Origin of the sequence: Dyella sp., assembly GCF_035685885.1 — a bacterium.
Taxonomy (GTDB): Bacteria; Pseudomonadota; Gammaproteobacteria; order Xanthomonadales; family Rhodanobacteraceae; genus Dyella.
This window is the reverse complement of record NZ_DASRZX010000161.1, coordinates 1-95,160: the sequence shown is the minus strand read 5'-3', so window position 1 is coordinate 95,160 and position 95,160 is coordinate 1. Positions and strand designations below refer to the sequence as shown.

Annotated in this window: 90 protein-coding genes and 1 tRNA gene; 45 read left to right on the top strand and 46 right to left on the bottom strand. The window is 65.4% G+C overall.

The features are described from left to right. Positions 1-77: 77 nt before the first annotated feature. The 8 genes from flgH to VFG49_RS18535 all read right to left on the bottom strand — a co-directional run bounded on the left by flgH (position 78) and on the right by VFG49_RS18535 (position 6,770). Positions 78-761, bottom strand: a complete 684-nt coding sequence (flgH, locus tag VFG49_RS18570; protein WP_324863355.1) for a flagellar basal body L-ring protein FlgH — start codon at positions 759-761, stop codon at positions 78-80. 8 nt (positions 762-769) lie between these two features. Further along, positions 770-1,555, bottom strand: a complete 786-nt coding sequence (gene flgG / locus VFG49_RS18565; RefSeq protein WP_324863353.1) for a flagellar basal-body rod protein FlgG — start codon at positions 1,553-1,555, stop codon at positions 770-772. Positions 1,556-1,579: 24 nt separating this feature from the next. Continuing rightward, entirely contained in the window at positions 1,580-2,320 is a 741-nt protein-coding gene (gene flgF / locus VFG49_RS18560; protein WP_324863351.1) for a flagellar basal-body rod protein FlgF, read from the bottom strand. Positions 2,321-2,333: 13 nt separating this feature from the next. After that, a complete protein-coding gene (flgE, locus tag VFG49_RS18555; protein WP_324863349.1) occupies positions 2,334-3,551 on the bottom strand; it encodes a flagellar hook protein FlgE in 1,218 nt (405 codons plus the stop codon). 34 nt (positions 3,552-3,585) lie between these two features. Beyond that, a complete protein-coding gene (locus VFG49_RS18550; protein WP_324863347.1) occupies positions 3,586-4,260 on the bottom strand; it encodes a flagellar hook assembly protein FlgD in 675 nt (224 codons plus the stop codon). 17 nt (positions 4,261-4,277) lie between these two features. Beyond that, a complete protein-coding gene (gene flgC, locus VFG49_RS18545) occupies positions 4,278-4,706 on the bottom strand; it encodes a flagellar basal body rod protein FlgC (RefSeq protein WP_324863345.1) in 429 nt (142 codons plus the stop codon). Further along, positions 4,706-5,104, bottom strand: a complete 399-nt coding sequence (gene flgB, locus VFG49_RS18540) for a flagellar basal body rod protein FlgB (protein ID WP_324863343.1) — start codon at positions 5,102-5,104, stop codon at positions 4,706-4,708. The genes flgC and flgB overlap by 1 nt, the downstream gene beginning before the upstream one ends. A 733-nt stretch (positions 5,105-5,837) precedes the next feature. Next, entirely contained in the window at positions 5,838-6,770 is a 933-nt protein-coding gene (locus VFG49_RS18535) for a chemotaxis protein (protein ID WP_324863341.1), read from the bottom strand. 172 nt (positions 6,771-6,942) lie between these two features. Between VFG49_RS18535 and VFG49_RS18530 the strand changes: the two genes are divergently transcribed. The 5 genes from VFG49_RS18530 to VFG49_RS18510 all read left to right on the top strand — a co-directional run bounded on the left by VFG49_RS18530 (position 6,943) and on the right by VFG49_RS18510 (position 11,109). Further along, the gene (locus VFG49_RS18530; protein ID WP_324863339.1) at positions 6,943-8,250 is read left to right on the top strand and encodes a methyl-accepting chemotaxis protein; all 1,308 of its coding nucleotides are present in this window, start codon (positions 6,943-6,945) and stop codon (positions 8,248-8,250) included. Between the two features lie 8 nt (positions 8,251-8,258). Continuing rightward, the gene (gene flgA / locus VFG49_RS18525; RefSeq protein ID WP_324863337.1) at positions 8,259-8,936 is read left to right on the top strand and encodes a flagellar basal body P-ring formation chaperone FlgA; all 678 of its coding nucleotides are present in this window, start codon (positions 8,259-8,261) and stop codon (positions 8,934-8,936) included. A 70-nt stretch (positions 8,937-9,006) separates the two neighbouring features. Further along, on the top strand, positions 9,007-9,318 hold the full coding sequence (gene flgM, locus VFG49_RS18520; RefSeq protein WP_324863335.1) for a flagellar biosynthesis anti-sigma factor FlgM: 312 nt from the start codon (positions 9,007-9,009) through the stop codon (positions 9,316-9,318). Next, entirely contained in the window at positions 9,315-9,761 is a 447-nt protein-coding gene (locus tag VFG49_RS18515) for a flagellar protein FlgN (RefSeq protein ID WP_324863333.1), read from the top strand. Before flgM ends, VFG49_RS18515 begins: the two co-directional genes overlap by 4 nt. Before the next feature lie 91 nt (positions 9,762-9,852). Continuing rightward, positions 9,853-11,109 (top strand): EAL and HDOD domain-containing protein, encoded by a 1,257-nt coding sequence (locus VFG49_RS18510; RefSeq protein WP_324863332.1) that lies wholly within the window; start codon positions 9,853-9,855, stop codon positions 11,107-11,109. A gap of 441 nt (positions 11,110-11,550) precedes the next feature. Here the strand turns inward: VFG49_RS18510 and VFG49_RS18505 are convergent, their stop codons facing one another. The 7 genes from VFG49_RS18505 to rsmD form a co-directional block, all read right to left on the bottom strand. Next, on the bottom strand, positions 11,551-12,564 hold the full coding sequence (locus tag VFG49_RS18505; RefSeq protein ID WP_324863330.1) for a TMEM43 family protein: 1,014 nt from the start codon (positions 12,562-12,564) through the stop codon (positions 11,551-11,553). A gap of 32 nt (positions 12,565-12,596) precedes the next feature. Continuing rightward, positions 12,597-13,442, bottom strand: a complete 846-nt coding sequence (locus VFG49_RS18500; RefSeq protein ID WP_324863327.1) for an MBL fold metallo-hydrolase — start codon at positions 13,440-13,442, stop codon at positions 12,597-12,599. 2 nt (positions 13,443-13,444) lie between these two features. After that, on the bottom strand, positions 13,445-15,172 hold the full coding sequence (gene ggt, locus VFG49_RS18495) for a gamma-glutamyltransferase (protein WP_324863325.1): 1,728 nt from the start codon (positions 15,170-15,172) through the stop codon (positions 13,445-13,447). Beyond that, a complete protein-coding gene (locus VFG49_RS18490) occupies positions 15,169-15,426 on the bottom strand; it encodes a YfhL family 4Fe-4S dicluster ferredoxin (RefSeq protein ID WP_324863323.1) in 258 nt (85 codons plus the stop codon). The genes ggt and VFG49_RS18490 overlap by 4 nt, the downstream gene beginning before the upstream one ends. Before the next feature lie 209 nt (positions 15,427-15,635). After that, positions 15,636-16,127 carry a hypothetical protein gene (locus VFG49_RS18485; RefSeq protein WP_324863321.1) on the bottom strand — a complete coding sequence of 164 codons (492 nt, stop codon included), beginning with the start codon at positions 16,125-16,127 and terminating at the stop codon, positions 15,636-15,638. A gap of 358 nt (positions 16,128-16,485) precedes the next feature. Beyond that, a complete protein-coding gene (coaD, locus tag VFG49_RS18480; protein ID WP_324863319.1) occupies positions 16,486-16,989 on the bottom strand; it encodes a pantetheine-phosphate adenylyltransferase in 504 nt (167 codons plus the stop codon). A 92-nt stretch (positions 16,990-17,081) separates the two neighbouring features. Then, entirely contained in the window at positions 17,082-17,657 is a 576-nt protein-coding gene (gene rsmD, locus VFG49_RS18475; RefSeq protein ID WP_324863317.1) for a 16S rRNA (guanine(966)-N(2))-methyltransferase RsmD, read from the bottom strand. 65 nt (positions 17,658-17,722) lie between these two features. Here rsmD and ftsY point away from each other — a divergent pair, with 65 nt between their 5' ends. The 6 genes from ftsY to VFG49_RS18445 all read left to right on the top strand — a co-directional run bounded on the left by ftsY (position 17,723) and on the right by VFG49_RS18445 (position 22,859). Then, positions 17,723-18,871, top strand: coding sequence for a signal recognition particle-docking protein FtsY (ftsY, locus tag VFG49_RS18470; protein WP_324863315.1), 1,149 nt, complete (start codon positions 17,723-17,725; stop codon positions 18,869-18,871). 12 nt (positions 18,872-18,883) lie between these two features. Then, a complete protein-coding gene (locus tag VFG49_RS18465) occupies positions 18,884-19,984 on the top strand; it encodes an AsmA family protein (protein WP_324863313.1) in 1,101 nt (366 codons plus the stop codon). Then, complete coding sequence (gene mutY, locus VFG49_RS18460) at positions 19,981-21,012, top strand: A/G-specific adenine glycosylase (protein ID WP_324863311.1); 1,032 nt, start codon at positions 19,981-19,983, stop codon at positions 21,010-21,012. The genes VFG49_RS18465 and mutY overlap by 4 nt, the downstream gene beginning before the upstream one ends. Positions 21,013-21,035: 23 nt before the next feature. Beyond that, positions 21,036-21,314, top strand: a complete 279-nt coding sequence (locus tag VFG49_RS18455) for an oxidative damage protection protein (protein ID WP_324863309.1) — start codon at positions 21,036-21,038, stop codon at positions 21,312-21,314. Positions 21,315-21,380: 66 nt separating this feature from the next. Next, positions 21,381-21,456: transfer RNA gene (locus VFG49_RS18450), tRNA-Phe, on the top strand. A 404-nt stretch (positions 21,457-21,860) separates the two neighbouring features. Further along, complete coding sequence (locus VFG49_RS18445; RefSeq protein WP_324863307.1) at positions 21,861-22,859, top strand: acyltransferase; 999 nt, start codon at positions 21,861-21,863, stop codon at positions 22,857-22,859. 42 nt (positions 22,860-22,901) lie between these two features. Here VFG49_RS18445 and VFG49_RS18440 read toward each other — a convergent pair whose 3' ends face one another. The 3 genes from VFG49_RS18440 to VFG49_RS18430 form a co-directional block, all read right to left on the bottom strand. Then, on the bottom strand, positions 22,902-23,360 hold the full coding sequence (locus VFG49_RS18440) for a host attachment protein (protein ID WP_324863304.1): 459 nt from the start codon (positions 23,358-23,360) through the stop codon (positions 22,902-22,904). 181 nt (positions 23,361-23,541) lie between these two features. Continuing rightward, positions 23,542-24,210, bottom strand: coding sequence for a DUF1045 domain-containing protein (locus VFG49_RS18435; RefSeq protein WP_324863302.1), 669 nt, complete (start codon positions 24,208-24,210; stop codon positions 23,542-23,544). Positions 24,211-24,642: 432 nt separating this feature from the next. After that, positions 24,643-25,101: a phasin family protein gene (locus VFG49_RS18430; RefSeq protein ID WP_324863300.1), complete on the bottom strand. Its 459-nt coding sequence runs from the start codon at positions 25,099-25,101 to the stop codon at positions 24,643-24,645. A 323-nt stretch (positions 25,102-25,424) separates the two neighbouring features. On the opposite strand from VFG49_RS18430, the gene VFG49_RS18425 reads away from it, so the two are divergent. Beyond that, a complete protein-coding gene (locus tag VFG49_RS18425) occupies positions 25,425-25,850 on the top strand; it encodes a PepSY domain-containing protein (RefSeq protein ID WP_324863298.1) in 426 nt (141 codons plus the stop codon). A 142-nt stretch (positions 25,851-25,992) separates the two neighbouring features. On the opposite strand, the gene VFG49_RS18420 is transcribed toward VFG49_RS18425, so the two are convergent. Further along, on the bottom strand, positions 25,993-26,391 hold the full coding sequence (locus VFG49_RS18420) for an HU family DNA-binding protein (RefSeq protein WP_324863296.1): 399 nt from the start codon (positions 26,389-26,391) through the stop codon (positions 25,993-25,995). A 291-nt stretch (positions 26,392-26,682) separates the two neighbouring features. Between VFG49_RS18420 and VFG49_RS18415 the strand changes: the two genes are divergently transcribed. Beyond that, the gene (locus VFG49_RS18415; protein ID WP_324863294.1) at positions 26,683-28,335 is read left to right on the top strand and encodes a M28 family metallopeptidase; all 1,653 of its coding nucleotides are present in this window, start codon (positions 26,683-26,685) and stop codon (positions 28,333-28,335) included. Positions 28,336-28,563: 228 nt separating this feature from the next. Beyond that, on the top strand, positions 28,564-28,821 hold the full coding sequence (locus VFG49_RS18410) for a hypothetical protein (RefSeq protein ID WP_324863292.1): 258 nt from the start codon (positions 28,564-28,566) through the stop codon (positions 28,819-28,821). A gap of 47 nt (positions 28,822-28,868) precedes the next feature. Here the strand turns inward: VFG49_RS18410 and recQ are convergent, their stop codons facing one another. Both recQ and VFG49_RS18400 read right to left on the bottom strand, forming a co-directional pair. After that, a complete protein-coding gene (gene recQ / locus VFG49_RS18405) occupies positions 28,869-30,683 on the bottom strand; it encodes a DNA helicase RecQ (RefSeq protein ID WP_324863290.1) in 1,815 nt (604 codons plus the stop codon). Positions 30,684-30,823: 140 nt separating this feature from the next. Continuing rightward, complete coding sequence (locus VFG49_RS18400; RefSeq protein ID WP_324863359.1) at positions 30,824-31,162, bottom strand: MGMT family protein; 339 nt, start codon at positions 31,160-31,162, stop codon at positions 30,824-30,826. Between the two features lie 88 nt (positions 31,163-31,250). Here VFG49_RS18400 and VFG49_RS18395 point away from each other — a divergent pair, with 88 nt between their 5' ends. Beyond that, positions 31,251-31,655, top strand: a complete 405-nt coding sequence (locus VFG49_RS18395; protein WP_324863288.1) for a hypothetical protein — start codon at positions 31,251-31,253, stop codon at positions 31,653-31,655. A 123-nt stretch (positions 31,656-31,778) separates the two neighbouring features. Here VFG49_RS18395 and VFG49_RS18390 read toward each other — a convergent pair whose 3' ends face one another. Both VFG49_RS18390 and VFG49_RS18385 read right to left on the bottom strand, forming a co-directional pair. Beyond that, a complete protein-coding gene (locus VFG49_RS18390) occupies positions 31,779-32,900 on the bottom strand; it encodes an inorganic phosphate transporter (RefSeq protein ID WP_324863286.1) in 1,122 nt (373 codons plus the stop codon). Positions 32,901-32,979: 79 nt separating this feature from the next. After that, on the bottom strand, positions 32,980-33,609 hold the full coding sequence (locus VFG49_RS18385) for a pit accessory protein (protein WP_324863283.1): 630 nt from the start codon (positions 33,607-33,609) through the stop codon (positions 32,980-32,982). Positions 33,610-33,773: 164 nt separating this feature from the next. On the opposite strand from VFG49_RS18385, the gene VFG49_RS18380 reads away from it, so the two are divergent. Continuing rightward, complete coding sequence (locus VFG49_RS18380) at positions 33,774-35,096, top strand: hemolysin family protein (protein ID WP_324863281.1); 1,323 nt, start codon at positions 33,774-33,776, stop codon at positions 35,094-35,096. Positions 35,097-35,165: 69 nt separating this feature from the next. Here the strand turns inward: VFG49_RS18380 and VFG49_RS18375 are convergent, their stop codons facing one another. Next, on the bottom strand, positions 35,166-35,936 hold the full coding sequence (locus VFG49_RS18375; RefSeq protein WP_324863279.1) for an RNA methyltransferase: 771 nt from the start codon (positions 35,934-35,936) through the stop codon (positions 35,166-35,168). Positions 35,937-36,080: 144 nt separating this feature from the next. On the opposite strand from VFG49_RS18375, the gene VFG49_RS18370 reads away from it, so the two are divergent. Next, positions 36,081-36,884: an inositol monophosphatase family protein gene (locus VFG49_RS18370; RefSeq protein ID WP_324863277.1), complete on the top strand. Its 804-nt coding sequence runs from the start codon at positions 36,081-36,083 to the stop codon at positions 36,882-36,884. Between the two features lie 159 nt (positions 36,885-37,043). On the opposite strand, the gene hda is transcribed toward VFG49_RS18370, so the two are convergent. The 3 genes from hda to VFG49_RS18355 form a co-directional block, all read right to left on the bottom strand. Then, positions 37,044-37,748 (bottom strand): DnaA regulatory inactivator Hda, encoded by a 705-nt coding sequence (gene hda / locus VFG49_RS18365; protein ID WP_324863275.1) that lies wholly within the window; start codon positions 37,746-37,748, stop codon positions 37,044-37,046. Further along, entirely contained in the window at positions 37,745-38,926 is a 1,182-nt protein-coding gene (locus VFG49_RS18360) for an AI-2E family transporter (RefSeq protein WP_324863272.1), read from the bottom strand. Before VFG49_RS18360 ends, hda begins: the two co-directional genes overlap by 4 nt. Positions 38,927-39,016: 90 nt before the next feature. After that, a complete protein-coding gene (locus VFG49_RS18355; RefSeq protein WP_324863270.1) occupies positions 39,017-39,997 on the bottom strand; it encodes a DUF2066 domain-containing protein in 981 nt (326 codons plus the stop codon). A gap of 161 nt (positions 39,998-40,158) precedes the next feature. On the opposite strand from VFG49_RS18355, the gene purM reads away from it, so the two are divergent. From purM to VFG49_RS18340, 3 genes are read left to right on the top strand one after another with little or no spacing between them, the layout of a single operon-like run. Then, positions 40,159-41,229, top strand: coding sequence for a phosphoribosylformylglycinamidine cyclo-ligase (gene purM / locus VFG49_RS18350; RefSeq protein ID WP_324863268.1), 1,071 nt, complete (start codon positions 40,159-40,161; stop codon positions 41,227-41,229). A 6-nt stretch (positions 41,230-41,235) separates the two neighbouring features. Next, positions 41,236-41,898 (top strand): phosphoribosylglycinamide formyltransferase, encoded by a 663-nt coding sequence (gene purN / locus VFG49_RS18345; protein ID WP_324863266.1) that lies wholly within the window; start codon positions 41,236-41,238, stop codon positions 41,896-41,898. Between the two features lie 55 nt (positions 41,899-41,953). Beyond that, positions 41,954-42,670 carry a DUF3108 domain-containing protein gene (locus tag VFG49_RS18340; protein WP_324863265.1) on the top strand — a complete coding sequence of 239 codons (717 nt, stop codon included), beginning with the start codon at positions 41,954-41,956 and terminating at the stop codon, positions 42,668-42,670. Positions 42,671-42,835: 165 nt separating this feature from the next. On the opposite strand, the gene murA is transcribed toward VFG49_RS18340, so the two are convergent. After that, the gene (murA, locus tag VFG49_RS18335) at positions 42,836-44,095 is read right to left on the bottom strand and encodes a UDP-N-acetylglucosamine 1-carboxyvinyltransferase (protein WP_324863263.1); all 1,260 of its coding nucleotides are present in this window, start codon (positions 44,093-44,095) and stop codon (positions 42,836-42,838) included. Between the two features lie 45 nt (positions 44,096-44,140). After that, complete coding sequence (locus tag VFG49_RS18330; RefSeq protein ID WP_324863261.1) at positions 44,141-44,380, bottom strand: BolA family protein; 240 nt, start codon at positions 44,378-44,380, stop codon at positions 44,141-44,143. 253 nt (positions 44,381-44,633) lie between these two features. Between VFG49_RS18330 and VFG49_RS18325 the strand changes: the two genes are divergently transcribed. The 12 genes from VFG49_RS18325 to ptsP all read left to right on the top strand — a co-directional run bounded on the left by VFG49_RS18325 (position 44,634) and on the right by ptsP (position 54,889). Next, entirely contained in the window at positions 44,634-45,644 is a 1,011-nt protein-coding gene (locus VFG49_RS18325) for a KpsF/GutQ family sugar-phosphate isomerase (RefSeq protein WP_324863258.1), read from the top strand. 78 nt (positions 45,645-45,722) lie between these two features. Then, the gene (locus VFG49_RS18320) at positions 45,723-46,262 is read left to right on the top strand and encodes an HAD-IIIA family hydrolase (RefSeq protein WP_324863256.1); all 540 of its coding nucleotides are present in this window, start codon (positions 45,723-45,725) and stop codon (positions 46,260-46,262) included. Then, a complete protein-coding gene (gene lptC, locus VFG49_RS18315; protein ID WP_324863254.1) occupies positions 46,259-46,864 on the top strand; it encodes an LPS export ABC transporter periplasmic protein LptC in 606 nt (201 codons plus the stop codon). Before VFG49_RS18320 ends, lptC begins: the two co-directional genes overlap by 4 nt. After that, positions 46,818-47,399, top strand: coding sequence for a lipopolysaccharide transport periplasmic protein LptA (gene lptA, locus VFG49_RS18310; protein WP_324863252.1), 582 nt, complete (start codon positions 46,818-46,820; stop codon positions 47,397-47,399). The genes lptC and lptA overlap by 47 nt, the downstream gene beginning before the upstream one ends. A gap of 3 nt (positions 47,400-47,402) precedes the next feature. After that, complete coding sequence (lptB, locus tag VFG49_RS18305) at positions 47,403-48,122, top strand: LPS export ABC transporter ATP-binding protein (protein ID WP_324863250.1); 720 nt, start codon at positions 47,403-47,405, stop codon at positions 48,120-48,122. Positions 48,123-48,247: 125 nt separating this feature from the next. Next, positions 48,248-49,723: an RNA polymerase factor sigma-54 gene (locus tag VFG49_RS18300; protein ID WP_324863246.1), complete on the top strand. Its 1,476-nt coding sequence runs from the start codon at positions 48,248-48,250 to the stop codon at positions 49,721-49,723. Between the two features lie 282 nt (positions 49,724-50,005). Beyond that, positions 50,006-50,329, top strand: a complete 324-nt coding sequence (hpf, locus tag VFG49_RS18295; protein ID WP_324863244.1) for a ribosome hibernation-promoting factor, HPF/YfiA family — start codon at positions 50,006-50,008, stop codon at positions 50,327-50,329. A gap of 107 nt (positions 50,330-50,436) precedes the next feature. After that, complete coding sequence (hprK, locus tag VFG49_RS18290) at positions 50,437-51,423, top strand: HPr(Ser) kinase/phosphatase (RefSeq protein WP_324863242.1); 987 nt, start codon at positions 50,437-50,439, stop codon at positions 51,421-51,423. Positions 51,424-51,426: 3 nt separating this feature from the next. After that, positions 51,427-52,317, top strand: coding sequence for an RNase adapter RapZ (gene rapZ / locus VFG49_RS18285; protein ID WP_324863241.1), 891 nt, complete (start codon positions 51,427-51,429; stop codon positions 52,315-52,317). A gap of 34 nt (positions 52,318-52,351) precedes the next feature. Beyond that, positions 52,352-52,744 (top strand): PTS fructose IIA subunit family protein, encoded by a 393-nt coding sequence (locus VFG49_RS18280; protein ID WP_324863239.1) that lies wholly within the window; start codon positions 52,352-52,354, stop codon positions 52,742-52,744. Then, positions 52,737-53,006 carry an HPr family phosphocarrier protein gene (locus tag VFG49_RS18275; protein WP_324863237.1) on the top strand — a complete coding sequence of 90 codons (270 nt, stop codon included), beginning with the start codon at positions 52,737-52,739 and terminating at the stop codon, positions 53,004-53,006. The genes VFG49_RS18280 and VFG49_RS18275 overlap by 8 nt, the downstream gene beginning before the upstream one ends. 152 nt (positions 53,007-53,158) lie before the next feature. Further along, positions 53,159-54,889 (top strand): phosphoenolpyruvate--protein phosphotransferase, encoded by a 1,731-nt coding sequence (ptsP, locus tag VFG49_RS18270; protein ID WP_324863235.1) that lies wholly within the window; start codon positions 53,159-53,161, stop codon positions 54,887-54,889. Positions 54,890-55,132: 243 nt separating this feature from the next. On the opposite strand, the gene VFG49_RS18265 is transcribed toward ptsP, so the two are convergent. Then, entirely contained in the window at positions 55,133-56,011 is an 879-nt protein-coding gene (locus VFG49_RS18265) for a LysR family transcriptional regulator (protein ID WP_324863233.1), read from the bottom strand. Positions 56,012-56,097: 86 nt separating this feature from the next. On the opposite strand from VFG49_RS18265, the gene VFG49_RS18260 reads away from it, so the two are divergent. Beyond that, a complete protein-coding gene (locus VFG49_RS18260) occupies positions 56,098-57,123 on the top strand; it encodes a YeiH family protein (protein ID WP_324863231.1) in 1,026 nt (341 codons plus the stop codon). A gap of 53 nt (positions 57,124-57,176) precedes the next feature. After that, the gene (locus VFG49_RS18255) at positions 57,177-57,686 is read left to right on the top strand and encodes a hypothetical protein (RefSeq protein WP_324863229.1); all 510 of its coding nucleotides are present in this window, start codon (positions 57,177-57,179) and stop codon (positions 57,684-57,686) included. On the opposite strand, the gene VFG49_RS18250 is transcribed toward VFG49_RS18255, so the two are convergent. Continuing rightward, the gene (locus VFG49_RS18250) at positions 57,667-58,065 is read right to left on the bottom strand and encodes a DUF302 domain-containing protein (RefSeq protein WP_324863227.1); all 399 of its coding nucleotides are present in this window, start codon (positions 58,063-58,065) and stop codon (positions 57,667-57,669) included. The two genes, VFG49_RS18255 and VFG49_RS18250, sit on opposite strands and share 20 nt — an antisense overlap. A 109-nt stretch (positions 58,066-58,174) precedes the next feature. After that, on the bottom strand, positions 58,175-58,921 hold the full coding sequence (locus VFG49_RS18245; protein WP_324863225.1) for a glucose 1-dehydrogenase: 747 nt from the start codon (positions 58,919-58,921) through the stop codon (positions 58,175-58,177). A 113-nt stretch (positions 58,922-59,034) separates the two neighbouring features. Between VFG49_RS18245 and VFG49_RS18240 the strand changes: the two genes are divergently transcribed. After that, entirely contained in the window at positions 59,035-59,412 is a 378-nt protein-coding gene (locus VFG49_RS18240; protein WP_324863223.1) for a helix-turn-helix domain-containing protein, read from the top strand. A 15-nt stretch (positions 59,413-59,427) separates the two neighbouring features. Here VFG49_RS18240 and VFG49_RS18235 read toward each other — a convergent pair whose 3' ends face one another. The 4 genes from VFG49_RS18235 to tsaB form a co-directional block, all read right to left on the bottom strand. Then, the gene (locus VFG49_RS18235; RefSeq protein WP_324863221.1) at positions 59,428-61,653 is read right to left on the bottom strand and encodes a xanthine dehydrogenase family protein molybdopterin-binding subunit; all 2,226 of its coding nucleotides are present in this window, start codon (positions 61,651-61,653) and stop codon (positions 59,428-59,430) included. 15 nt (positions 61,654-61,668) lie between these two features. Further along, positions 61,669-62,667 (bottom strand): xanthine dehydrogenase family protein subunit M, encoded by a 999-nt coding sequence (locus tag VFG49_RS18230; RefSeq protein ID WP_324863219.1) that lies wholly within the window; start codon positions 62,665-62,667, stop codon positions 61,669-61,671. Further along, complete coding sequence (locus tag VFG49_RS18225) at positions 62,667-63,227, bottom strand: (2Fe-2S)-binding protein (RefSeq protein WP_324863357.1); 561 nt, start codon at positions 63,225-63,227, stop codon at positions 62,667-62,669. Before VFG49_RS18225 ends, VFG49_RS18230 begins: the two co-directional genes overlap by 1 nt. Positions 63,228-63,467: 240 nt before the next feature. Beyond that, the gene (gene tsaB / locus VFG49_RS18220) at positions 63,468-64,157 is read right to left on the bottom strand and encodes a tRNA (adenosine(37)-N6)-threonylcarbamoyltransferase complex dimerization subunit type 1 TsaB (RefSeq protein ID WP_324863217.1); all 690 of its coding nucleotides are present in this window, start codon (positions 64,155-64,157) and stop codon (positions 63,468-63,470) included. A 201-nt stretch (positions 64,158-64,358) separates the two neighbouring features. Here tsaB and VFG49_RS18215 point away from each other — a divergent pair, with 201 nt between their 5' ends. Together VFG49_RS18215 and VFG49_RS18210 are read left to right on the top strand one after the other, a co-directional pair. Next, entirely contained in the window at positions 64,359-64,730 is a 372-nt protein-coding gene (locus tag VFG49_RS18215; RefSeq protein ID WP_324863215.1) for a nuclear transport factor 2 family protein, read from the top strand. A gap of 56 nt (positions 64,731-64,786) precedes the next feature. Beyond that, positions 64,787-65,596 (top strand): helix-turn-helix transcriptional regulator, encoded by an 810-nt coding sequence (locus VFG49_RS18210; protein WP_324863213.1) that lies wholly within the window; start codon positions 64,787-64,789, stop codon positions 65,594-65,596. Here VFG49_RS18210 and VFG49_RS18205 read toward each other — a convergent pair. Together VFG49_RS18205 and VFG49_RS18200 are read right to left on the bottom strand one after the other, a co-directional pair. After that, entirely contained in the window at positions 65,593-65,967 is a 375-nt protein-coding gene (locus tag VFG49_RS18205) for a VOC family protein (protein WP_324863211.1), read from the bottom strand. The two genes, VFG49_RS18210 and VFG49_RS18205, sit on opposite strands and share 4 nt — an antisense overlap. Before the next feature lie 81 nt (positions 65,968-66,048). Next, on the bottom strand, positions 66,049-67,980 hold the full coding sequence (locus VFG49_RS18200) for an ATP-dependent DNA helicase (RefSeq protein ID WP_324863208.1): 1,932 nt from the start codon (positions 67,978-67,980) through the stop codon (positions 66,049-66,051). A 74-nt stretch (positions 67,981-68,054) separates the two neighbouring features. On the opposite strand from VFG49_RS18200, the gene VFG49_RS18195 reads away from it, so the two are divergent. Continuing rightward, on the top strand, positions 68,055-68,432 hold the full coding sequence (locus VFG49_RS18195; protein ID WP_324863206.1) for a VOC family protein: 378 nt from the start codon (positions 68,055-68,057) through the stop codon (positions 68,430-68,432). 337 nt (positions 68,433-68,769) lie between these two features. Here the strand turns inward: VFG49_RS18195 and VFG49_RS18190 are convergent, their stop codons facing one another. From VFG49_RS18190 to VFG49_RS18170, 5 genes are all read right to left on the bottom strand, one after another. Continuing rightward, complete coding sequence (locus tag VFG49_RS18190) at positions 68,770-69,303, bottom strand: tetratricopeptide repeat protein (protein ID WP_414649182.1); 534 nt, start codon at positions 69,301-69,303, stop codon at positions 68,770-68,772. Positions 69,304-69,305: 2 nt separating this feature from the next. Beyond that, positions 69,306-71,633 (bottom strand): penicillin-binding protein 1B, encoded by a 2,328-nt coding sequence (gene mrcB / locus VFG49_RS18185; RefSeq protein WP_324863202.1) that lies wholly within the window; start codon positions 71,631-71,633, stop codon positions 69,306-69,308. A 291-nt stretch (positions 71,634-71,924) separates the two neighbouring features. Beyond that, positions 71,925-72,755 carry an SDR family oxidoreductase gene (locus VFG49_RS18180; RefSeq protein WP_324863200.1) on the bottom strand — a complete coding sequence of 277 codons (831 nt, stop codon included), beginning with the start codon at positions 72,753-72,755 and terminating at the stop codon, positions 71,925-71,927. Between the two features lie 9 nt (positions 72,756-72,764). Continuing rightward, the gene (locus VFG49_RS18175; protein WP_324863198.1) at positions 72,765-74,474 is read right to left on the bottom strand and encodes a hypothetical protein; all 1,710 of its coding nucleotides are present in this window, start codon (positions 74,472-74,474) and stop codon (positions 72,765-72,767) included. A 76-nt stretch (positions 74,475-74,550) separates the two neighbouring features. Next, positions 74,551-76,683, bottom strand: a complete 2,133-nt coding sequence (locus tag VFG49_RS18170; protein ID WP_324863196.1) for a bifunctional (p)ppGpp synthetase/guanosine-3',5'-bis(diphosphate) 3'-pyrophosphohydrolase — start codon at positions 76,681-76,683, stop codon at positions 74,551-74,553. Positions 76,684-76,791: 108 nt separating this feature from the next. On the opposite strand from VFG49_RS18170, the gene VFG49_RS18165 reads away from it, so the two are divergent. After that, positions 76,792-77,268: a hypothetical protein gene (locus VFG49_RS18165; protein ID WP_324863194.1), complete on the top strand. Its 477-nt coding sequence runs from the start codon at positions 76,792-76,794 to the stop codon at positions 77,266-77,268. A 19-nt stretch (positions 77,269-77,287) separates the two neighbouring features. Here VFG49_RS18165 and hrpA read toward each other — a convergent pair whose 3' ends face one another. Next, entirely contained in the window at positions 77,288-81,412 is a 4,125-nt protein-coding gene (hrpA, locus tag VFG49_RS18160) for an ATP-dependent RNA helicase HrpA (protein ID WP_324863192.1), read from the bottom strand. A 118-nt stretch (positions 81,413-81,530) separates the two neighbouring features. Here hrpA and VFG49_RS18155 point away from each other — a divergent pair, with 118 nt between their 5' ends. After that, complete coding sequence (locus VFG49_RS18155) at positions 81,531-81,998, top strand: Dps family protein (RefSeq protein WP_324863190.1); 468 nt, start codon at positions 81,531-81,533, stop codon at positions 81,996-81,998. 198 nt (positions 81,999-82,196) lie between these two features. On the opposite strand, the gene VFG49_RS18150 is transcribed toward VFG49_RS18155, so the two are convergent. Next, the gene (locus VFG49_RS18150) at positions 82,197-83,249 is read right to left on the bottom strand and encodes a class I SAM-dependent methyltransferase (protein WP_324863187.1); all 1,053 of its coding nucleotides are present in this window, start codon (positions 83,247-83,249) and stop codon (positions 82,197-82,199) included. Between the two features lie 206 nt (positions 83,250-83,455). Between VFG49_RS18150 and VFG49_RS18145 the strand changes: the two genes are divergently transcribed. The 5 genes from VFG49_RS18145 to VFG49_RS18125 all read left to right on the top strand — a co-directional run bounded on the left by VFG49_RS18145 (position 83,456) and on the right by VFG49_RS18125 (position 94,705). Then, complete coding sequence (locus tag VFG49_RS18145; protein WP_324863185.1) at positions 83,456-84,040, top strand: LuxR C-terminal-related transcriptional regulator; 585 nt, start codon at positions 83,456-83,458, stop codon at positions 84,038-84,040. Between the two features lie 128 nt (positions 84,041-84,168). After that, positions 84,169-86,766, top strand: coding sequence for a glycosyltransferase (locus tag VFG49_RS18140; RefSeq protein ID WP_324863183.1), 2,598 nt, complete (start codon positions 84,169-84,171; stop codon positions 86,764-86,766). 112 nt (positions 86,767-86,878) lie between these two features. Further along, positions 86,879-88,639, top strand: a complete 1,761-nt coding sequence (locus VFG49_RS18135) for an autotransporter assembly complex family protein (protein ID WP_324863181.1) — start codon at positions 86,879-86,881, stop codon at positions 88,637-88,639. 11 nt (positions 88,640-88,650) lie between these two features. Next, on the top strand, positions 88,651-92,442 hold the full coding sequence (locus VFG49_RS18130) for a translocation/assembly module TamB domain-containing protein (protein WP_324863179.1): 3,792 nt from the start codon (positions 88,651-88,653) through the stop codon (positions 92,440-92,442). A 184-nt stretch (positions 92,443-92,626) separates the two neighbouring features. Next, positions 92,627-94,705 carry a M13 family metallopeptidase gene (locus tag VFG49_RS18125; protein ID WP_324863177.1) on the top strand — a complete coding sequence of 693 codons (2,079 nt, stop codon included), beginning with the start codon at positions 92,627-92,629 and terminating at the stop codon, positions 94,703-94,705. Positions 94,706-94,851: 146 nt separating this feature from the next. On the opposite strand, the gene VFG49_RS18120 is transcribed toward VFG49_RS18125, so the two are convergent. Next, positions 94,852-95,160: DUF6632 domain-containing protein (locus VFG49_RS18120; RefSeq protein WP_324863175.1), on the bottom strand; the 309-nt coding region annotated here is incomplete at its 5' end.

Here is a 95,160-nt window from a genome sequence, read left to right as displayed (position 1 = left end):
TCCCCCTGCATGCAGGGGGAGGTTGGGAGGGGGTAGCCCCACGCCGCCGCATGACACCATTGCAATGCGCCCGTCCATCAGTACGGCATCCACTTGGAATTGAAGAAGCGCGACAGCCAGCCCTGCGTGTTGGCGTCGGCCAGCGAACCCTTGCCCGTGTAGCCGATCTGCGCATCGGCCACGCGCGTGGACGGCACGGTGTTGTCCTGCAGGATGTCCTGCGGACGCACGATGCCGGAGATGCGGATCAGCTCCTGGCCCTGGTTGATGGTCAGCATCTTTTCGCCACGCACCAGCAGGTTGCCGTTGGACAGACGCTGCGCCACCGTGACCGTGATCGACCCAGTGAGCTGGTTGCTCTGGCTGCTGTTGCCGGTGCCATCGAAGCTGCGGTCGCCGGCGGTGGAAATGTCCGCCGAATTGCCGCCCACCTTCAGCGCATGGCCGAGGATGGTGGGCGTGGTGATGTTGGTGTTGTCCTTCTTGCTGGTGCTGGTCGTGGCCTTCTTCGACGCCTGCGTGCTTTCCACCAGCGAGACGGTGAGGATGTCGCCCACGCGGTGCGCGCGCGCATCGTTGAACAGCTCCATGCCCTGCTCGGCGTGATAGATCGCCCCATCGGTGGACGGCGGCGCGCTCTGTTCCACCGGCATGGTGGCGGCCCACTGGTGGTCGTCGCGCGGCGCCTGCACCACGCAGCCCGCCAGCAGCGCAGGAACCAGCGCAACGAAAAGAAGAAACAGGGAACGGAAGGACGACATGGCAGTACTCACATCTTGTCGGTCAGGTCTTGCAGCATCTGGTCGGTGCTGCTGATGGCCTTGGAATTCATTTCGTAGGTGCGCTGCGTTTCGATCATGTTGACCATCTCGGCCACCACGTTGACGTTGGACGATTCCAGCGAACCTTGCAGCAGCGAACCCATGCCATTGAGCGCCGGCTGGCCGGTCTGCGGCGCACCGCTGGCGGCGGTCTCGACGTAAAGGTTCTGTCCGGTCGGCTGCAGGCCGGCGGGATTGATGAAGTCGGCGAGCTGCAGCGTGCCCAGCGTCTGCGGCGTGGCGGAGGCGGTCGTCGTCGCCGACACCGTGCCATCCGTGCCGATGGTGAGCGACTGCACGTTGGAGGGCACGGTGATGGCCGGTTCCAGCGGATAGCCGTCGGCCGTCACCAGCTGGCCATTGGCATCGGTATGCAGCGAGCCGTCACGCGTATAGGCCACGCTGCCGTCGGGCATGCTCACCTGCAGGAATCCGCGGCCCTGGATCGCCACGTCCATCGAGTTGCCGGTCTGCGTCGTGCTGCCTTCGGTGAACAGCTTCTCGTTGCCCACCACGCGCACGCCGGTGCCCAGCATCAGGCCCGACGGCGACAGTGTCTGCTCGGTGGTCTGGCCGCCCGGCTGGCCCTTGTTCTGGTACATCAGATCCTGGAACGCCGCGCGCGAACTCTTGAACGCGGTGGTATTGGCGTTGGCCAGGTTGTTGGAAATGACGTCCATGCGCGTCTGCTGCGCATCCAGGCCCGTCTTGGCAATCCACAAGGAAGAGAACATCGGTTACTCCCGTAAGGCCGCGGCTCAGTTGGCCTGCAGCAGCTTGTTGGCGGAATCGGCGTTGTCCTCGGAGGCCTTGATGGACTTCACCTGCATGTCGTACTGGCGCGAGAGCGCGATCATCTTCACCAGCTCGGCAGACGGATTGACGTTGCTGCCTTCGAGCACGCCCGAGGCCACCGTCACCGTCTCGTCAGCGTCTGCAGTGCCACCGCCTGCCATGTGCATCAGGCCGTCGCCGCCCTGCGCCAGCTGCGCCGCGTCGGGATTGACCAGCTTGATGCGATCGAGCGTGGTGACCGAGTTAGGGCCCTGCCCCAGCGGCACCGACGAAATGGTGCCGTCGCTGCCGATGCTTACTTCCGCGGCGGGCGGAATGGTGATGGGACCGGAACTGCCCATTACCGGATTGCCGCGTGAATCGACCAGCCCGCCATCGGCGGTGAGCTGCAGATCGCCCGCCCGCGTATACGCTTCCGAACCGTCCGGCGCCTGCACCGCGATCCAGCCCGCACCGCGCACGGCGACATCGAGCGAACGCCCGGTGTTGATCTGCGAACCCTGCGCCGTGTTCTGGCCGATGCCCTGGGCCACCGCGTTGATGCGCGACGGCGAGCCATCGCCCAGCACCGGCACGCTGTGGAATGCGGTGAGCTCGCTCTTGAAGCCGACCGTGGAAGCGTTGGCCAGGTTGTGGCTCACCGCTTCCTGCGAACGCATGATCTGCGTGGCGCCGGTCATCGAGACATAGAGGGAACGGTCCATCGTCGGAACCTACTTAGCGCGACACGGCGTTGAACAGCGTGGACGCCAGCGTGTTGTCGGTGGACAGCACCTGTGCGTTGGCCTGGTAGTTGCGCTGCGCCTGGATCATATCCACCAGCTGCGCCGTGGTGTCGGCGGTGTTGGAGCTTTCCAGCGAGCCGGACTTGATGTTGCCGAACTCGCCCGAGCTTGCCGTGCCCATCACTGCCGGACCCGAATCGGTGCTCGCCGCCCAGGTGGTGTTGCCCAGCTGGCGCAGGCCCTGCACGTTGGCGAAGTTGGCAATCGCCACCTGGCCGATCTGCGTGCTTTGGTTGTTGGAGTAATTGGCGGTGATCACGCCCTTGTCGTCGATGTCGATGCCCGACAACGTGCCCGCCTCGAAACCATCCTGCAGCACGCTGCCGGCCGCGTAGTCGGTGCCGTACTGCGTGAGGTTGGCCACGTTGAGCGACAGCGTCAGCGGCGCGGAACCATTGCCCAGCGCCACGGGGTTGAATGCCAACTTGCCGTTGGTGGGCGCGGTGAGCTTGCCGGTGCTGTCGAACGTCATCCCCTGCGTGCCGGCGCTTTGGCCGTCCACATACAGGTTGGCGTCCCAGGTATTGGTGCCGGTCTTGACGTAGTAGACGGTGGCCTGGTGCGAGCCGCCCTGCGAGTCGTACACCGTCACCGGCGCCGCGCTGTTGTACGTCGTGGAATCGGTGGTGCTGAACGCATTGGCCGGCACCGTGGCGCTGGCCGGCAGGTTCGAGGCCAGCGTGATGGTCGAGGTGGCCGTGGCGCTGCTCTGCGCAGTCATCCAGTTGAAGTCGGCCAGCGTGCTCATGTCAAAGCCACCGGCGCCGTTGGGCGGGTAGATCTGCAGGCGTGCGCCATCGGGCGTGGTGACGTAGCCATTGGAATTCTTCTCGAAATCGCCGGCGCGGGTGTACTGCACACCGTTACCGTTGTTGATCGCGAAAAAGCCATTGCCGTTGATGGCCATGTCCAGGCTGTTGCCCGTGGTCTGCAGGTCGCCCTGATTGAACTGCTGGGCTACCTTCTCGAGCATCACGCCACTGCCCACGGCGGTGGAATTGAGGTTGAGCCCCGTCACCGCGAAGATGTCGGCAAACTCCGCGCGCGAACCCTTGAAGCCCGTGGTGTTGGCGTTGGCGATGTTGTTGGCGATGACGTTGAGATCGGACTGGGCCGCGTTGATGCCGCTGAGCGCTGTATTCAGTGCCATGTTCGGTTCCTCGTGATGAAACGCTTGAGAGCGTTTAGAGAATCTGTGCCACCTGGCTGAGCGAAACGCCGCCCACGCCCGATACCTGCAGGTAAGTGCCCAATGAACTGCCGCCGTAGCCCACGCCGGTGACCGTGCCGGCCACATAGGTGTCGAGCGAGCTGGTGCCTGCCGTGGCCTTGAGCGTGTAGCTGCCGTCGGCCACGGTGTTGCCGCTGTCGTCCTTGCCATCCCAGGTGAACTGCGAAAGGCCCGCGTTCTGCGCGCCCAGCGGCAGCGTGCGTACCACGTTGCCGCTGCCGTCCAACACCTGCACGGTGACGTTGCTTGCGGCAGTGACGTTCACCGCGCCCTTCATGCTGTCGGAGCCGTCGAAGGTCATCGTGGTGGAAGGCACCATCACCTGGCGGTTCACCAGGTTCGACGAGCTCAGCACCTGCGAGGTCTGCAGCGCCGAGGTGATGTTGCTGCTCAGCGTCTGCAGGTCGGTATCGAGCTGCTGCGTCGACGACAGCTGGCTGAACTGCGCCATCTGCGAGACAAACTGCGAGTTGTCCACCGGATTGGTGGGATCCTGCGCCTGCAGCTGGGCCGTCATCAGCTTGAGGAAGTCAGCCTGCGTCATGGTGTTGGACAGCGCCGAACTGACGTTCGACGTGCTGCTCGAACTCGTACCGGTCGTGCTGCTGTTGCTGGGAATGGTGGACACGTAGGTTTCCTCCCGGCTTACTTGCCGAGGTCGAGGGTCTTGAGCATCAGTTGCTTGGTGGTGTTCATCGCCTCGACGTTGTTCTGGTACGAGCGCGACGCGGAAATCATGTTGACCAGCTCGTCGATGGGGTTGACGTTGCTGCCGTAGACATAGCCATCGCCATCAGCCATGGGATTGCCCGGCTCGTAGCGCGCCTGCACGTCGGCCTGGCTCTCGGTAACGCCCTTCACCTGCACACCCACGGCGCTGTCGCCATCGGCATTGCCCGTGCCGCCCATCGCGCGCTGCACGGCCGCGAACAGCGGCTCTTTCGCGCGATACGCGCCTTCGGGCGTGCTCGACACGCTGTCGGCATTGGCGAGGTTGCTGGCCACGGTGTTGAGGCGCAGCGACTGCGCCGCCATGCCGGAGCCCGCTACATCGAAAATCTTGAACATCGACATCACTGGCCTCCGGTGATGGCGGTACGCAGCATGTGGATCTGCGCGGTGATGAAGGAGAGGCTGGCCTGGTAGTGCACGCCGTTGGCGGCAAAGCTGGCCTGCTCGGCCTGCGCATCGACAGTGTTGCCGTCCATGCTCGGTTGACTGGGCACGCGATAGGCGAGCTGTTGCGTCCCCTGCGCCTGCGGATTGATCTGGCCGGCCTGGGTGATCGTCAGCGGCAGGCTATCGCTTTGACCGCTGGCGCTGGCCAGGGCTTTCTTGAAATCAACGTCGCGCGCGAGATAACCCGGCGTATCCGCATTCGCCAGATTGCTGGCCAGCACTTCGCTGCGACGCTGCCAGAGGTCGAGCGCCTGCGTGTGCAAACCAAACAGATTGTCGTTGATCGAACTCATCGCTCACTCCCGCGACGGTGGCCGCGGAAGGGTTTGAGCAAGTTGCGTGCCACACGGGAATAAGGCTTGGGAAGCCGCGCCGTTGCTTGGCTTTCGGGGTTTTGACAGGGAGGAGGCAGGGGCACTGACGGAAATCCGACACGGGTGGCAACGGCTTCCCGTCGCGCCGCCCCTCTCTTGTCGACTCCTCATTCTTTCTGCAGGAGCGCACCCTGTGCGCGAACGCCTTTCGCGTCAGTCTTCATGATCGTCATCCCTGCGAACGCAGAGATCCAGTGACTTTGCCCTCGGTCTTTGATTCGGCGCTACCGCCAGCGTGCCGCCTACGCAGCGGGCGTTTCGACGTCCTGCCGGACGCCGAGTCACTTTTCTTTTGCTGCTCCAAAAGAAAAGTAACCCAAAGAAAATGAGCTGAAGAGCTGGCAGCACTGCGATGGATACAAGCCTGTCGACTGAAGCATCGACCTTACGTGGTTTTACTACCTCAAACGGCGCCGCTATCCCGCAACGCGTCGTGGTACTGAGGACTTAAAGCGAAGCGTGGCCTTGCTCCCTCTCCCCTTGGGAGAGGGTCGGGGCATTGCCACCTTTACGGTGGTGAGGGTACGGGGCTTGCGTGGCGTCAAAAGAAAGCTTTTCACCGCGCCACCAACCGCACCGCCGCCCCGCAGGTTTTTCGCGCACAGGGTGCGCTCCTACAGGGTTGCCGCGGCCTCGCCGCAACGCCATCCCCTCAAAACTTCTCAAATTGCTCCGGCATCAGATCGAGCACCGTCTGCGCCAGCAAGTCCGGCTGGAACTTCGCTACAAAACGATCCGCGTTCACCTCGCGCACCATGGCCTCGTTGAAGATGCCGCTGATCGAACTGTGCAGCACCACCTTCAGCTTGCGCAGCTCAGGCGTGTCCCGGATGGCCCGGGTCAAGGCGTAGCCGTCCATGCGCGGCATCTCGATGTCGGACACCACCAGGGTGATGCCCTCGCCTTCCGGCGCTTCGGCGAGTTCTTCCAGGCGCTTGAGGGCCTCGCGGCCGTCTTGCGCCACCACGCATTCCACATCCATCTGGCGGAACAGGTTCACCAGCTGGTTGCGCGCCACCAGCGAGTCGTCCACCACCATCACGCGGCGCGGCTGCAGGTCGTGCACCCGCGCCATGCGCTGCATGGGGGCGGAGAGTTCCGCCTGGGTGGTGTTGAGGCTGGCCAGCACCTGCTCCACGTCGACCACTGCCACCAGCGCGCCATCCACGCGCGTCACCGCATTGACGCGCGTGCCGAAGCCCAGCGCCGGCGCGGGTGTTTCCAGGTTGTCGCCGTCGCACTGCACGAGGCGTTGTGGTTCGGCCACCAGGAAGCCCTGCATGGAGCGGCTGAACTCCGTCACCATCATGTGTGCCGAGGGCTCGTCGCGCAGCGAGGGATAGCCCAGGGCCACTGCCAGGTCGATCACGGGGATGGTCATGCCGCGGTAGTTGCAGCTGCCGGCAATCAGGTGGTGCGCACCGGGCATGCGCTCCAGCGCCGGTCGGCGCATCACCTCGCGCACCTTGAATACGTTGATGCCGAACAACTGCTCGTCGCCCATCCGGAACAACAGCATGGCCACCCGGTTGTGTCCGGCCAGCCGGGTCTGCTGCTCCACCTTGTCCATCCACGCGACGCTCATGCGCTTTCCTCACTACCGGGCGGCACGGGCCGCGGGTTCTGCTCTCCCGCGTATCGGCACCGTGGGCACTTGCTTGAGGGTGGATGCGCTGCATGGCACGTCGCTTGCTTCTCAAGTTCCAACGTCTCCCGCCGATGCCGGAGCGAGACCTTCAGTAAGGAAAGATCCACCCATGAGTCTGATCTGGAGCCAGCACCTTGCCGAGCTTGCGCGCGCTGCCGCGGCAGGTGACCAGGCGCGCGTGCTGCAGCTGTCCGCCCGTTACCCGCGCGCCGCGCAGGCCTTGGCGCCGCTGCTGGCGGCGCTGACCGCCTCGCGCCCGCCGGCAGCCGTGGCGCTGCAGACGCTGGAACAACAAGGCCTGGTGCTGAGCGCCGCGCAGCAGCTGTCGCGCGAACAGGGCGCGATGCACCAGTCCGCGCAGGAAAGCCGTGACGACGTCGGTCGCTTGACGGACGGCAGCGCCGGAATCTCGACATCCCTGCAGCAGGTCGGCACCGGCCTGGCTCGCGCCCGTCAGACCGGCGAGGCCAGCGAGCGCAGCGTGAGCGAGCTGGATGGCCAGCTGCGCTTGTTGCGCACCGCGCTTTCCGCCATGAACCGCAACCAGAGCAAGCTGGCCGAGCAGGTTGCGCAGATCCGCAAGCTCACTGGCGTGGTGCAGGAGATCGCCCACCAGACCAACCTCGTGGCGCTCAACGCCGCCATCGAAGCCGCGCGCGCCGGTGAAGCCGGCCGCGGTTTCGCGGTGGTGGCCGACGAAGTGAAGCAGCTGGCCGAGAAGACCAGCCAGGCCACCGGCGAGATCGAGCAGGTCACCGGCTCCATCGGCGACTTCTCCTTGCAACTCGATGGCGACGTGCAGCAGGGCCTGCAGCGCCTGGAGCGCGCGCAGGCCAACGTGACGCAGACCGAAAGCTCGCTGCAGGACAACGGCGAAGCGCTCCGCCAGGTCGGCGAACGCGTCGCCACCATGCACAAGAACCAGGACGCCCAGCACGCCCGCGCCGTTGCCGCACAGGCCGCGCTCGGCGCCTGGCACCGGCGCGCCGGCGAGGCGAACCGGCAGTCCGAAGCGCTCAGCCGTGCAGCCTTGCTGGCGCACCGCCTCGCGCTGGACTGGCTGGAAACCGAAAGCGGCACCGATCCGGCCAGCCTCAGCCTCACCGTGCGCGAAGCCGCGCAGGGCCTGCGCCAGGCCATGGAATTGGCGCTGCAGGAACCGGCCGCGCTCGATCGTCGCTGGTTCGACACACAATCGCTCAATCGTACCGTTCAGCGTCTCACCGCCGGTCGTGCCGACAACCCGGCCGCGGGCGCGCTGATCGCCGCCGGTGCCCGCCTGCGCGAACACGGCAACACCTTCGCCACATTGCTGTGCGACGGCCACCTGGACCAGGCCAGCCAACTGGTGAGCCAGCTGGAAAGCGAGCGCGAAGCCTTGCTGGCCCAACTCAACGTGCTGCTGGCCGACCTATGACCTGTCGCGTGCTGGCCGTCCTGCTGCTTGGCTCCCTCGCGCTACCCGCCTTCGCCGGCGAACCGGCGCAGGCGGCACGTGCTGCGGCCGAGCAATGGCTGCGTGACCAGTACGCCACGCCGGGCAGCCGGGTGGTGGCCCAGGCCGGTGCGCTCGATTCGCGCCTGCAGCTGGCAGCGTGCCCGGTGCCGCTCAGCGCCGGGCTGCAGGATGGCTCTCGCCTGATGCCCCGCATGAACGTCACCGTGCGCTGCCCCGCCGCCGATGGCTGGACGCTGCGCGTGCCAGTGCAGCTGCAGGTCTATCGCCAGGTGCTGGTGATCGGCCGCCCGCTGCAGCGCGGCGACGGCGTGCGCGCCGACGACGTGCGCAGCGAGGAACGCGACATCACGCGACTGGGCTACGGCTACGTCAGCGACCTGGCGGAGGTGGAAGGGCGCACGCTCTCCCGCGCCATGGTCGCCGGCAGCGTGCTTACCCCCAACGCCCTGGGCGGACGTACGGCCGTGAAGGCTGGCGACCAGGTGCAGCTGGTCTCGCGGCTGGACGGCATCGAGGTGCGCGCCAATGGCGTGGCCCTGGGGAACGGGGACAGCGGTTCGCGCCTGCGGGTACGCAATGGCAGTTCCGGCAAGGTGGTGGACGCCATGGTCACCGCCCCTGGCGAAGTGCTCGCGGTCCCCTAGCCATGCCCTAAAGTTTGGCGCCGCCCGGCCGATCCTGAAGACAACAGGGCCAAAACCAGAGAACGGACCCATGAACACCACCATCTCCAATAAGGGCTTGCCCATGCTTCCCCAGCCGCCCAGCGGCCAGGGCAGCGCGACGCAGAACGCCTCCGGCACGACCGGCAGCGAAGTGGCCAGCACGAGCGGCACGGACGATCGCGTCCAGCTGACCGACTCGGCCCGCGCCCTGCAGGAAGCCGCCCGCACGGACAGCGGCGCCACCGTCGACACCAAGAAAGTCGAACAGGTGCGCCAGGCGCTGGCCAACGGCACCTACAAGATCGACCCGAGCCGCATTGCCGACCGCATGCTGGCCGTGGAAAACAAGCTCAAGCCATGAACCCTGCCCTGCAAGCCGAACTGGACCATGCCCTGACGGCCGCGGTCGAGGAGATGCGGCTGGCAGTGGGGCAGCTGGCGGACTCGCTCCACGAAGAGCGCACCGCCCTCGAATCGGCCGACGTCGATGCGCTCAACCGCGCGGGCGCGGCCAAGCACTCGCTCATGCTCAAGCTGGAGCAGCTCGACGGCGAACGCCTGCAGCTGAGCCAGGGCGCTGCCGAAGCCAGCCGCGAACTGGCGCCCGTGTGGCAACAGATCCTGCAATCGCTGCGTGCCTGCCAGCAGCTCAACCAGCGCAACGGACAGCTTGTTGGCGTCCGGCTGCAGCAGGTGCGCAAGGCACTGGCGGTGCTGACGGGCAATGAAACGGAAGCAAGCGTGTACGGCCGCGCAGGCGAACTGCGCACGAGCCTGCGCTCGCAACCACTGGCCGAGGCCTGAGAACCATGGCGCGCATCATCCCCCTTGTGATGTGCATCCATTCGCCGGCGGTATGCGCCGACCCCAACCACAGCCACTCCGTCGACCCATCATGAGCGAAGCCGCAGCCATCTCCTCCGCCCAAGAAGGGGCCGTCGCCAGCGAACAGCCGCTGCCCGTCATCCGCCTGCCGATGCTGGACACCAAGCGCGAGCTGTTCGCCTACGAAGTGGTGTTCCAGAACGAAGCCGAGGACGAGGCCGCGCTGATGCGCCGAGCGCTCGCCACCATCACGGACGGCGCACTCGCCCGCCTCGTGCGTGGCAATCGCAGCTTCCTGCGGCTCACGCGCGAATTGCTGATGGACGAAACCGACGTGCTGCAACACCAGCCGCGCTTCGGCGTGATGCTGACCTGCGATGCGGCTACCGATGCGGCGCTGCTGGATCGCCTTGCACGCATGGCGCAGCGTGGCTGTCCGCTGATGCTGGACGCGGGCGATGCCCCGCTGGAATACAACGTCTCGGTCGAACCGTTGCTCAAGATCGTGCAGTACGTGCGGCTGGACGCCAGCAAGCTTGATCCGTCCACGTTGCGCACGCGCAGCGAATACCTGCATGCACGCGGCATCCATGTCATCGCCGGCCACGTCGACGACCATGACACCTACCACCGCTGCGAGAAGCTGCCGGTACAGGCCATCCAGGGCCGGTTCCTGCTCAAGCCCGAGCCCGTCGAAGTACCCGTGCTCACCGCCAACCGCCTCAGCCTGCTGCGCCTGATGAAGGCACTGGAAGAAGGCAACCCCGGCCCGGTCGAGATCGGCCAGATCGTGCGAGACGACGCCATCCTCAGCTACAAGCTGCTGGGCTGCGTGAACTCCGCCTACTTCGCCCTGCCGCGCCAGCTCAAGTCCGTGCAGCAGGCGGCGATCTTCTTCGGCGCCACGCGCCTGCGCAACTGGATCTACACCATGGCGCTCAGCGGCGTCGGCGATCGCCCGCCGGAACTGCTGCGCGCCGCGCTGATCCGCGCCCACATGTGCGAAAAGCTCGCCCAGCACATGGCGCCCGAACAGCGCGAAATGGCCTTCACCGCCGGCCTGTTCTCGCTGCTGGACACGCTGATGGAAGCCCCCATGGACTTCGTGCTGTGGCACCTGCCCCTGGCCCGCGAAATCAGCAGCGCATTGCTGGAAAACAAAGGCCCCTTCGCGCCGCTGCTCGAACAGATCCGCGCCTGGGAAGCCGGTGATCTGCGCGGCGGCGAGACGCAACCGCAGGTCATCCGCCGCATGGCCGCCATCTACCTCGAAGCCACGCAGTGGGCGGATCACGTCTACGCATTTGCGGACCAGCGGCCGAATTGATGGGGCGTGTCCTGCGAAAAGCGGGGCGCGCAAGAGGTAATCGCGAAATTGGCGCTATCCACCGTGAAGGCATTGCCTCAGCCCTCTCCCGCTGGCGTAGAGGAAGTTATGCGCATTGCGGTGTCACGCAAGCCCCGCACCTCTCCACCATTGCCGGCAGGACGTCGAAACGCCCGCTGCGTCCCACAGGGACTTCCTTCGGTCGTAAGCGGCACGCTGGCGATAGCGCCACACCAAGAAGCGAAAGGCAAAGTCGCCGGATGACTCGCAAAGCACCCCGCAGGAATGACGATCAGAGGGACCGAGGCGAAAGGCGATCGCGCACTGGGTGCGCTCCTACATAAAAACGCACGTTGGGGACAGAGGCGAAAAGCTGTCGCGCACAGGGTGCGCTCCCACAGAAAGACGACGAGTGGTGATCACACGCCACCAAAATCCCCCTTACTCCGCCGTCGCCCTAATCCTCCAAACGGCCAGCCCCAACCCCACCAACGCCACCCCAAACCACTCGGCGCCCGCCGTCATATCGGTGCCCAGCCACATCACGCACGCGAGTGCGCCCACCAGCAGCGTACTCGCACCCACCGCCAGCAATACGTCGTGATGCGTACGCGGTCGCTCCGGCAACAACAGCAACGCACCGAGCACGCCCAATAACAGGGCGGCGATGCGCCGTGGCCACACGAACGACGGCGACTCCGGCACGTCAGGCACCACGTCCACCAGCGCGCGGTCGCCCACTTGCACGTCGTAACCCTTGCCATCCGCCGCGCTCGCAGCCGGCACGAGCTGATCGCCATCCACCTGGGCGAATACGGTGACCTGCTGCGGCGGCACGGTTTCCCAGCTCACGCGCAGATCGCCCAGGCGGGGCTGCTCGGGCTTTGCGCTGGTCGTCAGGTAGCGGTCGTACAGCGAAAAACTGGCGGCAAGGTTGCTCGGCAGCGATTTCATGTCAGGCGTCAGCGCATCGCTGCCTGGCAGCGCGTGCAGCAGCACCGGCGAAAGCGAATAGCCGCCCAGCCTTACCTGCCCCGCATCGAACTGCTTGCCCTGCACCAGGAACCGTTCCGGATTGGCATGGCCTGCCGGATGCGCGAATCGGCTGGAATCGACCGGGCGATCTACCCAGTCAAGCTCATAGTGGATGTCACCGGCGACGCGCACTTCGCGCCATTGGAACATCTCCACGTGGCGGATCAGCACCGGCACCTGCGCGCGCTGGCCGAATTCAGGATCGTAGGGCGCTTCCACCACCTTGACGGGACCGGCCACGCGCACGAGATAACCGTGCCCGACCTGCGTGTCGCCGGTAGCCCCTACGTCGATGATCTGGCCACCGTGTCGGTCCGAAGCATGGCGATGGTCAAGCAGCCCCTGCTCGGTCATCGCCGCCAGCCCGGCACCGCCCAGCAGCAACAGCGCGCCCAGCACGCGTCGCGTCCATTGCCGCATATCGGCTTCTCTCCCTTGTCCCCTGGCCATCGCTATGCGCCCCGCAGTTCGCGAACCTCGTCAGCCGTGCCGTAACGCCCCTTGTCGTCCCGCACCACGCGTGCCGCTGCGCAATCGTGGTCATGCGTGAAGAACAATCGCACGCCACGGGCCAGCTTGTCCTCCAGGAACGCGCGCTTCTCCTCGATCAGCTTTTCCGGATAGCGGTCATAGCCCATGGTAATGGGCAGGTGCACCCAGAAACGCCCCGGAATGAGGTCGGCGCAGAACACCACGCCTCCCACCTCGGCCAGCATCAGTCCGGGCGTATGGCCGTCCGAAAAGCTGAAGCGCACCGACGTACCCAGCGTCTTCGAAAATTCACCCTCGACCAGCTCCAGCCGCCTGCTTTCTTCCAGCAGCGGCTGCAGTTCCGGCACGAACGAGGCGCGGTCGCGCGGATGCGGATTCAGTGCGCGGCGCCAGTGCTCGGCGCCGACGAGATAAGTGGCGCGCGGAAACAGCAGTCGCGGCGGCTGCCCTTCCTGCCACTGCGCCAGCAAGCCGCCTGCATGATCGAAGTGCAGGTGCGAAAGCACCACGACATCGATGTCCTCATGCGTGAGGCCCAACTGCTCCAGCGAATCGAGCAGCACATGTCGATCTTCCACCACACCGTAGCGCTCGCGCAGCGCGGGCTCGAAAAACGCGCCGATGCCCGTCTCGAACAGCACGTTGCGGCCGTCCAGATCCTTCACCAGCAGGCACCGGCACGACAGCGGAATGCGATTTTCTGCATCCGGCGCGATCCAGCGCGACCACAGCGCCCTGGGCGCATTGCCAAACATCGCGCCGCCATCGAGCTGCTGCGAGTTGCCGGTAAGCGACCACAGTTCCATGGTTACTGCACCTTGCCCAAGCCCGATTCGCGACGCGGATCGCTTGCGGCATCAAGCTTGTTGTTCTTGAGATCCCAGGTCACCACGTTCATGAAGCCCCACGAGCTGCGCTCTTTCAGCGTGTGGCCCATGCGGGTGAGTCCTTCGGACGTGGCCGCGTCGAACGCGCCTGACTCCACGTCGACGCGATCGGGCATGTACTGATGGTGGAAACGCTTTTGCCCGGCGACGCCCAACGCATCCTTGCCATCGATGAAGGCGAGGATGCCTTCCAGCACCTGCGTGATGATGGTGGAACCGCCCGGTGAACCGATCACGCCGACGCGATCGGCACCGAACACGATACTCGGCGTCATCGACGACAGCATGCGCTTGCCGGGCGCCGGCGCATTCGCCGCGCTGCCAAGCAAGCCGTAGACGTTGGGCTTGTTCGGCACCAGCGCGAAGTCGTCCATCTCGTCGTTGAGCAGCACGCCGGTGCCGGCCGCCACGAAGGTCGAGCCCATCGTGTAATTCACCGTCTGGGTGATGGAGGCGATGTTGCCGTCCTTGTCGATGATCGAGAAATGCGTGGTGTGCATGCCCGGATCGGTGCCGGCACTCGCGGGCAGCATCGAGGAGGGCGTGGCCTTGTCCATCAGGATGGTCTGGCGCAGGCCCGCGGCGTAGTACGGCGACAGCAGCATGTCCATCGGTACCTTCACGAAATCCGGATCGCCGAGGTAGTCGTTGTGATCGCGGAACGCGCGACGCATCGCCTCGATGACAAGATGCGTGCGATGCACTTCATCGAGCCTGGTGAGGTCATAGCCGGAGAGGATGTTGAGGATTTCCGCCACCGCCACGCCGCCGGACGACACGGGCGGCGCCGTCACCACGCGATAGCCGCGGTAGTTCACGGTGATCGGCTCGCGCTCCTTCACTCGGTAGCTTTCCAGGTCCTTCGCGGTCCAGTTGCCGCCCGCGGCGTGCACCGCGTCGACCAGCTTCTTGCCGACTTCGCCACGATAGAAACCATCGAAGCCATGCTCGCCCAGCAGCTCCAGCGTGCGTGCCTGGTCCGGATCGCGCCACACCTCGCCCGCCACCGGCGGCTTGCCGTTCGGCAGGTACTTGGCTGCAGAGGCTGGCCAGCGGCGGATGTCCTCGGCGCGCTCGCCAATGGCGTTGACCAGGCGGCCGTCCGGCTTGAAGCCGTCACGCGCGATGCGCACGGCCGGCGCCAGCGATTCCTTCAACGGCAACTTGCCGTAGTGCGCGGCCAGCCACGCCAGACCCGCGGCCTCACCAGGAATGCCCGCGGAAAGCGGTCCGTTTAACGCGGTATCGCGGTTGGGCGAACCGTCCTTGTTGAGATAATCCTTCGGATTCACTGCCGCCGGCGCGGTTTCGCGCGCGTCGATGAACACCTCGCGGCCATCGGAAGCGCGATGCAGCACCGCCAGGAAACCGCCGCCAATACCCGAGCTTTCCGGCTCGACCACGGAAAGCGTCGCGGCCACGGCGATAGCCGCGTCAAACGCATTGCCGCCCTTGGCGAGCACTTCGTGTCCCGCTTCGGTGGCGTGGAAATTGGCGCTGGCGATACCGGCACGGCCGGGGCGCTGCGTGATGACCTGCGCAGTGGGCGTAGCAGGAGAGGAGCTCGGGCGGCTATCGGCGGCGTATGCAGCACTGGTGGTAAGCAGCGCGCCCAGCAGCGCTACGCGCCAGTTCAAGGGAAACGTCATGCGTTGTCCTTTGCCATGAGATGGTGATATTTCAGCTCAAGCTGATCGTGCGTCTCGGTATGCCCGGGGTCGATGATGATGCACTCGACCGGACACACTTCCACGCACTGAGGCTGGTCGTAGTGTCCGATGCACTCGGTGCACAACGACGGATCGATCACGTAGTACTCCTCGCCCAGCGAGATAGCCTTATTGGGGCAGACCGGTTCGCAGACGTCGCAATTGACGCAGGTATCGAGGATTTTCAGGGACATTTGTCGAGTTTACATGCTGGGGATGGCCCGTGTGCCGCAAGACCATCTGTAGGAGCGCACCCAGTGCGCGACCGCGGACTCGCGTTCTCACCACGATGCAGGTTTTTCGCGCACTGGGTGCGCTCCTACTCGGGATCTCGGGACAGTCCAAAAAGAAGGCCCGCGGCACGGATGCCGCGGGCCTTCCAGTTCGCTCCGGAAACCGGAACTTACATGTTCACGTAGCGGATCGTGGCGCCGGTCGGCTGCAGCGCCGTGGTCACCTTGTCCTTGTCGCTGGCATCGCCGATCACCAGCACGATCACGTCCTTGAAGGAACCGGGCTTGGCGTCCTTGAACGCGTCAGTCACGAACTCGGCGGTCTTGGCCGAATCCGGGCCGGCAAACACCAGCATGTTGCCCGGCAGCACGCCGCGGGCCACGGTGTCCGTCACCTGGTCCAGCTGGCGCTGGCGCACCTGGTTGGCGTCATCGCTGTCGCCGGCCGGCACCAGATACGGGAACGGACGGTCCGCCGTCATGCCCTGCATGTTCTTCTGGACGATCTGGCCCAGGTAGGCGTTCCACGCCTTGCTGTCGTTCGGATCGGTCGGCTTGGAAACGGCCGCGACCTGTTCGGTCGGCTGCTGGGCATCTTCCTGCTGGCTGCAGGCAGTGACGCCGGTAAGCGCGAGGGCGGCGAGGAGAGCGTACTTGTACATGGTGGTCACCTTGGATGGTGGAATTCTTGGAATGACGAATCCATTGGATGACGGGACCATCCGGCCGTCATGCGACGGAGCCGGTAACCGGGAGCCCGGGCGGGCCAATGCCCCCTCTCGTTCCCCTGGTCCGCGGCGACGACTGTCCTGTCCGCAGGATGCCCGCGAGGATACACGACCAAAGCGCCCGCCGACACCGCGGGACGTGCTGCGGTGCGGTGTTCCACCCGTCTCGCCGAGCCCTGTAGGAGCGCACCCAGTGCGCGAAAAGCCTATCCGTCAGGGGGACGTCGCGGAGCGGCAACGTCGGGACTGCGGTCGCGCACAGGGTGCGCTCCCACAGCTGCCGCGTTGCCTCTCAGCGCCAGCGCTGACGCATCGCCTGCTGCACGGCAGGATGCACGAAGCCGGAGATATCGCCGCCCAGACGGCCAATCTCGCGCACCAGCGTGGAGGAGATGAAGCTGTACTGTTCGGACGGCGTGAGGAACAGCGTCTCGGCCTGGGGAATCAGGTGGCGATTCATGCTGGCCAGCTGGAATTCGTACTCAAAGTCGGAAACGGCCCGCAACCCGCGGATGATCACGCGTGCGCCCACCTCTTCGACGAAATGCGCCAGCAGCCCGTCGAAACCACGCACCTCGACGTTTTTCAGATCGGCCAGGGCAAGGCGCGCCAGCGCAATGCGTTCGTTGAGGCTGAAACCTGTCCCGTTGCCCTTGTTGGGGCTCTCGGCCACGGCGACGATGATGCGCTCAAACAGCGGCGCGGCGCGCGCTACAAGGTCCGAGTGTCCATTGGTGATGGGGTCGAACGTGCCCGGATAGACGGCGAGGCGGTTGTTGACCGGAGGCTTGTTCACATGGGGACACCGGGAGGCAGGGGCGGCTAGCTTAGGCTCGTTCGCGCCCACCGCCTAGCCCGAGCGGGCGCCTCCCGATCCATACGCAACCGTCAGGAAACCGCGGCCATCCGCCGGTAAAGCGCATAGCGGACGTCACCAGCCACGCCCTCCCGATGAAGCGCCCAACCCTCGGGCAATCGGAACGCGCCCTGCCGCGGTGACTCCACGTAGATCCATGCGCTTGGCTCGAGCCAGCCACCGCTTTCAAGGCGCTGGGCCAGCGACGTCCACAAATCCAGCGCAAACGGCGGATCAAGGAAGACCAGTCCATACGGCCGGGAAGCGCCTTGCAGGTAGGCCAATGCGTCGGCCGATGTCACCTGCCCGCCCTGCGCTTTCAGGCGCGCAAGGTTGTCCCGCAACGCCTGCGCCGCCCGCGCGTCGCGCTCCACGAACTGCACGGCGCCAGCGCCGCGCGACAGCGCCTCGATGCCCAGCGCGCCGGTTCCCGCGCAAAGATCCAGCGCCCGGACGCCCGAGATGACCGGTGCCAGCCAGTTGAACAGCGTCTCGCGCACCCTTTCCGCGGTCGGCCTGAGTCCCGGCAAATCAGGTACATCGAGGCGGGAATTGCGCAACTGGCCACCGATGATGCGGATCCGTCCGGAGGCCTTCATCGAAGCCATGGCTCAGCGGTGGGTACAGGTGGGGGTGGTAGCATGCCGTCCATTGTCTTTGAATCCCCGCCGCAATGCTCAAGTTCTGGAAGAAGAAATCCGCCGAAACGCCACCGGGCCAGCCTGCCGCGCCGGCAACCGACGAGGCGCCGACGACGGATTTCAACCACGATACCGATGCCGCCTCGCTGGACCATGCGTCGCCCGCGCTGGACGAAGCACTGGCCGAAACGCCGCCCCCCGCGGACACGCCTGCGGAGGATGAAACCTTCGAACGCGCCACCATCGCCGAAGCCGCCACGCCGGCCAAGCGCAGCTGGCGCGAACGTCTTTCCGGCAGCGGTTTTGCGCGCAGCCTCACTTCGCTGTTCGTCCGTCATCCCAAGCTCGACGACGACCTGCTGGACGAACTGGAAACCGCACTGATCACCGCGGATGTCGGCGTCGAAGCGAGCACCGCGCTGGTCGAGGAACTGCGCACGCGCATGCACAAGCGCGAATTCGCCGACGCTTCGGCGCTGCTCGCCGCACTGCGCCAGTTGCTGGTGGCACTGCTCAAGCCCGTGGAACGACCACTGGATGTAGCCAGCCCCAAACCGTTCGTGGTACTGACCGTTGGCATCAACGGCGTGGGCAAGACCACCACCATCGGCAAACTTGCTCGTCGCTATCGTGACGAAGGCAAGCAGGTGCTGCTCGCCGCGGGCGATACCTTCCGCGCAGCCGCCGTCGAACAGCTCAAGACCTGGGGCGCACGCAACAACGTGCCGGTGATCTCGCAGGGCCAGGACGCCGATGCCGCCAGCGTGATCTTCGATGCGCTGCAGGCCGCGCGCTCGCGCAACGCCGATGTACTCATTGCCGATACGGCGGGACGCCTGCATACGCAGGGCGGCCTGATGGACGAACTGGGCAAGATCGCCCGCGTGCTGAAGAAGATCGACGCCGACGCGCCGCACGAAGTGCTGATGGTGATCGACGGCACCACGGGCCAGAACGCGGTGAGCCAGGTGCGCCAGTTCCGCCAGATCGTGGGCGTGACCGGCCTGGTCGTCACCAAGCTCGACGGTACGGCCAAGGGCGGCGTGGTGTTTGCGCTGGCCCGCGAGTTCGGCCTGCCGATTCGCTACGTGGGCCTGGGCGAAACCGCCACCGATCTGCGCGTGTTCGATGCAGAGGCCTATGTAGACGGCCTGCTTCCCGCTGCACTGGGCCAGGGCTGAGGAGCCCTGACGGTGCCGCGCTGGCTCCGACTGATCTTGTTGATTGCCAGCAGCGCCACCTTGGCGCTGGTCGCCCTGGCACTCATCGCCGTCCACCTGTTGCTGCAGCCCGAACGCATCACCGCCGTACTGCAATCGCAGGCGCGCGATGCCGGGCTGGAACTCAACCTGGCCAGTCCCGCCACGCCCGCCCTGTTCCCTCGCCCGGCCCTGGAACTGGAAGGCATCACGCTCAGTGCGCAGGGTGCCAACATGCCAATCCTGCTGGCCGCACGGGGCACGCTGGCGTTGCCGTGGCGCACGCTGTTTCGCGGTGAAACGGTCATCTCGCAGATGGAGATCGATTCGCCGCGCGTCGATCTCGACGCATTGCAGTCGTGGCTCTCCGGGCTGCCATCCAGTCCCTCGTCCGTGCCCGACGCCATCCCCAGCATCGATGCCGGCGTGCACATCACCCGCGGCAGCCTGGTCCGCGGCAACCAGATGTTGCTTGGCGACGTGGAACTGGATGCAGGGCGCCTGGCCGCCCATCACCCGTTCCTGCTCACCATCAGCGCCAAGGACGCCACCGGCACGCCCACGCAGCTGCGACTGTCGCTGACACTCAGTATCCAGAACCATGCGCTGCAACTGGACACCATAGGGCTGAGGCTTGCCCACAGCACCACGCTCACGCTGCAGCTCGCAGGGCACGCCAAATGGCGTGGTGCCGCCGATGCGTCCGCGCATCTCGACGGCAAGCTCGACCATGCCGACACCGGCGAATACGCCACCTCGCTCGACCTGTTGCCCGCGAACGAAAGCAATCCGCTCATGCTCGCGCTGAAGCTGGACGGCCCTGACAACCATGCCGACCTTCGTTTGCCGCCACTCGCGCTCGCCCAATGGTGGTCGCAACTCGATCACGACGAGGGCCCGCGCCTGGCCGTTCCGCCGGGCAGCGGACACGCCGAAATAGCCAGGATCGAAATGGGCGGGATCAGCGTCGAAGGCCTCACCATCCAGACCGGCGACGACGTGCCCGCCGCTGCCGCCAGCGCTCCATCTCCGGCGACGACGCGTCCGCCGAAGCAGCCGGCAACGAAAGCGCCAGCCAAGACCAAATCGCCATGAATCCCTTTGCTTCCGCCCTGCTGGCCTGGTTCGACGACCACGGCCGCAAGGACCTGCCATGGCAACATCCGCGCGACGCGTATCGCGTATGGCTGTCCGAAGTAATGCTTCAGCAGACGCAGGTGGTCACGGTGATTCCGTACTTCCAGCGCTTCGTTGCGGCGCTTCCCACGCTGCGCGATCTTGCCGCCGCCGACGAGGACACCGTGCTCGCGCTGTGGTCCGGCCTGGGTTACTACCGTCGCGCACGATTCCTGCAGCGCGCCGCGCAGATCTGCGTGGAACAACACAAGGGGGAACTGCCGCGCGATTTCGATGCGCTCGCCGCCCTGCCGGGCATCGGGCGCTCCACCGCGGGCGCTATCCTCGCGCAGGCGCACGGACTGCGCTTTCCCATTCTCGACGGCAACGTCAAGCGCGTGCTCACACGCCATCTAGGCATCCACGGCCACCCCAGCCAGAGCAGCGTGGAAAAAGTGCTGTGGCAGCACGCCGACGCGCTGACGCCAGGCGAACGCGTTGCCGATTACACGCAAGCGATCATGGATCTGGGCGCCACGCTATGCGCACGCACGCGCCCCCAATGCGATGCCTGCCCGCTGTCCAGCGACTGCGTGGCGAAGCGCGACGATCTCACCGCGCAACTGCCAAGCCGGAAACCCGTCAAGAACATACCCACGCGCGACACGGTGATGCTGATTCTTCGCGACGAACGCGGTCGCGTGCTGCTAGAGCGTCGCGGCCCGCAGGGCGTGTGGTCGGGCCTGTGGAGCCTGCCCGAAGCAAGCGACCACGACGGCGCCTGGCGTGCGGCCCAATCGTTGGCACGCATCGAGGATGCGCAGGCGCTACCCTCCTTCGTGCACGTGTTCAGCCATTACCGATTGCAGGTCGAACCGCTGCTGTTTGACGAGGCGACAGCACACCCCCGCATCGCGGATAATCCTTCACTGCGCTGGGTCAGCGTCGACGAGCGCGCCAACCTCGGCCTGCCCGCCCCGGTCCGCAGCCTGCTGCAGAACCTTTGAACCCCAAGCATGAGTCGCACCCCATGAGTCGTACCGTTCACTGCGCCAAGCTCGGCCGCGATGGCGAAGGCCTGGATTTCGCCCCTTGGCCCGGCCTGCTGGGACAACGCATCTACGCCGAAATCTCTAAGGAAGCCTGGCAGCAGTGGCTCGCCCACCAGACCATGCTGCTCAACGAATACCGACTCAACCCGCTCGACCCCAAATCGCGCCAGTTCCTCACCGCCGAAATGGAGAAATTCCTGTTCGGCGGCGGCGCCGAAACGCCGCAAGGCTATGTGGCGCCCGGCACGGAGTCTTGACGAGGCGCCCCGCTTCCGATTTAATGCACGGCTCCACGCAGCATCTTCGATGCGCGCAGACATTCTGGCCGGGTAGCTCAGTTGGTAGAGCAGGGGATTGAAAATCCCCGTGTCGGCGGTTCGATTCCGTCCCCGGCCACCATTGATTTGAAAGGGCTTGCAGCGATGCAGGCCCTTTTGCTTTTGGTTGCCCAGCATTTTCCAGATTGCATGCGGTAAACAACGCCCTCTCCTTCGCCGCCTTACCCTTCAACCTCTCGGTCCGGTGATAGACACCGGCGCGGTCATTGAGGATCTCTTGAAGAAGCGGGATTTGGCCGGCTTGCGATTCGATCGAGCCTCAGTGTTTCCGGACTTCGGTGCCAAAGTGCAGCAGACGTGGTGGGGGTTGAACGCGTCGGACAAGGGCGCTTGGGCGGCAGTGGCGCTTCTGAAAGGCCGCGTCACCCCTCGGAACGTGATGCCGTCATAGGACGACAATGCCAGGGCCGCGAGACCCACATTTCCCCGCAGTACACTGATTGTTGGAACTGACCAAGGCCCGATATGGGATTTTTCAGACTGCTGCTCGCGCTGATGGTGCTGCTCTACCACTCCGGGGTGCAGCCCGGCGGTTACATAATGGGCGTGTTCGCCGTCGTGTCGTTCTTTTTGATGAGCGGTTACGTGACTACCGCCCTCATCGAAAAGTACTACCGAACACCACGCTCCATCGGGGCGTTTCTGCTGGATCGCAGTCTTCGCATCTTCCCCCAGTTCCTCTTCTATCTGACTGCAGCAACATTGTTGTTGACCATCGGAGGGGCCGTTGACCCGAACATCAACGGCATCACGCTGCGGGGCATCTCGCTGAACTATCTGATGCTTCCGCTTGGATACTACATGTACCTACCCATGCCTCTGATGCTCCCGCCAGCATGGTCACTGGGTTTGGAAGCGTCCTTTTATCTGGTATTCCATCCCCTGGTCACGAGATCGCTGGCGACCTGGGCATCCGTGGTGTCGTTCTGCATCTTGTCTCTGGCGATGCTTGGCTACCTGGACGCGGATATCTACGGATACCGACTGCTGCTTGGAACGTTCGTCATCTTCGACTGCGGCCGGCATATCTTTCATCGTCGCAGGAAAACAGTCATTGGCCTTTGGATAGCGCTGGCCATTCTCTTTGTGGCCGTCCTACTGAAAAGCGGTTACACCGTGTCTCCTAACGTCGAGATACTGGCAGGCGCACTTGTCGGCCTTCCATGCGTGTGGCGTCTGTCGCACACCCCATACCGGCCGATAGACGAATTCCTTGGCAATCTGAGTTACGGCGTCTATCTCAACCACTACTGTCTCATGCTGCTCGCACGTGCCCTGCACTGGGACTTCCATAACTGGCCAGCGCGACTGGCGCTGGTAGCGGTGTCACTTACACTTTCGTGGGCGTCCTATCGCTGCATCGAACTTCCCGTACTCAAGCTGAGACATCGGAAGCGTCAAGCCAAAATGAAGCTTGATGTTGGCGTTGCGAACTCGAGTCGAGGAGTATTCGGTGCGCAATGAAGAAGCAAGAACGTGGGAGTGCACGGATGCGACTTGAACCATTCACGACCCCACCGCCGAATACAACTTCTCCGGCAAGTACCCACGGATCTCTCCCGCGCTACGCTGCACCAGGTTCTTGTCCACTTCCAGCGTGATCCGCTCGCGTGTCGGCACGTCGAGGCGATCGCGTAGTGCGCCCAGAAACGCGGGCGCGGCGATCAACACCAAGGCGTCGAACTTTCGGTCGCAACGCGCCTTGTGCAGGAAACGGCTCAATTGGACGGCGAAGTTGGTTGCCTCCTGCTCGGTCGCGGCGGTGTCGGGATCTTCCGCGTGTCGACCGGCTCCGTGGCTGTCGAAGGATCGACCGGGGCGATCCGATACCAGATCGTGTTCCTGGAGACGGCCTTCGGGATGGATGAAGGCATCCAGTTCTTCGAGTGGGCCCGTCGGCTGGCTGGCCTTGAACAGACGCGCTGCGGCGCGATTGGCGACGATGATCCAAACGGTCTTTTTCATCACGCGCTCCCAGGAAGCGATCACCAGGAATGCCGTGCAGCGCCATCTAGGGCCTTTTAAGGCAGGTGCACTGCGCGCGATGCGGAGGTTCCGCGCGTGGCCGTCAAGCCGGCGTGAGCAGCCATAAGAGTGGCATGCACTCGGTGCCGGGGAGATGGAAACCCTCAGTCGCGCTGGAGCGTCACGCCGCGGATGCCTTGCGCAATGGGATGCGCTCCAACACTCCGAACGGGGCGCCTGCGGCGTTCTCGACGCAAATTGCGAGTGAATCGATGCGTGCGATGGGTAACGCTGCGGCGCGCAGTGCAAGCCAGCGCTGCAGGGCGTGCTCTTCCTCGACGGTGGCGGGCGCGGACAGGGTCATGTGGAAGCGATAACGTTCAAACACGTAGGGATATCCGTAACGCTGAAGGTAATGGGTTTCGATGGCGTCCAACCCGCGCATGCGGCGTTGGAACTCCGGCTCGACGAGGGGCGCGCGCAGGGTTTCCACGGCCTCCGTGCAGGCGGCCGCCAGTGCATTCACCGCGGCGCAGTCGCTGACGGGGCGCAATGCCAGAAAGCCGCCCAGACGGCTGAGTCGAAGCGGGATGCTGCACGGTGAAAAGGCATGCGCGACCGTGCTGATGCTGCTGCGCAGATCGGCATAGTCCACGTCGGGCGAAAGCGTGAACGGTGGGCGTAATGTGGCGTGCCATCCATAGCGGCGCACGTCGCCCAAAAGCTCGTTCCAGCGCGCCAGGGGAACGCCCGGGATACCGTTGGGTGCGGCCTCGCCGCCGAGCCAGTCCCGGCCCAGCGCGCCAAGGGCACTCGCAGGCGCCGGAGAGAAGTAAATCGCATAGCGCATCAATCACCCGGTATATCAGACCGCACTACCCCTCGATGCCGCCAACCATGGCGATGATGGTCGCAAGCGGACCTTCCCATTCCGAAATATCCCCTTCCCCGACCAGCGACCGTTGGAGACACGGTCACCGTCTGCCCCATCGCAGGCCCACTAGCGAACCAGATTCTTGTGACAGTACGGGGAATCCCCTGCCGAAAGCCCCTGCGCGTGCGTGGCAAGCGCCATCTGCCCTCCCCCGCATCATCTGCTGCGACCAGTTCCCGTCATTGACTTCGCGCTGGCGCGGCCGCGAAGTCAGTTCAACATGGGTGGCGCGCCTATAACGGGATGCAGTGTGCAGAACGGGGGCACCCACGCCCCTGCCTCTGTTGAAGCGCCGACCGCGACACGGAACGCAAGCGTCCGGGGCTCGGAAGCCTGGAGAACAAACGACTATTTGTTGCGCGCGAGTCCCGCACCATCCGCCCAGGGCCACAGCGTCCCCCACTGGGCCATCGTGTCCTTCCACTGCGTGGTGGCCGCCGTGGCGTCGCCGACGTTCCCCAGTGCCTTGGCCGTGTCCTTCTGCCAGGTCTGGATCGCCTCCTGCAGGCCTTGGGCAAAATGCATCTGCACGTTGGCGGCAATCTGGTTGGTCACCGTGGCGTCGCCCATCCGATGCTGCAACTGGCGCCAGAACGTATCGGCAGGAATGGCGGCAAGGCCCGCCCAATCCTGCGCCTTGAGCAACTGCTCCACCTTCGCCTGCGAATCGGCAATGCCATCATCGACGGCGCGCGTGGACAGCTCCAGCCACTTCTTCCAGTTCTCCATGACGAGCTTGTTGATGCGCAACTGCAGTTCCGTATTGGCCTTGTAGAGGGCCAGCGGCAGATCGCCCGGATTGCTCATGGTGTATACCTCTGAGGTTTGGTTGCTTCGCCATCGACCTTGGCCTGCATCGGCTTGTAGTCGTCATGGAATTCAAGCGCGCGCACGTTACCGGACCGGGAAATGCCCGCGTCAGCCAGAGCATGGACTGCCAAGGCTCAACAAAATGTGTGGTCTTTGGATATCCGCACGGTGGCAGCGTGCCGCTTGTCGTGAGCGTCACGTCGCGCACGTGTCGTTGCAGCATTCATGCAAGGGCTATTCAGCTCGTGGACCGCGTGCGTTCACCGGGTGATGTTTTACGCGGAACAAGACTCGGGTTCCCCCGACAAAGAGGCACATCCATGAAGAAGAAACTCACTTCATTGGCCATTGCACTGACCCTGGGAGTCTGCACCTCGGCCATGGCGCAGCAGGCGCTGACCGAACACCAGGTGCAGTCGTCACTGGAGCAGCAGGGCTACACCAAGGTGCATGACCTCAATTTCCGCGATGGCGTGTGGACTGCCAAGGCGCGCAGTGCGGACGGGCAGAAGGTTTCCATGAGGATCGATCCGCGCACCGGCCAGGCATTTCCGAACGAGAAGGTTTCGCGGCTGAGCGAACGCGACGTGCGTGCAGCGCTTTCCACCGAGGGTTACACGCACGTGCACGACGTGGATTTCAGCGATGGCCTGTGGACGGCCAAGGCCGATAACCAGGCTGGCGCTAGCGTGCGCTTGCAGATGGATCCCGATACGGGCCGGGTGATCGGGAGCGATCGGCACTGAAACACGTGCGGATGATGCTACTGCCCGGATGATTCCGGCCTTGCGCCGGATGCCGTCACGATGACGGGCGGGCCTGTCCATGAAACTGTCGGGTGCGGCGCGAACGCCGCACCCGACATGCGAAGCAGCCGAACGGCAACCCTTAGGCTGCAGCGTCCTTGAGCTTCTTGAGCGCGCGGACCTTCAGCTTCACCGAGGCCGGCTTGGCAGCGAACCACTGCTCTTCCTTGGTGAAGGGATTGATACCCTTGCGCTTGGGCTTGGCCGCCACGTTGACGGCGGTGATCTTCAGCAGGCCCGGCAGCGTGAAGTGGCCAGCGCCCTTCTTGTGCACCGAGGCGGTCACTGCGCCTTCGAGCGAAGCGAGCACGGCACGCACGTCCTTGGCAGCCACACCGCTGGCTTCAACGATGTGGGCGACGAGGCCCGACTTGCTCAGTGCTTCCTTGATCGGCTTGTGAACGACTGCCTTGGCGGCTGCCTTCGGAGCTGCCTTCGGAGCGGCCTTCTTCTTTGCTGCGGCTTTCTGCGCCTTCGCCATACATTTCCCCGTGGTCATCAAGATGATGGTGTTTGAATGCCTCTCGGCATGCGAAATGTATGGCATGGCAGGGCGCTCCGCCAAGCTGCAGGACGGAAAAAATACGGTTTTTTTGCCGCTTTGGCCTGACAGGGGTGAAGAAAGTCACTATCGAACCCCTCCGAGAGCGGTTTTTCAGGCCTTTTTTGCATTGCCGCGATCTGTCCAAGGCAGACCGACAGCCAAGGCTATGGACCCGTGGCGCCAGCGCTATCTACTATCGAGGCCCGTTTTCCCCGCCAGGTGCTGCCCATGAAACGATTGGCCTTATCCCTGCTTGCCCTGTCCGTGTCGTCGGCGCTGTTCGCCGCGTCCACGCCAACCATCGAACCGCAACGCCTGTCCGACGACGTCAAGACGCTTTCGTCCGACGCCTTCGAAGGCCGTGGCCCGGCCACTGCCGGCGAGAAGAAAACCATCGATTTCGTGGTTGCGCAGTTCAAAGCCGCCGGTGTGCAGCCCGGCGGCGACCTCAAGAACGGCAAGCGCGAATGGACCCAGGCAGTGCCGTTGCTGCAGTCGGATATCGCAGGTACGCCGTCGCTTTCCTTCACCGTCAACGGCAAGACCGAAGGCCTTACCCAGGGCAAGGAAATCGCCGTGCGTGCCGCGCTGGACGGCTCCAAGGCGGTATCGCTGAAAAACGCCCCGCTGGTGTTCGTCGGCTACGGCGTCAAGGCGCCGGAGCGCAACTGGGACGACTTCAAGGGCGTGGACCTGAAGGGCAAGATCGCCGTGGTGCTGATCAATGACCCGGACTTTGAAACCGGCGTGGGCGACTTCGGCGGCAAGGCCATGACCTATTACGGCCGCTGGACCTACAAGTACGAAGAGGCCGCCCGCCAGGGCGCCGCCGGCATGCTCATCGTCCACGAAACCGCGCCTGCCTCGTACGGCTGGGCCACGGTGGCCAACTCCAACACCAACACCCAGTTCGACGTGGTACGCGACCATCCTGCCGGCGTGCACACTCCGGTGGAAGCCTGGATCCAGCGCGACGTTGCCGTTGACCTGTTCAAGGCCGCCGGCCTCGATTTCGAGGCTCTGAAGAAGCAGGCGCAGACACGCGACTTCAAGCCGGTGGAACTGAAGGGCGAGGGTTTCTCGGCCAACTACAAGATCAACGCCAAGGTCATCACCTCGTACAACATCGTCGGCCGCATCGAGGGTACCAAGCGGCCGGACGAGACGGTTATCTACAGCGCGCACTGGGATCACCTGGGCGTGGGCGCGCCCGATGCCAAGGGCGACAAGATCTACAACGGCGCCGTGGACAATGCCACCGGCACCGCCGCGCTTATCGAGCTGGCACGCGCCTTTGCCAGCCAGCCCAAGCCCGAGCGTTCGATCGTGTTCCTCAATGTCACCGCCGAGGAAAAGGGCCTGCTCGGTTCGGAGTACTACGCCTCCAAGCCGCTCTACCCGCTCGGCACCACGGTGGCCGACATCAACATGGATGCGCTCGATCCGCACGGTCCCGCTCGCAACTTCACCATCTCCGGCAGCGCCAAGCTGGACCTGCTGGATGAATTGACCGCCACCGCGAAGAAGTGGGACATGACGTATTCGGCCGATCCGAAGCCGGAGGCTGGCCACTTCTTCCGCTCCGATCACTTCCCGTTCGCCAAGCGCGGCGTGCCGGCCATTTCGTTCGGTTCGGGCAATGACTGGGTCGATGGCGGCCTGGCTGCCGGCAAGGCGGCAGAAGATGAGTACGTGGCCAAGCACTACCACCAGCCGTCCGACGAATGGCAGGCAGATTGGAAGTTCACCGGCATGGCGCGCGACCTGCAGGTGCTCTACACGCTGGGCAGTGATCTGGCCAACTCCGGCACCTGGCCCAACTGGGGCAAGGATTCGGAATTCCGCGCCGCACGCGACGCCACGGCCGCGCAGCGCAAGTAACCTACGCGCCTCGCACCATCATGAACGGCCCGCAGCGATGCGGGCCTTTTTTTGTGTCGTGAACCGGGATTTCACCCGGCGCTGATCCCTATGACGGCGAAATACGCCCGCAGCATCGCCGTCATATCCATGCCGACCAGGCGCCACGCAATCGTCGTCTTGGGATAACCGGAAAGTCATTGGCGGAAGTCAGGCTATGCGCATCCCCTGAAAATCTCTCCCGATACCATGCTGGCCCAATACGTTTATCCCTCGAAACTCGGACTGTTCCGCATCATCCGTCACGGACGCCAATGGCGCGCCTTGCGGGATGGACAGGAAATCGGCCGCCATGCCACCCCGGACGCCGCGCTCATCGCAGCGCGCATCACCTGCCCGCAAGCCAGGCTGCCCGGCGAACTGGACCAATGGCGCTTCGTGCCCGAACTCGCGCTCGCTCATTCGCGTGTTTCCGCCGAGGGCACGCGCTGGCAATTGGCGGGCTGAACGCGTCGTTTCTTCCTCTTCGTCGGAAAGAGGGAACGAAGCGCGCATCACTCCTGCGCGTTGATCACCGCGAGAAAATCACGGCCGTAGCGCTTGAGCTTCGCTTCGCCCACGCCGCTGATGGAAGCCATTTCCGCCTCGTTGGCCGGCAGCGCGCGCAACATGGCGAGCAAGGTGGCGTCATGGAAGATCACATACGGTGGCACGCCGTGCTGGCGGGCCAGTTGGGTGCGCAGCTTGCGCAATTCGTCCCATAGCGGTTGTTCGAAAGCCTCCACGCCCAGGCTGCCGCCGGTGACCAGCTGGCTGTCACGCCGCTTGCGCGCCGCGCGCGCGGGACGTGCATCCTCGCGCAACTGCACGGCGCGGTTACCCACCAGCACGTCGCGACTGGCCTTGGACAGCCGGAAGGTGCCAAATCCCTCGGCATCTGCTTCAAGCAGCCCCATCGCCAGCAGTTGCCGGAATACCGAGCGCCACTGCTTTTCGTCCATGTCGGCGCCGATGCCGAAGGTGGAAAGGCGGTCGTGTCCCAACTCGCTCATGCGGCTGCTGTCCTCACCGCGCAGGATGCTGATCACGTGACCTGAGCCGAAACGCTGCCCGCTGCGATAGACGGCCGACAGCGCCTTTTGCGCGGGCACGGTGGCATCCCAGGTCTTGGGCGGCTCGATGCAGTTGTCACAGCGTCCGCAGGATCCTTCAAACACTTCGCCGAACGCCGCCAACAACAATTGCCGGCGGCACTGCGTGGCCTCCGCATAGGCAAGCAACGACTCCAGCTTCTGCCGCTCGACGCGCTTGCGCTCATCGGCCGATTCGGACTGCGCGATCATCTGGCTCATGGTCACCACGTCCGACAGGCCGTAAATCATCCAGGCATCGGCCGGCAGGCCATCACGACCGGCGCGGCCGGTCTCCTGGTAATAGCCTTCCATGCTGCGCGGAAGATCCAGGTGTGCGACGAAGCGTACGTCGGGCTTGTCGATGCCCATGCCGAACGCCACCGTGGCCACCATCACCAGGCCATCCTCGCGCAGGAACCGACGCTGGTTGGCATTGCGCGTGGCCGCATCCAGCCCCGCGTGATAAGGCAGTGCCTCGATGCCGGCCTCGGAGAGCCATGCCGCCGTTTCGTCCACCTTGCGGCGGCTGAGCGCGTACACGATGCCGGTGTCGCCGCGACGACCACCCAGAAAATCCATGAGCTGGCGCCGCACGTTATGGCGAAGGCCCACCTGGTAGCGGATGTTCGGCCGGTCGAAGCTGGAGACGAACTGTCGGGCGTGCAGCAGCGACAGCCGCTCGACGATTTCATCGCGCGTGCGCTGGTCAGCGGTGGCCGTGAGGGCGATGCGCGGCACTTGCGCAAAGCGCTGGTGAAGCACCGCCAGCTCACGATATTCGGGGCGGAAATCATGCCCCCACTGGGAAACGCAATGCGCCTCGTCGATGGCGAACAGCGCGACCTCGGTGCGTTCGAGCAGGCTGAGGAAGCGCGGCGTCAACAGTCGCTCCGGCGCGACATAGAGCAGATTGAGTTCACCTGCGAGCAACCGCCGCTCCACCTCACGCTGGTCTTCCGCACTGAGGCTGGAATTGAGATACGCGGCCGCCACGCCCGCTTCGCGCAGGGCGTCCACCTGATCCTGCATCAGCGCGATCAGCGGCGATACGACGATGCCGGTGCCCTGCCGCACGAGAGCAGGCACCTGGTAGCACAACGATTTGCCGCCGCCCGTGGGCATCAGCACCAACGCGTCGCCACCTTCGATCAGGTGCTCGACGATCGCCTGCTGGGGACCGCGAAACTGGGTGTAACCGAAAACGCTGTGGAGAATGTCGAGGGGGGAATGGGGCATCGGGAAATGCTAGCAAATAGCCGTCGCGCGCTGAGCCGCGGATACCGCCCCGCCGCCATGTAGGAGCGCATCCGGTGCGCGATCGGCCTGCAGGAAAGTCCATTCGCGCACCGGGTGCGCTCCTGCACCAGAGGGAAGGCTCAGCCCGGCATGCCCCACAGCGCGCGGTCCAGGTTCGCATCCAGCCCGAAGCTGGCGAGCGTGACGCGGCCATTGCGTACTTCCACGCCCTCGGCCTTCAGCCGCTTGCTCTGCTCGCGAAAGCTGCGGCTGCCCGCGGGGAAGGCGATCTGCCCGCTGGAACGCAGCACGCGATGCCAGGGCAGCTCCATCCCGTCCGGCACCTCGCCCAGCGCCCTGCCGACCAGCCGCGCTCGCCCCGGCAGCCCCGCCCGCGCCGCGATGGCGCCGTAGCTGGCCACGCGCCCGCGCGGTATGGCCGCGACGGCCGCCCAGATGCGCGCGTAAGCGTCGTCGATGGCGCGGTCCATGATCTTCAACAGGCCCTATACACAAGGTCGTGGCACAGTACCGGGGCTCTTACCGCCTGCCAAGGAGACCGCACCCATGCGTCATTTCGAAGCCGTGCGTTCCCATATCGGCAGCCTGCACGAGCTGCGCCATAACGACCCCTACCTGATCAGCTTCGATCTCACCCTGCCGCACGATCGCCACCAGGGCATCTATCTCGCGGAACTGGAAGACGAAGCCGGCCGCCGCTACCTGCGCATCTCGACCCCGGTAGGGCCGCTGGCGGGCGCCGACCCGCGGCGTTGCCTGCGCTTCAACTGGGAGCAGCGCAAGGGTTTCCTGGCCGTGGCGGACCTCGATGGCTCGCCTTTCCTGCACCTGTGCGAAAACCGCCCCTATGAGCTGCTCGATGCCGCCGAGCTCAAACGGCTGATCGAGGAACTGGGCGAGCTCGGCGACCAACTGGAGAAGATCGTCGCCGCAGGTGGCGACGATCTGTGATCTCCTTGGCTTTGGTGGGAGCGCACCCTGTGCGCGACAAGCCAACGAAGCGGTAACGCGAAACTCATCGACTGAAACAACATTCAGCCATGCAGTCGCGCACAGGGTGCGCTCCCACAAGCGTCAGAGCAACTCAGCCAGCCGCACGAACCCGTATGCCAGCAGCGCAGTGACCGGCAGCGTGAGGATCCACGCCCACACCATGCGCTCCACCACCGACCAGCGGATGGCGTTCCAGCGCTTGGCCGCGCCCACGCCCATGATCGAGGCGGACACGTTGTGCGTGGTGGACACCGGAATGCCGAACGCCGACGCGGTGAGGATCACCGCCGCTGAACTGCCTTCGGCCGCAAAACCGTTGATGGGATGCAGCTTCACCATCTTGTGGCCCAGCGTCTTGATGATGCGCCAGCCACCGCCTGCGGTACCCGCGGCCATGGTCAGGGCGCAAACCACCGCCACCCATGACGGGACGTCGAAACCACCGGCCGTCGAACCCTGGATACGCAGGAAGCCCAGCCACGCAGGCAAACCCTCGAACTGACCCGCCGCGGTGGCACCGGCAAGCGCCAGCGCGATGATGCCCATGCTCTTCTGCGCGTCGTTCATGCCGTGGGCCAGGCCCATGGCGCTGGCCGAGACGATCTGCGCCTTGCCGAAGAAGCTGTTGACGAACGGCGTGCGGCCGAACCGCCGCAGGAAACCGGTACGGCCGGAAAACCAGCTCAACAGCGCATACAGGCTGCCCATCAACAGGAAACCGATGATGAAGCCCATCAGTGGCGATATCACCATCGGCAGGATCACCTTGGGCACCACGCCGCTGCCCTGCCACCAGTGCGCGGCACCCTGCCACCAGATCACCGAGGCGAAATTGTTGCCGGAAGCGGCGATGGCCGCGCCGACCAGGGCACCCACCAGCGCATGACTGGAACTGGACGGCAGGCCCAGCCACCAGGTGAGGAGATTCCACACCGTTGCCGCCAGCAACGCGCAGATCAGCAACTGCGGCCCCGCCGCAATCACATGGGTATCGATCAGGCCTGCGGCGATGGTCTTGGCCACCGCGGTGCCCCACAGGGCGCCGATCAAGTTGGTGACCGCCGCCATCAGCACGGCCTGGCCCGGCGTCAGCACCTTGGTCGCCACCACGGTGGCGATGGAGTTGGCGGTGTCGTGGAAGCCGTTGATGTAGGTGAAGGCCAGTGCGATGAACACGACGGCCAGCGCAAGTCCGATGCTCATGCGTGAGCCCCACGCACAACGCCCATGGCCCGGAATGACACCGGGCAGCGCAAATGGAAGGAGATCATCGGGCTGTGCCTCAGGAGTTCTTCAGCACGATCGAATAGACGGTGTTGCCGACATCGCGACACTTGTCGATGGCCTTTTCGAGCAACTCGAACAAGTCCTTCGCCAGCATGGCGCGCATCGCGTCGTTGCCTTCCACATAGAGCGTGCGATACGGCGAGAGCAGCATGCGATCGCCTTCCGATTCCAGCGTCTGCAAGCGATCCTGCAGCTTCTTCACCGGGTCGATGCGCAGGCCGCGGCGCAGCTCGCCGATCATCTCCGATACCACCGTGGCGGCGCGCTCCAGCACCAGTGCGCGCGCAGCGAAATCCACGTCGCTCATGCGGTCGGCCACGATCTCGTAGCGCTCGGCGAACTTCTCGACGGTCTTGGGAATCTTGTAGAGGGCCGAATTGAGCGCCTCGATGTCCTCGCGGTCGAGCGCGGTGACGAAGGTGTTCACCAGCTCTTCGCTGATCTGCCCGGCCAGGGCCTTTTCCCGTGCACGAGCAGCGGCGAAGGCAGCCATCACGGGAGCGTGGTCCTTGCGCGTCACAAGTTCGTGCAGGGCCTTGGCGCTCTCGCGCGCCGCTTCGGCGCTTTGCTCGAGCAGACCGTAGAACTTGTCGCCTTTGCCGAAAATCGTCTGCAATGAAAACATGCGGTTATTGCCTGGGGTACGGGGGCTGAAATGACGACTATGTTACAGGACGCCCCCGCCGCGCCGCATCACGGCTGCCCGGGCCCGATTGTCACCGCCACCGAGCCCCAAGGCCTTACACTCCGTCTCATGTCTCCACGCGACCCCTCCCGCGAACGCCGGCCATGCTGACCGAAATCGCGATCGTCATCGTCCTTTCGCTGTTCAACGGCTTCTTCGCCCTCTCCGAGATGGCGCTGGTGGCCTCGCGCAAGACGCGCCTCAAGCAGATGTCCCGCACCAGCCGGCGGGCCCGCATGGCGCTGCGCAACGCCGAAGCGCCCGAGCGCTTTCTCTCCACCGTGCAGGTGGGCATGACCCTGGTGATCCTGATCACGGGCGCGCTGGCAGGCGATGCGTTGGGCGACCACATCGCCGAGGCCATCCATGGCGGCCGCGCCGCGTGGCTGGAACCTTATGCCCGGGTGGTCGGGCTGGTGCTTGGCTTCGTGCTGATCTCCTTCATCCAGATCGTGATTGGCGAACTGGTGCCCAAGCGGCTGGCCCTGTCGGCCCCGGAGCGCATCTCCGGTTATGTCTCCATGCCGATGATGTTCCTGTCGCGCATCACCGCGCCCTTCGTGTGGCTGCTGAACTTCTGCAGCGGGTTGCTGCTGCGCCTGATGAACATCCGTGGCCCCCGCAGCGACGTCGCCACGGAAGAAGAGCTTCGCCTGCTGGTGGCAGAGAGCGCAGAACACGGCGTGCTCGACCGCGATGAACACAACATGGTCAATCGCGTGCTGCGGCTCGGCGATCGCACCGTCGACAGCGTGATGACGCCGCGCACGCGCATCGTCTGGCTGGACCAAGCCGCCAGCTACGAGGAAAACGCCGCGATCCTGCGGGACACGCCTTATTCCCGCTATCCGGTCTATCGCGGCGACCAGAGCGACATCGCCGGCGTGGTCGAGGTCAAGCGCCTGCTCCGCGGCTACGAACTGGGCAAGCCCGACCTCTTCGGCCAACTGGTTAAACCGCTGTTCGTACCCGCAACTGCACGCGCCCTCGACCTGCTGGAAGAATTCCGCGACGCGGAGACCCAGTTGGCGCTGGTCGTGGATGAATACGGCGACATCGAGGGCTTGGTCACGCTCAACGATCTGCTGGCCGCCATCGTGGGCGCCACCCAGCTGGGCGCCAGCGGTTCGGAGGAACGCCCGCTGATCACGCAGCGCGAGGACGGCAGCTGGCTGATCGACGGCTCGCTGTCCACCGACGACCTGCGCGAACTGCTGCAGGTGGATGCGCTGCCGGGCGAGCAGGAGCACGAGTACCGCACGGCCGCCGGCATGGTGATGGCGGCGCTTGGCCACATCCCTCAAACCGGCGAAGTGTTCGAATGGCAAGGCTTCAAGGTGGAAGTCGTGGACCTCGACGGCGCCCGCATCGACAAGCTGCTGGTCACGCGCAAGCCGCAGATCGATGTCGAGGAAGACGGGTTCTAAGCCGTTGAAGTGAGAGAAGAGTCGGGGCGCGCAAGCGCTTGCTCTCTCTCACTTCTCACTCCTCTTGACTCACTTCTCGCTCTTCAGCCTGTCATTCGCAATCTGCGCCATGCGCTGCGCATCAGCGAAGATGCCATGCATCACGCGCAGCTCGCGCTCGTCGGGCTGGGCGCGCTGGAACAGCTTGCGCAGGCGCAACATGATCGTGGTCGGCGCACGGCCCTTGTGGAAGTCGATGTCGTCCAGCATCTGCGACAAGTGCTCGAAGAAGCGCTCCATCTGCGCCGCATCGGCCGGGGGCTCGGCATCCGCGCGCACCGGTGCGGCCACCTCGCCTAGCGAGGCCACCCGTAGCTCATAGGCCATCACCTGTACGGCCTGAGAGAGGTTCAGCGAACTGAAATCGTCCACGCTGGGGATGCGCACCATTGCGTGGCAACGCGCCAATTCCTCGTTCTCCAGGCCGGTACGTTCGTTGCCGAACACCAGCGCCACCTGTTCGCCGCGGGCGGCGGCGGCCAAGGCGCGGGCTGCGGCCTCGCGCGGAGTGATCTCCTCCAGATCCACGCCACGACGGCGAGCGGACAGGCCCAGCGCCAGGCTGGTACCGGCCAATGCGTCCACCAGACCCTGGCTGACCACGGCCTGTTCCAGCACGTCGTCGGCGCCGGCGGCCAGGGCCGAGGCCTCATGGTCCGGGAAACGGTGCGGGGCGACCAGCGCCATACGGTCGAAACCCATGGTGCGTATGGCGCGCGCAGCGCTGCCGATATTGCCCGGATGCGAGGTGCGCACCAGCACGTAACGGATGCGGGAGGCGAGGTCGGAGGGGGTGGTCATGGCCGGGGATGGCTCGAACAAAGGGTCGCAAAGCTTGGAAATTGTGGAGCTTCCTGTCAAACCGTTCATCCTGGGAGCCTGAACCGGGACGCCTCCTCTGCTAGACTCCGCGGCCGAAACCCCGTTCTTTTGAAAGCCGAAGCCATGCCAAGACCCGCCGTCAACGTCGCGGTGCGCGCCGCGCGCTCCGCAGGAAACATCATCCTGCGTTACATGAACCGCATCGACGGACTCAATGTCGTCGAGAAGCAACGCATGGACTTCGCCTCGGAAGTCGACCGCCTGGCCGAAGCCGAGATCGTCAAGGAGCTCAAGCGCGCCTACCCCACGCATGCCTTCCTCGCCGAGGAAAGCGGCGCCACGGGCAAGGGCCCGCTGGTCTGGGTGATCGACCCGCTCGACGGCACCCACAACTATCTGCGCGGCATTCCCCACTTCAGCGTGTCCATCGCCTTGCTCGACAAGGGCGAGCCGGTGTACGCCGTGGTGTTCGATCCGCTGCGCGACGAGCTGTTCACCGCCAGCAAGGGCGATGGCGCCTACCTCAACGACCGCCGCATCCGTGTCGGCAAGCGTGAGAACCTGGGCGGCGCGATGCTCGCCACCGGCTTCCCGTACCGCCAGCGTTCGCACCTGGACGCCCAGCTGGACATGACCCGCGCCATGCTCGGCCAGGCCGAGGACATCCGCCGCTCGGGCTCCGCCGCGCTGGATCTGGCCTACACCGCCGCCGGCCGCTACGACGGCTACTTCGAGATCGGCCTCAAGCCCTGGGACATGGCCGCCGGCGTGCTGCTGGTGCGCGAGGCGGGTGGCCGCTACTGCGACTTCGCCGGTCGTGACGGCATCCCCGAGAGCGGCAATATCGTCGCCGGCAACCTCAATGTGGTGCAGGCGATGGTCGATGCCATCGGCGCAAACGCCACGCCCCGGCTGCTGATGGCCTGACGGATACGAAAAAGGCGCCGCAAGGCGCCTTTTTCTTGGCTCGTGCCAGCTCTCTGCAGGAGCGCACTCAGTGCGCGAAAAGCCTATCCCCCAAGGGGACGTCGCAAAGCGGCGATGCTGTGATCGCGCACTGGGTGCGCTCCTACAGGAGAGGCGGGGTCAGGCGCCCTGCTCGCCCTCGCGCAACAACCCACGCAAAAACGGCACCGTGATCTTCCGACGTGCCGCCAGCGACGCCTGGTCGAGACGGTCGAGCAGATCCAGCAAGGCGCCCAGGTCGCGCGCGTAGCGATTGAACAGCCAGTCGAGCACGGTGTCGTCCAGCTCGATGCCGCGCGAGGCCGCCTGCTGGCGCAGCACGGTGCGGCGCTCCGCGTCTTCCAGCGGCTTGAGCAAGGCCTGCTGGCAGGCGCCCAGGCGCGAGCGGAGGTCTGGCAGGCCCAGTCCAAGCTGGGACGGCAGCGCCTCGGCGGCAAACAGCAAGGTCGCGCCTTCTGCCTTCGCCTGGTTATAGACGTCGAACAGCGCGTGCTCGGCTTCGCGATCGCCTGCAATGGCGCCAAGGTCATCCAGCGCGAGGAACTCGCTGCCAGCCACGCCGCGGATGGCTGAAGCGCGATCGCGCAGGCTGGCCAGCGGCAGATATTGCACCGTGCGCCCGCCCTGGATGGCCGCCTGGCAAGCCGCCATCAGCAGATGGCTCTTGCCACTACCCACAGGGCCCGCCAGATAAAGCCAGGCGGCTCCGGCCATCTGGGCCAATTGCTCCACGGCAGCAAGCGTCGCGGCGTTGGCGCCGGGGTGGAAATGTTCGAAACGCTGGCGGCGGGGCCAGCGCAGGGCGAGCGGCAACTGCGGGATCATGCGGAGGGTGTTGCGTCCTTCTGGTCGTCGGGGCGGCTGACGATCGTGCTCGTTTCCACCTCGCCGTCGTCCGTGTCGACCGTGACGTCCACTTCGGCAAGCACGGGATCTCCCCGGCCCTCTTCCGTGTACAGGTCGCTCTGGCGATAGCGCTCGCTAAGATAACGCAACAGCACCAGGATCACCGACGCGGCGGGCAAGGCCAGCAGGATGCCCAGGAAGCCGAACAGGTAACCGCCGGCCAGCACCGCGAAAATTACCGCCACCGGGTGCAGGCCGATCTTCTCGCCGACCAGCCGCGGCACCAGCACGTAGCCTTCCAGCAGCTGGCCAACGGTGAAGATGCCCACCACGATCAGCACATGGGCCCAGTCGCCGTACTGCACCAGCGCGGCAATGAGGGCCGAGCCAAAGCCGACGATGAAACCCAGGTACGGCACGAAGCTCAGCAAGCCAGCCACCATGCCGATCAGCGGACCCACCGACAATCCCATGAGAGTCAGTGCGACGCCGTAGAACAGGCCTAGCGCCAGCATCACGGCCAGCTGGCCGCGCACAAACGCGCCGAGCACGCTGTCCGCCTCGCGCGCCAGGTGGGCGATGGTCGGCTCGATCGAGCGGGGCAGCATGCGGTCGACCCAAGCAACCAGTCGGTCCCAGTCGCGCAGCAGGTAGAAGGCGACCACCGGAATCAGCACAAGGTTGGTCAGCCATGCGATGACGCCCAGGCTGGAACGGGAAATCTTGCCGAGCACCGTCGAGGCGGCATCGCCAATCGAACCCAGGTGCTCCTTGACCTGCGCACCCAGGCGGTCGCTGTCGAACGCATTCGGGTCCAGGTGCAGCTTGGCCTGTATCCAGGGCAACGCCACGCTGCGCCCCCAGTCCACGTAATGGGGCATGTTCTGCACGAGGTTGTCGATCTGGCGCGAAATCAGTGGGATCAACAGCAGCAGCGCACCGACCGCCAGCAACAGCAGCACGATGAAGACGATGCTCACCGCGAGCGTGCGCCCCATTCCCAAGCGCTGCAGGCGGTCGGCCAGCGGGTCGCCCAGATAGGCGAGCATCGCTGCGAATGCAAACGGCATCAGCACCGGCGCCAACAACCAGAACAGATAGAGGATGACGGCGGTGATCGCCAGCATCTGCCAGCGGCGGGACGTGTCATGAGTCATCGACATGGCTCATTGGGCGGGTGGGCCAGTGTGGCCCATGGACTGCTGCATCGCCAGCGCGATGCCCGTGAAGAAACGGCGAGTGCGCGATCAGTGGACCCAGCGCAGGCTGGCGTCCGCGTCGCTGTGCGCGTCGCCACGCAACAGTCGTCCGCCGGCCGCGAGATTGGCCGCCAGCACGTCCATCGGCAGGCTGACCTTCACCGCGAACAACATGCCGTCGCCCTGCGCGCTCAGCGTCGTGACCTGACGCACCGATGGATCGGCGCGCAGCGTGGCGAGCAGGTTGGCGTAATCGGACGCCGAGTTGATCTGAGATACCCACAGCTTGCCATCGACGGTGGCCGAGCCGATCACGTTCATCTGCTTGCCCAGGCGATCGGCCAGGCCGTTGCCCGCATCCGTGAGCAGCGCGGACGCATTGGCGCCATCGTTGTTCCAGCGCTGCTGCGGCCCCCCCGAAACCAGTACCCAGTCGGCGCTGGTGCCGTGCAGCTGGCCCAGCAGGATCAGGCCTGTCTTGTACTGGCGCGCCAGGGTCGCCACCTGGTCGGGTTCGGCGCTGGTCAGGTTCGGCGTATCGCCGGTCTTGGCCGGATCAGCCAGCACGGTGCTGTATCCCCGCGCCGCCACCGCCTGGGTAAGTGCCGTCAGCGCCTCGCGGGTCAGCACGCTGCCGTCCTCGTCGCGTACCACCAGCAGCACGGGTGGGCGCGGGCCGGCGCTCGCCACGCCCAACTGGGCGACGGTGCGCTGCACGGCCGCCTCGTCGAAGGTCACCTGCAGGCTCATGCCCGTGGCGGCACGCTGGTATTGGTACTGCTTGACGATGCCGCTGGCGCCCTTCAGCGCATCGGGGTAACCGGGCTTGCTGCTGAGGTCCTGTCCGCCGGAAGTGCGCGCCAGCACCTGCGCCAGCGCATCGCCAAAGGCATTGGTGCGCGCCGCATCGCTGGTGTCGGCCACCGACACCACCACCGTATAGGGCGACACCTGGCCTTGGGCGTGCACGGACAACAGCGGGGCGAAACCCAGCATCAGACAGACGAGCAGCAGGCGGGACAGGCGCATGGGGAAGCGGCATCCGGTGGGAAACATCGGGAGTCTGCCCAATCCGGCCCGCAGCGTCCATCGAAGCGGTCGCGCTTCCTGCAGCAGCCTGTGCCCGGTGCTCAGGCAGGTTGACGCCTTGGCTGCTACAATTTGACGTTTCTCCACGCCGGGTTAACCCCATGTCCGACGCCCTCACCTACCGCGCCGCTGGCGTCGACATCGACGCGGGCAATGCCGTGGTCGAACGCATCAAGCCACTGGTCAAGCGCACCTCACGTCCTGAAGTCATGGGCGGCCTGGGCGGCTTCGGCGGGCTGTTCGACCTGTCCGGCAAGTACAAGGAACCGGTACTGGTGTCGGGCACCGACGGCGTCGGCACCAAGCTCAAGCTGGCCCAGCAGCTGGGTCGCCACGACACCATCGGCATCGACCTGGTCGGCATGTGCGTCAACGACGTGCTGGTGCAGGGCGCCGAGCCGCTGTTCTTCCTCGACTACTTCGCCACCGGCAAGCTGGACGTGGACACCACCGTGGCCGTGGTCGGCGGCATCGCCAAGGGCTGCGAGCTGGCCGGTTGCGCGCTGATCGGCGGCGAGACGGCCGAAATGCCCGACATGTACCCGCCGGGTGAATACGATCTGGGCGGCTTCACCGTCGGCGCGGTGGAAAAGTCGCAGCTGCTCAGCGGCGACGCCATCGTGGCGGGCGACGTGATCCTGGGCGTGGCCTCCTCCGGCCCGCACTCCAATGGCTACTCGCTGATCCGCAAGATCCTCGAGCGCGCCGGCAACCCGCTGGACCTTGACCTTGGCGGCGTGACGCTGGCCGACGCGCTGATGGCGCCGACCACCATCTACGTGAAGCCGATGCTCGAGTTACTTCGCGCGAATCCATCGCAAAGCCCCGCCCATCCATGTGCGGACTCCTCAATGCCGGTGCACGGCATGGCCCACATCACCGGTGGCGGCCTGAAGGAAAACATCATCCGCGTGGTGCCCGACGCACTCGGCATCCAGCTGGACGCTGCCGCCATCGTGCTGCCGCCGGTATTCGAGTGGCTGATGCGCGAAGGCAACGTGGCGCGCGAGGAAATGTGGCGCACGTTCAACTGTGGCGTCGGCTTCACCGTGATCCTGCCGCGTGACGCCGTCAGCGCCGCCTCGACCCTGCTGGCCAAGCATGGCCTGGCCAGCTCGGTGATCGGCGAGATCGTGCCGGCCCAGGGCGACGAGCGCGTCCACATCGGCTGAACCACCATGTCGCGTCTTCGCGTCGCCGTGCTCGCCTCCGGGCGCGGCAGCAATCTGCAAGCCCTGATCGCCGCGCGTGACGCGGGCGAACTGCCGATCGACCTCGTGCTGGTGGGCAGCGACAAGGCCAAGGCCGGCGCACTGCAGCTGGCTGGCGACGCAGGCATTCCCACCTTCGTGCTCGATCCCAAGGCCTTCGCCAGCCGCCGCGACTTCGACGTCGAGCTGTTCCGACGCCTCGATGAAAGCGGCGCAGACGTGCTGGTGCTGGCCGGCTTCATGCGCATCCTCGATGGCGAAGTGCTGAAGCCGTGGGTAGGCCGGATGATCAACATCCATCCGTCGCTGCTTCCGAAATACCGTGGCCTGCACACGCACCGGCGCGCGCTGGAAGCCGGAGATGCCGAGCATGGCGCCAGCGTGCATTACGTCACTGCCGAACTGGATGGCGGACCGGTCATCGCGCAAGCCCTGATCGGCATCCGGCCGGGCGACGATGAATTGCAGCTGGCCCAGCGCCTGCTGACGTTCGAACACCAGCTGTTGCCCGCCGTGCTCCGGCTCATCGCCGAGAGTCGTTTGTCACTGCTGCCTCCCGACGTGGTGGTGCTCGATGGCAATCCACGAAACGGTCCACTGCAACTGCGCAACGGCCATCTGGTTGACTGAGCTCGCCACCGGGCCTCTACGACACGTTCAGGATCGGCACGTAGACTTCAGGTCCATGACCCAGTCCAACACACTCCGCACGTTCGTCGCCGGCCTGGTGCTGGCGTTCTCCGCCTCCGCCGCGTTCGCCGCAAACACACCGGCGCCGTTCACGGCAACCTACCAGGTGTCCCAGGGTGGCCAGCCGATCGGCCAGGCCGTGGTTACGCTGCGCTCGGCAAGCGACGGCCAGTGGGAATACAGCAACCAGACCAAGGGCACCTCCGGCCTTGCAGCAGCGCTCGGCGCCAACTCCAACGAAACGACGCGCTTCCGCTGGAACAACAACACGCCAGAGACGGTGAGCTATGACTACCGCATGGATGCCGCGATCAAGAGCAAGCAGCGCCATACCGAGGTGAACTGGACCACCAACCAGGTCACCGTGGACGAAGGCAAGGGCCCGATGAACTACGCCAGCGTTCCCGGCCTGGTGGACCGCAACACCGCGCCCTACGCCATCGGCCTGGCGCTGCGCGCGGGCAAGCAGAGCGTTGCGTTGCCGGTCGCGGTGAAACGCAACGTGGAGACGCAGACGTTCAAGGTAGCCGGCAAGGATGCGGTGAAGGTGCCCGCAGGCAGCTTCCAGGCCGATCGTGTGGAGCGCAGCGACGACAACAAGGCGTTCAGCGCGTGGTACGCGCCGCAGAAGTATCCGGTGCCCGTGAAGCTGGCGCAGAGCGACGGCGGCAATCTAACGTTGGAATTGGTGAGCTACAAGAACGGCAACTGAGGCTGACAGTTCGACCTCTGCGGGAGCGCACCCAGTGCGCGACCGCAGCGCGTGATCGTTACCGCTTTGTAGGCTTGTCGCGCACTGGCTGCGCTCCTACAAATGACTCTCGCAAAGAAAAAAGGCCGCTTACGCGGCCTTTTTTATGCAATCCGATCGCCACTTTCAAGACGGCAAACGACGGATCTTCGCGCCCAGCACGCCCAGCTTTTCCTCGATGTTCTCGTAACCGCGATCGATGTGGTACACGCGATCGACGGTGGTGTCGCCCTCGGCGACCAGGCCAGCCAGCACGAGGCACGCCGAAGCACGCAGGTCGGTGGCCATGATCGGTGCGCCGCTCATCTTCTCCACACCCTTGATGATCGCGGTGTTGCCTTCCAGGCGGATGTCGGCACCCAGGCGCTGCAGTTCCAGCGCGTGCATGAAGCGGTTCTCGAACACCGTCTCGGTGATCACGCCCACGCCTTCGGCCACGCAGTTGAGCGCGGTGAACTGCGCCTGCATGTCGGTGGGAAACGCCGGGTATGGCGCGGTGGTGATGTTCACCGCTTTCGGGCGACGACCGCGCATGTCCAGCTCGATCCAGTCGGGGCCCGTGGAGATGTGCGCACCGGCGTCTTCCAGCTTGGCCAGCACGGCATCCAGCGTGTCGGCGCGCGCGTTGCGGGCGCGCACCTTGCCGCCGGTCATCGCCGCACCGACCAGGAAGGTGCCGGTCTCGATGCGGTCAGGCAGCACTTCGTATTCGGCGCCATGCAGGCGCTCGACGCCATGGATGGTGAGCGTGGATGTGCCGGCGCCTTCGATTTGCGCGCCCATGGCGATCAGGCAATGCGCCAGGTCGACCACTTCCGGCTCCTGCGCCGCGTTCTCGATGATCGTGGTGCCCTGTGCCAGAGCGGCGGCCATCATGATGTTCTCGGTGCCGGTGACGGTGACCATGTCCATCGAGATGCGTGCGCCCTTCAGGCGCTTGGCCTTGGCCTTGATGTAGCCGTTTTCCACGACCACGTCGGCACCCAGCGCCTGCAGGCCGCGGATGTGCTGGTCGACCGGACGCGAGCCGATGGCGCAGCCGCCCGGCAGCGACACTTCCGCCTCGCCAAAACGCGCCACCAGCGGGCCCAGCACCAGGATCGACGCGCGCATGGTGCGCACGAGGTCGTAGGGGGCGAAGTACTTGTCGGTCGAGCGCGGGTCGATGTGCATCTTCATGCGGTCGTCCAGCACCAGCTGCGTGCCCATCTGGCCGAGCAGCTCGATGAAGGTGGTGACGTCGTGCAGATGCGGCACGTTGCTGATCGCCACCGGCTCGTCGGCCAGCAGGCAGGAAGCGAGAATCGGCAGCACGGCGTTCTTGGCGCCGGAAATGCCTACCTCGCCATGAAGCGGCTCGCCGCCGCTGATCAGGATCTTGGCCATCGTAGTCCTTGCGAATGTAGTGCTCGGGAGTCGCAGCGCTGCCGATTACCGGCGCGCCGCGGCCTCCTGCGGGGTAAGGGTTTTCAGGGCCAGCGCATGGATCGCGCCGCCCATGAGATCGCCCAGCGTGGCGTAAACCAGCCGGTGGCGTGCCAGCGGAAGCTTGCCGGCGAACTGTTCGGCCACCACTTCAGCCTCGAAATGCACGCCGTCGTCGCCGTTCACGGCGACCTGCGCACCCGGCAGGCCTTGTTCGATCATTGCCTGGATGGTGGCAGCGTCCATGGGTTTTCCACTTGCAGGGTTGGGGTCAGCGCCGGGACTGGAGGCGATCCAGGCCCATTGGCACCGACTATGACGTTAAAATGCAAATATGCCATGTTAATGGAAAACGTCTGTCGCAGAAACGACACGTGCTGACGGCGCCCTTCCCACCCAGGCCTGCGTCACCACTCAACCCCATGACTCAACGGAACATTCATCCTGACTTACCCGTTCAGGGTGATGACTAAATTCCGGCACCAGCCTTCGAGGACGCATGAACGCCCACGCCGCCACCACCAGTCCGCACGCGATCAACGCCGACGCCATCGTGCGCAGCGCGCGAACCGTGATCGCCACCGAGGCGGCCGCCATCCGTGCGCTGGAGCCCCGCGTCGGCGCGGAATTCGTGGAAGCCTGCCGGCTGATCATGGGCTGCGCCGGACGCGTGGTCGTCACCGGCATGGGCAAATCCGGCCACGTGGGCCGCAAGATCGCGGCGACACTGGCCTCTACCGGCACGCCGGCCTTCTTCGTCCATCCCGGTGAGGCGAGCCACGGCGACCTGGGCATGATCCTGCCGCAGGACGTGGTGCTGGCACTGTCCAATTCCGGCGAAACGGACGAAGTGCTCTTCATCCTCCCGGTGATCAAGCGCCAGGGCATTCCGCTGATCGCGATCACCGGCAACGCGAATTCATCCCTGGCCGACCAGGCCGACGTGCATCTGGATGCCAGCATCGCGGCCGAGGCCTGCCCGCTGGGACTGGCGCCCACCGCCAGCACCACCGCGGCGCTGGTCATGGGTGATGCACTGGCCATTGCGCTACTGGAGGCCCGCGGCTTCACCTCCGAAGATTTCGCCCGCTCGCATCCGGCTGGCAGCCTGGGGCGCCGCCTGTTGCTGCACATCAGCGACATCATGCATACCGGCGAAGGCATCCCGGCCGTATCGCCGAATGCCACGCTGACGCAGGCGCTGATGGAGATGACCCACAAGCATCTGGGCATGACCGCCGTGATCGACGGCAACCGTCGCCTGCTTGGCGTGTTCACCGACGGTGACCTTCGCCGCGCCCTGGATGACGACGGCGTCGACCTGCGCGGCGCGACCGTGGCCGAGTTGATGACACGCGGTCCCAAGACGATCACGGCCGACAAGCTCGCCATCGAAGCCGCCCAGCTGATGGAAAAGCACCAGATCCATGCGCTGCTGGTGGTCAATGACGATCAGCAGGTGGTTGGCGCCCTGAACATTCACGATCTGCTCCGCGCGCGCGTGGTCTGATCGAAAGCCCTCCGTGCACCGTGTCGCCCCTGCGGCGTTTGACGGTAACGCCTTCCCGCCCCCTTGCCGACCGTGCCCATGTATCTGGCTGACATTTCCGCAGACGTACTCGCCCGTGCCGCCAAAATCCGCCTCGCTGTATTCGACGTGGACGGCACATTGACCGACGGCCGCCTGTGGTACGGCGAGGACGGCCACGAGACCAAGGTCTTCCACGTGCACGACGGGCTGGGGCTCAAGCGCCTGATGGCCAACGGCGTGCAGGTGGCGATCATCTCCGCGCGCATCAGCCACCCGGTGGCCCTGCGTGCGGAGGAACTGGACATCGCCCACGTGTACCAGGGCCAGGGCGACAAGCGCGCCTGTCTGGACCAGCTCCTCGAGGCGCTGGCGCTGTCTCCGGAAGAAGTGGCCTTCGTCGGCGACGATCTGCCCGACCTGCCGCCCATGCGCATCGTCGGTCTGGCCGTGGCCGTGGCCAACGCCCACCCGTGGGTAGCTGAGCAGGCGCACTGGCAGACCACGCATGGCGGCGGCCTGGGTGCGGCACGCGAGGTGGCCGATGTGATCCTGCACGCGCAGGGCAAGTCCGATGCGGAGCGGGGGCGCTGGCAGTGAACCTGCGTACCTACGTGCGCGACCGCGGTGTGCTGGTCGCGATCATCCTTATCGCCGCTGCCACGGGCGCGGCCCAAGGGCTGTATTGGTGGCTGGCACCGGCACCGAAGGTGAGCGACTTCGTGGGTCCGCCGCGTTCGGGCTACACGCTCACCAACTTCCGGCTGTGGTCGTACGGCGTGGACGGCCTGCCCAGCTTCAACATGGTCGCCCCGCACCTGGAACGCCGCGAGAACGACGAGTCGCTGTACATCAACACGCCCAAGTTCGAGCTGCCCTCCAACCAGGACAACGTGCCGCCCTGGCTGGGCGAGTCCCTGTATGCGTGGGTGGACAAGAGCGGCACCCTGCTCAAGCTGCAGGGGCCGGTGTATATGCACCGGCTCGCCTTCCCGGACAATCCTGCCGCCGAAATCCATACTTCCGACGTCACCGCGTGGCCCAAGGAAAACCGCATGGAGACGGCCACCGCGGCGCACATGGTGCAGGGCGACAGTACAATGAGCGGGGTTGGCATGCGTGCCAACCTCAACACCAATCACATGGAGCTGCTCGATGAAAGCCACGGCTCGTTCCCGCCGCGCAAAAAGAAGTCGTCCTGAGCTTTCCCTCGGGCTGCTCTGCCTTGGCGTTCTCTTCCTGCAACCGGCATTCGCCAAGCAGGACGACCGCAACCAGCCGATGAACTTCCAGGCGAAGTCCACCGACGCGTACAACGCGCCGAACACCGTCAGCACGCTGACGGGCAACGTGATCCTTACCCAGGGCACGCTCAAGGTGACGGGCAGCGTGGCCAAGGTGCACCTCGACGCCGACACGCAGATCGCGCGCGTCGTCGTCACCGGCAGCCCGGCGCACATCCAGCAGTTGGACGACAACAACAACCTGATGCAGGGCGACGCGGCCACGCTCGACTACGACAACATCAATGGCATCGCCGTGCTGATCGGCAATGCGTCGGTGACGCAGCAGGGTCGCGGTGAGTTCCACGGCGACAAGCTCACCTACAACACCAATACCAGCCTGATCACCGGTGAATCCGGTGGCGAAGGCGTGGTGCATGGCATGTTCCTGCCCAAGGTCAAGCCCGCTACGCCGACACCGCCGCAGGCGCCGAAACCGGCCGAGGGCCACTAATCGATGCTTTCCGCCGAAGGTCTGCAGAAGAGTTTCAAATCGCGCCAGGTCGTGCGTGACTTCGCTTTCTCCATCCGCGAGGGCGAGGTGGTCGGCTTGCTTGGCCCCAATGGCGCGGGCAAGACCACCTGCTTCTACATGGTGGTGGGACTGATCGAGGCCGATGCCGGCACCATCAAGCTGGACAAGCAGGACATTACCGGCCTGCCCATGCATCAGCGCGCCAAACTCGGCATTGGCTATCTGCCGCAGGAAGCTTCGGTGTTCCGTCGCCTGAGCGTGGCCGACAACATCATGGCCGTGCTCGAGCTGCGCGAGGGCTGGGACGAAAAGCGCCGAGCCAATGAGCTGGAGAGCCTGCTGGACGAGCTGAAGATCTCGCACATCGCGGGCCAGAAAGGCATCAGCCTTTCCGGCGGCGAGCGCCGTCGCGTGGAGATTGCCCGTGCCCTGGCTGCGCACCCGCGCTACATGCTGCTGGACGAACCGTTCGCTGGCGTGGACCCCATTTCAGTGGGCGAAATCCAGCGCATCGTGCGCCACCTCAAGGAGCGCGGCATCGGCGTGCTCATCACCGACCACAACGTGCGAGAGACGCTGGGCATCTGCGATCGCGCCTACATCCTCAACGACGGCGAAGTGCTTTCGCGCGGCACGCCGGCCCATATCCTTGCCGACGAGAAGGTCCGGGAAGTGTACCTGGGTCGCGAATTCCGCCTCTGATCCTCGTGCTGTAACACTCGGGCTACACCGCTAAACCGGAGGTAGTACGCGATTCGGCCTTTGACCTATGGCCGACATGGAGGGCACGCGTTAGGATGACTTTGAGTTCATCCTGACCGCCTGGCATGAAACCCGGACTGCAGTTTCGCCTCAATCAGCAGCTTACGCTCACGCCGCAACTGCAGCAGGCCATCCGCCTCCTGCAGCTGTCGCAGTTGGAGCTAGAGGCCGAGCTGCGCCAGATCGCGGAAAGCAATCCGCTGCTGGAGTTCTCCGAGGACAACCCGGAGGAAGCCGAGGGCGAGGAAGAGCGCAGCATCGTCGAGTTGCCTGCGAGCACGCCAAGCTCGAGCAGCAACGACATGGGCGACGATACGGACGCGACCGAATGGACGGCCGACGACGGCGGCGCACCCGAAGATCCGATCGACTTTTCCGGCGTCAGCGGCTCTTCACGCACGGGCGCCAATGGTGCCAACGGCGACGAAGAGGGATTCGAGCCACAAAGCGCCGCGCCGGAAACGCTGCAGGAGCACCTGCTCTGGCAGCTCAACCTCACCCACATGAGCGCGCGCGACCACACCATCGCCGAAGTGCTCATCGACTCCCTGAATCCGGACGGCTATCTCACCGAGAGCATGGAATCGTTGATCGCCGCGCTTCCGCCGGACGTCAAGGCCAGCGCCGCCGAGATGGAACATGTGCGCCGCCTGTTGCAGCGTTTCGATCCGACAGGCGTGGCCAGCCTGGACCTGCGTGACTGCCTGCGCGTGCAACTGGAACAGTTCGGCGCCGCCACGCCGCAGCGCGAACTCGCCCTGCGCATCGTGGACAGCGAGCTGGAACTGCTCGCGCGCAACGACATCGCGCGCCTCGCGCGCAAGTTGCGAGCGAGTGAGGACGACGCCGCTGCCGCTGCCGTGCTGATACGCAGCCTCGATCCACGCCCCGGCGCGGCGCTCGATGTCACGCCCGTGGAATACGTGGCACCGGATGTCTACGCGCGCAAGGACAGCGGGCGCTGGCGCGTCAGCCTCAACCCGGACTGCCAGCCGCGCCTGGGACTGAACCAGCACTATTGCGGACTGATCGCACAGGCACGCGGCACCGACGCCAGCTGGATGCGCGGCCAGTTGCAGGAAGCGCGCTGGCTCATCAAGAGCCTGGAATCGCGCGCGGAGACGCTGCTCAAGGTGGCCGAGGCCATCGTGCGACGACAGAGTGCCTTCCTCGACTACGGCCCCGAAGCGATGCATCCGTTGGTGCTGCGCGAAGTGGCCGAGGAGGTGGGCATGCATGAATCGACCATTTCCCGCGTGACCACGCGCAAGTACATCCACACGCCGCGCGGGACCTTCGAGCTCAAGCATTTCTTCTCCAGCGGCGTGTCCACCGAAGACGGCGGCAGCGCATCGGCCACCGCCATCCAGGCCATGCTGCGCAAGCTCGTCGATGCCGAAGACCCGCGCAAGCCGCTCTCCGACCAGGCGATTGCGGAGGAACTGCACCGCAAGGGCATCCAGGTAGCCCGACGCACCGTGGCCAAGTATCGCGAGGCCATGCGCATCCCCAGCTCCAGCGAGCGTCAGCGCGCTGGCTGAACATGTCTTCCTGCGCTGTGGCAAAGCGTCCCGGGGAACTTGGCGGCGAAAAAGTCGTCCTCATAATCAATGGCAAGGCTCCGAAGAGCACGTTCCGAGGCGTGAAGGGATTCCTAACGCGAGCCCCACGACAAAGGCGCATAGTGACTATCCCGATTTGGTGAGGAGGCCGGAACGTTCCATCGGAAACCAACCGTTTTCAAAGGTGTGTCGGTAGCGACACGAAACGACCGACGCATCGTTCCCTGCCGCATCAGCGGCATGTACCAGAGGAGGCGCAACATGCAAGTTCAGCTCAGCGGCCAGCAGATTGAAGTCACCCCGGCCCTTCGGGATCACGTAAACAGTCGGCTCGACCGCCTCACCCGCCTCGACGAACGCAGTCTCAGTCTCAGCATCGTGCTTTCAGTGAACAAGTTGCAGCAGCGCGCCGAAGGCACGCTTACCGTGACCGGTTCGTCCCTGCACGCCGAAGCCACTGAGAACGACATGTACGTCTCCATCGACGTCCTGTTCGACAAGCTGGTGACCCAGTTGCGCAAGCATCGCGAGAAGATCTGCGACAAGCACCAGCGCGCCTCGCGCGAAGAGCGCCTCTACGGCTGACGCTGTCCCGGCCCGCCCGCCCCGGGCGGGCCTTTCCCCTCCCGCATACCGCTTCCAAGGCGCCCGCCGGTGCGAACTGGCACAATGTCCGTGTAGCCGCCGGGGCCATGTGGCCTTTCCATCCGCGGCGCAAAGGACCTGGCTTGGACCGGCTGACTGCCCGACAAATCTACGATGGTGTTCACGAGCGCATGGCGTTGCGCTGGGTCTCGGGCATGCGCGGCGAGTCGCGCGCACTGGAACAGGCCGCCACGACCACCCGTCGCCCGTCGTTGATCGGCTATCTCAACGTCATCTATCCCAACAAGATCCAGATCATCGGTACCGAGGAGCTCAACTACCTCGACGGGCTGGATTCGCGCCAGCGCTGGGAGGCGATCAACAAGATCGCGGCGTACCAGCCGGTGGCGATCATCGTGACCAAGGACCAGGCCATTCCCACCGACCTGCGGGAAGTGGCCGAGGAAACCAACACGCCGCTATGGATCAGCTCCAAGCGGGGACACGAGTTGCTGACCTGGATGCAGTACTACCTGGCGCGCGTGCTGGCGCCCAAGGTGACGCTGCATGGCGTGTTCCTGGAAGTGTTTTCGATCGGCGTGCTGATTACCGGCGAATCGGGCTCGGGCAAGAGCGAGTTGGCGCTGGAACTGATCAGCCGCGGCCATCGCCTGGTCGCCGACGACGCCACCGAGTTCACCCTGATCGCACCTGATGTGATCGACGGCACGTGTCCCGAGCTGTTGCAGGATTTGTTGGAAGTGCGGGGCCTGGGCGTGCTGAACGTGCGCGAGATGTTCGGCCACACGGCCGTCAAGCCGTCCAAATACCTGCGCCTGGTAGTGCACCTCAAGCCACTGCGCGAAGGCGAGGATACCGATGGTCTCACCCGCCTCACCGGCGACGTCGGACGTCGCGAGATCTTCGAGGTGCCGGTGCCGATGATCACCATTCCCGTCGCGCCAGGCCGCAACCTCGCCGTGCTGGTGGAGGCTGCCGTGCGCAATCATGTGCTCAAGAGCAAGGGCATCGATCCGGCCCAGACTTTCATCGACCGCCAGGCGCACCAGATGCGCCGGCTGCCTCCGTGGTGAACCATGAGCGATAAACCTCTCCCTGCTTCACCTGGCGCCACGCACCTGATCGTGCTCACGGGCATGTCTGGCGGCGGCAAGACCGTCGCGCTGCGCGCGCTGGAGGATCTCGAGTTCTACTGCGTGGACAACCTGCCCACGGCCCTGCTGCCGCAGCTGGTGGCTGCCGTGCGCAAGGACGCGGGCGAAAAGCGCCGGCATGTGGCGGTGGGCGTTGACGTGCGCAATCCCGTCGAAGACCTGCAGCGCATGCCGGCCATGCTGTCGGAGCTGGCCTCCGCTGGCGTGCATGCGCATCTGATCTTCCTCGACAGCCGCGACGATGTGCTGATCAAGCGCTACTCCGAAACGCGCCGCCGCCATCCGCTGTCGCGGCGAGGCGTGTCGCTGGCCGACGCGATCGCCGAGGAGCGTCGCCTGCTGCGTCCGCTTTCCGCGATTGCCGACAAGGTGATCGATTCAAGCGAGCTCAACGTGCATCAACTGCGCCGCCTGATCGCCACCGGCTACGCGGATGCCACTGAAGGCCTGACCCTGATGTTCCAGTCGTTTGCGTTCCGCCGCGGCCTGCCGCTGGACGCTGACTTCGTGTTTGACGCGCGCTGCCTGCCCAACCCGCACTGGGACCCGACGCTGCGTCCGCTGTCCGGCAAGGATGCGGCCGTGCGCGAATACCTCGATGCGCAGCCACTGGTGAACGAGTACCTGGGCGATACCATGCGCTGGCTGGACACCTGGCTGCCGCGTTTCGAAGTGGACGATCGCAGTTACGTCACCATCTCCATTGGCTGCACGGGCGGACGACACCGCTCGGTGTATCTGGTGGAGAAGCTGGCTTCCCATTACCGCGCGCTGCGCAACGGCGTGCTTACCTTCCACCGGGAACTCGAGTGATCGCCATGCTGCCCATCCACAGTGGCACGCCGTCATGAGCGTCGGAATCTTGCTGATGACGCACGAAGCGGTCGGTCAGGCGCTGATTTCGGCGGCCCATCACGTGCTGCCCAAGCTGCCTTTGCAGGTGGATGCCGTGGAGGTGCCGCCGCAGGCCGATCCCGACGTCATGCGCACGCTGACGGCCAGGCACGCACGTGAACTCGACCAGGGCGACGGCGTGCTGGTGCTGGCCGACCTGTATGGCGCAACGCCCTGCAACATCGGCCTGTCGCTGGGTGCACTGGGCGTGCGGCTGCGCTGCGTATCGGGACTCAACCTGCCGATGCTGTTGCGCGTTCTCAATTACGCAGAAAAACCGCTGGATGAGCTAGCGGAAATAGCGGCCAGTGGCGGCCGCGGGGGAATCTTCATCGATCATGCTTGAACAAGAGATAGTTGTTTCGAACAAACTGGGCCTGCACGCCCGCGCTTCCGCCAAGCTGGTGCAGCTGGTGCAGGGTTTCAAGTCGACGGTATGGCTGGTGAGCAAGGGGCGCGAGGTGAATGCGCAAAGCATCATGGGCGTCATGATGCTGGCGGCAGGCATCGGAACTCCGCTGACCGTACGCGCCGATGGCCCCGACGAAGCGTCGGCCATCAGCGCCGTCGTCGACCTTTTCAATCGCAAGTTCGACGAAGGAACCTGAGTGACAGGCAAGATCGCCCGAACGTTGCAACCTGAGGCCGCATTCACGGCCCGGTTTGGTGCGTCGTGCGATCTTCTCCGGACGGGATTCGCGTTGGCGGGATGCCGGCGCCAACCATGGCCGCACGGGCCATTTCGCCACGGAGGGTATGCATGAGGCAGATCTTGTCAGGCACGACGGCGGCAAAGGGCATGGCCCTGGGCCGCGCGCGCCTGGTGCAACCCAGCCGCTACCTGGTCGATACCCGTCCGCTCAACGAAGACGAAATCGATGTCGAACTGGCCAAGCTGCACCGCGCGCTGGAGACGGCCCGGCAGGAACTGCGCGAGCTGCGCGGGAAACTGCACGGCGCATTGGCGCGCGAGGTCAATGAATTCATCGACGCGCACAGCCTGCTGCTGGACGATCCGGAGCTGCTGCGCGGCCTGGACGACCTGGTGCGCATCGGCCACTACCGTCCCGGCGCGGCACTGAAGAAGCAGCGCGACCGCCTCGCTGCCGTGTTCGAGGCCATGGACGACCCGTACCTGCGTTCGCGCAAGGAAGACGTCGACCAGGTCATCAATCGCGTCATCTCTGCCCTGCAACGCCAGACCAGTCGCGAGGAACGCAAGCTTGCCGCGCGCGTCGGCGAGATCCTGATCGCCGACACCATCGCGCCGGCGGACATGGCGCACCTCGCTGGCGCAGGCCTGCTTGGCGTGGTGGCCAGCTCGGGCAGTGCGTATTCGCACAGCGCCATCCTGGCTCGCAGCCTCGACCTGCCGATGCTGGTGGGCGTGCGCGATGCCCTGTCCACCATCCACGACGACGACCTCATCCTGCTCGATGCTGAGCGCGGCGAGGCCGTGGTGCATCCCACCGCACAGGATCTTGCGCGTTATCGCTCATGGCAGCGCGAAGCCGCGCAGGAAGGCCGTCGCCTGGCGACGCTGGCCAATGCCCCGACGCGCACGCGCGACGGTATCGACATCAAGCTGTTCGCCAATGCGGAAATGCCCGCCGACATCGCCATGGCCCGCTCGCGCGGCGCCGATGGCGTGGGCCTTTATCGCACCGAATTCCTGTTCCTTCGCCAGAAGGGCCTGCCCACCGAGGACGAGCAGTTCAACGCCTATCGCGACCTCGTACTGGGCATGGGCGGCCTGCCCGTCACCATCCGCACGCTGGATCTGGGCGCCGACAAGGCCGATGCCGCGGGCCTGGTGCTGCGCGGCGAAGACAACCCGGCGCTGGGCGTGCGCGGCGTGCGTCTGTCGCTGCGCTATCCGGCGGTATTCTCCACGCAGATCCGCGCCATCCTGCGGGCCGCCTGCTATGGGCCGGTGCGCGTGCTGGTACCGATGGTGACGCAGCCGGATGAACTCATCGCGGTGCGCACGCTGTTCAAGCTCGCGCGGCAGGAGCTGAAACGCGAGAACATCGACCTGCCGGAAAAGCTGCAGCTCGGCGCAATGGTCGAAGTGCCTGCCGCTGCCATCAACGTGCGCGCGCTGCTGGAACATGCGGATTTCCTTGCCATCGGCACCAACGACCTGGCCCAGTACGTGCTCGCCGCCGATCGTGGCAACGACGCGCTGGACAACATCTACAACCCGCTGCAACCGGCGCTGCTGCGGCTGCTGTCCTATGTGATCGCCGAAGGACGGCGGGCGAAAAAGCCCGTAAGCCTTTGCGGCGAGATCGGTGGCGACACCAACTTCACTTCGTTGCTGCTGGCATTGGGGCTGTGCGAATTCAGCATGCATCCCAGCCAGCTTCTGCACGTGCGCGACCGCCTCGCGGCGCTGGACCATGCCACGTTGCGCGCCCACGCACCGCGCATCCTGCGCGCACGCACGCATGAGGAAGCTGAAGCGTTGCTGGCTTCGATCACGGGTTAGACGTTTTTTTGAACGGACGTTGCGCGCGATTGCAGTGTTGCGCGAGAGGTTGTCGCGCACAGGGTGCGCTCCCACAACGGCGCGGCGACAACCGTTGAATGCCGATCGACTATCCCTGCAGGAGCGCACCCAGAGCGCGATGGCCGTGTCGCGCAAGAGTGCGTCGCGCCGAACCGAAGAGGCGCGCATCGCGCACTGGGTGCGCTCCTACAAGGAGACGGCACGCATCGGCTTAAAGAGCGGTCAACTCGCGCTGGCGAGGAAGGCTTCGATCAATGCGCCGCGATAGCGCTGGCGATGAAGCAGCAGCGACAACTTTCGCTGCAGGTCGAGGAACGGCGTGCGCAACACCTTCAGCCGCCCCGCTGCTACGGCATCGATCACCGCCACTTCGGGAACGCAGGCGATGCCCAGCCCGGCGATGATGGCCTGCTTGATCGCTTCGGCCTGGTCCAGCTCCAGCACCGTTTCGCCGGGCGGCAGGCTTGCCAGGGCACGTTCGCTGAGGCTGCGCGTGGCCGAGCCTGGCTCTCGCAAGACCCAGCGCGCACCGGCAAAGTCCGCCGGCTGCAATCGCCGTTTGCGGGCGAGCGGGTGATCCGGCGAGGCGCAGACCACCAGCGCGTCGTCGCGCCATGGCCGCACTTCCAGCGATGGATGCGCCACCGGCCCCTCGACGCAGCCCAGTTCCAGTTCGTGATCGAGCATGGCGGCCACGATCTCCGACGTATTGGAGACACGCAGACGCACGGAGACATGCGGATGCTCGCGCACGAAATCGCCGAGCAACTCGCCGACGCGGTAGTTGCCTACGGTATTGCTCGCGCCGACGCGCAGTTCGCCACCGAGTGCATGCGCCTGGCCCTCGCCCACACGGCCAAATTCCGCATAGCGCTCCAACAGCTCCTGCGCCAGCGGCAACAGTTCGCGGCCTCGGGTGTTGAGCCGCAGGCGTCCCCGCTCACGGGCGAACACCGGAGCATCGAGCTGACGTTCCATTTCGGCCAGCGCCATGCTTGCGGCCGGCTGGGTGAGGTGCAGCGCTTCGGCGGCGGAACGCACGCTGCCAAGGCGGGCAATCTGCACGAACACCTCGAGCTGGCGGGGGCTGATGTTGATCATCAAGTGATCTTATAGCACGCATCAATAATTCAAAGTTTTCTTGATGGAAGGCCAGGAGGACAATGCGGCCATTGCTGGAGATCCTCATGAACGCCGCCACCGTCGCCACCCAGGCATCCCCCACCCTTTCGCAGCGGGCCCCCGGCCTGCTGCTGGCGGTTGTCGTGGCCCTGGTCGCGCTGGGGTTGGGCAAGTGGCTGCCGTTGATCGGCGGTCCGGTGTTCGGCATCGTGCTGGGCATCGTGGTGCGCAATGCGTTTTCACCCAGCGGCACCTTCACGCCAGGCATCCAGTTCGCGGGCAAGCAGGTGCTGCAGTGGTCGATCATTGCGCTGGGTTTTGGCCTCAGCCTCGACCAGGTGGCGAAGACGGGACTGGAATCGTTGTCCGTAACGCTGGTGACGATCACGGTGGCCTTCCTCGCCGCATGGCTGCTTGGCCGTGCGCTGGGCGTGCACGACAAGCTGAAGATTCTGATTGGCGTGGGCACGGCCATCTGCGGCGGATCGGCCATCGCCGCGGTCACGCCCATCATCAAGCCGGACGAGCACGACACCGCTTTCGCCATTTCGACCATCTTCCTGTTCAACCTGGTCGCCGTGCTGCTGTTCCCTCTGCTGGGGCATGTATTGCATCTGTCGGACCTGGGCTTTGGGCTGTGGGCCGGCACGGCGATCAATGACACTTCGTCGGTGGTGGCCGCGGGCTACAGCTTCAGCAAGCAGGCAGGCGACTACGCCACCATCGTGAAGCTGACCCGCGCCACGCTGATCATTCCCATCTGCCTCGCGCTTGCCCTGGTCACCGCGTGGAAGCAGAAGAAGCAAGGCGCCGCGGATTTCAGTCTGAGCCGCATCTTCCCTTGGTTCATCCTGTGGTTCCTGGTGGCATCTGCGGCTCGCACCGTGGGCCTGGTGCCGGTGGCCATCCAGCCCGCGCTGCACATGGCGGCGGAATTCCTGATCATCGTGGCGCTCACCGCCATCGGCCTTTCGGCGAACCTGCGCAAGATGGCCTCGACCGGTGCGCGACCCATCCTGCTCGGTTTGGGCGTATGGGCGGCCGTATCGACCAGCAGTTTGCTGGTGCAGCTCGTGATCGGGCAGCTCTGAGACTCCCGCGACCACGCTCCGTGACCGTGAAAGCATGATGCAAAACCTTGCACTTGAGCCTGTTCATCGCGACGGCTAAGGTCAACGCATCCGCCAGCTGCGATACGCGCGAGTTCCCCATGCTCCTGCACGGCCAATGCCATTGCGGCAACATTGCCTATCGCCTCGCATGGGAACCGGACCCGGAACGGATACCCGCGCGCGCCTGTGACTGCAGCTTCTGCCGCAAGCATGGCGCGGTCTGGACCGGCACCCCCGAAGGCGCGCTGGAAGTGGATGTGCGCGATGCCTCGCAACTCTCGCGCTATACGTTCGGCACACACACCGCATCCTTCCTGACCTGCGCGCGCTGCGGCGTCCCTACCGTTGTCCTTTGCGACGTCGAAGGAAAGCTGCACGCCGTTGTGAACGTGCACACCTTGGAAGATGTCGATCCCGCGCGCTTGGAGCAGGTGCCGGCGAGCTTCGGCAATGAGGACGCCGCCTCGCGGGTGGCGCGTCGCCAGCGCAACTGGATCGGGCGCGTGATCTATCGCGAAGGTGTTACAGCGCCAACTGGTTGAGCAAGGACAGGGCACCTTGCAACGCGGATGCTGAGGCTTGCGGCAATCCGTGGCGCTGCACGATGTAATCGGCGCTGTTGGAGGCCATCCACGTTGCGCCGGCAGGGTCGTCCCAGACCAGTACCTTCAACGGCAGATCCAGGCCGACCAGCGGCTCCGCCTGCATCAGCGGCGTGCCGCTCTTCGGATTGCCGAACAGCAGCAGCTGTTCCTGCCGCATGCTCATGCCTGCCTGCGCCGCATCGCTGCTGAAGTCGATATGTGCAAAAACGCTGATGCCATGCTCGGCGAACAAGGCTTTGAGCTTGTCGATCGTATGTGGCACATCCTGTGCCGCGCGCAGCAGCACGACGCCTTTTTCGGTTGCCGGGAATGCCATGGGACGCCCTCCTCGCTGCGGGGACAGCGAAAGGGCTGATCATCCGCCCGTTGGCGTCAAGCCCGCGCATCGGAACGCACCCCGCATACGCGGGATGCGTTCGATCTGCTCAGCGCACGCCACCGCCAGCGAAGAGATGCTCGCCGGTGAGCCAGTACGAGTCGTCCGAGGCCAGGAAGGTGACGATGGAAGCAATGTCGTTCGGCTGGCCAATCCGCCCCAGCGGGGTCTGCGACACCGCATGCGCGTGGAAGTCGGAACCGATGAAGCCCGCCGTGTGCGTGCCCTCAGTCTCCACCATGCCCGGATTCACCGCGTTGACCCGGATCTTGCGCGGGCCAAGCTCGCGCGAAAGCACGCCGGTGATGGCATCCACTGCGCCCTTGGTGCCCGTGTAGACGGCACTGGTTTCCGGCACGATGCGCGTCACCAGCGAGCCGATGTTGATGATGCTGCCGCCTTCGCCCAGGTACGGCGCTGCCGCCTGCGTGGTCAGCAGGAGGCCGAGCACGTTCACGTTGAACTGCTTGTGGAAATGTTCCTCGGTGATCTGTTCCAGCGGGCTGAATTCGTAGACGCCGGAGTTGTTCACGAGGATGTCGAGGCGGCCGAAGGCCTTCACGGCGGCATCGACGATCGCCTTGGCATCGCCGGCCCTGGAAACATCGCCGCCCACGGCGACGGCCTTGCCGCCGGCCTTGGTGATGTCGCCGACGACAGTCTCCGCGCCGGCCTTGCTGGAGGCGTAGTTCACGACGACGGAGGCGCCTTCGGCGGCCAGCGATTTGGCGATGGCGGCGCCAATACCCTTGGAGGCGCCGGTAACAACGGCAACTTTACCTTTGAGCTTGCTCATGACGGGTCCTGATGGGGAGGGTTGGAAAGGGTCAGTCCTGGAAGTCCTTAACTTCCATAGTTCGCAACATACGAACTTATGAACTAATTTTCAAGGGCTGCTAAAATGGCCCCATGAGGCCGCTCACCCACCCCTCCATCGAGCACGTCACCGTCGAAGGCATCCTGCATGCGCTTTCCGACCCCGTGCGCGCGACCATTTACGCGCAGCTGGCCTGCGCGGATGCCGCCAACAGCTGTTCGGCGTTCCTGCAGATGGAAGACCGCTGCATCCCGAAGTCGACCCTGTCGCAGCATTTTCGCGCGCTGCGCGAAGCCGGACTGATCCGCAGCGAGCGCCGCGGCGTGGAGATGCTCAACACCACGCGTTGCGCGGAAATCGAGCAGCGCTTCCCCGGCTTGTTGCCGGCCATCCTGCAGGCACACGCGATCCAGTCCGGGCAGTCGAAACCGGCCAAGCGCAAGTCTGCTGCTCGGTCACGCGTTGGTTGATCGCCAGCCTTCGCGCTAGCTCACCGAAGAAGCCAGCAGGTCCTCGATGCGCACCGGCAGGTCGCGCACCCGCACGCCGGTGGCGTGATACACCGCCGCCGTGGTGGCGGCCGCGAAACCTGCCAGGCCGATTTCTCCGATGCCACGCACACCCATTTCATTGAGCACGGTGTCCGGATAATCCAGGAAAACGACATCCATGCTGGGCGCATCCGCATGCGTCGCCATCATGTAGTCGGCCACGTTGCTGTTGGCCACCATGCCGTTGCGCGGGTCATAGTGATTTTCTTCCAGTAACGCCATGCCGACGCCCATCGTGATGGCGCCTTCAATCTGGTTGCGGCCGGTCAACGGATTGACGATACGCCCGGCATCGATCACGGTTACCACGCGTCGCACGGCCAGGCGCGCCAGATGCGGCCGCCACGTCACCTCCACGAAATGCGCGCCGAACGAATGCGTGGAATACGGTTTGTTCTTCTGCCCGAAGGTGCCGTCGGATTTGCCCCGCCCTTCCACATGGCTCAGTCGCGCCGACGACAGCACGTCCTCGAAAGACCGCGCGCCGCTGCCGTCCTTGCGCTGCACCTTGCCTTGCGCAAAGACGAGCTGGCTTGCGTCGACGCCCTTGAAGTGCGCGCTGTCCTCGCTGGCTGCCGCCAGCAGGCGCTCGATGGCTTGGCGCGCTGCCTGCGCGACCGCAGGCACCAACGAACCTGTAGCCATCGAGCCACCCGAAATAGGACCCGGCGGCAAGTTGCTGTCGCCGATCACCACGCGTATGCGACTCAGCTCCACACCGGTGAGTTCGGACGCCATTTGCGCCATCACCGTGTACGTGCCCGTGCCGATGTCCTGCGTACCGCTGGCCACGCGCACGGTGCCGTCGGCGTTGAACATCACACTGGCTTCGGCCGCCCAGCGTTCGGCGATCCAGCTGCAGGCCGCCACGCCCCAGCCAAGGATGGCGTCGCCCTCGCGCATGGACCCCACGCCGGCACGGCGTTTGGCCCAACCGAATTTCTCAGCGCCGACGGTAAGGCTTTCCTTGAGATGCCGCGACGAAAACGGGACGTTCTTGCTCTCGTCGATGGATGGCTCGTTGAGCAGACGCAGCTGCACCGGATCGACGCTGGCCGCCACGGCAAGTTCGTCCATCGCCGATTCCAGCGCATAGAGGCCGGGCACTGCACCCGGACCACGCATGGACGTTGCCGGCGACACATCGCGGTATGCGGCCTTGCCGATCACGCGCAGGTTGGGCGTGCTGTACATGAAGCCTGTCGCCTCGCCGCAGTTCTCCCTGTAATCCGCGCCACGCGCGCAGTGGTACAGGTAATCGTGTTGCAGCGAGACGAGTTTTCCCTCGCGGGTAGCGCCCAGCCGCACGCGCTGCTGCGTCTGCGGCCGATGCCCCACGTTGTGGAACATCATGCGGCGCGTCACCACCAGCTTGACGGGCTTGCCAAGGTCGCGCGCGGCGGCGGCCGCCAGCAACGAGTGCGGCCAGGGCCACAATTTGCCGCCGAAACCCGAGCCCAGATACTCGGTGATGATCTGCACGTTCTCCGTTGGCACGCCCAACATCTGCGCCATGGCCTCGCGATGGTTCATCACCGCCTGCGTGGTTTCGTAGAGCGTGAAGCGCGTGCCATCCCACACGGCCACGCTGGCATGCAGCTCGATCGGATTGTGCGTTTCCGCCGGCGTCGAATAGGTCTGATCGATCCTCAGGACAGCAGATGACCAGGCCTTGTCCGGATCGCCGCGTTCGGTGTCGGGCTTCGATGTTTCGTCGGACGCCAGCTTCGTACTAACGTCCGGTGACGTGCTATCGGCATAAGTCACCTGGACGCGCGACGCGGCGGCCGTCGCATGCTCGAAGGTATCCGCCACCACCAGCGCCACATACTGTCCGTGATAGCGGATGACATCGTCCTCCAGCGGCGGACGCCGTTCGTCGATGCGCGCCTTGCTGGACTTGGGCATGCGATAGAAACGACCGATGTTGTCGTGCGTATAGACCTTGCGCACGCCGGGCATGGACGAGGCTTGCTGCACGTCGATGGATTCCACCCGCCCGGTGGCCACCGTCGCACTCACGGGCACCGCGTAAAGCATGCCCGGCAGCACGCGATCGGAGCTGTAGCGCGCCGTGCCGCTGACTTTCAGCGGGCCGTCCACACGCACCGTGTCGCGCCCGACGACGGGCAAGGCTGTCACCGTGGAAGCATCGGACATGCTCGTTCTCCCGTCTCAGGCCGCCACCGTCGCCAACGCCGACATGAGGCAGCGGCGCGCCAGTTCCACCTTGAAACCGTTCTGACTCTGCGGTCGCGCATCACGCACGGCGGCATGCGCCGCTGCAGCAAACGTCGTGGCGGCAGCCGGTTTGCCCTGGAGCGCCGCTTCCGCCTCCGGCGAACGCCATGGCCGCGTGCCCACGCCGCCCAGCGCCACGCGTGCGTGGCTGATCACGCCGCCATCCATGCCCAGCACCACGGCCGCCGACGCCAGCGCAAATTCGTACGACGCGCGATCGCGCAGTTTGAGGTAATGCGAACGCACGCCCGGCGCGGGTGCGGGCAACAGCACATGGGTGATGAGGTCGCCGGGAAGCATTACGGTTTCGCGCTCGGGTGTTTCACCGGGCAACAGGAAGAAATCGGCGATGGGCACCTGCCTTTCGCCCTTCGCGCCGCGAATCACGATGGTCGCTTCAAGCGCGGTGAGCGCGACATTCATGTCCGAAGGATTGGTCGCGATGCAGTGCTCGCTGGTGCCGAGAATCGCCAGACCGCGGTTGTAGCCTTCGCGCGCGGAACATCCGCTGCCCGGCGAGCGCTTGTTGCATGGCATGTGGGTATCGCGGAAGTACACGCACCGCGTGCGCTGCAGCAGATTGCCGCCGGTGGTGGCCATGTTGCGCAACTGCCCGGACGCGCCCGATAGCAGGGCTTCGGAAAGCACGGGATAACCGCTCACCACCTCGGGGTGCCGCGCGAGATCGGCGTTGCGCACCAGCGCACCGATGCGCAGCCCGCCATCGGGAAGTCGCTCCACCTGCGCCAACGGCAGATGGTTGATATCCACGACCTGGGCAGGCCGTTCGACATCGAGCTTCATCAGGTCGATGAGGGTGGTGCCGCCCGCCACGAAGCGGACTTCCGCGCCCTGCTGCGCCGTGGTGGCGCGGGAGCCGGCCTTGATGGCGGAAGCCGTGTCGTTGGCGCGCATGAAGGCAAACGGCTCCATCACGCACCTCCGCTTTTGCGCGCCTGCTGGATCGCGGCGAGAATGTTTGGGTACGCGCCGCAGCGGCAGATATTGCCGCTCATGGCTTCGCGCACCTCGGCGTCGGTCGCGCCCCAGGGTTCCTTCAGCATGCCGACCGCGGACATGATCTGCCCCGACGTGCAATAACCGCACTGGTAACCGTCATGGTCGAGGAACGCCTGCTGCATGGCGTGCAGTTTGCCCGGTTGCCCCAGGCCCTCGATGGTGGTGATCTCATCGCCTTCGTGCATCGCCAGCAGGCTCAGGCAGGCATTCACCCGCCGGCCATTCACCAGCACCGTGCAGGCACCGCACTGCCCGTGATCGCATCCTTTCTTGGTGCCCGTGAGTTGCAGGTGCTCGCGCAGCCCATCCAGCAGCGACGTGCGTGGATCAACACGCAGCGTCTGTGCGTGCCCGTTGACCTTCAGGTGCACGGTGACCTGATATTCGTGGCCATCGACCAGCTGTGCGGCAGCCCCGGCAACCGCCGCTTGCGTGCTCAGCGGCAACCCAAGGCCGGACGCCGCGCCGGCCATCCCGCAGAACTGCAGGAAGGTGCGCCGTCCCGGCTGGAACATCCCGTGCCCGGAAAAGGGCGAGGGAACCTGCTTCTCTTCGGCCATGGCGCGCTCCCGCTGGCAGGCGCGGCCGCAATGAAGTCCTTGTCGCAACGCGGCGTGACGCCTTGTGAGGCGTGCGAGGATGCCACCGGAAAAATCAGCGTCGCGTGAGGTCCGCGTGCAGGACCATGCGCTTGCTTCACGTGAGGGCCGCGATCAGGCCCTGCCCTGCTCCACCAGCGTCAGGGCGACCTTGTCACGCAGGTAGACGGGCAACGCATGCTCCGGCGCCAACGTGCGGCCTTCGGCGAATTCGCGCGCAGCCAGTTCGGCCACGTGGCGAGCCTGCGGATAGCACACGCCTTGCGCACTGTGCAGGATGCCGGTGAGATGCACGCCGATGACGTCGGCGTAGGTACCCCAGCCCGTGCCCACGACATGCCAGCCCGGCTGCTCCGGCAGCACCAGCGACGCCGGCGTGCATACGCGTTCGGCATCCAGGGCGATCAGGCCGCCGTTGTCATCGCGGCGATAGCTGGCGGCGTAGATCTCGCCCATGCGTGCGTCGATCACGGCGAGGATGGCCGCATCGTCCTCCGGCGCCTCCAGCGCCAGCGCGGCGAGCGAGGACACGGTGATTACCGGCACGTCCAGCGCCAGCGCCATGCCCTGCGCCAGCGAAATGCCCAGGCGAACGCCGGTGAAAGCGCCTGGTCCGCGCCCGACGGCGATGGCATCCAGCGCGTGCCGGCCCAGGCCCGCTTCCGCCAGTAGGGCGTCGGCCATCGGCAGCACCAGTTCGGCATGGCGGCGCGGTGCTATTTCGCTGCGCGCAATCACCTCGTCGCCGTGGATGAGGGCGACGGAGCAGGCTTCGGTTGAGGTTTCGAGGGCAAGCAGGTTCATGACTGCACCATGGTAGCGGCAAGCGTGGCCGCGGACACCTCATGGTTTGTCGCCGCATCCGCCGCTGCGCGGGCCTTGCGGCGACAAACCATGGCCAAGGCATGGCAAAGGCGGGCCATCGATCCATTACCTCCCGGGTAATCGCCTGTGCGCGGGGCCGGCCGCAAAGTGGACCCAAACCCAATGACGAGGAGAACCACCATGACCACCCACGCCCACGCACTGGCCGAGCGCTACATCGCCAGCTGGAACGAGACCGACGCACTGCGCCGCCGCAGCTTGGTCGAAGATGTCTACAACGAGCACGCCCGTTACACCGACCCGATGGTCGACGCCAGCGGCTGGCCCGCCATTGAGGCGACCATCGTGGCCGTGCAGGGCATGTTCCCCGGTCATCGTTTCTCGCTTGCCGGACCGGTCGACGCGCACCACGACACGCTGCGTTTCCACTGGCACCTGGCAGCACCCGGCGCGGACGAACCGCTGGTGATCGGCTTCGACGTGGCATCACTGGAAGACGGCCGCATCCGTCAGGTGTTCGGCTTCCTCGACAAGGTGCCGCAAGCGGCATGAACCGCGCGGGGCGGCGGCGCGTGGGAAGATGGCGCCGCCCCACGCCTGGAGTCTGCATGAGCACGGTTGCCCAGCGTTCGACACCGCCGCGCCCGATCGGCGACCTGCTGCGCGAGTGGCGGCGCCATCGACGCCTCAGTCAGCTGGATCTTGCCAGCGGCGCGGAGATTTCCACGCGGCACCTGAGCTTCATGGAATCGGGTCGCGCACAGCCGAGTCGCGACATGATCGTGAAACTCGCCGAATACCTGGAAATTCCCCTGCGCGAGCGCAACCAGTTGCTGATGGCGGCGGGTTTCGCGCCGGTCTATCGCGAGCGAGGCATGGCCGATCCTGCGCTTGCCTCGGTACGCGACACGATGCGCCTGCTGCTGCAGGGACTCGAACCGTATCCGGCGCTGGTGGTGGATCGTCATTGGCAACTGGTCGACAGCAATCGCGCCACGCAGCGACTGCTCGCCGGTCTCGATCCGCAGTGGTTGCGGCCGCCCATCAATGTGCTGCGGCTGAGCCTTCATCCGTCGGGCCTGGCGCCTTTCATCCGCAACCTGCCGGCGTGGCGCGCACATCTGCTCGAACGCCTGCGATGCCAGATCGACGCCACGCAAGACCCCGAGCTGGCCGAGTTGTTGCGCGAGCTGCGCAGCTATCCCGGCGGGGAAGCAACACACACGGCGTCACCGGACGCGATCGCCGTTCCGATGGAACTGGCCGTAGGTGACGTCGTGCTCTCGATGCTCAGCACGACGACGGTGTTCGGCACGCCGATGGATGTGACGCTGGCCGAACTCGCGCTGGAAGCGTTCGTGCCCGCCGACGAGGCGACGGCACGGCAGCTACGCGAGATGGCCGAAAGCGAGCGCTAGCCCGCGACAGGCGGCTGCCACAATTCGATACGCGTGCCTTCCGGGTCCATGATCCAGCCGAAGCGACCGTACTCGCTGTCCTCGACGCGGTCGTCCACCTGCACGCCCGCAGCGCGCAGCTGAGCCAGCAGCGCATCGAGGTCATCGACGCGGTAGTTGATCATGTAGGGCTGCGTGCTGGGCGCGAAGTAGGTGGTGTCTTCGGCAAACGGGCACCACGCGGTATAGCCGGCGCGCTGCTCGTCTTCGTCGAAGCGGGTGCCACCCCATCCCTCGATCGACAGACCCAGGTGCGTGGCGTACCAGCTCGCCAACGCCTTGGGATCGCGTGCCTTGAAGAAGATGCCGCCCAGTCCAATGACCTTGGCCATGTCCCTGCTCTCCGGATCGATTGCGCCGCCCGGCATGGTGACGCCGGCCGCAGCAGACGTCCACTGGCCATGTGGCCGGCCTCAGGTCGGCGGCGGATCGTCACCGAAAAACGCCTGCACGTCCGCCAGCGAACGCGTGCGCGGCATCGCCGGCAGGCTATGGAGGAACAGCCGTCCATAACCCTTGGTGGTCAGACGCGGATCGCACAGCACCAGCACGCCGCGATCGTGCACATCGCGAATCAGCCGTCCGGCACCCTGCTTCAAGGCGATGACCGCGCTGGGCACCTGCCAGCCCATGAAGGGATTGATGCCGGCATGCTCCAGTGCCTCCAGGCGTGCCTGCAGCACGGGATCATCGGGTGAGGCGAACGGCAGCTTGTCGATCACCACCACGCTCAGCGCCTCGCCCGCAACGTCCACGCCCTCCCAGAAACTCGCCGCGCCAAGCAACACGCCATGGCCGCTGGCACGGAATTCTTCCAACAAGCGATGACGCGGTGCCGTGCCCTGCACGAACAGTGGCCAGGGCACGCGTTCACGCAACAGGTCTGCTGCTCGGCGCAGCGCACGATGTGAGGTGAACAGCAGGAAGGCACGGCCATGCGAGGCGTGCAACACCGGCAGCACGGCGTCGAGCACGCGGTCGGTGTAATCGCGCGCGGAGGGATCAGGCAAGCCTTCAGGCAAATAGCACAGCGCCTGCTTCGCGTAGTCGAAGGGACTGTCGACATGGAGCGTCTGCGGATCTTCCAGGCCGAGCTGGCGCGCGAAATGATCGAAGCTGCCCGCCACCGACAGCGTGGCCGAGGTGTGTATCCACGCCGCCTGTGTCTGCTCGCGCATGGCACGCAGGGGCGCAGCGAGATCGAGCGGCGTGGCATGCAGTGCAAAGCCGCGCGGAAACAACTCGAACCAGCGCACGTCGCGTTCGCTCTCGCGTTCGGCGATGCGGTCCAGGCACTCGCTCAAATGCGCTGCGCGTTCGTGCGCGTTGGCAAAACCGCGCGAACGCTCCGCCTGCGAGGCGAGCACGTCGGTGAGCGCGGCCAGTACCTCGCGCGTGTCATGCAACGACGCGTTGACGGCATCGCTGGCTTCCAGCAGATGGAACGGCCCGCGCTCGGGCAACGGATCCATCGCCAGGCGCAGGTTGCGCACAGCGTCGTTGAGCGCTTCCACCGGCTCCAGCACCAGGCCGATAGCGCCGGTGACGCCGTTGCATTCGTGCAAGCTGTCCTGCGCCAGCTCGGTCAACTGCCGCGCACTGATGCTCTGGGAAAAGAACTGGCCGGCGAGCTCCGGAATCTGGTGTGCCTCGTCGAGGATGAAAGCGTGCGCGCCCGGCAAAATTTCTCCGAAGCCTTCCTGCTTCAAGGCAAGGTCGGCAAACAGCAGGTGATGGTTGACCACCACCAGATCCGCTTCCTGCGCCTCGCGGCGTGCCTTCACCACGTGGCAGTCGTCGTAGAACGGGCATTCCACGCCGAGGCAGTTTTCCGGCGTGGAAGTGACGCGCGGCCACATCGGTGATTCTTCCGGCACTTCGGCCAGTTCCATGCGGTCGCCGCGACGCGTCCTGGCCGACCACGCGCGGATCGCGGCGAGCTGCGAGGCCTGCGCACGATCGAAGGTGGCGCCTTCGCGCACGGTCTGGTCCAGGCGATACAGGCACAGGTAGTTGGAGCGCCCCTTGAGCAGCGCGGTCTTCAGCCGCGTATCCAGCACCGAGCGCACGCGCGGGAGATCGCGGAAATAGAGCTGGTCCTGCAGCGCCTTGGTGCCGGTGGACACGATCACGCGTTCGCCCGACAACAGCGCGGGCACGAGATAGGCGAAGGTCTTGCCGGTGCCGGTGCCGGCTTCGGCAATCAACGTCTCTCGTTCGCCGATGGCGTGCTGCACCGCACGCGCCATTGCCTGCTGGGCCGCGCGCGGAGCGAAATTGGGCAGCTCGCGGGCGAACGGGCCTTCCGTGCCGAGCAGCGCGGCAACGTCCTCGTGATCGATCATCAGGCAAGTATGGCCGAGCTTCGCCGTCGCCGCGAATGCCCTAGACTGGTGATGGCCCCATGCGGAGCATCGCCATGTCCTCGCCCATCCACGGCATCGGCCAGATAGCCATCACGGTCAGTGACGTCGACACCGCGCTGTCGTTCTATCGCGACATCCTGGAACTGCCTTTCCTGTTCCGCCCTGCACCGAACCTCGCATTCCTCGATGCCAACGGCGTGCGCCTGATGCTGTCCACGCCGCAGGGCGCCGGCAGTGTCGGTGGCAATTCGATCCTTTATTTCCGCGTGGACGACATCCAGGAAAGCTTCGCCGCCCTGCTCAACCGCGGCGCCATGGGCGAGCATGAGCCCCGCGCCACCGCCGAACTTTCCGACCACACGCTGTGGCTGGCCTTCCTGCGCGATCCGGACGGCAACCTGGTGGGGTTGATGGAAGAGCGCCGGCGCTGACGCCATCGGCCAAATCTCGAGGCGGCCTTTGTAGGAGCGCACCCAGTGCGCGAAAAGCCCGTCCCTTAGGGATGGTGCAGATCGCAGATGCAAGTTTCTTTGACTACCACGAAAGCCCAAAACCGCACGGCACCCGGACGCCGCAATCGCGTACTGGGCGCGCCCCTTGTAGGAGCACACCCAGTGCGCGAGAGCATCCCTCAAGGGCAAATCCTGGAGAGCCCGTGCCATTGCATCCGGGCTTCCGCAAAAACCTTCATTGCGTTTACGCCAACCTCTGCGGCCGCGCACAGCGTGCGCTCCCACCACACGAGACCAGGCGGAACGCTATGGTGGCTCAATAACGCTGCAGGCCTTCCACGTGGCATGAGGTCAGCGATTTGGTGGCCGTCGCTGCGCCTGCTTCGTCGCCCGCGCGCTGGCGCAGTTCGACAATGGTCTGCCAGTTGCGTGCGCACAGCGGCCCCAGCTTCGGGCCCAGCTCCCACGAACGATGCGCAAGCTGTTCGGCGCGCGGGTAATCCTTCTGATGGATGGCCAGTTCGGCGCGATCCTGCAGCAGGTCCGGCGAATCGGGGCTGATCTTCAGCGCCTGGTCGAGCTTGGTGGCTGCAGCGTCGTACTTGCCGGTGCGCAGGTCGCCATCGGCAGCGTCCTGCAGCGCGGCCACGCCCGGGTCGCGCAGCGGGTTCACGTCGATGGCCGACTTTTCCTTGTCGCCCGCAGCGCGAATGGTGGCCAGCATCTGGTCATCGGACACCGTGGGACGCGTGGCCTGGGCCGCGGGCACGCTGGGCTGACTGCACGCGGCCAGCAGGGCAACGGCCAGCGAAGCGGGAACGGCGATGAGTCGAAGGGGGCGACGGGACATGGTCAATCTCGAACGGGTGCGGAGGAGGCCGGCGCGGGAGAGGCATCACCGCCGCCGAAAATATTGCCGACGTGCTGCCAGAAGCAGCCTTCAGCGTCCTGCCCAAGTGTACCGGCGACCACCGGCAATTGCCGCGCCCCCTCGCAGCCCTCTTCCGAACGCTTGCCGTCGGCGGTGTTGATCCAGGCCATTTCCAGGCCGTCGCCCGGCGCCGCCGACAGCGGGCGGGTGGGCAGTTTCTTGAACAGCTCCTGCCAGGCGCGCAGGCTGCCGGTGGCACCGTACAGGCCGCTCGGCTTGTTGTCGTCGCGACCCATCCAGAACAGCGCCAGATGATCGCCGGTGAAGCCGGCGAACCAGCTGTCACGCATGTCGTTGCTGGTGCCGGTCTTGCCGGCGGCATTGAGGTAGGCGAGGCCCGAGCTGCCGATCGACGCCGCCGTGCCGGTGCGCGCCACCTGCTGCATCGCCCATGTCACCAGGCGCACCGCGGGCTGGTATTCACCCGCTCCGGTCTTCACTTCATAACGCTTGATGGTCTGGCCCTTGTTGTCGACCACGCCGCGCACCGCCAGCAGCGGCAGCGCGTGTCCGTCCGCGGCAATGTACTGGTAGAGCTGCGCAGCCTGCAGCGGCGACATATCCTCAGCGCCGATCAGCAGCGACGGGCTGGGGTTGACGTCGGTGAGGCCGAACGATTCCAGGAATGCCTTGATGCGCGGCACGCCCACGGTCATGCCGAGATTAATCGTCGCCAGGTTCCACGAGTGCACCAGGCCATCGACCATCGGCACGGAACCGTGCACATCGCCTTCATCGTTCTTGGGCGTCCAGAAGCTGCCATCGGGCTGGCGCATGCTGATCGGCGAATCCTCCACCGGACTGCCGAGATTCCAGCGCTCCGGATTGGCCAGCGCCACCAGATAGACCAGCGGCTTCATCAGCGAGCCAATCGGGCGACGCGCATCGATGGCGCGGTTGAAGCCCTGGTCGCCCGGCGTCTTGCTGCCGACGATGGCCAGCACCGCGCCGGTCTTGGCCTCGGTCACCACGGCCGCAGCCTGCGCCGCCTCGCCACGCTTGCCGAGATTGCCGGCGGTGCTGGTGATGGCCTGCTCGGCATACAGCTGCGCGGCGGGATCGAGCGTGGTGAACACGCTGAGGTTGCCGTTGGACAGCGAGTCGTCGTCGAAATCGCTGGTGATCTGAGCGCGCACCAGCTGCATGAAGGCCGGGAAGCGATTGTGCGGCAACTGGCCGTTGCTGACGATGCCCAGCGGCGCGGACTTGTACGCAGCCGCCTGGTCCGGGCCGATCAGCCCCGTTTCGACGAACTGGTCGAGCACCAGGTTGCGGCGCGACAGTGCGCGATCAGGGTAACGGCGTGGGTCGTAGTAGCTCGGCCCCTTCACCATGCCGATCAGCAATGCCATTTCCTGCGGCTTGAGATCTTCCACGCGCCGGCCGAAGTAGAACTCCGACGCGGCGGCAAAACCGTGCACGGCCTGGCTGCCCTGCTGTCCCAGGAAGACCTCGTTGACGTAGGCCTCCAGGATGCGGCTCTTGTCGTAGTGCGCCTCGATCAGGATAGACATCAGCGCTTCGTTGAACTTGCGCGTGAAATTCTGCTCGCGATCCAGGAACAGGTTGCGCACCAGCTGTTGGGTGAGCGTGGAACCGCCCTGCACGGTGTGGCCCGCGCGCAGGTTGGCGAAGGAAGCACGCAGGATGGCCGTGAGATCGATGCCGAAGTGATGCTTGAAGTCGCGATCCTCGACCGCCTGCAGGCCGTTCAGCAACAGCGGCGGCACATCGGCCAGCCGCACGATGCGGCGCTCCTCCTGCTGCGAGCCGTACAGGGTGGCGATACGCGCCGGATCGAGATGCGTGATCTCCAGCGATTTACCGGTGGCCAGGTCCTTCACGCCGACCACCTGAGCCTTGCCCAAGGCGATGCGCACATGCTTGGGTACTTCGCCGCCATCGGGGCCGGCATAACCGCGCGAGGCGATGTTGTAGCTGCTGCCTTCCTTGGCCCAGGTGCCGGCCACCTGGCCGTGTCTGTCGTTGCTGTAGCCGGCGAAGGTCAGCTCCAGCTCCAGCGCCGCCGACGTCATCGGCGTACCCGCCGAAAGCGGCAGCGGGCGCGCATAGACGCGGGTGGGCACCGCGAAGACGAGGTCGTTGAAGCGATCCTGCACGCGCTTGTTCAGCACCAGCGTGTAGGGCAGCACGAAGCCGAACAGCAGACCCATGCAGATCCAGAACGGAATGCGCACCCAGGGCCAGACAGCGCTGGCGAACGAACGAAGGCGGGTCAAGAAGGCCAAAGAGGGAGAATCCTGAACAGGAAGGAGGCCCGGCGATCATAGGGCCTGTTAACCGGCGGGCATCTGAACGCAGGCCGCGGTTTGTGGCTGTCTGCGGGCACTTGGCGGGCGGCCGCAAGACCTGTAGGGGCGCTGAAACATCGCTATGCAGGAGCGCACCCAGTGCGCGACAGGCCTATCCCCCGGAGCACCACGGGCGGGGCAGTCGCCGGAGTAGACCAACGGCAAAGCGACCGGTTGGCGACGCCGCACGGCAATCGCGCACTGGGTGCGCTCCTACGGAAGATCTACTCAGCCCCAGCAGGCGGCATCCGGACGGAACGGCCGTGGCGAGATCCCCAGCAGACGCTCCAACTCAGTGTTGTCGGCCACCAGATTGGCCTCCAGGCGGGCCAGCGGGCCGCGCAGGCGCGGCACCGCGTGACGCCCGAGGCGCAGGGCAGTTGTCGGGATCGGCACCGGCAGCGTCGTCACCGGCAGGCTGCGCCGCACGCGCGCGAACATTTCGCCCGCTGTGATGCGCTCGCCGCCGCCCAGCGGAAAAATGCGGCCCGCCGCTTCGGGGTGATCCAGCGCGGCCACGACCGCCGCGGCAATGTCGTCCGCGTGCACCGGTTGGCGCAACCCACGACCCGCCGGCAGCGGAAACACCCGCAGTCGCATCGCACGCCGCGCGATCGGCGTGAGGCTCTTGTCCAGGCCCGCGCCATAGATCAGTGTCGGGCGGAAGATGGACCACAAGGCGCCCTGGCGCTCGCACACCGCGGCCAGCGCGTTTTCGCCATCACGCAGCGACTGGGAGAGCGCGCGTTCGGCAGGGACGTCCGAATCCTGCTTGGACTCCGCGCTCATCGAACTGGTGGCGATCACTCGCGTGCCCGGTGAAAGCGTCACGCTGGACAGCCATGTCGCAAACGAAAGCAGCGGACCGAAGCTGATGACGGCAAGCGGACGCCCGACATCGGGCACCTCGTCGGGCAACGTGCCCTGCATCCAGCTCAGGCCCGGCTGGGCCGGTCGGGGTTGGCGACTGAGTGCCATGACGGTTTCGCCACGGTCGCGCAGGCGCGGAAGGAGGAAGCGGCCTATCTGGCTGCTGGCGCCGAACACCAGGATGGTCATCGGTGAGCCTCAGCCGCCCGACTGCAGGCGGGCCATCAGCGTGGCCAGGCGCGGGTTGCCTGGTGCCAATTTGCGCGCGCTGTCCAGCGACTGCGCGGCGCCGCCGCGATCGCCGCTCTGCAGCTGCTGCTCGGCCTGATCCATCCAGGCACTGGCGAGCCGCTGGCGAAGTTCGTTCTGGCCCGTGCCACCGGGCGACAGGTCATTGAGATCGGCCAGGCGATTGGCGGCCGCGGAAAGATTGCCGCTCGCCAGTGCCTGGTTGAACTGGCCGATGGCAAGGTTGGGCAGGCTTTCCAGGCCACGGCGCGCCGCCTCGTTGTTGCCGTCCACCGCGAGCGCCTGCCGGTAGAGGTCATAGGCGCTCTCGCCCGGCGGAAGCATCAGCTTGCCCTGGTGCGCGGCACTGTCGGCGCGCTGGATGGTGCGGGCCAGCTCCGCGCTTTGCTGCGGGGTCAGCGCGGGATGCTGCAGGTTCTCGGCCTGGTCCTCGGCAATGTCGCTGGCTACCTGTGCCGCCGCCGAGGTCTTGCGCGTATCGCCCATGCGCGCGCGCGCCGCCGCCAGCTCTGCCGAGCGTGGTGCCAGCGTCGCGGCCTGGTCCAGCAGCTGACGCGCATGCGCGGCATCGCCGCCATCGAGCGCGGCATTGGCCTGCACGATCAGCGCCTGCGCCACCTGGCCCAGTCCCGTCTTCGCGTCGGCATTGTTGGGGTCGACGGCCAGTGCGGCCTTGAAGCGCGACAACGCGGTGTCGTCGCCTTCGCCAACGATGCGTCCTGCCCGCAGCGCCTCCTGGCCCTGCTTCACCAGATCGTCCACCTGCCCATTGCTTTGCTGGTCGGCCTGAACCAATGCAGCGCGCAGCGACGGCAGCTCGCCGTAACTGGGCAGCAGTGCGGCGACCTTGTCCACCAGCGCGGACGCCGTTGCACGATCGCCGGCATCGAGCGCCTTGCGTGCCTGCCCGGCCAGCGCATCGGCCACTTTGTCCAGTCCGTGCAGCGCGACGGCGTTGGTGGGATCGGCCGCCAGCACCCGACGATAGAGCGCGCCCGCGCCATCCTCGCCATCGAGCTTGCCGGCATCCAGCGCCTGCTGTGCCTGTTCAACCAGATGATCGGCATGTACCGAACCGTTGCGCGCCGTCGCCAGGGCCTGGGTCAGGCGATCGACATCGCTGCCACCACCCAGCAGTTCGCGTGCTGCAGACGCGGCCTGATCCGCCTCATCCAGTTTGCCCGCCTGCAAGGCGGCGTCAGCACGTGCGACCTCGGCCTGCCCGACGCGACGCAGGCCATCGCGGGCACGATCGTTGTCAGGTTGCAGCGCCCGTGCGGCTTCGAACAGCTCGCGCGCACTGCTGCCGTCATTGCCGTCCAGACGTCCTTCCTGCAATGCGGTTTCGGCGCGGCCGAGCACGCCATCGAGTTCGGTGCTGGGCACGAGGCCGCGCAGGCGATCCTGCCCCAGCCACAACGCCGTGCAGACGCCGATCACCACCAGCAACGCGATCGGCACCAGCCAGCCGCGACGGCGAGGCCGGACGGCGTGCGGGCGCGACGTCGCCGCGCGGCGCATCTCCGGGTCCAGCGTGAACCTGGGCAGCCCGTCGTCGGCCGGCTGTTTCGGCGGCGGACCATCGAGATTGTCGAGGTTGCCCAGGGTGGGCTCGGTGCGGCCGGTCCCGTGGTCGTGCTGGTCTTTGCGTCCGTTCATGGGTATGGAGGATGGCCTCTAACGCAGGCAGCTTAGCATCGCGCCAGCCGCCGGCCCGTCTTCCGGCGAGCGACGTTCAGCCGGCGCTGACGCGGCGGGCGTCCACCACGTTGGGGAGTGCCACCAGGCGTGACAGCAGGGTGGAGAGTTGTTCGAAATCGCGCACGCGCAAGGTGAAACGCATCTCCACCTCGCCGGTGCGGCTGAACACGCGGCTGGACGAAGCAATGATGTGTGTGCCGGCGTTGCTGATCAGGCTGGTGACATCCTTCTGCAAGCCCTTGCGGTCGTAGCCGTGGAGCTCGATGTCGACTTCGTAGGCCTGCGCGGAAGCCTTGCCCCATTCCACGTCGATGACCCGGTCCGGGTCGCGCCGCGCCAGCCTCGCCAGGCTGATGCAGTCGGCGCGATGCACCGACACGCCACGCCCCTTGGTGACGAAACCGCGAACGGAGTCGCCGGGCAGCGGCTGGCAGCAGCGCGCCAGTGTGGTCAGCAGGTTGCCCACGCCTTCGATGCTCAGCGCACTGTGGTCGCGCGGTTGAGGTCGCGGCGGCGTGGCGGCCGTGGACGGCAATGCCGCGGGAGGCGCGGCCGCTTCCTGCAGCACGCGAGCGATCTGGCCCGGCGCGATCTCGCCCAGCGCCAGCGCCACCAGCAGTTCGTCGTGCGTCTTCAGATGGAAATGCGCGGGCAGCTTGCCGAGGTCGGCCTGCGGCAGTGCGAGCCGGCGGATTTCCTTTTCGAAGATCGTGCGGCCCGCCGCAAGGTTGGCATCGTGCGCGATGCGCCGGAACCACGCGCGCACCTTTTCCTTCGCGCGCGAGGTGTGCAGATAGCCATGGTGCGGCGACAGCCAGTCACGGCTGGGCTCGGCCACCTTGGCGGTCAGCACTTCCACGCGATCGCCACTGCTCGGCAGGAAGGTAAGCGGCACGATGCGGCCATTCACCTTGGCGCCGCGGCAGCGATGCCCGACCTCCGTGTGCACGTGATAGGCAAAATCGAGCACGGTGGCGCCATGCGGAAGATCGACCACCTCGCCCTTGGGCGTGAGCACGTAGACGCGATCTTCCAGCAGTTCGGTGTGCAGCTCCGCCGCCAGATCGCCCTCGCTGTCCGGACGCGGCTCCAGCAACCGGCGCATCCAGGCGATCTTCGCCTCGAACTCGCTGTCGCCCGTGCCGCCTTCCTTGTAACGCCAGTGCGCCGCCACGCCGAGCTCGTTGGTGCGATGCATCTCGTGCGTGCGGATTTGCACTTCCAGCGTCTTGCCGCGTGGCCCGATCACCGCCGTATGCAACGATCGGTAATCGTTGCCCTTGGGCCGGGCGATGTAATCGTCGAATTCACCGGGCAGGTGCGGCCACAGCGTATGCACCACGCCGAGCGCGCCATAGCAGTCGGCCACGCTGTCGACCAGCACGCGTACCGCGCGGATGTCGTAGAGATCGGAAAACTCCAGCGACTTGCGCTGCATCTTTTTCCAGATCGAATAGATGTGCTTCGGCCGACCCGCCAGTTCCGCGCGGATGCCGGCGGCCTCCAGCGCGAGATGCAACGCCTCCAGCGATTCGCGGATGAATTCCTCGCGATCGACCCGGCGCTCGTCCAGCAACTTGGCGATGCGCTTGTAAGTGTCTGGCTGCAGGTAGCGGAAGCTCAGGTCTTCGAGCTCCCACTTGAGCTGCCAGATGCCCAGGCGATTGGCCAGCGGTGCGTGGATATCGCGCGTGAGGCGCGCCAGCGGCTGCCGCTCGTCATCGGTCCACGTGCTGGCCGTGCGCATGTGCGCCAGCTGGCGCGCGAGCAGGATGAACACCACGCGCAGATCGCGGATGATCGCCAGCAACAGGCGACGAAGGCCTTCCGCACCGTGATCGGCGCCGTGCTGCGCATGCAGTGCCCACACCCGTTCGGCAGCAAGCTGCCCGCCGACGAGACGCTGAAGTTCTGCGGGCAGCGCCGATTCGTGTTTCGCCCACGACGCAGGATCGATGCGCGCCATTTCGAACCATAGCGCCGCGGCCTGCGTCTGCGCATCGCAGCCGAGCATGGCGAGCAGGTCCAGCACGTCGGTGCATTCCGCCTGATTCACCGGCAGCGGCGCGCACGCATCCAGCGCCTCGCCCAGCATGGGCGGGACGCTGCCAGCATGTTCGCGCCACGCGGCGAGGCCCGGGCGGGTGGAAAGGGCGGCTTGGACCATGGCGTCATTCTAGTCCACGCAGCCTTGTGCCCGCCCTTCGCATGAACCGGCGGTTCATGCCGTGTATGCTGCGCCAGCGATGTTTCCCCACCGTTCGAGGAGAGTCTCATGCGTCTGGCACGCCTGCTCCCGCTGTCGTTGAGTGTCGCCCTAGCCATCCCTGCCCTGGCCTTGGCGGCCGATCAGTACGTGCCGCTGCAACAACGCATGACGCCGGAAGAGTTCAAGGCAGCCGGCCTGGACAAGCTTTCCGCGGACGAACTGAAGAATCTCGACACCTGGCTCAGCGGCCACGGCAAGGTCGTCACCAAAATGGTCGACGCGGGCGGCAAGCCGGTCTTCTATCCCGACAGCGAGAAGCGCACGGCGGTGGAGGCCAAACTGAAGGGCTCGTTCGAGGGCTTCAGCGGCCACGGGCAATACGAGCTGGACAACGGCCAGACCTGGAAGCAGGCCGACGCGACCTCGCATGCCTGCCCGCAGATCGACAATCCCAAGGTCAAGATCAAGCCGTCCCTGTTCGGCAACTGGCTCATGTACGTCGAAGATTGCAACGACTCGGTGAGCGTCAAGCGCGTCCACTGACCCGTGCCGGCGCGGACCCTCAGCCCAGCGCCTCGAGTGCCCGCGTCAGCCGCTTTGCCGACACCGGTTCGGCCGTCTTCAGCTCCTGCGCGAACAGCGACACGCGCCACTCTTCGATCAACCAGCGCAACTCGTCGAGTCCCTCGGCACCCGCGGAACGGTGCTTGAGGTAGTCGCGCCAGAAGGGCAGCACCTGCAGCATGCGCTGCTGATCCTTGGCCGGGTCCTGGCGCAAGCGCTCGGCACGCAGGCGCATGGCCTTCAGGTAGCGCGGATAGTGCGCCAGCCTTGAATTGGGCAGTTCCCGCAGAAACCCTTGCGTGAGCAGTGCATCGAGCTGTTCGCGCAGGTCGTCGTAGCTGGCGCGTGCGAAACCCATCAGGGGGGGCTGCAACCAGGGCTTCATGTCGGCCTGTGCCTCGATGATCGGCTCGGCCAGCTTCAGGCGCTCGACAGCGGCACCGAACAGCTCACGCGACATCTGCGTATGCAGCCCCTGGAACGTGCCCGCCGTGCGCACGTTGAGATCATGGCGCCCGAGCAGGTCATTGAAGCCGCCTTCCACCAGATCCTCGCGCAGACCGTCGACGCCACCGAGCGGGGCATATTTCAACGCAAGCGGATTGGCGATCGGCAAGCGGCGACGCGCCTGCTTCATATCACTGGCAAGCGCGTTTCGCAGCAATCGCACCACGCCCTGCTCGTGCGCCTCGCGCGCTTCATCGCTGCGTTCGAACACGCGCAAGGCCACCGCGTCGCCCAGGTCCACCAATGCCGGGAACGCCATCAGGCCACCGGCTGAGCGCACTTGCGCAGGGATCTCCTCGAAATCCCAGCTGGCGATGTCTTCCCGCGTGAGTTCGATGTCGGTCTTGCGAGAGAACGCTTCGCGCGCCTGGCTCTCCCACTGCGCACGAATGGCGGCGAGATCGCGCCCCGTCGCAAGCGTCTTGCCGTTCTCGTCATGCAGGCGATAGCGCATGCGGAAATGCGCGGGCAGTTCCACCGCATCGAAATCCGCTGCCGCCACGTCCACGCCGGTGGCGCGCTTGAGGAATGCAGCGAGCGCCTTGTGCAGCGATTCGTCGCGCGGCGCTTCCGCTTCCGCGAAAGCGCGCGCGAAATCCGGTGCGGGAACAAAATTGCGGCGCAGCGCCTTGGGCAGGCCACGGATCAGCTCGGCGATCTTTTCCGCCAGCAGGCCAGGCACCAGCCATTCGCAACGCGCCGCCGGCAAGGCATTCAACATCGCCAGGGGCAGGTGCAAGGTCACGCCATCGGCGTCATCGCCGGGCACGAAGCGGTATTCGAGGCGATAACGCTGGGGTTGAATATCCAAAGTGGCAGGGAACGCGCGGGGATCGAGCCCGGCGCCGCCGCTCATCACATCGTCCAGCGACCAGCGCAGCGCCGCCTGTTCGGCGGGTCGTGCCTTGCGGTACCACGCATCGAGCGCACGACTGTCCGCGATGTCCTGCGGCAGCTTGCCTTCGAAGAAGCCGACCAGTTCGTCCTCGGAACGCAGCAGGCCTTCGCGGCGCTGCTTGGCCTCGATGCCACGCGCGTCCTCAAGCACGCGCTGGTTGGCGCGGATAAAGTCCGCGCGCGCATCGATGTCGCAACGGACCAGCGCCTCGCGCACGAAAATTTCGTGGGCCAGTGCCCCGTCCTGCTTCTGGAAGGTCACCGGACGCCGTTCGACCAGGGTCAGGCCGAACAGGCTGACCTGCTCGTACGCCACCACGTGGCCGCGCTTGCGCGACCAGTGTGGGTCGCGACACGCCGAACGCAGCAGGTGCGAGGCCTGCTGTTCGATCCATAGCGGTTCGACGCGGGCGCACGCCATGCCCCATACGCGACCACCGACATCGAGAATCTGCGCGGCGAAGATCCAGTTCGGTGGCACCTTCGACAGCGAGGAACCCGGGAACACCTGGAAGCGACGCTCGCGCGTGCTGCGGTAGATACCCTTTTCGTCCTTGTGGCCCACCTGCGTGGGCAGGCCCGCGAGCAGGCTGCGGTGGATGGCTTCGTACTGGCGAGCGACTTCGTCCTCGCTTCCCGCTGGGGACGTCGCATGGGTGAGCCCCCCATGCGGGTGCTCGCCGGAGAACTCCCTATCGCGTTTTTTCTCGACAGCAACCGCCTTGGACTTTGGAGCGCCTCGCGAGGTTGGACCCTTGCCCCCTTTGGGGAGCTCACCCCGCCCCTCTCCCGCAAGGGGAGAGGGAGTAACGGCATCGAGCTTCCAACCCAACTCCTGCACCACCAGCAACAGCTGTCGGTGCAGCTCGCGCCACTCGCGCATGCGCATGAAGCTCAAGAAATGGCGCGAACACCAGTCGCGGAGTTTCGATTGCGTGAGGTCCTCGTGCGCCTTGCCGTAGTCGCGCCACAGATTGAGCACGCCGACGAAATCGGACTTTGGATCGGCAAACGCCGCATGTGCCGCATCGGCCTGCTGGCGCGCGTCGGCCGGTCGCTCGCGCGGATCCTGGATGCTGAGGAAGGACACCACCGCCAGCACTTCACGAAGGCTGTGCAGCTTCTCCGCTTCCACCAGCATGCGCGCCAGCTGCACGTCGATCGGCAACCGGGCCACCAGGCGGCCGATTGGCGTGAGGTGGCGGGCATCGTCGATGGCCGAAATCTCTGCGAGGCGCCGGTAACCGTCCGCCACCACGCGCGGATCGGGCGCTTCGAGGAACGGGAATTCGTCCACCTCGCCCAACTGCAGCGACAACATGCGCAGGATCACGTTGGCCAGAGAAGAACGCAGCAGCTCCGGATCGGTATACGCCGCGCGGCTTTCGTAGTCGGCTTCGTCGTAGAGGCGATAACAGGTGCCCGGCCCCACGCGACCGCAACGGCCCTTGCGCTGGTCAGCGGCGGCGCGCGAAATCGGTTCCACATGCAGGCGTTCGAGCTGGCTGCGCTGGCTGTAGCGCTTGACGCGTGCCTGGCCAGAATCAATCACGTAACGGATGCGCGGCACCGTCAGCGAGGTTTCGGCCACGTTGGTGGCGAGCACCACGCGACGCTTGATGCCGGGCTTGAACACGCGATCCTGGTCGCCGGCGGAAAGACGCGCGTACAGCGGCAGCACTTCCGTTTCGCGGTACTGGCGGCGCGACAGCAACAGGTGCGCATCGCGGATCTCGCGCTCGCCCGGCAAAAAGATCAGCACGTCGCCGCGCGGGTCGTCGTGGGTGATCTCGTCCAGCACGGCGGCCACGTGCTCGACACCACCTTGCTGCAGATCGCCGGCTGCCGCTCCTGCGCGTCCTGCGCCCGCGGCACTCGGCCCTCCGTGGCCAGCGCGCTGCCCGCGCCGCGCAGCCACTTCGTCGACTGAGCGCCAGCGCACTTCCACCGGATAGGCACGCCCCTCCACCGACACGACGGGCGCGTTGCCGAAATGCTCGGCGAAGCGCTCGGTGTCGATGGTGGCCGAGGTGACGATGATCTTCAGCGACGGACGCTTCACCGCCAGCCGCTTGAGATAGCCCAGCAGGAAATCGATGTTGAGGCTGCGTTCGTGCGCCTCGTCGATGATGATGGTGTCGTAGCTACTCAGCCACGGATCACCCTGCGTTTCCGCCAGCAGGATGCCGTCGGTCATGAACTTGATCAGCGTGCGATCGGAAACCTGGTCGTTGAAACGCACCTGGAAACCCACCTGCTCGCCCAGCGGTGTAGCCAGCTCCTCGGCCACGCGGCGCGCCACCGAACGTGCCGCCAGGCGGCGTGGCTGGGTGCAGCCGATCATGCCCGCCTCGCCGCGCCCGGCGGCGAGGCACAGCTTGGGCAACTGGGTGGTCTTGCCCGAGCCGGTTTCGCCGGCGATCACCACGACCTGGTGCTTGCGGATCAGCTCGACAATCTCTTGGGCGCGCGCCGTGATGGGCAGCGATTCGTCCAGCGTGATGGCGGGCTTGGCCAGGACGCGAGCGTGGCGCTTTGCCGCGGAAGCCTCGACATCGGCGGCGAGCGCCGCCAGCTTCTTCTCGTCGAAGCGACGCGACAGCTCGCGCAAGCGGCCCTGCAGTCGGCCGTAGTCGCGGCTGGATACCGACTCGATCGCCTTGCGCAGTTCGCGCAGACGCGGATCGGTGGCGGAGGAAGGTGTGGTTGCCTGTGTCATCGGACCGCACATGATAGCTGGTGGCTATCAAAAGCATCGACAGGATTCATTTCCCCGCCCGCGGGCCCGTCACTAAGCTGGCCCCAGGTTTCATCCCTACCCTCGAAAGGAGCACACCATGGCCATCTCCATCGGCATCGCCAAGAAGGACCGGGAACAGATCGGCCAGCAACTATCCAAGCTGCTGGCGGACACTTATTCGCTCTACCTGAAGACCCACAGCTTCCACTGGAACATCACCGGCCCGCAATTCAACAGCCTGCACGCGATGTTCGAGACCCAGTACAACGAACTGTGGCTTGCCGCCGATGAAGTCGCCGAGCGCATCCGCACCCTGGACGTGTTCGCCCCGGGCTCCTACAGCCAGTTCGGCAAGCTCACCAGCATCAAGGAAGAAGCGGGCGTGCCCGACTGGAAGGACATGGTCGGGCAGCTGGTGGAAGGCCACGAGATCGCCGCGCACACGGCGCGCCAGGTCATCAAGGTGGCCGATGGCGCGGGTGACGAAGGCACCGCCGATATCGTCACCGGCCGACTGAAGGAGCATGAAAAGACGGCGTGGATGTTGCGGTCGCTGTTGAGGTAAGACCGTTTCCTTGAAAGCCTGTTGTCGACGGTGACCGGCAACCCCTCACCGTCATTCAGGCGCAGGCCAGAATCCAGAGCCTTGGACCTTGGCGGCGTCGCCAGGTCGTGGCATGTGGCTGCTGGATTCTGGCCTGCGCCAGAATGACGAGCGAAAAAGAACCACCGAAACGCGGAGTGTCGCGGTTAGCCGGCAAAGCTAAGGCCTCGCCTCCAGCACGATGTTGAACGGCGTCTCCGCCGCACGGCGGAAGCGCTGGAAACCGCCGCCGTCCACTACGACCTCGCGCAGCCTCTCCTCTCCCGCCTGCGCACCAAGGGCCGGACCGTGCCGCGCGAGCGATACCGGGACGCAGATCTGCGCGGACGCGCCGAAATACACGCGCCCTACGGGATTGAGGTTGTCCTTCACGCGATTGCCTGCAAACGGCTCCACGATCATGCAGTTGCCGTCGCCCTTCAGGGCAGACCTCGCGTGCTTCGCCGCACCGACCGGATCGCCCATGTCGTGCAGGCAGTCGAAGAAGGCGATCAGGTCGAAGTCCTTGCCCGCGTAGCTGGTGGCGTCGGCCACCTCGAAGGAGGCATTGCCGACGCCAGCAGCCTTCGCCCGTTCGCGCGCCACGTCGATCGATGGCCCGTGGTAGTCGTAGCCGACGAACTGGGACTCGGGAAACGACTGCGCCATGAGGATCGTGCTTGCACCGTGGCCGCAACCCACGTCCGCCGCGCGGCCACCGCTGCGCAACTTGTCGATCACGCCGTCCAGCGCGGGAAGCCAGGCGCCGATCAGGTTCGCGTTGTAGCCGGCGCGGAAGAAACGCTCGGTGCCCCGGAACAGGCAGGGATGATGTTCGCCCCACTCCATGCCCTGGCCGTTGCGGAAATGCTCCAGCGTGCGTTCCTTGGCATGGAACATCGCTTCGACGATCGCATAAGCGCCGGGTAAATCGACCGGGCCGCGTGGATCGGCCAGGCACAGGGCCTGCTCCTCGCTCAATCCATAGCGACCCGTGGCCTCGTCGTACTCCACGTAGCCGCCCGCTGCCTGGTTGCCCAGCCATTCGCGCACATAACGTTCATGGGTGCCGGTTCGTTCGGCCAGTTCGGCGGACGTCAGCCGTTCTGCCGCCAACGCCTTGTAGAAGCCCAGCTCGTCGCCGATCTGGATGAGGGTGGCGCTGACGGCCGCCCCAAGGTCGCCGACCGCTTGCCCAAGGAACGCGTGAAGTCTTTGTTCGTCGATAGCCATGGCAGAACTCCGCGACACCGCCTGCGAGGCAGTGGAGTAGGATGCGTCTTCCTGCATACGCCGCCGGCCACGCCGCTGCCTGTCCCATACCGGACAGCGCATAAGCACTAGGCCGGCCGCGGGAGTCCGTCATGCCGCGCCCGCCTCGACGCCCACCCGCAGGGGAATCGCGCGTGCCGGCGGCACGAGACGGTGAGCTGCGCGCCATGTCGCTGCAGCAGGTGCTCGACCAATGGCTGATCGGCGTGATCCTGGCCGATGCCCATGCCCATCCCAGTTATGTGAACCGCGTGGCGCGCGACCTGCTGGCGCGGCAGGACGGATTGATGGATAGCCCTACTGGCCTGGGCGCGGCCTCGACCACGGAAACTCGCCGCTTGCGGCACGCCATCGCCTTGATGGCCACCTCGGCCCAGGACGCGGATGCGGCGAACGGCGCGCCCTGTTACCTGAAGCTGCATCGCCGCGCCCGGCATGCTGCGCCGTTGCTGCTACGCCTGTCCCCGCTCGCCGGGCCGCCATGCGGCGTCGCGCTCTTCATCACGGCGCCTGAACATTTGCAGCCGGTTCCGCGCGAAGCGCTGGCCGTGGCGTTCGGCCTGACGCCGCGGGAGGCCGCGCTGGCCGGCATGCTCGCCGATGGCTACGACCTGCGCGAATGCGCCCGCATGCTCGCCATGGGCGAAGGGACCGCCCGCAACCACCTCAAGCACATCTTCGAAAAAACCGTCAAGCACAGCCAGGCCACGCTGGTCGCGACGCTGTGCAGAACCGCCGGATCGTGCGCGTGACGGCGCTCGATACGTCCGGCCTGACCTTGCGCTGACCACCTCGGCTCACGGTTGATTGAGCCCGATGCGCTCCCTAGTTAAGCTCTTGAGGCTTTTCGGCCTCGTGTGAGGCAGCCACGGGGATCGTTTTGAGCGCTCGATTGACCAACCACGACAGCCGGCATCCGCTGCTTGCAGCCATCCTGCTCGCCCTGATCGTGGCCGCCATGAACATCGGTCTGTGGTGGTGGAGCAACCTGCCACACGGCCCCGAGGACTGGAAAGGCCCGATCGGCGGTTTCGCGCTGTCCGCTTTCCAGCGCTACCAGAACCCGCTGAAGAACGATTTCCCCTCCGATGAGGAAATCGACAGCGACCTCAAGCTGCTCAAGCAATACACGCCGCGCATCCGCACCTATTCCACGCTGCAGAATCCGCAGGTGTATCGCCTGGCCGAGAAGGACGGCCTGCAGGTGATGGCCGGTGCGTGGATCGATCGACGCATGGAAAACAACGAGAAGGAAATCGAGACGCTGATCGCGCAGGCGCGTCGCTATCCCAACTCGATCAACCGGGTGATCGTCGGCAACGAGGTGCTGTTCCGCAACGACATCCCGCCCGAACAATTGATGACGTACGTGGACCGCGTGCGCGCGGCGCTGCATCAGCCGGTGTCGGTGGCCGAGCCGGTGCATCTGTGGATCAAGTATCCGGAGCTGGTCGACCACGTCGATTTCATCACGGTGCACTTGTTCCCTTACTGGAATGGCATTGATCGCAGCGGCGCCATCGGTGATGCGCTGGCAAGCTACGACACGCTCAAGCGCCTTTACCCGAACAAGCCGATCGTGATCGGCGAAATCGGCTGGCCGTCGAACGGCGACCGCTTCGAACATGCCGATCCTTCCGTATCCAACGAGGCGATCTTCCTGCGTCAGTGGTTCGTTGCTGCCAAGAAGCAGAACATCGACTACTACATCATGGAAGCGTTCGACCAGCCCTGGAAGGAAAAGCTCTCCGGTCGCACGGAAGCCTACTGGGGCATGTTCAACGCCGACCGTCAGTTGAAGTTCCCGTTCACCGGGCCGGTGACCGAAGACACCGCGTGGCCGTGGAAGGCGCTGGCCGCCAGCTTGCTGGCGCTGCTGCCGATGATCTGGTTCGCACGCCGCTACAGCCGCTTCAAGGTGATGGGTCGCCTGTTCTTCTGCGCGCTGATCCAGCTGGCCTGCGGCCTGATCGTGTGGTCGGCCACGCTGCCGTTCAATTTCTACCTGAGCTGGATCGACTGGACCATGCTGGTGCTGCTGTTCCCGGCCCAGATCGCCATCCTCGCCATCCTGCTCATCAACGGCTTCGAGTTCACCGAGGTGCTGTGGCGTCGCGGCTGGGTGCGTGAAGCCGGCCTGCTGCCGCCTGACCCGGTGGAGAAGCAGCCGTTCGTGTCGATCCACCTGGCCTGCTACAACGAGCCGCCGGAAATGGTGTTCGTCACGCTCGACTCGCTGGCCGCGTTGGACTACGAGAATTTCGAAGTCCTGGTGATCGACAACAACACCAAGGACCCGGCGATCTGGAAGCCGGTGCAGGAGTACTGCGAGAAGCTGGGCAGCAAGTTCCGCTTCTTCCACCTGGAACCGTGGCCGGGCTTCAAGGCCGGCGCACTCAACTTCGGCCTGAAGGAAACCGATCCGCGTGCCGACGTGGTGGCGGTGATCGACGCCGACTACGAAGTGCGCAACGACTGGCTCGCCAGCCTGACGGGCTACTTCCACGACCCGAAGGTGGCCGTGGTGCAGTGCCCGCAGGCGCACCGCGACTTCGAGCACAACCGCTTCCGCCGCATGACCGCGTGGGAATACGACGGCTTCTTCCGCATCGGCATGCACCATCGCAACGAGCGCAACGCCATCATCCAGCACGGCACCATGACCATGGTGCGCCGCTCGGCGCTGGAAGGCACCGGCGGCTGGTCCGAGTGGACCATCTGCGAGGACGCCGAGCTTGGCCTGCGCCTGATGCATGCCGGCTACGAGCTGGTCTACGTCGACGAGTTGATGGGCAAGGGCCTCACCCCGGCCGACTTCAAGGCGTACAAGAGCCAGCGTTATCGCTGGGCCTTCGGCGCGATGCAGATCCTCAAGGGTCGCTGGGACTGGATGACCAGGAAGGGCCCGCTTTCCGGCGGCCAGCGCTTCCACTTCCTCACCGGCTGGTTCAGCTGGTTCGCCGACGCCCTGCATCTCATCTTCACCATGATGGCGATCTTCTGGACCGCTGGCATGGTCGCGTTCCCGACCATCTTCAGCCTGCCGATGCAGCTGTTCCTGATTCCGGTGATCGGCTTCTTCTTCGCCAAGGCGATCTTCGGCATCGTGCTGTACCGCGCGCGCGTCCCCTGCAGCTGGTACGACACGCTGATGGCGTCGCTGGCCAGCATGGGCCTGTCGCACGCCATCGCGCGCGGCATCCTGCATGGCCTCACGCGCGAGAAGACCTCGTTCGTGGTAACCGCCAAGAGCCGCCGCCTGGGCGGCAGCAACTTCGCCGCGTTCGCGCCGGTGCGCGAAGAACTGCTGATGGCCATCGCCCTGCTCGGCTGCGTGATCGGCATGGGTATGCGCTTTGGCACGCAGTACGTCGAAGGCACGCTGTGGATGTTCATCCTCGCGGCGCAGTCGATTCCGTACGTGTCTGCCGTGGTGGGCGCGTGGATTGCGCACAAGGCGGGCGACAAGGCCGGTTGATCGCTGCATCTCGCGCGTCGTTCACGGGCGCGCGAGATCTATCGGCTAAGCTGGGGTCGCACGCGTCATCGATGCGTGCATAGCCGCCCTTCCAGGATGGAATCAGGACCGCATGCGACGACTCTGCCGCCTGATGCTGCTGCCGCTGCTGCTGGCCCCATGGCTGGCGCATGCAGGCGTGCAGCTGGTGGTGGAAGGCGTGGAGGACCCGCTCAGGCTCGCCGTCACATCAGGCGTGGATGTCTCGCAGTACGCCAATCGCGACGTCACCGAAGCGCAGGTGAAACGGCTCTACACGCAGGCGCTGGAGCAGGCCAAGAGTTCGCTGGAACCTTACGGCTACTACGAGGCGCAGGTGCAGGGGCAGCTCGACCCGGTCGGCAATGACTGGCGCGTCACGCTGCATGTAACGCCGGGCCCGCCGGTGACAGTCACCGCGGTGAATCTCAAGCTCGACAAGGAAGCGGCGTCCATCCCGTCCATCCGCCGTGCGCAGCGCACGATCGAGAACTTCAAGGGCCAGACGCTCAATCACGGCCAATACGACAGCGAACGCGATGCCCTGAGCGGCGCGCTCACCGCCAACGGTTTTCTCGATGCGAGACTCGTCACCCATCGGGTGGACGTCAACCGCGGCGAACGCACGGCGGTGATCAACCTGGAATGGCAGGCAGGTCCGCGCTATCGCTTTGGCGAGGTGCATTTCGAGGGCTCGCAATTCAAGCCCGGCTTCCTCGATCGCTATGTGCCGTTCAAGTCGGGCGAATATTTCGAACAGGACAAGCTGCTCCAGCTGCAGCAGGCGCTGAACGGCGCCGACTACTTCGCCGTGGTCAACGTGCTGCCCGACATCGACGACAAGAAGAACGGCGTGGTCGATGTGAAGGTGGAACTCGCGCCCGCCAAGCGCACCATTTATACCGGCGGCCCGTTCATCGGCACCGACACGGGCGTGGGCGTTCGCGCGGCCATGGAGCGGCGCTGGGTGAACGGCAGCGGCCACAAGTGGAAGAACGAACTGGTGCTGGCGCAGAACCTCAAGACACTGTCCACGCTGTATTCGGTTCCCCTGCCCGGCCCCAACCAGCGCAGCTTCAACTACGGCGCCACCTATCGCGATTCTGATACCGATACCTCGCACTCCAAGACACTGGAGATCGTCGCCAACGAAACACGGCTGTGGCATGGCTGGGTGCGCACTGTCGGCCTGCATGCGCTGGATGGCACCTTCACCGTCGGCCAGAAGAATGGCGAGCCCGACGATGCACCGGGCATCGAGCACGGACGCAGCAACCTGTTCTATCCGGAGGTGTCGCTGTCGCGCAAATCCGGTGACAACCCGATCTTCGTGCGCAGCGGCTGGTCATTGACGTTCGCGGCGCGCAGCACCATCGGTGGCCTGCTGTCGGACGCCAGCTTCAGCCAGGTCACCGCCGACGGCAAATGGATCACTTCGTTCGCGGGGCGCAACCGACTGATCTTGCGTGCGACCGCCGGCGCCACCTGGACGGACAATTTCAGCGACCTGCCGCCGCAACTGCGCTTCTTCGCTGGTGGCGACCGTTCGGTGCGCGGCTACAGCTACCAGAGCATCGGCCCGAAGAATGCCTACGGCCGCGTGATAGGCGGCAAGAACCTGTTGGTGGGAAGCACGGAGGTAGAGCACTACTTCAACCGCAACTGGGGCATGGCCGCCTTTGTCGACGCCGGCAACGCCTTCAGTGGTACCGACTACCGCCCGAAGGTCGGCGCGGGCCTGGGCGTACGCTGGCTTTCTCCGGTGGGTATGATCCGGGTGGACCTGGGCATGCCGGTGGACAATCCCGATGAGCACGGCGTGGAACTGCACGTCGTGATCGGCCCGGATCTCTAGAGATCGTCGCGATGAATGCCGCCACGCCCGCCTCCGCCCCTGCTCCCTCGCCGCGCCGGCGCTGGCTGCGCTGGACGCTGTGGTCGTTGCTCGCGGTGTTGCTGTTGGTGCTGCTGGCGGTGGCGTGGCTGATCGGCACCGGCGCGGGCCTGCGCTTTGCGCTGGCGCGGGCCGAAGGATTCATCAAGGGCGCGCTGTCGGTGCAATCGGCGCAGGGACGCCTGGTCGGGCCGCTCGATCTCGCCGGCGTGCGTTACGTCGATGGCAAGGGCCTCGACGTGAAGGTGGCCAAGGCGCACCTCGACTTCAGTGTCCCTGCCCTGTTGCGCAAGCGACTGCACGTGCTCACGCTGGACGTGGACGGCGTGAATGTAGCGCTGCCCAAGAGCGAGCCAGAACCGCAGAGTGAAAGCAGCTTCTCGTGGCAACCGCCGCTGCCGATCGTGCTGGAGCGTGCACACGTCGGCGCCGTGACGATCACGCAGGAAGGCCGGACGCTGTTCGCGTCCAACACGCTCGACGTCGCCGGCAGCTGGACCAACAGCGGCATCGCGCTGCGCCAGCTGATCCTGCGCGCGCCCGACGGCCATGCGGACCTCACGGGGACGATGATCGTCGGCGGCGTGTATCGCGGCGACAGCAAGGCCGTTTTCGGCTGGACCGTCAGCGGCACGGAGTACGCCGGACAGGTCGCCTTGCACGGCGACGGCAAGCAGGCGCGCCTGGACTTGCAGCTGGCGCAACCCATGGCTACGCGCGTTCAATTGCAGTGGGCCCAGGGCGGCGACTACGCATGGACGGCCCGTGTGGATGCGCCGGGCTTCGATCCCAAGCCGCTGATCGGCGAAAGCTCGCTCACGGCGCTTGCCGTAGCGCTCGAAGGCAAGGGTGACCGCCGCAGCGGCACACTGACCGGCCAGGTCGGCCTCAACGACTACCAACTACAGCTGCGCCCTTTGAGCGCGCGCTTCAGCGACGACTTCAAGACGCTGACCATCGAGCAGCTTGGCCTGACATCGCCGCAGTTCAGGGGCGCCGTCGGTATCGGAGGCATGCTGCAACTAGGCGCGCAGCCGCTGGCCGCAGATCTATCGGTGGACTGGAAGGATGTCGAATTGCCCGAGGACATGCTCGGCCAGCCCGTGCAGAGCCACGGCAACCTCAAGGCGAAAGGCAGCCTGGACAAGTTCCACGTCAGCGGCGCCCTCGCCATCGGCGCGCCGGGCAAGTTTGCCGACGTCACGCTCGACCTCGACGGCACGCAGAAGGAAATCCAGCTGCACGCGCTGACGGTGAAGCAGCCGCAAGGCCAGCTGCAGGCCCAGGGCATGCTGGTGCTGCAGCCTGCGCTGGGCTGGCAGATGGAGGCCACCGCAAACCGCTTCGATCCCGGGCATCTGCTGGCGAAATGGAACGGCTCACTGGATTTCGACATCGCTTCGCAAGGCACGCTGCCGGAAGGCCGTCCCGATGTAACGCTGGATATCCGCAAGCTCGATGGCCGCCTGCGCGAGCGCACCGTGCATGGCGACGGCAAGTTGCATCTTCCGCCCGAAGGCGTGGTTGACGGCAAACTGCATCTCACGTCGGGCAGCAGCGATGTGCTGGTCGATGCCAGGCCCGGCAACAGCAACGATGTCACGCTCAAGCTTGCCGTTGCCACACTCGCCGACTGGCTGCCCGATGCCGCGGGTCGCCTGCAGGGCACCATCCACGTGACGGGCAAGCACCCGAAACTCGCTGTCGAAGCCAACCTTCAAGGCAATGCATTGAGCTACGCGGGCCAGAAGGTCGACAACTTGCACCTGCTGGCCAACGTGCCGGATATCAGCCATCCCGGCGGCAAGCTGGATCTGCAGACCACGGGCGTCACCGCGGGCGGCATGGGCTTCACCCAGGTCACGCTGCACGGCGACGGTACGGCCGAGCGGCACAGCCTTACGCTGGATGCGCGCGGACAACCGTTGTCCACGGAACTCATGTTGAGCGGCGGCATGAAGGGCTCGGCGTGGAACGGCACGCTTTCCACGCTCAACGTCGATTTCGCCGGCCTGCCCCGCTGGCGCCTGCAGCATTCCACGACGTTGTCGTACAACGACGGCGCCATGAGTCTTTCCGAGCTGTGCCTGACCGCGGGCGATCCCTTGCTGTGCGCGGCAGCCAAGCAGGACAAGGCCGGTAACCTCGATGCCAGCTACCGGTTGCACAACCTGCCTATCGCGTTGCTGATGAGCGCCGCCAGCACGGCCAAGGTGCCGATGCGCGTGGAAGGCACGCTGGAGGGCAGCGGAAACCTGCGCCGAAACACGGCGGGCGCACTCAACGGCACGGCGAGCATCACGTCCGCGCATGGCTCCATCGCCTATGCCGATCGTCCCGACGAGCCGCTTATCACCTACAACAATCTCGCGCTCAACGCGCAGCTGAGCCCGGCGAGCCAGCGCATCGACCTGCACGCCGCACTCACCAACAATGGACGTCTGGACGGCCAGGTCACCATCACCGGGGCGCAGCAAGCCTTGGGCGGACAGGTCGCACTCGACGTCAAGAACCTCGCGCTGCTGGAGATCTTCACCACCGAAGTGGTCAATCCCAAGGGTGCCATCCACGGCAATTTCACGCTGGGTGGCACGCTCGCCCAGCCCGCGGTCAACGGCCAGGCTGGCATCAGCGATTTTGCGGCCGAGATTCCCTCGATGGGCTTGAAGCTCAGCCAGGGTCGCGTGGTGATCGCCACCACCGACGCGCAACATTTCCGGCTCGACGGCACGTTGCATTCGGGCGATGGCAGCGTGCTGCTGCAAGGCACGGCGTCGCTGGGTGCCGATGCGCAGAGCGTGCTGTCGGTGAAGGGCAGCAACTTCAAGGCGATCGACCTTCCCTCCGCGAAGGTGGCCCTCTCACCCGATCTGGCCGTGCGCCACGACGCCAACGGCCTGGACATCACCGGCAGCGTCACGCTCGACAGCGCCGATGTAAACCTCGACAAGCTGCCCGGTGCCGGCGCGACCAAGGCGTCGCCCGATGTTGTCATCGTCGACGAGAAACAGCGCGAGGAACAGGCCAGCCGCATGCCGATCAGCGCCACGGTAACGGTGAAGCTGGGCGACAAGGCTCACCTCGTCGGAATGGGCCTCGATGGCCGCCTGCATGGACAGCTGGTGGTAAGCGAGCGGCCGGGCCGCGCCACCACGGGCCAGGGCCAGATCGAAGTGGCCGGCACATACAAGGCCTATGGCCAGAACCTGGAGATCGAGCGCGGCCAGCTGCTGTTCGCCACCACGCCCATCGACAATCCCGGCCTCAACATCCGCGCCATCCGCAAGCTCAATCCCAATGCCACCATCGACGATGGCCAGAAGGTGGGCCTCAATGTCGGTGGCACGGCGCAGCGCCCCGTGCTCACGGTGTTCTCGCAGCCGGTGATGGAGCAATCGGACGCGCTGTCCTATCTGGTCACCGGCAAGCCGCTGTCACAGGTGCGCGGCGGCGAAGGCAGCATGGTGGGCGCCGCTGCGCAAGCGCTGGGTTCGGCCACCGGCAACCTGCTCGCCAAGAGTATTGGCTCCCGGCTGGGCGTCGACGACATCGGCGTAAGTAGCAGCGACGCACTCAACGGCAGCTCCGCCTTCACCGTGGGCAAATACCTCTCGCCACGGCTTTACCTCAGTTACGGCGTGGGCCTGTTCGATCCGGGCCAGGTGATCACCCTGCGCTACCACTTCAGTTCGCACTGGAATTTCGAGGCGCAGAACGCCACGGAATTCAATCGGGCCAGCTTGAATTATCGCTACGAGCGCTGAGCGCGCTCCCTTCACTTGTAGGAGCGCACCCAGTGCGCGATAAGCCTAGGGGGCGGTGACGCCGGGATGCTGCGGTCGCGCACCGGGTGCGCTCCTGCAGCAAACTTTCATAGCCCAAAAGTCATGCCCCGCCGGGCACAACAAGGGACTATCGTTCTCTTCCTTCCCACCCAGGAGACCGCACATGCGGCAATTTCGTTGGATCCTCACCGCGGCAGCGCTGACCAGCACCTGCGCCCTGGCCGCATCGCCGGCCCAGCCCGTGGCGGCCCAGGCGCCGGCGCGCAGCGCCAGTGGCATTGACCTGGCCGGCATCGACCACAGCGTGAAGCCGGGCGACGATTTCGACAACTACGCCAACGGTGCGTGGAAGAAGACCGCAGAGATTCCCGCGGATCGTTCCAGCACGGGCGTATTCCTGCAGGTGTTCCTGAAGGCCGAGCAGCGCAATGCGGAGTTGATCCGCGATGCCGGCAAGGGCAATCCGGCTGCCGGCAGCAACGAGCGCAAGATCGCCGACTACTACGCCGCGTTCATGGATGAGGCCACCATCGAGAAGCGCGGACTCGATCCACTGAAGACCGAACTGGTCGGCATCAACGCCATCGCCAGCAAGGCCGACCTCGCCCGCGTGCTGGGCGAAGGCCTGCGCGCTGATGTGGATCCCGTCAACGCGACCAACTTCCACACCGAGCATCTGTTCGGCCTGTTCGTGTCGCACGGCCTGGAAGATGCCTCGCACAACATCCCGTACCTTTTGCAGGGCGGCCTCGGCATGCCCACGCGCGATTACTACCTCTCCGATGACAAGGCGATGGTGGATACGCGCGGCAAGTACCAGGCTTACATCGCGGCAGTGCTGAAGCAGGCCGGTGTTGCCGACGCCGATGCGAAGGCCAAGACCATCCTCGATCTCGAAACCAAAATCGCCAAGGCCCAAGTCGATATCGTCGACAGCCAGGACATCCACAAGGCCAACAATCCGTGGCCACTGGCCTCGTTCGGCAAGAACGCACCAGGCCTGGACTGGAACACCTATTTCAAGGCCGGCGGCCTGGACCAGCAGAAGATCGTGGACGTGTGGCAGGTGCCGGGCATCAAGGGCCTTTCCGCGCTCACCGCCAGCGAACCGCTGCAGGCATGGAAGGACTACCTCACCTTCCACGCCATCAACGAAGTCGCGCCGCTGCTGCCCAAGGCGTACGCCGACCTCAGCTTCGGCTTCTACGGCCAGGCCCTGTCCGGTACGCCCAAGCAGCGTGATCGCTGGAAGCGTGGCGTTGCCAGCACCAATGTGTCGCTGGGCGATGCCGTGGGCCAGATCTACGTGAAGAAATATTTCCCCGCTTCGTCGAAGAAGCAGGTGGAAGACATGGTGCACAACATCCTCGCCGCCTTCGATGACCGCGTGGATCACCTCGACTGGATGACCCCGGCAACGCGCCAGAAGGCCAAGGCCAAGATCGCCAGCATCCGCGTGGCCGTGGGCTATCCGGAGACATGGCGCGACTACGGCAAGCTGGAGATCCGCGCCGACGATGCGCTCGGCAACCTGCAGCGCGCCAGGAAGTACGAGTATCAGCAACAGCTTGCCAAGCTCAGCCAGCCGGTCGATCGCGGCGAGTGGTGGATGACGCCGCAGACGGTGAATGCGGTGAACCTGCCGCTGCAGAATGCCCTCAACTTCCCGGCGGCGATTCTCGAAGCGCCGTTCTTCGATCCGAAGGCCGACGCTGCCGCCAACTACGGTTCGATCGGTGCGGTGATCGGTCATGAGATCAGCCACAGCTTCGACAACCTGGGTGCCGAGTTCGACGCGCAGGGCAACCTCGCCAACTGGTGGACACCGGAAGACCAGGCGCACTTCAAGGCCGCCGGCCAGAAGCTGGCCGAGCAGTTCAACGCCTATGAAGCGCTGCCGGGACTGCACGTGAACGGCCAGCAGACACTGGGCGAGAACATCGCCGACGTGTCCGGCCTGACCATTGCCTATCTCGCCTACCAGAAGTCGCTTGGCGGCAAGCCTGCACCGGTGATCGACGGACTCACCGGCGACCAGCGCTTCTTCCTCGCCTTCGGCCAGAGCTGGCGCGAGAAGACCCGTGACGCCGCGCTGCGCGCGCAGGTGGTGGGCAACGAGCACGCCCCGGGCCGCTTCCGCGCGCAGACCGTGCGCAACATCGACAACTGGTACGACACGTTCAAGCCCAAGGCGGGCGAGACGCTGTACTTGGCGCCGGCGGATCGCGTGAAGATCTGGTAAGCGTCCAAGCACTTCGGTAGACAAGAGCCACGCCTCGTGAGGGGCGTGGCTCTTTTGTTTCGCAAATCGCGCACTGGGTGCGCTCCTACAAGGACGACGCTCTTCTGTAGGAGCGCACCCAGTGCGCGATCCATCCTCGCGGTCACTTACATCCGCGCCGGCCTCGGCATCAACACCGCCAGCACGATCGCCGCAAAAAGCAATGCCGGCACGTCGCCCCACAAGTGCGCCATATGCTCGGCATGGCTCAACGCCTGCACCGCCATGATTCCGCCATGCACCACGCTCGACCACACGAAAAACCATATGATGCTTCGATGGGCGAGCGAATCACGAGCCGCAAGGATGAGGAACACGCCCAGCGTGGCGTAGACGCCCACGATCATCATCGGATAGTCCGAATAGCCTTCGTGCCATTTCCATCCGGATGGCCAAACCTGCATCAGCGGATAGAG

What these genes read in the sequence shown, in the direction of transcription:
- tsaB (WP_324863217.1), bottom strand. Translation starts at nt 64,157, where the DNA reads ATGAACCTGCTTGCCCTCGAAACCTCAACCGAAGCCTGCTCCGTCGCC.
- VFG49_RS18435 (WP_324863302.1), bottom strand. Translation starts at nt 24,210, where the DNA reads ATGCGCTATGCGATTTACTTCTCTCCGGCGCCTGCGAGTGCCCTTGGC.
- ftsY (WP_324863315.1), top strand. Translation starts at nt 17,723, where the DNA reads ATGCTCAAGTTCTGGAAGAAGAAATCCGCCGAAACGCCACCGGGCCAG.
- hda (WP_324863275.1), bottom strand. Translation starts at nt 37,748, where the DNA reads ATGATCCCGCAGTTGCCGCTCGCCCTGCGCTGGCCCCGCCGCCAGCGT.
- VFG49_RS18235 (WP_324863221.1), bottom strand. Translation starts at nt 61,653, where the DNA reads ATGTCCGATGCTTCCACGGTGACAGCCTTGCCCGTCGTCGGGCGCGAC.
- VFG49_RS18205 (WP_324863211.1), bottom strand. Translation starts at nt 65,967, where the DNA reads ATGGCCAAGGTCATTGGACTGGGCGGCATCTTCTTCAAGGCACGCGAT.
- flgE (WP_324863349.1), bottom strand. Translation starts at nt 3,551, where the DNA reads ATGGCACTGAATACAGCGCTCAGCGGCATCAACGCGGCCCAGTCCGAT.
- VFG49_RS18330 (WP_324863261.1), bottom strand. Translation starts at nt 44,380, where the DNA reads ATGGACGCTGCCACCATCCAGGCAATGATCGAACAAGGCCTGCCGGGT.
- VFG49_RS18215 (WP_324863215.1), top strand. Translation starts at nt 64,359, where the DNA reads ATGACCACCCACGCCCACGCACTGGCCGAGCGCTACATCGCCAGCTGG.
- VFG49_RS18385 (WP_324863283.1), bottom strand. Translation starts at nt 33,609, where the DNA reads ATGTTTTCATTGCAGACGATTTTCGGCAAAGGCGACAAGTTCTACGGT.
- VFG49_RS18535 (WP_324863341.1), bottom strand. Translation starts at nt 6,770, where the DNA reads ATGAGCGTCGCGTGGATGGACAAGGTGGAGCAGCAGACCCGGCTGGCC.
- ptsP (WP_324863235.1), top strand. Translation starts at nt 53,159, where the DNA reads ATGAGGCAGATCTTGTCAGGCACGACGGCGGCAAAGGGCATGGCCCTG.
- VFG49_RS18530 (WP_324863339.1), top strand. Translation starts at nt 6,943, where the DNA reads ATGAGTCTGATCTGGAGCCAGCACCTTGCCGAGCTTGCGCGCGCTGCC.
- VFG49_RS18240 (WP_324863223.1), top strand. Translation starts at nt 59,035, where the DNA reads ATGAGGCCGCTCACCCACCCCTCCATCGAGCACGTCACCGTCGAAGGC.
- VFG49_RS18280 (WP_324863239.1), top strand. Translation starts at nt 52,352, where the DNA reads ATGAGCGTCGGAATCTTGCTGATGACGCACGAAGCGGTCGGTCAGGCG.
- hprK (WP_324863242.1), top strand. Translation starts at nt 50,437, where the DNA reads ATGTGGCCTTTCCATCCGCGGCGCAAAGGACCTGGCTTGGACCGGCTG.
- VFG49_RS18260 (WP_324863231.1), top strand. Translation starts at nt 56,098, where the DNA reads ATGAACGCCGCCACCGTCGCCACCCAGGCATCCCCCACCCTTTCGCAG.
- VFG49_RS18490 (WP_324863323.1), bottom strand. Translation starts at nt 15,426, where the DNA reads ATGTCCCTGAAAATCCTCGATACCTGCGTCAATTGCGACGTCTGCGAA.
- VFG49_RS18245 (WP_324863225.1), bottom strand. Translation starts at nt 58,921, where the DNA reads ATGAGCAAGCTCAAAGGTAAAGTTGCCGTTGTTACCGGCGCCTCCAAG.
- VFG49_RS18380 (WP_324863281.1), top strand. Translation starts at nt 33,774, where the DNA reads ATGCTGACCGAAATCGCGATCGTCATCGTCCTTTCGCTGTTCAACGGC.
- murA (WP_324863263.1), bottom strand. Translation starts at nt 44,095, where the DNA reads ATGGCCAAGATCCTGATCAGCGGCGGCGAGCCGCTTCATGGCGAGGTA.
- VFG49_RS18165 (WP_324863194.1), top strand. Translation starts at nt 76,792, where the DNA reads ATGCGTCTGGCACGCCTGCTCCCGCTGTCGTTGAGTGTCGCCCTAGCC.
- purN (WP_324863266.1), top strand. Translation starts at nt 41,236, where the DNA reads ATGTCGCGTCTTCGCGTCGCCGTGCTCGCCTCCGGGCGCGGCAGCAAT.
- VFG49_RS18195 (WP_324863206.1), top strand. Translation starts at nt 68,055, where the DNA reads ATGTCCTCGCCCATCCACGGCATCGGCCAGATAGCCATCACGGTCAGT.
- flgB (WP_324863343.1), bottom strand. Translation starts at nt 5,104, where the DNA reads ATGAGTTCGATCAACGACAATCTGTTTGGTTTGCACACGCAGGCGCTC.
- VFG49_RS18190 (WP_414649182.1), bottom strand. Translation starts at nt 69,303, where the DNA reads ATGTCCCGTCGCCCCCTTCGACTCATCGCCGTTCCCGCTTCGCTGGCC.
- VFG49_RS18425 (WP_324863298.1), top strand. Translation starts at nt 25,425, where the DNA reads ATGAAGAAGAAACTCACTTCATTGGCCATTGCACTGACCCTGGGAGTC.
- flgM (WP_324863335.1), top strand. Translation starts at nt 9,007, where the DNA reads ATGAACACCACCATCTCCAATAAGGGCTTGCCCATGCTTCCCCAGCCG.
- VFG49_RS18125 (WP_324863177.1), top strand. Translation starts at nt 92,627, where the DNA reads ATGCGGCAATTTCGTTGGATCCTCACCGCGGCAGCGCTGACCAGCACC.
- VFG49_RS18420 (WP_324863296.1), bottom strand. Translation starts at nt 26,391, where the DNA reads ATGGCGAAGGCGCAGAAAGCCGCAGCAAAGAAGAAGGCCGCTCCGAAG.
- rapZ (WP_324863241.1), top strand. Translation starts at nt 51,427, where the DNA reads ATGAGCGATAAACCTCTCCCTGCTTCACCTGGCGCCACGCACCTGATC.
- VFG49_RS18430 (WP_324863300.1), bottom strand. Translation starts at nt 25,101, where the DNA reads ATGAGCAATCCGGGCGATCTGCCGCTGGCCCTCTACAAGGCCAATACG.
- VFG49_RS18375 (WP_324863279.1), bottom strand. Translation starts at nt 35,936, where the DNA reads ATGACCACCCCCTCCGACCTCGCCTCCCGCATCCGTTACGTGCTGGTG.
- VFG49_RS18485 (WP_324863321.1), bottom strand. Translation starts at nt 16,127, where the DNA reads ATGTACAAGTACGCTCTCCTCGCCGCCCTCGCGCTTACCGGCGTCACT.
- flgC (WP_324863345.1), bottom strand. Translation starts at nt 4,706, where the DNA reads ATGTCGATGTTCAAGATTTTCGATGTAGCGGGCTCCGGCATGGCGGCG.
- VFG49_RS18250 (WP_324863227.1), bottom strand. Translation starts at nt 58,065, where the DNA reads ATGGCATTCCCGGCAACCGAAAAAGGCGTCGTGCTGCTGCGCGCGGCA.
- hpf (WP_324863244.1), top strand. Translation starts at nt 50,006, where the DNA reads ATGCAAGTTCAGCTCAGCGGCCAGCAGATTGAAGTCACCCCGGCCCTT.
- purM (WP_324863268.1), top strand. Translation starts at nt 40,159, where the DNA reads ATGTCCGACGCCCTCACCTACCGCGCCGCTGGCGTCGACATCGACGCG.
- VFG49_RS18180 (WP_324863200.1), bottom strand. Translation starts at nt 72,755, where the DNA reads ATGACCATCCTGGTGTTCGGCGCCAGCAGCCAGATAGGCCGCTTCCTC.
- rsmD (WP_324863317.1), bottom strand. Translation starts at nt 17,657, where the DNA reads ATGGCTTCGATGAAGGCCTCCGGACGGATCCGCATCATCGGTGGCCAG.
- VFG49_RS18355 (WP_324863270.1), bottom strand. Translation starts at nt 39,997, where the DNA reads ATGCGCCTGTCCCGCCTGCTGCTCGTCTGTCTGATGCTGGGTTTCGCC.
- mutY (WP_324863311.1), top strand. Translation starts at nt 19,981, where the DNA reads ATGAATCCCTTTGCTTCCGCCCTGCTGGCCTGGTTCGACGACCACGGC.
- VFG49_RS18445 (WP_324863307.1), top strand. Translation starts at nt 21,861, where the DNA reads ATGGGATTTTTCAGACTGCTGCTCGCGCTGATGGTGCTGCTCTACCAC.
- VFG49_RS18230 (WP_324863219.1), bottom strand. Translation starts at nt 62,667, where the DNA reads ATGGAGCCGTTTGCCTTCATGCGCGCCAACGACACGGCTTCCGCCATC.
- VFG49_RS18505 (WP_324863330.1), bottom strand. Translation starts at nt 12,564, where the DNA reads ATGCGGCAATGGACGCGACGCGTGCTGGGCGCGCTGTTGCTGCTGGGC.
- VFG49_RS18370 (WP_324863277.1), top strand. Translation starts at nt 36,081, where the DNA reads ATGCCAAGACCCGCCGTCAACGTCGCGGTGCGCGCCGCGCGCTCCGCA.
- flgG (WP_324863353.1), bottom strand. Translation starts at nt 1,555, where the DNA reads ATGTTCTCTTCCTTGTGGATTGCCAAGACGGGCCTGGATGCGCAGCAG.
- VFG49_RS18455 (WP_324863309.1), top strand. Translation starts at nt 21,036, where the DNA reads ATGAGTCGTACCGTTCACTGCGCCAAGCTCGGCCGCGATGGCGAAGGC.
- VFG49_RS18415 (WP_324863294.1), top strand. Translation starts at nt 26,683, where the DNA reads ATGAAACGATTGGCCTTATCCCTGCTTGCCCTGTCCGTGTCGTCGGCG.
- VFG49_RS18210 (WP_324863213.1), top strand. Translation starts at nt 64,787, where the DNA reads ATGAGCACGGTTGCCCAGCGTTCGACACCGCCGCGCCCGATCGGCGAC.
- VFG49_RS18390 (WP_324863286.1), bottom strand. Translation starts at nt 32,900, where the DNA reads ATGAGCATCGGACTTGCGCTGGCCGTCGTGTTCATCGCACTGGCCTTC.
- ggt (WP_324863325.1), bottom strand. Translation starts at nt 15,172, where the DNA reads ATGACGTTTCCCTTGAACTGGCGCGTAGCGCTGCTGGGCGCGCTGCTT.
- VFG49_RS18500 (WP_324863327.1), bottom strand. Translation starts at nt 13,442, where the DNA reads ATGGAACTGTGGTCGCTTACCGGCAACTCGCAGCAGCTCGATGGCGGC.
- VFG49_RS18395 (WP_324863288.1), top strand. Translation starts at nt 31,251, where the DNA reads ATGCGTCATTTCGAAGCCGTGCGTTCCCATATCGGCAGCCTGCACGAG.
- VFG49_RS18340 (WP_324863265.1), top strand. Translation starts at nt 41,954, where the DNA reads ATGACCCAGTCCAACACACTCCGCACGTTCGTCGCCGGCCTGGTGCTG.
- VFG49_RS18225 (WP_324863357.1), bottom strand. Translation starts at nt 63,227, where the DNA reads ATGGCCGGCGCGGCGTCCGGCCTTGGGTTGCCGCTGAGCACGCAAGCG.
- VFG49_RS18440 (WP_324863304.1), bottom strand. Translation starts at nt 23,360, where the DNA reads ATGAAAAAGACCGTTTGGATCATCGTCGCCAATCGCGCCGCAGCGCGT.
- flgF (WP_324863351.1), bottom strand. Translation starts at nt 2,320, where the DNA reads ATGGACCGTTCCCTCTATGTCTCGATGACCGGCGCCACGCAGATCATG.
- VFG49_RS18175 (WP_324863198.1), bottom strand. Translation starts at nt 74,474, where the DNA reads ATGAACGGACGCAAAGACCAGCACGACCACGGGACCGGCCGCACCGAG.
- VFG49_RS18360 (WP_324863272.1), bottom strand. Translation starts at nt 38,926, where the DNA reads ATGACTCATGACACGTCCCGCCGCTGGCAGATGCTGGCGATCACCGCC.
- hrpA (WP_324863192.1), bottom strand. Translation starts at nt 81,412, where the DNA reads ATGACACAGGCAACCACACCTTCCTCCGCCACCGATCCGCGTCTGCGC.
- VFG49_RS18275 (WP_324863237.1), top strand. Translation starts at nt 52,737, where the DNA reads ATGCTTGAACAAGAGATAGTTGTTTCGAACAAACTGGGCCTGCACGCC.
- VFG49_RS18515 (WP_324863333.1), top strand. Translation starts at nt 9,315, where the DNA reads ATGAACCCTGCCCTGCAAGCCGAACTGGACCATGCCCTGACGGCCGCG.
- VFG49_RS18145 (WP_324863185.1), top strand. Translation starts at nt 83,456, where the DNA reads ATGTCGCTGCAGCAGGTGCTCGACCAATGGCTGATCGGCGTGATCCTG.
- VFG49_RS18135 (WP_324863181.1), top strand. Translation starts at nt 86,879, where the DNA reads ATGCGACGACTCTGCCGCCTGATGCTGCTGCCGCTGCTGCTGGCCCCA.
- VFG49_RS18300 (WP_324863246.1), top strand. Translation starts at nt 48,248, where the DNA reads ATGAAACCCGGACTGCAGTTTCGCCTCAATCAGCAGCTTACGCTCACG.
- VFG49_RS18325 (WP_324863258.1), top strand. Translation starts at nt 44,634, where the DNA reads ATGAACGCCCACGCCGCCACCACCAGTCCGCACGCGATCAACGCCGAC.
- lptA (WP_324863252.1), top strand. Translation starts at nt 46,818, where the DNA reads ATGAAAGCCACGGCTCGTTCCCGCCGCGCAAAAAGAAGTCGTCCTGAG.
- VFG49_RS18265 (WP_324863233.1), bottom strand. Translation starts at nt 56,011, where the DNA reads ATGATCAACATCAGCCCCCGCCAGCTCGAGGTGTTCGTGCAGATTGCC.
- VFG49_RS18170 (WP_324863196.1), bottom strand. Translation starts at nt 76,683, where the DNA reads ATGGTCCAAGCCGCCCTTTCCACCCGCCCGGGCCTCGCCGCGTGGCGC.
- VFG49_RS18320 (WP_324863256.1), top strand. Translation starts at nt 45,723, where the DNA reads ATGTATCTGGCTGACATTTCCGCAGACGTACTCGCCCGTGCCGCCAAA.
- lptB (WP_324863250.1), top strand. Translation starts at nt 47,403, where the DNA reads ATGCTTTCCGCCGAAGGTCTGCAGAAGAGTTTCAAATCGCGCCAGGTC.
- VFG49_RS18130 (WP_324863179.1), top strand. Translation starts at nt 88,651, where the DNA reads ATGAATGCCGCCACGCCCGCCTCCGCCCCTGCTCCCTCGCCGCGCCGG.
- flgH (WP_324863355.1), bottom strand. Translation starts at nt 761, where the DNA reads ATGTCGTCCTTCCGTTCCCTGTTTCTTCTTTTCGTTGCGCTGGTTCCT.
- VFG49_RS18410 (WP_324863292.1), top strand. Translation starts at nt 28,564, where the DNA reads ATGCTGGCCCAATACGTTTATCCCTCGAAACTCGGACTGTTCCGCATC.
- VFG49_RS18150 (WP_324863187.1), bottom strand. Translation starts at nt 83,249, where the DNA reads ATGGCTATCGACGAACAAAGACTTCACGCGTTCCTTGGGCAAGCGGTC.
- VFG49_RS18155 (WP_324863190.1), top strand. Translation starts at nt 81,531, where the DNA reads ATGGCCATCTCCATCGGCATCGCCAAGAAGGACCGGGAACAGATCGGC.
- VFG49_RS18510 (WP_324863332.1), top strand. Translation starts at nt 9,853, where the DNA reads ATGAGCGAAGCCGCAGCCATCTCCTCCGCCCAAGAAGGGGCCGTCGCC.
- recQ (WP_324863290.1), bottom strand. Translation starts at nt 30,683, where the DNA reads ATGCCCCATTCCCCCCTCGACATTCTCCACAGCGTTTTCGGTTACACC.
- VFG49_RS18200 (WP_324863208.1), bottom strand. Translation starts at nt 67,980, where the DNA reads ATGATCGATCACGAGGACGTTGCCGCGCTGCTCGGCACGGAAGGCCCG.